The sequence below is a fragment of the Streptomyces sp. NPDC001904 genome (assembly GCF_040297005.1).
Lineage (GTDB): Bacteria > Actinomycetota > Actinomycetes > Streptomycetales > Streptomycetaceae > Streptomyces.
The window spans coordinates 1-111195 of the sequence record NZ_JBEOYI010000005.1; the positions used below are offsets into that span (position 1 = coordinate 1).

A 111195-nucleotide genomic window follows, 5' to 3' on the forward strand; every position below is an offset into this window, starting at 1 on the left:
CCGGACTCGGGTCGCACGGCCGCGGAGACCAGTTCGGCGATCGCGATGGCCGCGTACCCGGCGAGCAGTCCGCTCAGCGCGCCGAGAGCCAGGCGCCTGACGCCGCGCGGCGGTGTGGGGTATGAGTCGTCGTTCATGTCCGGAATCCGTCCTCGCGCCGCCCTCGGATTGGTCGGTCACGCCATCGAGGGAGGAGAGATGCCGCGCGACACCTATACCAACGCCACTCCGGTGATCGGCGGTGGCAGCGCTTCGAGGGCCTTCCGCTTCCTCACTTTGGCCCCGCCGCCCGGTCGGCGGGCGTCCACCCTGTGCGCGGCTGTGACCCGGACGAGTGAACCGGGATGAATCGACCAATCCACGCCGCCGGACGCAGCGGATTGCCCGTGTGGAGCGACCAGCTCCTGCGTCACCCGCTCCGGGCGGCGCGGTTCGAGAAGTAGGGAACGTCTCATGTCTGGTGTGTTCAAGAGCGCGGCGGTTCTGGTGGCCGTGGGCGGTGCCGTTCTCGCCGGTGCGGGCGCGGCGGCGGCGGACAGCGGCGCGCAGGGTTCCGCGGTGGGCTCGCCCGGCGTGCTGTCGGGCAACGTCGTCCAGGTGCCGGTGCACGTTCCGGTCAACGCCTGTGGCAACACGGTGAGCGTGATCGGTCTGCTCAACCCGGCGTTCGGCAACACCTGCGTCAACGGCTCCGGCGGTTGGGGCGCGTGGAAGTAGTCCCGACCACCTTCGGTTCCTGGTGCTGCCTCTTGGGGGAGGCAGCACCGGGTCCGACTACGCCTCGAGGCAGACCTGTCGGCGGTCCGGTGCGACCAGAGGGCGCAGGGGTGTCCGGCCGAAGTGTTCCGCCAGGGAACGCGTGCGCCGGGACAGGGGTAGCGCCAGCGCCAGGGTGATGAGCGCGCCGACGGCGAGTCCCGCGACGACGTCGTGCGGATAGTGCGCCCCGACCCATACGCGCGAGGCCGCCATCAACACGGCGGCCACGGAGGCGACGACCCCGAGCCGTACGGACACGAACCACAGGGCGACGGCCGCGGCAGCGGCCAGAGTGGCGTGGTTGCTGGGGAACGACCAGTCACCGGGAGCCGGGCACGCCTCGAGGGTGACCACGTGCAGGGACCGGCACGGCCGCAGCTCGCGCACGCCCTGCTTCAGCACGGTGCTGCCCACGAAGGCGGCCACGGTGAGGACCGGCACCGCCAGGGCCCGCACCGCTTGCTGCGCGTCCTGACCTCGGGCACGCCACCACGCGAGCAGCGCGAGTCCGGCGAAGAGGATCAGCCCGTAACTGGAGTACGCCGACACGAGGCCGTCCAGCCAGGCCGGGGCCCCGTGCGCGGTGCGGACCACGTCCGTGAGGGCCGTCCCGTCGATTCCGGAGCCGTCGTAGCCCTGGGGAGCTGCCGCCAGGTCTGTCGTGGAGTGCATCAGGCCTCGCCCTTGCGTCTACAATGCGGTAGTCGGTCTACTTCACTGTAGACGATGTGGCGGAGGGAGCAGTTCCATGAGCGACACGGACGGCGAGCGCAGACCTGCCGGCGAGCTGGAGGCCAGCGTGCTGGCCGCCTTGGGCGCGTCGGGGCGGCCGCTCTCGGCGGCCCAGGTGAGGTCCGCGATTCCACAGGACCTGGCCCGCACCACGGTGGCCACGCTCCTCACCCGTCTTCACGAGAAGGGGGCGGTGGGCCGCACGCCGGGGAAGCGCGGATTCCTGTACTTCGCCGTGGACGACACGCACGGCCTGACCGCGCGGCGGATGCGCCGCGAGCTGGAGCAGGACGACGACCGCGGCAGGGTGCTGGCGCGATTCGTCCAGGGGCTCAGCGCCGACGACGAGGCGGAGCTCAGGCGCCTGCTGGAGGGGAGCGGGACGTGATCGCCCTGCTGCTCCTCCCTCTGTTCCTGCCCTGGGCCCTCCCCCCGCTGGCACGGCGTGCGGTGTCCCGGGTGCGTCCCGACATCGCCTTGTGGGCCGTCACCGCCGCCTCGGCCGCGCTGGCCGCGGGGGTCGTGGCCTGCCTGGGCGCGCTGACCCTGCCGGCCGTCCTGTCCGTGCCGCGGCTCGGCGCGCTCGCCGACCTCGTCCGCCCGCTGGCCGCGGGGCCGCGGCTCCTCGTACTCGGCATCGCGGCGCTCGCCGCCGGCGCACTGGTTCTGGCGGCATGCCGGGGTGCCCGCCGGGCGGTGTCGGAGGTGGCCCACCTGCGGGCCGCACAGGCGCGCGTCGCGGGGCTGCCCGAAGCCGGAGGGCTCTGCGTGGTGGACGATCCGCACCCCGACGCGTTCGCGCTGCCCGGCGGGCCGGGTGGTGCGGACCGGATCGTGGTGACCTCCGGCATGCTGCGGGCCCTGGGCCCCGTCGAGCGCGAGGCCCTGCTCGCGCACGAGCGGGCCCATCTCGCGGCCAGGCACCACCTGTTCGCCTCGGTCGCCCAGCTGGCCGGATGGTGCCATCCGGCGCTGGCCGCCACCGCGGACCAGGTGTCCTTCGCCGCGGAGCGGGCGGCCGACGAGGCAGCGGCCCGGCGCTGCGGCGACCGGGCCGTGACCGCCCGGGCCGTGGGACGCGCGGCGCTCGCCGCGAGCGGTGCCCCTCGCGCGTCCGTCGCGCTGGCGCCGGGCGCGAGCACCGGCCCCGTGCCGGCCCGCGTCAAGGCCCTGCTCGCCCCCGCGCCGGTGCGGCGGCTCGCCCCGGCGCTCCTGGCGATGACCCTGTTGTGCGCGGCGGCCGGGGTCTCGTCGGCCGGCGGGGCCGTGTGGCTGCATCGCGGCGTCGAGGTGGCGCAGGGCGAGAACCCTTCGGACTGACCTCGCATGCTGCGCGCCGCTCGGGACGGCGGCGGTGCGGGGCCGGCAGCCGACTGCTCAGTCCGCGGAGTGACCGCGGGAGTCGTGCCGGATCTCCGGACGGCGCCGGTGCACGTAGTTGCGCACGGTGGACAGCGAGGCGGCCTCGAAGTCCGCCTCGCTCGCCAAACGCTCCAGGATCTGCCGGTTCGACAGCCGTACTCCGCTGTCGAGTTCCCGGCGCAGCATGTCGTCGATGAGGTCGCTGACAGGATCGAGCAGCAGGGGACGGCGTTCCCGTGGGGGCGTCGGCGCCGGTTCGGGGGGCAGGCCGAGGGCCGCGAGGACCACCGCGCGCGAGACGCGGTGCCGCTGAGCGAGATCGGACACCGGGACACGCGGATCCGCCTCGCGCTCACGCCGGATGAGTTCGGTTACGCGTTCGGGGGACCTGTACATGCGGTGATCCTTAGGCGCCGGGACCGGCGATACGCGGTGCGGATGTCCTCGGTGCGGCAATCACACCACGAGCGTCTACATAATAGTAGACAATAGGGCGTGCTCAAAGACATCTGCCCGACGGGCGGGGGGAGTTGCCGGTGACCCACAAGATCCTCGTGGTCGAGGACGACCACGCGCTGCGTGACGTCCTGCGCCGGGGGCTCACCGAGGAGGGCTACACGGTGGTCCCGGCCGCCGACGGCGCCACCGCCCTCAGACTGGCCACCGCCGCGATCGCGGCGGTGGTGCTGGACGTCGGGCTCCCCGACGCCGACGGGCGTGACGTCTGCCAGGCCCTGCGCGCGGGAGGCAGCACGGCACCGGTCATCTTCCTGACGGCACGCGGTCATCTCACCGACCGGCTCTCCGGCTTCTCCGCGGGCGGTGACGACTACCTCTGCAAGCCCTTCCACCTCAGCGAACTCATCGCCCGGACCCATGCGCTGATCAAGCGGGCCGCTCCCACCCCGGAGCAGTGCGCGGGCGACGTCGAGATCGACCCGGTCTCGCTCAGCGTGAGCGTGCACGGGAACCAAGTGCCGCTCTCCCCCACCGAGTTCCGGCTGCTGGCCCTGCTGGTGGCGGCAGGGGGCACGCTGGTGCGTCGCCGCGACCTCCTCCGGGCCGCCTGGCCGGACGGTGCCTGGGTCAGCGACAACACCCTCGACCAGTACATGAGCAGGCTGCGTCGCAAACTGCGTACGGCCGGCAGCGCGCTGACCGTCCACACCCAGCGAGGCATCGGACACCGCCTCTCATGAGGCCGGACCCGCGCCTTCTCGTCCCGCGGACCCTGCGAGGACGACTGGCCCTGGTGGCCGTGGTCGCGGCCGCGCTGCTCCTGACGACGCTCACCCTCGCCTTCGACGCGGTCGCGGTGCGGCACCTGCGGTCCCAGGCGGACGACCGGCTGCGCGGCACCCTCGCCGCCGTCGCCTCCACCGTCGAGGTGTCGGGCCGTCAGGTACGGGTGAGGGAGACGTCCCACGACGAGGTCCTCGACTCCGGCGTGTGGGTCTTCGCCGGGTCCCGCACGGTGGAGCAGCCTGCGAGCGCCCGGCGCCATCCCTCCCTCGCCCGGGCGGCGCGCGAGATCGCGGACGGTGCCGGAGCCAGGTGCGTGACGGCCGGCGAGACCGCGGGGCAGGAGGGATGGCGGCTGTGCGCCCAGGACGTGTCGCCGCGCGGCGCGGGGGTCGTCGCGGTGGCGGCCGTCGACATGACGCCGTACGCGAGTTCCATGGACGCGCTCCTGGCGGGCTTCGTGGCGTTCGGAGTGGTGATGCTGGCCTGCACGTACGTGCTGACGCGCCTGTCGGTCGGCCGCGCCCTGCGTCCCGTGACCGACATGACCGATCGGGCCGCCCGGTGGAGCGCCGTCTCCTCGGCCACGCGGATGGCCTCGCCGACGGCCCCGCAGGAACTGCGTCACCTGGGTGTGTCGTTGGACGCCCTGCTGGACCGGATACGCAGCATGCTGCGGCACGAACAGCGGCTGACCGCCGAGTTGTCGCACGAGCTGCGCACACCGCTCGCTCGTATCGTGGCGGAACTCGATCTCTGGCGGACCCGTCCGCGCAGTCCGTCCGAGACCCGGCGCGCGCACGCGGTGATCGAGGATGCGGCCGCGTCGATGCGGACCATCTGCGACACCCTGCTGGACCAGTCACGGGCGACTGCGGCGGAGTCACCGGACACACCGGGAACGTGCCAGGTGGACCGGGTGTTGAGGCGGCTGGCCGACACGGGACCCGACGGCGGTGTGCACACCGCCGTCGAGGTGGACGCGGCGTTGCGGGCGGGTGTGGCCGAGTCCGTGGTGGAGCGCATCGTCAGCCCGCTGCACGCGAACGCGCTGCGCCATGCGCGCTCGACGGTGATTCTGTCCGCCCGGGCGACGCCCCAGGGGGTGCACATCGTGGTGAGCGACGACGGAGCCGGCGTCCCTGCGGCTTTCGCGCCGCGGCTGTTCCGGCCGGGACAGCGGGCCGACCCCGCCGACGGACACGACGGGGCCGGTCTCGGGCTGGCGCTCGTGAGGCGCCTGGTCCGGTCGGCGGGCGGAGAGGTGTGGCACGACGCTTCGTACGCGGACGGCGCGCGGTTCGTGGTGCGGGTGCCCGGCTGATCCCGGACGAGCCCGGCGGTTCTCTCCCGTCTCAGGACGGCGTGCCGGACGGACCGGTGTCCTTGCGCGTCACGGAGAGGTGGACCACCAGGCCGAGGACGACCGCGAGGAACAGCGCGCTGGTGACCACGGTGCCCAGGCCCAGGCCGCCGTCGCCGGTGGGCTGGGAGAGCCAGTCGCCCGTCGAGGCGCCGAGGGGGCGGGTGAGGACGTACGCGATCCAGAAGCTCCACACCGCGTTCAGCCCGAGCGCGAAGTGGGTGACGGCCACGGCGGCGATGACGGCGGCGAAGACGAGGAGGGAGGTCAGGTAGCCCAGTGCCATGCGTTCGGCCACCAGGTCACCGGCCGCGGTGCCCAGGGCGAAGGTGAACAGGACCGCGAGCCAGTAGAACGCCTCGCGGCCGGTGGTGTCGATGCTGTGGATGGACAGCGTCCTCTCCCGGCGGTACCAGACGAGGAAACAGGCCACCAGGAGCACGGCGAAGACCGCGGTGCTCACTTCCAGCGGCACGCCCATGTTGTCGGTCAGGTTGTCGCTGACGAGCGTCCCCACGACGCTGATGAGGGCGACGGCGAGCCAGTAGACGCCCGGGCGGTACGCGCGGCCGCGGAACTGCACGACGAGCACCAGCGCCAGCAGACAGCTCATCAGCGCGGAGACGCCGGTGAGGCCGAGACCGGCGTCCTGGGCGAGCAGGTCCGCCGCCGTCTCCCCCACGGTCGTACAGAGGATCTTGATGATCCAGAAGTAGGCGGTGATCTCCGGGACCTTGTTGCGGCGCGCCCGACGGCCGTCGCCCGGGACGTCTCGGGGTACGGCGAAGGACGCCGTTCGGGAGGGTTCCTGTGTCATGGCCCGACCGTGCCAGCGACAACCTGTACGCATCCTGACTGCCCGGCCTGTCGGCGGACTCCGGTGGGACGAGATGTCCACGGTGGGGCGATGGACCTGATCCCCCGGCCTCCCACCCTCCCGGTCGTCCAGCGCGGCACCACGTGGCTGCGCGGACGGCTGGGCCGTGCCGTCGTCGCCTCCTACGCGGTGGCCCTGCTGGCACCCTGGCCCGGGCTGTGGCTGCGCCGGCCGCACCTGCTCGCAGGGCTCACCGTGCACGTGCCGCCGGTGCTGCTGGGCGTGTTGCTGTTCGCCGGTGGCTTTCAGGTCCGCGTGCGGGCCCTGGCGGGTCTGGTCCGCAGGCCCTGGGCGCTGCTGGCCGCGCTGGCCCTGCACTGCGCGCTCCCGCTCGTCCTCATCCCGCTGCTGGTCCTGCTGCTGCGCGGCACCCCGGACGCCGATCACGGCAGCGGCATCGTCACGGCGATGGTGATGATCGTGACCATGCCCGTGGCGGCCAACGCCACCGTGTGGACGGCCAAGGGCGACGGTGACCAACCGTCCATGGTGGCCGCCGTACTGGGCTCCACCCTGCTCAGTCCCGTGACGACGCCGCTGGTCATGCGGGCCCTGACCCTTCAGGTGCACGGGGCCTGGACGCACACGCTGACGGTCGCCGCCGAGTTGAGCCAGGGCGGTTTCGCGCTGGCCGGCATCGTCGCGCCCTGCGCATTGGGGGTGTGCTGCCGCCTCGCGCTGTCCGCGGCCGGGGCGGACACCCTGGAGGCGGGCATCAGTCTGCTGGCGCTGCTGGCCTCGCTGGTCACCACCTATCTCAACGCCAGTGGCGCACTGGGGGCGTGTCTCGCGCAGCCGCGTCCGCTGCTGCTGTGCGCCGCCGTGGCGGCGGCGGTGGGGGTGTGCGGGAGTGCCTTCGCCCTGGGGCGTGCGGCCGGCGCCGTCCTGCGACTGGACCGCGGCAGGTGCTCCTCTCTCGCGCTGGCCTGCGGAATGAGCAACAGCAGCGCGGGCGCCGTGCTGATCACTGCCGCGATGCCGGAGAAGCCGTACCTGCTGATGCCCGTGCTCGCGTACGGGCTGGTGCAGAAGAGCTTCGCCGGGCTCGTGGTCCGCCGGTCCCGCCCGTGCGCGCCCCTCTAGTGCGGGGCGCGCACGGACGCGGTGGGCCGGGAGACCCGTGGCGTACGGGCCAGGTCAGCGGGCCTGGTCGGTGAACTCGCTCGTGTAGGTCTTCTTCAGGTCGATGGTGGCGTTCTTCAGGTTCGGGTTGAACGACTTGAGCACGCGCTGCACGGTCGCCGGACCGTCGGCCGGCATCCTGCCGTCCTTGGTGAACATGGGCAGCGTGCTGTCGATGGCCTTGGCGTACAGGCCCTCCCCGCCCTGTGCGTAGTCGCCGGGCATCTTCGCCGCGATCTGCTCGGCACTGTGCGAGGACATCCACTTCAGGGTGCGGACGAAGGCGTCGGCGAGCTTCTGGACGGTGTCCTTGTGCGCGTTCACCCAGTCGGTGTTCATGTACAGGCTCGACGACGGGTACAGACCGCCGAGGGCCTGCTGGGAGCCTTCGGGTGTGCGCATGTCGACGAGGACCTTGCCGATCTTCTTGTCGAGGATCTGCGCCACCGTCGGGTCCGTGGTCATGCCGCCGTCGATGGAGCCCTTCTGCAGCGCGGAGATGAAGGTCTGCCCCGCGCCGACGGCGACGTTCGTGAACGTGTCGGTGGAGACGCCGTCGTGCACGCCGAGGTACTTGGTCAGGAAGTCGGTGGAGGAGCCGAGGCCGGTCACGCCGAGCTTCTTGCCGGAGAAGTCCTTGGGCGACTTCAGGCTGCCCGCGGCCTTGTTGGAGACGATCTCGACCTCGCCGGGGGTCCGGGCGAGCTGGACCACGGACTCGACCTGCTTGCCCTTGGTCTGGAGGTCGAGGGTGTGGTCGTAGAACCCGACGACGCCCTGGACGTTCCCGGCGACCAGCGAGGTCGTGGCGTCGATCCCGGCGGGCTCGCTCAGCAGCTCGACGTTGACACCTTCGTCCTTGAAGTAGCCGAGGCGCTGGGCGAGCATCGCGGGCAGGTAGATGACCTTGTCGATGCCCCCGACCATGATCTTCACCTTGGGGCCCTTGCCGCCCGAACCACCGCCGTCCGAGGCGTTCGAGGACACCTCGTCGGCGCAGCCGCTGAGCGCGGCGAGCGCGACGAGCGCGGCGGTGGCGGCGGTCAGTCTGGTGGTGAGCGTGCGGCGGGACATGTGCGGCTCCTAAAGGTCCTCGGAGGAAAACGTGTGCCGGTGCGGGAGGAGGGTCAGCGGGCTTCGTCGGCGGCGGGCTTCCAGCGGAAGAGCTTCTTCTCCAGGAAGGTCAGCAGGCCCTCGGCGAGCAGGGCGACAACCGCGAGGATGACCATCGCGGCGTAGACACCGGCCGAGTTGAAGGTGCCCTGCGAGGCGGAGACGAGCAGGCCGATGCCCTTGGTCGCGCCGATGTACTCGCCGACGATGGCGCCGATGAGGGCGAACCCGAAGCTGACGTGGAGGCTGGTGAAGATCCACGAGGTGGCGGCGGGGATGACGACCTGGAAGGTGACCTGCCGGTCGCGGGCGCCGAGGATGCGGGCGTTGTCGATCACGTGCCGGTCGACCTCCCGTGCCCCCTGGAAGGCGTTGAAGAAGACGGGGAAGAAGACGAGGACGACCGCGGAGGCGACCTTCGACGCCGGGCCGAGGCCGAACCAGATCAGGAAGATCGGGGCGAGGACGATCCGGGGCAGGGCGTTGAGGACCTTGATGTACGGCCCCATGACGTCGGCCAGGAAGCGGACACGGCCGAGCGCGATGCCCAGGACGACACCGCCGATGACCCCGATCACCCAGCCGAGCAGCGCCTCGTAGAGCGTGTACCAGATCTGTTCGAGCAGGGAGCCCTGCGGAGTGCCGTGCAGCGCCCACTGCTGGATCTGGTCCCAGATCCTCGACGGCATCGAGAAGTTGAAGGGATCGATGATGCCGGCGCGGGAGAACCATTCCCAGACGCCGAGGACGAACACGAGCACGGCGGCGCGGGCCAGGAGGACGACACTGCGGCGACGGCGTGCGGCGCGGGCGCGTTCCTCGGTGCGGGCCGACGTGGTCACCGGCGCGGAACCGATGGTCGCGGCGGATCCGACGGCCGGCCGGGCGGAGGTGTCAGGCGACATTCCGGGCGCCCCTTTCACGGGTGATGCGGACTTCCTCGCCCAGGGAGGACCAGATCTCGCGGTAGATCTCGACGAAGCGGGGTTCCAGCCGGACCGACTCGACGCGGCGCGGTCGCGGGAGGTCGATGGTGAAGACCTCTTTGACCGTGGCGGGACCCGCGGTCATGACGACGACCTTGTCCGCCAGCGCGATGGACTCCTCCAGGTCGTGCGTGACGAAGACGACGGAGGATCCGGTGCCGGCCCACAGCTCCATCAGTTCGTCCGACATGAGCGCGCGGGTCTGCACGTCGAGCGCCGAGAAGGGTTCGTCCATGAGCAGGATCGACGGGTCGTTGACGAACGTGGAGGCGAGGGCGACCCGCTTGCGCTGCCCGCCGGACAGCTGGTGGGGGTAGCGGTCCGCGAAGGCGGTCAGACCGACGCGGGCCAGCCATTCGCGCGCCCTGTCCCTGGCCTCGTCCTTGGGGACGCCGCGGAAGCGGGGCCCGGCCATGACGTTGGACAGCACCGTGCGCCAGGGGAACGTGGCGTCCTGCTGGAAGACGAACCCGACCTTCTCGTCGATGCCGCGGACCGGCGTGCCGGACAGCAGGACCTCGCCCTCGGTCGGTTCCTCGAGGCCGCTGACGAGGGTGAGGGTGGTGGATTTGCCGCAGCCTGTGGGGCCCACGACCGCGACAAACTCGCCCTGCTCGACGGTCAGGTCGAGGTCGTGGACAGCGGTGTGGGAGGCACCGGACGGTGTGCGGAAGGCTTTGCGGACACCGCGCAGCTCGATGGCCGGGCTCGATGGGCTTGTCATGCCGCGGAACGCTACGAACGCCTCGGCGGGCTGGGAAGTTTTCGCCGGCAACGCCTGGTTGTTCCCGTAGATCGGGGTTCTGCTCATTGTGCCGACGGCTCTCGCACGCGCGTCCGCCCCGGCTCTTCCCTGGCCGAAACGCCTGCGGCTACGGTGCGTTCACCCCGGTGAAACGTCTGATCACACGGGAGGGTTCCGGAAAGCAGGTGTCAAAGGTGGCGCGCTTGCGCATCGGCTGGCCCAGGCAGGTGTTCGCACAGGTCCTCGTCGCCCAGCTCCTGATCACCACAGGAGTGCTGCTGCTTCTGACGGGGTTGTTCCTGCAGCCGCTGCGTACCCAGCTGGACGACCAGGCCGAACACCAGGCGCTGGCGGTCGCCCAGACCACCGCGGCCGATCCGGACATCGCCGACGGCCTGTTGACGACCGGTCCCGACCCCGACGGGCCGGTGCAGCGGCAGGCCGAGCGCACCCGGCGGGCCACGGGCGCGCTGTACGTCGTCGTCATGGACCGGCGCGGAATCCGCTGGTCCCACACGGACACGGCCTCCGTGGGCCGCCGCGTGTCGACCGATCCGTCGGTCCCCCTGCACGGGCACGTCGTGCTGGAGATCGACCGCGGGACCCTGGGGACGTCGGCGCGCGCGAAGGTGCCGCTGCACGACGGCGCCGGAGCGGTGATCGGCGCGGTCTCCGTGGGCATCGCCTACGACAGCGTGCAGGAGAGCCTGCTGGCTGCGCTGCCCGGGCTGCTGCGCTACGCGGGTGCCGCGCTCGCGGTCGGCGCCGGCGCGGCCCTGCTCGTGGCCCGCATCCTCCGCAAGCGCACGCACGGTGTCTCCGTCGCCGACATCGCGGCGTTGCTGTCCGAGCGCGAGGCGATGCTGCACGCGGTGCGCGAAGGCGTCATCGCCCTCGACGGGAACGAGCGGGTGCGGCTGGTGAACGACGAGGCGGCCCGCCTGCTCGCGCTCGGGGACGATGCCGAGGGCCAGGACCTCAAGGCCGTTCTTCCGCCCGGCCACTCCCGTGATGTGCTCACCGGGCACGTCACGGGACGCGATCTGCTGACCGTGCGCGAGAACCGGGTGCTGATCGCCAACCGGATGCCGACGCCCGACGGCGGTTCGGTCGTCACCCTGCGGGACCGCACCGAGGTCGAACTGCTGGGCCGTGAACTCGACTCCATCAAGGGTCTGCTGGACGCCCTGCGCGCCCAGGACCACGAGCACGCCAACCGGCTGCACACCGTGCTCGGCTTCCTGGATCTGGACATGGCCGGGCGCGCACGGTCCTACGTCGCCGGTCTCACCCGCGCACGGCGCGCGTCGGCGGGCGAGATCGCCGAACGCGTCCGCATGCCCATGGTCTCGGCGCTGCTGGTCGGAAAGTCGGCCATCGCCTCCGAGCGTGGTGTGGCGCTGCGGCTGTCCGACCGGACCCATCTGCCGACCGGGCTCATCGACGCCCGGGACATCGTGACCGTACTGGGCAATCTGATCGACAACGCGCTGGACGTCGTCGGCGACGGGCGGAGCGCGCGGCCGGCGATCGAGGTCGAGGTCTTCGTCGAGGGGGGCACCGTCGTGGCCCGGGTCAGCGACAACGGGCCTGGTGTTCCCGTGGACCTGCGCGACGCCGTCTTCGAAGAGGGCTGGAGCACCAAGGAGTCCCCCGCGCACCGCGGCCGCGGTCTCGGCCTGGCGATGGTGCGCAGTCTGGCGGAGCGCTACGGGGGCGCCGCCCGTGTCACCGCCCGGGCCGGCGGCGGTGCCGTCTTCACCGTCACCCTTCCCGACATCGCCCAACGGTCCGCAGTCCCCGCACACCCCGTCCTGGCAGGAGAACCCTCGTGATCGACGTCCTGGTGGTCGACGACGACTTCCACGTCGCAGAGATCAACGCCGCCTACGTGCAGAAGACATCGGGCTTCCGCGTCGTGGGCACCGCGCACACCGCGCTGCAGGCGATGCAGACGCTGGAGAACCGGCACGCCGACCTGCTGCTGCTCGACCACTACCTGCCGGACCGCTCGGGCCTCGACCTGGTACGCGGCCTGCGGCAGCGCGGTGTCCGCAGCGACGTCATCATGGTCACCGCGGCGCAGGACGTCGACGTCGTCGAGGCGGCTCTGCGGTACGGCGTCCTGCACTACCTGGTCAAACCCTTCACCTTCGACGGGCTGCGCTCGCGCCTGGACAGCTACGCGGAACTGCGGCGCACGCTGCGGGACGCCGGCGGCGAGGCGGCGCGCGGCCAGAAGCAGATCGACCGCATCTTCGGGGCGGTGCGCGCCCCGGCGGACGTTCCGGAGGCGGCGGCCAAGGGCTGGGCCCGGCCCACCATGGATCTGATCTGCCATGTCGTCGCCGAGGCGGAGCACCCGCTGTCGGCCCAGGACGTCGCCGCCCGGGCAGGCATCAGCCGGTCGACCGCGCACCGCTACCTGCGGCACCTCCAGGACAGCGGTTCGCTGCGACTGACCCTGCGTTACGGCGACGCCGGCCGCCCCGAGCACCGCTATGCACCGGTCCCGGACGGACCGAAGGGGCGCTGACGCGCCGGCCGGGGCACGTCGGCGCCGTCCTCCGGAGGCTCAGCCACCCCGTACGGCGGTGGCCGCGTACTCCACGTACTCGTGCAAGCCGTAGGCAAGGGCGACCGTTCCCAGCACGGTCAGGGCCAGCGCCGTCGCCAGCGCGGCTCCGGTGCGGCGGGTCCGGCCCGTCGGTGCGGACGGTGCGGGCGCCAACAGGGCCTCCACCCTCCGGGGCACCGGTCCACGCGCCGCCGACAGCAGGGGGTAGCCCGTCACGTCGTGGGACGACCTGGCCAGTGCGGCCCGGGCGATCGCCGCGGCCGCCGTCCTCCTGTCCCCCACTGCCTCGGCAGCCGCTTCGTCCGCCCACCGCTCCAGGTGGAAGGAGAGCGACGTCCGTACGGTCCGCAGCGCGGGGTGCACCACGGCGGCGAGGTCGACAACGGCCGACAGCAGGTGATGCCGGCCCGCCAGATGGGCGCGCTCGTGCGCCATCAGCACGTCGCGCTCGCCCGGCTTCAACGTCCGCAGCGTGCCCGCCGTCACCACCACCCGACCGGCACGTCCTCGGTACCCGGGGAGCGCGAAGGCGTCGACATCGGTTCCGGCGACCACCAGAAGGTCCCCGTCGCCCGTACCGTGACCCGTCGCCTGCCAGGCGTCCTTGAGCAGCGAGCGCTGCCGGAACCAGCGCCGCACCACGCACACCAGCTGGGCGCACATCACCAGTCCGGCCGCCGCGGCGAGCGGGACCACGGCCGGCCACACGTCCAGCACCCGGGACAGGGGCACCTGCTCCAGCGAGGCCAGGAAGGGCACGTGGAAGAGCCCGACCAAGGCGGCCACCGTGCCACCGGCCAGCAGCACCGTCGCCCCCGTCAGCGCCCAGCAGGCCTCGCGCGGCGGCAGCACCCCGGCCAGGCGCCCGGCGAGCCGGACTCCGCCCCAGGGAACGGCGAGGGCCAGCACGACCAGGACGAGTACGTAGGTCACTCGGCTTCTTCCTCCGCCTCCGGCTCCTGGCCCGCCCCGGCGTCCGCTTCCAGGAGCAGGCGGCGCAGGGTCTCCTCGTCGCCCTCCGACAGGGAGGTCACGAACCGCTTCAGCACCAGGTCACGGCGTGGTTCGCTCTCCAGCTCGCGGCGCATGCGGCCGGCGGCGAGGCCCGGCGCGTCCGCCACCGGTTCGTAGGCGAAACCGCGACCCGACGGAACGCGGCGCAGCGTGCCCTTCTCGTACAACCGGCTCAGGATGGTCGCCATCGTCGTCCGCGCGAGCCCTGTGCCGAGCGCGTCGTTGACCTGATGTGCCGTCAACGGCCCGCCTGCCGCCCACAAGGCCGCCAGTACGTCCGCGACCAGCTCACCGTGGGGACGCCGCGCGTCCTGACTCTTCTTCGCCACCTCTGTCCTTCCCATCGTCCCCTGCCCGTTCCGTACCCGACGGGCCAGACGAAAAGGAGCCTTTACTTAGGTTAGCCTTTGTTCATGCTCAAGCGTTCGATCTCCTCCCTTCGGCGGACCGCCGCCCCCACCCGCCGCCGCGCCGCGACGGGCGTCCTCGCCGTCTCCGTCGCCCTCGTGGTCGCGGGCTGCTCGTCCGGCTCCGACGGCGCCGGCAGCGGAGACGCCGGGACGGTGGCCAAGGGCGCTTTCCCCGCCAAGGTGTCCACCAAGTTCGGCGACGTCACGGTGAAGAAGCAGCCCAAGCGCGTGGTGGCCCTGGGCTGGGGCGACGCGGAGACCGCTCTGGCGCTCGGCGTGCAGCCGGTCGGCGCCAGTGACTGGCTGGCCTTCGGCGGCGACGGCGTCGGTCCCTGGGCCAAGGGGAAGTACGACAAGAGCCCGCAGAAGATCGGCACGCTGGAGCCCGAGTACGAGAAGATCGCGGCCCTGCAGCCCGACCTCATCCTCGACACGAAGTCGAGCGGCGACCAGAAGCGCTACGACACGCTCAGCAAGATCGCGCCCACCGTCGGCGTGCCGAAGGGCGGCGACCAGTACCTGACCGACTGGCAGGACCAGACGGAGATGGTCGCGGACGCGCTCGGCCTGCACGACAAGGGGCAGCAGCTGATCGACAGGACGAAGGCGAAGTTCGCCGCCGCGGTCGAGGCCCACCCCGAGTTCAAGGGGAAGACGGTGACGTCGGGCTCGCTGAGCGGCGAGGGCTTCAACGCGTACGTGCAGGGCAGCGGGCGCGTGGACTTCCTGGAGCGGCTCGGGTTCAAGAACAACCCCTGGGTCGAGCAGCAGGGCGGAAAGGGCTTCTTCGTCAGCGTCGCCCGCGAGAACGTCAACAAGCTCGACGCCGACCTGCTGATCATGGAGCCCATCGAGACGTCGGCCTCCGAGATCAAGAACGACGCGCTGTACAAGAAGATCCCGGCCGTCCAGGCGGGGCACGACGTGGTCTTCGGCCTGAAGTCCGCCGAGGCCAACGCCTTCGCCATGGACTCCGTGCTGTCGGTGAACTACGTCCTGGACAAGGTCGTGCCCGAGTTCGCCGCGGCGCTGAAGAACTGACGAACCCGACCGTCCGTCGCAGACACCCACGTGGGGCCGCACCGCACCGGTGCGGCCCCGCTTTGTCGTGCGCTCGCGCGGCCGGGAACTCGGCACGCCGTTTGAACGTCTACAGTGAAGTAGACTGACTACATTGGAGTAGACGCCACGTCGTGGCGTCCCCCAGTCGTCCGGCGATCGTCCGGCAGCCGACCGGCCCGCCACGAAAGGACTCCGCGTGTTCTTGTGCCCGGATGTGTGCGCTGTCGCCGCAGCGCAGCCCCTCGCAGTGAACGTCCTGGACGCCGGCTCGTTGCTGGCCTCCTTCGGCGCTCTGGGGGTCGCCTTCGTCCTGTTCGCGGAGACCGGCCTCCTGATCGGGTTCTTCCTCCCCGGCGACTCGCTGCTGTTCACCGCGGGACTCCTGTGCGTGTCCGGCAGCTCCGGGGTCCGCCTGTCCCTTCCGCAGGTACTGATCGCGGCCGTGGCCGGTGCGCTGCTGGGCGCCCAGGCCGGCTACTGGATCGGACGACGGGGCGGGCGGCCTCTCCTCGCCCGCAGCCGCTCGAAACGACTGCAGGAGGGTGCGCAGCGCGCCGAAGAGCTCCTGGCCCGGTACGGACATGCCAAAGCGATCGTCCTGGCCCGCTTCGTTCCCGTCGTGCGCACCGTCCTCAACCCGCTCGCCGGCGCGCTGGGCGTTCCCGCCCGCACCTTCGCGCTCTGGCAGGTCGTCGGCGGAACCGTGTGGACCGTGGGTCTGGTGCTGGCCGGGTATGCGCTCGGCTCCTCCGTGCCCAATGTGGACCGCTATCTGCTGCCGATGGTCGCTGTGATCGTCGCCGTCTCGCTCATCCCGCTGGGCCTGGAGATTCTCCGCAGCCGCAGGAGCCGGACCCGCGGGCGGGCGGCCTCCGTCTCCCCCACCGGCGACGAGCGGTGAATGCGCGTCCCACGCCTGCCCCCGCTCCCTCTGCCGAGGTCGAACCGCGAAGGTGGCAGCCTGGCTGGCTGCCGTGGGCCGGAGGCGTCGCGACGCTTCTCCTGGCGCTCCTCGTCTCCGCGGTGCTCGTCTCCACCGACGGGCTCGTGGCGGGGGACGCGGCTCTGCACACCTGGCCCCTCACCCACCGGCCGCCCGTGGCGCAGTCGGCCGCCCGGGCCGTGACCGACAGCGGCACCTCCGTCTGGCCCTACCTGATCACCTTCCTGGCCGGGGCCCTGACCGGAGCCACCCGGCGTGCCCGCCTGGTCCGGGGCGCGGCGGGTCTCGCCGTGCTGCTCGTGGGACAGGCGCTCCGGGCCCTCGCGATGCTCCTCCTCGCCCGCCCCCGTCCCCCGCGCTCGGACTGGGCCACCCACGCCTCGGGCTTCTCCCTGCCCTCCGGGCACACCACCACGTCCGCCCTCACCGCCGGGGTCGTCTGCTGGGCGCTCGCCCGCTGCCTGCATCACACCCTGGCCCGCTGCCTGCGCGTCCTCGCCGTCGTATGGGCGATCTGCGTCGCTCTCACCCGCGTCTACCTGGGCGTGCACTGGATGAGCGACATCGTCGCCGGCTGGCTCTTCGCCGCCGCCTACCTGGCGTTCGTGATCCCGGCCCTCGCCCCGCTCGAACAGAGAACCGTTCCCCGCACGACGCCGTAGTCGTCCGCGTCAGCACAGCGCCAGTCCGGCGGTGCGCAGCACCCGCCCCTCCGCGTCGACCGCGAACACCTCGCAGCCCTCCAGCGACGCGGCCCACTCGATGCCGTCCGCCCCCATCGCGAAGGCCGCGGTCGCGACCGAGTCCGCCTCGGTAAGGGTGGTGGCGACGACGGTCAGACTGAGCAGTTCCGTCGCCGGGCGGCCCGTGCGGCCGTCGATGATGTGGTCGCCGCGCTCGTACCGGCCGGAGGTCGCGACACCGCCGTCCGTCAACTCCACGGTGGCGCACAGCTTGTCGGCCCTTTCCGGGTGACGTATCCCCACGCGCCAGGGCCCGCCGGAGGCGACCACGTCGCCGCCGGCGTTGAGGCAGAACCGCCGGGCACCGGCCGCCCTCAGCAGTTCGGCGGCCCGCTGCATCGACCAGCCCTTGACCACCGCGCACGGGTCGAACGCGCGCCCGGGCAGTCGTACGTCGAACGCGCCGTCGGTCGCCAGGCGGTAGTGCTCGCAAAGGTCGAGGACCTCCACGAGGTCGGCGCTCGGTTCGTGCGGCGCCGGCTCGCCGCGGCCGTGGCGCGACACCTCGCTGTCCGGCTTGAAGGGACTGAACCGTTCGTCGACCTCGCGCAGCCAGGCGAAGACCGCATCCGCCGCCCGCTCCGGTACGTCCTCGTCGTCGACGCGCAACGAGACGGGGAACCCCATGACGTGCTCGACCCTGCGCATCTCAGGCGCCCTTCGCGTCGAGAGCGGCCTGGAGGGACTCCTTGTAGGCGTCACTCGTGATCGTGGCGCCGGTGACCGTGTCGACGTCCGCGCTCTGCGCCTCGAGTGTCTCCGCGACCAGCTTCGGCACCGCCGCCGCGGTCTGCGGATGATCCGGCTGCCGCACCAGCGTCACCGCCGTGATCCTGTCGCCCGAGAAGGTCACCTGGACCTGCACCGGGCCCTTCTCGGTCGTGACGGTCGTGCCCTTGACGACCTCGGTGGCGGAGGAACCCCCGGCGGCGGAGCCCTCGGTGGCGGAGGACGCGGACGGTGCGGGGTCCGGCGCGGCGGTGGACTCCGTGGAGCCGGCGGACGGCTGGTAGCGCCAGACGGAGATCAGGCCCACGATGCTGAGGGCCACGACGGGTACGGCTCGCTTCACGTGTTGTCCTCGTCTTCCTCAGCCGGCCAGGCTGAAGCGCTCGAAGTGGATCTGCCGCTTGGGGACACCGAGTTCGTCGAGCGTGCGGAGCACGGCGGTCATCATCGGCGGTGGCCCGCACAGGAACACGTCCCGGTCGGCGATGTCCGGCACCAGCGCGGCCAGCGCGTGCGGTGCCAGGCGGTCGGGCACCGGCGGGCCGGTCACCAGGTGCAGCTCGGCTCCCCTGGCGCCGGCGAGGTCGCGCAGCTCGTCGTGGAGGACGGCGTCGCGCTCCGCGGTGACCCGGTGGATGACGACCGCATGGCCGTCCAGGTCCTCCAGGAGCGCGCGGATCGGGGTGACGCCGACGCCTCCCGCGATGAGGACGGACTCGGCGCGCGTGCGGTGCAGGGTGGTGAAGGCACCGTAGGGGCCCTCGGCGAAGACCCGCGTGCCGACCTTCAGATGACGCAGGGCCGCGCTGCCCTCGCCGGCTGCCCTCGCGGTCAGGCGCAGACCGCGGCCGTCGGGGGCGGCGGACAGGGAGAAGGGGTTCGCCTGCCACCAGCGGTCCTTGGTGAGGAACCGCCACAGGAAGAACTGACCGGCCCGCGCGGGCAGTTTGTCGAGGTCGCGGCCCGTGATGTGGATCGAGACGACGCTGTCGGATTCGGGAACGACCGCGGAGACCCGGAACCGGTGGCGCTGGTTGCGCCGCAGCGGAAGGACGACACGGCCGAGGAGGACCGCGCCCAGTGCCGCCGCCCACACCGCGTACCAGTACGCCGTCGCGGCGGACGACGAGGTGAACGTCGTACCGGTCGCGACCTGGTGCGTGAAGGCCAGCACCACGGCGACATAGGCGTACAGGTGGATGAAGTGCCAGGTCTCGTAGGCGAGTCGGCGGCGGGCGGCGCGGGCGGAGACCGCGCCGACGACGAGGACGAGGACGAACGCGACGACGGCGCGCAGGACGCCCTCGGTCGTCCGCGCGAGGTCGACGATCTCGGTGATCGGGCCCACTCCCGCGCCGTCGGCGTAGCCGAAGGCGATGAGGACGACGTGCGCGAGCAGCGTCCACAGGAGGGCGAAGCCGGTCCAGCGGTGCCAGCCGGTGAGCCGGTCCATGCCGATGCGGCGGTCGAGCCAGGGCAGGCGGGCGACGAGGACCAGTTGGAAGGCCATGACGAGCGCGGCGTACAGGCCGGCGAGCCGGCCGAGGACGATCAGGGCGTTGGAGGCGAACCCGGCCTGGACGAAGAAGTAGGCGACCACGGCCGCGTTCGCGGCGAGCACCGCGTACAGACCCGTGCGCGCCACCACCCTGGGGCGTATCGCCGCGGCGGGCGCAGGGGCTGATCGGACGGTCGTCACGGGACGGCAGCTCCTTGATCCGGTGATGGGACTCCAGGTTCACCGGCGCAAGCTGTCGACAACCTGTCGGACAGCTGACAAGTCCCTATCAATGTGCCTGCTGTGTGAGCCGCGGCACAGGGTTCGGCCTGTGCGGTGCCGCACTATGGCCGGGTGGAAAAAGTGCGCCTGCTGGTCGTCGACGACGATCCTCCGATAGCCGACCTCGTCGCGACCGTCGCCCGTTACGAGGGCTGGGACGCGGTCACCGCGCACACCGGTGAGGACGCGCTCCGCCTCGCCGGTGAGTTCGCCCCGGACATCGTGGTGCTCGACCTGATGCTGCCGGGCATGGACGGCTTCGGTGTCCTGGAGCGGCTGCGCCGCTCGGGCACGATGGTGCCGGTCGTCTTCCTCACCGCGCGGGACGCGGTCGCCGACCGGGTGGCGGGCCTGACCCGTGGCGGCGACGACTATCTCGTGAAGCCGTTCGCGGTGGAGGAGCTGATGGCACGGCTGCGCACCGTGCTCCGCCGCAGTGCGGGGCCGGACTTCCAGCGCTCCGTGCTGCGGGTCGGCGATCTGTCGATGGACGAGGACACGCACGAGGTCCGCCACGGCACCCACCCGCTCACCCTCACACCCACCGAGTACGAGGTGCTGCGCTTCCTGATGCGCAAGTCACCGACCGTCATGACCAAGGCGCAGATACTCGACCACGTGTGGGAGTACGGCTTCGGGGGCCGCTCGAACGTCGTGGAACTGGTCGTCAGCCGTCTGCGCCGCAAGCTGGCGGACACGAACGGAGCGGGCGGGCCGCTGATCCAGACGGTCCGCGGTTTCGGGTACGTCGTCCGGCAGGCGCCCGAGTGAAGCGCGTGACGGAACGGCTGCGTCGAGGGTTCCGGCGGCTGCGGCTCGGCACCCGCCTCGCGCTGGGTCTCGGCGCGCTGTCCCTGGTGGTGTTCGCCGTGGTCGGCGCGGCGCTGACCACGTACATGCGGGACTATCTGACGCACCAGCTCGACGACCAGCTCGGACTCGCCCAGGTCGCCCAGTCGAAGAGCATCGCCGAGACGGGAACGCTCCAGGGCAAGAAGTACTACCGCTGGTACTACGCCGTCTACGACGTCTCGGGCGGCAGCCCGGAGCTGCGGTCGCCGGAGGAGTCCGGTGACCTGCCCCGGGACATCGCCCCCTTCGCGTCGCTGGCCGAGCGGCAGCTGTCCGCGGGGACCGAGGTGCTGCGGACCGTGCGTCTCGCGGACAAGGGCGAGTACCGGCTGCGGGCCTGTGCGGTGAAGCCCGGCGTGGTCCTGGTCAGTGCCGCTCCGACGGACGACGTCGACGACACGATGGGGCGGCTGATCGGTTTCCAGGTCGTCGCCTTCGCCCTCGCGCTCGCGGTGCTCGTGGAGTGCGGTCGGCGCATGCTGCGCCGGGGTCTGAACCCGCTCAGCGACATGGCGCACACCGCGCACGGCATCGCCTCGCACGACCTGACCGAGTCTGCGGCCCGGCTGCCGATCCGCGCCGGCCAGCGGGGCGGCGGCCCGGAGGTCGAGGAGCTGCGCACGGCCTTCAACACCATGCTGGAGCACATCGACGACTCCCTCGCGGTCCGTGCGGAGGCCGAGCGGCGCCTGCGCCGTTTCGTCGCCGACGCCTCGCACGAGCTGCGCACCCCGCTGATGTCGGTCCGGGGCTACGCGGACCTCTTCCAGTACGCCGCCGCCGACGCGCCCGGCGAGCGCGAGAAGCACTTGGCGCGGCTGCGGGCCGAGGCGGCCCGGATGGGGGTGCTCCTGGACGACCTGCTGCTGCTCGCCCGGCTGGACGCCCCCGAGGTGGACGCGCCGCTCAGCCACCAGGAGGCGGATCTCGTGCCGGTGGTCGAGGACGCGGTCGCGGCCTTCCGGGCGGGCCACCCGGACCGCCCGCTCACGCTGGTGTCACCGACGGGTCCGCTGCTCCTGCGCATGGACCCGGACCGCGTCCGGCAGGTCCTGGACAACCTGCTCACGAACGCGGCCGTGCACACACCGGCCGGAACACCCGTCTCGGTGGAGGTGACACGCGGTCAGGACGTGGCCGTGGTGGAGGTCGAGGATGCCGGGCCCGGTATCCCGCCGGTCGACCGGCCGAAGGTCTTCGACCGCTTCTACCGTGTCGACAAGGCCCGTACCCGGGACCGTGGCGGCAGCGGCCTGGGGCTGTCGGTCGCCCGCTCGCTGGTCGACGCCCACGGCGGCTCGATCGCCCTCGACAGCCGGCCGGGCGCGACACGCTTCACGGTGACCCTGCCGTTGCGCGGCGTGCCCCGCCCGCGATGAGCCACGCGGCCCGGCGACCGACCGGCGCTACAGCCCTTCCGCGAAGGTCAGCGGCACCTCCAGCCGCGCGGCGAGTTCGTCGGGGGTGATGCCGAAGGTGCGCGTCACCCGGACACCGTGCGCGCCGACGTCGAACACGGCGAGATCGGTGTAGACGCGGTCGACGCAGCCGAGTCCGGTGAGCGGATATGTGCAGTCCGGCACCAGCTTGGGGGCGCCGTCCTTGGTGAAGAGGGTCATCATCACGAAGACCTTCTTGGCGCCGATCGCCAGGTCCATGGCGCCGCCGACGGCGGGGATCGCGTCGGGCGCACCCGTGTGCCAGTTGGCCAGGTCGCCCGCCGCGGAGACCTGGAAGGCGCCGAGGACGCAGATGTCCAGGTGGCCGCCGCGCATCATGGCGAAGGAGTCGGCGTGGTGGAAGTACGCGGCTCCGGGCAGTTCCGTGACGGGGACCTTTCCCGCGTTCGTCAGGTCGGGGTCCACCTCGCCTTCACGGGCGGCGGGGCCCATGTTGAGCATGCCGTTCTCGGTGTGGAGGACCACGCCGGAGTCGGCCGGCAGATGGTCGGCGACGAGCGTCGGCTGGCCGATGCCCAGGTTGACGAAGGCGCCCCGGGGGATGTCCCCGGCGATGAGCGCGGCGATGTCGTGCTTGCCCAGGGGTTCCTGTCGGTTCGTCAACGGGGTCGTCCCTCGGTCGTTCGGGTTCATCGGCGTCCCGCCTCCTGCACGATCCGGTCCACGTAGATGCTCGGGGTCACGACGGTCTCCGGATCAAGCGCGCCGGTCTCCACGACCTCGCGGACCTGCGCGATCACGGTGGTCGCCGCGGTGGCCATGACCGGGCCGAAGTTGCGGGCGGTCTTGCGGTAGACGAGGTTGCCCATGCGGTCGGCGCGGTGGGCACCGATCAGGGCGACGTCGCCCTTGATCGGGTGTTCGAGGACGTACATGCGGCCGTCGATCTCGCGGGTCTCCTTGCCCTCGGCGAGGAGGGTGCCGACGCCCGTGGGGCAGTAGAAGGCGCCGATACCGGCCCCCGCCGCCCGCATGCGCTCGGCGAGGTTGCCCTGCGGCACGACCTCCAGTTCGATCCTGCCGGTGCGGTAGAGGTCGTCGAAGACCCAGGAGTCCGCCTGCCGCGGGAAGGAGCAGATCACCTTGCGGACGCGCTTCTTGGCGAGGAGCGCGGCGAGTCCGGTGTCGCCGTTGCCGGCGTTGTTGGAGACGACGGTGAGGTCGGTGGCTCCCTGGCGGATGAGCGCGTCGATCAGCTCGACGGGCATGCCCGCCATGCCGAAGCCGCCGACGAGCACGGTGGAGCCGTCCTCGATCCCGGTGACCGCCTCGTCCGGGTCGGCACACAGCCGAGTGGTCATCGCTTCGCCTCCGTGACGTTCTCCAGGACGACCGCGAGGGCCTGCCCGACTCCGATGCAGATGGCGGCCACTCCCCAGCGCTCGCCGGACGTCCGGAGCCGGTGGGCGAGGGTGCCGAGGAGGCGCCCGCCGGAGGCGCCGAGGGGGTGTCCGAGCGCGATCGCGCCGCCCTTGGTGTTGACGATGTCCGGGTCGATGTCCCAGGCGTCCACGCAGGCGAGGGACTGCACGGCGAACGCCTCGTTGAGCTCGACGGCCCCGACGTCCCGCCAGGAGATCCCGGCGGCCTTCAGCGCGCGGTTCGCCGCCTCCACCGGGGCGTAGCCGAACAGTTGCGGGTCGAGTGCGGACACGCCGCGGCCGGCGACGCGGGCGAGCGGGTCGGTGCCGATCCGGGCGGCGGCCCCCTCCGAGCCCAGCAAGACGGCCGAGGCGCCGTCGCTGAGCGGGGAGGCGTTGCCTGCGGTGATGACACCGTCGGGCCGGAACACCGGCTTGAGCCCGGCCAGCTTCTGCGCGGTGGAGCCGGGGCGGATGCCCTCGTCGCGGTCGAGCACGGAGCCCTTGGCGTCCACGGTGACGGGGACGACCAGGTCGTCGTAGAAGCCGTCGTTCCACGCGGCGTCGGCGAGCTGGTGGGAGCGGGCGGCGAAGACGTCCTGGCGTTCGCGTGCGACGGAGAAGCGGTCCGCGAGCTGCTCGTTCGCCTCGCCCAGGGAGACGGTCCACTCCTCGGGCATGCGCTCGTTGACGAGGCGCCAGCCGAGCGTCGTGGACACCGCGGTCATGTCCCCGGCCGGGAAGGCGCCAGAGGGTTTGGGCAGGACCCACGGCGCGCGGGTCATCGACTCGACGCCGCCGGTGAGCACGATGTCCGCGTCGCCGGTCTCGATGGCGCGGGAGGCGATGATCGCGGCGTCCAGGGAGGAGCCGCACAGCCGGTTGACGGTCGTGGCGGGCACCGAGGTGGGCAGTCCCGCGAGCAGGACGGCCATCCTGCCGACGTTGCGGTTGTCCTCGCCGGCGCCGTTGGCGTTGCCCCAGACGACGTCGCCGATCTCGGCCGGGTCGAGCGCGGGCGTCCTGGCCAGGGTCCCGGTGACGGCGAGCGCCGCGAGGTCGTCGGGCCGGACGTTCGCGAGGGCGCCGGAGAACCGCCCGAAGGGCGTGCGCGCTGCTGCGTAGAGATAGCTGTGGGTCACCCCGTCACGCTAGGTGCGCGCCGTTCATCACGTCCAAGACCTGGTCGGCATCGATTGATAAGGGTCCCTTATAACACCAAGTAGGGTGGGGAGCATGGAACTCCGTCAGCTCCGGTACTTCCTCGCCCTCGCCGAGGAGTGCCACTTCGGGCGTGCGGCGGCCCGGCTGCATGTCGCGCAGCCCGCCCTGTCCCAGCAGATCAAGCAGTTGGAGCGCGAGCTGGGCGTGACCCTGTTCAACCGGTCGACGCGCCGTGTCGAAGCGACCGAGGCGGGCCGACAGCTCACGGGGTACGCCCGCGCGCTCGTCGCGGAGGAGGAGCGGGCGCGGACCCACCTGCACGAGCTGGCCACGGGGCACGCCGGGCGGGTGTCCGTCGGCTTCATCGGCACGGCGACGTACGACGTGCTGCCGCGGGTGGCCCGCACCGTCCGCGCGCGGCTGCCCGGGATCACCCTGGACCTGCGCGGCGAACTGCTCACCCCGGAGCTGGTCGAGGGGCTGGCCTCGGGCACGTACGACCTCGCGGTCCTCCGCGGCCGGGTCACGGCCGACGACCTGCGCGTCACCTCGCTGCGGTCCGAGCCGCTGGTGGCCGTGCTGCCCGCGCACCACCCGCTGGCCGGCCGGCCGCGGATCACGCTGGAGGAGCTGGCCGACGAGCCGTTCGTCGTCCATCCCTCACGGTCCCGGTCCTCGATGTACGACCTGGTGCTGTCGGCCTGCGAGCGGGCGGGATTCCGTCCCGTCTCGCTGACCGAGGTCGGCGAGACGGCGACCCTGGTCGTCTTCGTGGCCGCCGGACACGGTGTCGCCCTCGTCCCGCAGTCGGTACGGAGCCTCAGCCTCGAAGGCGTCGTCTACGTACCGCTGGCGGATCCCGAGCCGGTCGACCTGCTGCTCGCCCGCCGGGCGGAGCGGAACTCCCCCGCCACGGAGCAGGTCGCCTCGGTGATCGAGCAGTGCGTGGCCGGGTGAGGCGGGGGCTCTCCGTCGGTTCCGCGCGGCCGGCCCGGCGACCTGGGCGGCCGGTGCGCGGTGGCGTGCGCCGGGGGCGGCCGGTCAGCCGACGGTGAAGTCCACCGCGCTGGTGTCCAGCGCGGTGATGCCGTCCGTGTCGGTGGCGAGAGCGGCGACGTGCCAGGAACCGCGCGGGAACGAAGCGGCGTCGGCGGCGGTCACCCTGACGGTGTACGTGCACCGTTCGGTGTCCCCGCCGGAGGGCCTGCAGCGGGCGGACTCCGCCCGGGCCATCTCCGCGGCGGTCGGCGGCTCGGCGGCGAGCCCGGACTTCTCCGGCCAGGCCAGGACCTTGAGGCTCTTGAGTCCGGAGGGCGCCGTGACCTCGGTGGAGAAGGTGAAGGAGCCGTCCCGCCCGTCCTTCGGCGCGGTGTAGCGCGCGGTGCTGTGTGCCAGGGCGGGCGCGCCGTCCCCGGCGTAGGCGAGGGCGAAGGCCCCGGCGCCCGCGAGGACGACGGCACCGGCGACGGCGGACAGGGCGATGCGACGGGACATGACGGGTTCTCCCCCACGGGTGGATACGGTCTCGGTCGGTGGGGCCCGGCAGGACCGGCCGCGCCACCGCCCCGATCCTCGCAACGCGCGGCCGTCCGCCACCTGAGTACGCGCACTCAAAGCGCTCTGGGTGATCGGACCGGCCGGGGTTGCGAGCGGTTTCGGGCTGCCGGACGATCCGAGGGACGTGATCGACAGAGGGAGACGAGGATGCCCGAGGCGCCGGAGCCCACGGAGACGGCAGCGGTCCAGCACAGCGACTTCGGGCGCCGGGTGGCGGCGCGCCGACAGGAGCTCGGACTCACCGCCCAGGACCTGGCGGACCGGACCGGAGCCTCCGAGGCGTACGTCCGGTACGTGGAGGAGCAGGCCGCCCATCCTTCTTCCGGCTTCGCGCTGCGCCTGGCCGCCGCCCTGGACACGGACGCCGACACCCTGCTCGGCGGGACGTACACGCAGCCGCCCGGCACCGCCGACGCGGCGCGCTCCCCCGAGTTCCTAGAGCTGTCGGAGCGGGAGTGCCGCGCGCTACTGTCCACGCACGGCGTCGGCCGGGTGGCCGTCCAGCTGCCGCACGGGCCGGTGGTACTGCCGGTCAACTACACGACGACGACCGACGGTTCGATCGCCTTCCGTACGCGGCCGGGCTCGTCGCTGTCGGGCGCCACCGGCCAGGAGGTCGCCTTCGAGGTGGACCGGGTGGACGACGCGCTGAGCGAGGGCTGGAGCGTGCTCGTCGTCGGCGTCGCCCGCACCGTCGACGATCCGGACACCGCCGCCGAGCTGACCGGACAGGCCCACTCCGAGCCGTGGGCCGGAGGCGACCGCACGAAGTGGCTGCTCGTCAGACCGCGCCGCATCAGTGGACGCCGGATCCGCCGCGCGGCCGACTGAGCCGTCGTTCCGGCCAATCACCCGTTCGGTCCCGGCCGCCGGCACCGTGGGCGGCCGGTGTCAGGCGGCGCCGCCGTTGGCGAAGAGCACCTGGCCGTTGATCCAGCGGCCGTCGGGGCCGGCCAGGAACGCGACCGCGTTCGCGATGTCCTCCGGCGTGCCGAGCCGCCCCAGGGCTGCGCCCGAGGCGATCCGCTCGACCAGTTCGGGGCTCTTGCCCTCCAGGAAGAGCGGGGTCGCGGTCGGCCCGGGCGCCACGGCGTTGACGGTGACGTCCCGGCCGCCCAGCTCGCGCGCGAGGATCAGGGTCATCGACTCGACCGCGCCCTTGGTCGCCGCGTAGGCGCCGTAGGTCGGCTGCTGCAACCGGGTGACGGAGGTCGAGAAGTTGATCAGCGCGCCGCCGGGGCGCAGCCTGCGCGCGGCGAGCTGCGCGACCACGAACGTGCCGCGGACGTTGACCCGGTGCATCCGGTCGAAGGTGTCCAGGTCCATCTCGGCGACCGGCGCCAGCTTCATGATCCCGGCGGTGTTGACCACGACGTCCACCCCGCCGAAGCGCTCCTCGGCGGCGTCGAACAGGCGCGTCATCTCGGCCGGTTCGGCGACGTCGCCCGGCGCCGCGTACGCCGTGCCGCCCGCCGCCGTGACGGACTCCACCACCTCGGCGGCCCGGTCCGGGGACCCCGCGTAGTGGACGACGACCGCGAGGCCGTCGTCGGCGAGCCGGCGGGCGACCGCGCCGCCGATGCCACCCGAACCGCCCGTCACCACGGCGACCCTGCGTCCCTCGCGCCCTGCGTCCGTCATCGTCTTCTCCTCGCCAGGTCCGTTCTGTGGTTCCACCTTCCGCCCTGCCGAGACTATTTGTCTAATGAATCATTGATATCTAGAGTATGCGCATGGTGCATATGGAACGGGTGGATCTGAATCTCCTCGGCCCGCTGACCGCACTGCTGACGGAGCGGCACGTCTCGCGCGCCGCCGAACTGGCCGGGATGAGCCAGCCGGCGATGAGCCGGGCGCTCCAGCGGCTGCGGGAGACCTTCGGCGACGAACTGCTGGTCCGCGCGCCGGGCGGGTACCGGCTCACCCCGCGGGCCGAGCGCATTCAGCACCGGCTCGGCGCGGTCGTCCCCCGGCTGGAGACGCTGTTCGCGCCGGAGACCTTCGCGCCGGCCGAGGCGGCCGAGGCGTTCCGGATCGCGGGGACCGACTACGCCTCGGTCTTCGTCCCGGCCCTCTTCCAGCGGGTGTTCAGCCGGTCGCCACGGTCGACCGTGGACTTCGGCAGGTGGCACGACGGCATCGTGGAGGACATCGACCGCGGCCGGGTGGACCTGCTGTTCCACGCCGCCGGGAAGGTCTCCGCCGGGCTGCGCACGGAGCATCTCTTCGATGACCCGTTCATGTGCGTCATGGCGCGCGACCACCCGCTGGCCGACGGGCCCGGACCGGCCCTGGGCGACTATCTCGACGCGGTGCACGTCGTCGTCGGCACCGTCGGCGGGCGGCAGGTAGCGATCGACGATCCGCTGGACCAGCGCCACCGGCCGCGCCGGGCCGGTCTGCGCGTGCCGTACCACTCGGTGGCGGCGCGGGCGGTCGCGGGCACGGCGCTGATCGCGACCCTCCCCCACCGGATCGCCGTCGAGCACGCGGCGGATCCCGCACTGCGCGTCCTGCCGGCGCCGCCGGAGATCACCCCGCTGCAGTACCACATGGCCTGGCACCCGCGCCTCGACGACGACCCGGCGCAGCGCTGGCTGCGCGACACGGTCCGCGGTGTCCTCGCGGACGGGACCGCGTGACCGTGCCGCCGCTCAGCCGGTGACGATCCCCTCGGCGCGCGACCCCGCCGGCTCCCGCACCCCGAACACCACCGCGAACAGGTTCAGTTAGCTTAGGCTAAGCTAACTACGTGTCGAAGAACCCCAGGCTTGTCCCGAAGCACCCCGGCCTCTTCCGCGGTGAAGTGGTGCGCAGTGTGCGTTTCTCCCCGTCGATCCAGCGTGTGACGGTGACCGGTGACGCCTTCGCCACGTTCCCGTGGCGCGGCTACGACCACTGGTTCCGGCTCTTCTTCAAACTGCCGCACCAGGACCGGTTCGAGCTGCCGCACCTGTCGGGCGCCAAGTGGTGGGAGCCCTATCTCGCCCTCCCCGAGCAGGTGCGTCCGCACTGTGCCAACTACACCGTGGCGGACTTCCGTCCGGAGTCGGCGGAGCTGGACATCGACTTCGTGGTCCACTGCGGCCCGGCCGGTGAGCCCGAGGGCGCGGCCGCGATCTGGGCCTGCGCGACCGGCCCGGGCGACCCGGTCGCCCTGCTCGACCAGGGCCTGCTGTTCGACTGCCCCGACGACGCCTCCGAGGTGCTGGTGGTGGCCGACGAGAGCGGGCTGCCCGCCATGGGCGGCGTCCTGCGCTCGCTGCCCCGCGGCACCGTCGGCCGCGTCATCCAGGAGATCCCGGCACACGGCGACCGGCGCGAGCTCGACGCGCCGGACGGGATCCGCGTGACGTGGGTGGTCCGCGACGACACCACTGCCGTGCCCGGTGCGGCCGCGCTGAAGGAACTGCGGCGCCACGAGAAGGTGTCCGAGACGGGATACGCCTTCGTCGTCGGCGAGTCGACGCTCGCGACGGAGGGCCGCCGCCATCTGCACCGGGCGGGACTCCCGAAGGACCGGATCACGTTCTCCGGCTTCTGGAAGCACAGCGGGGCCCGGCTGCAGAAAGCCGGATGAGCCGGGTCCGGCCACCCCTACGGCTCAGAGCAGGCTCGTCGCCAGCCACACCGTGACCCCCGCGAGGACGATGAGTGCGAGGTTGAGGGCGATCCGGCGGTCCCCCATCCGCAGATGGACCCGGACCGCCAAGAGCTGCAGGATCACGAAGCCCACCGCCGCGGCGAGGGCGAGCCAGGGCGCGATGCCGGTCAGCGGGGGCAGCAGCAGACCGAGGGCGCCGAGGACCTCGATCAGGCCGATCCCCCGGACGGCCGCCATCGGCATGCCGTCCACCCAGGCCATCATCGGCCGCAGCCGATCGCGGCTCTGGAGCAGCTTCATCCCGCCCCCGTAGAGGTAGAAGAGGGCGAGCAGGCCGGCGGCGAGCCAATACGCGAGGTGCACGGCAGTCCTTTCGTGGCGCGGCGGTGTGGTGTACCGCCTGCCTCGATTCCACGGCCCACCGGGCCACTCTGTCCAAGACCCGTTCCGCACGGCCGATACCGGATGGGTATCGTCGCAGCATGGAGCTACGGACGCTGCGCTATTTCGTGGCTGTCGCCGAGGAGTCGCACGTCGGGCGGGCCGCGGCGCGGCTGCACATGAGCCAGCCGCCGCTGAGCCGGGCGATCAGACGGCTGGAGACGGACCTCGGCGCCGTCCTGTTCCACCGCACGCCCTCCGGGGTGTCCCTCACCCCGGCCGGGACGGTCCTGCTCCAGGAGGCACGCGCCCTGCTCGATCAGGCCGACCGGGCCCGCGTCCGCGTGGCGGCGGCGACCGGCCGCGCCACCCTGACCGTCGGCCTGCTGGGCGACAGCGCCGACCCCGACGTGCGCCGGCTGGCCGACGACTACCGGCGACGGCACCCGAACGTCGACGTCCGGATCCGCGAGACCGGCCTGGCCGACCCCACCTGCGGACTGCACGCCGGACTTGTCGACGTCGCCCTCACCCGCGGCCCGTTCGACGAAACCGGCCTGGCGGTAAGAGAGTTGCGCGCCGACCCGGTGGGAGCGCTGTTGCGCGCCGACGATCCGCTGGCCGGCCGCGCCGCGCTGCGGCTTGCGGATCTCGCCGACCGCGACTGGTTCACCTTTCCCGAGGGCACCGATCCGCTCTGGCAGTCGTACTGGAACGGCGGCACACACCGCGAGGGGCCTGTGGTGCGTGCGGTCCAGGAGTGCCGGCAGGCCGTCCTGTGGAACGGCACGGTCGGCTTGACGCTCCTCGCCCACGATCCCGGGGCGGGGCTCGCCGTGGTGCCGCTGGTCGACATGGAGCCGAGCCGCGCGGTGGTGGCGTGGACCGCGGGGGACACCGGTCCGCTGGTCCGTTCGTTCGCCGCGCTCGCCGTCGCCGCCTACCGGGACGGAGAATCCCGTCGGGCCACCGGTACCGGCGGCTGAGCGCCCACCGCCCGGCCCCTACCCCGACACCTCCGTCAGCATCCGCCAGCCCGGCGCATAGCGTCCGTGCAGGACCAGGGAGGCGGCGCCCACCGCCCCGGCCGTCTGCCCGATCAGGCTGGGCTCGACCGTCACGCGGCCCAACGTGCGGGTCACGGACGTGGAGTTGACGGCGGCGTCGATCTCCTCGCCCAGAACCTTCTCCACACCGGCAAGCGCCTCGCCGCCGAGGACGACCCGGCTCACGTCGAGCAGGGCGACGGCTCCGCGCACCGCCTGTCCCATCCGGCGGCCGGCGAGCCGCACCACCTCGCAGGCCGCCGGGTCACCGGCACGCACCGCACGCCGCAGCAGCTTCCAGTCGGCGCGTACGGCGTCGGGCTCGCCGCTGAGGCCGATGCGCCGGGCGGCCGCGGCACCGTGCCGGACGAACAGGTCGTCGACCAGGGCGGCCGGGTTGCAGTTCGGGCCGAGGCAGCCGTTGCTCCCGCAGTCGCAGGGGCGGCCGCCGCCCTCGATCTGGGCGTGTCCGATCTCCCCCGCGTTGCCCGAATCGCCGCGCAGCACCTGGTTGTTGAGCATGATGCCGGCCCCGATGCCCGCGCCCATGTAGACGAACAGGAAGCCGTCGGCGCGGTCCTTGCCGCCGATCCAGCGCTCGCCGATCGCCGCGGCGGTCGCGTCGTTGTCCATCGCGACCGCCAGGCCGGTCGCCTCGGCGAACATGTCGAGCAGCGGCACCCGTCTCCAGCCGTCGAAGTTCGGCGGCTCCACCACCGTGCCGGTCTCCCCGTCGATGGGTCCGGGCGACGCGATGCCGAGACCGAGCAGCCGGGCGCGGTCGATCCCCGCGCGCTCGGGCAGCCGCAGCGCGGCGCGCGCGACCTTGTCGACGACCTCCTCGGGGACGCTCGGCCGCGGCAGCGCGAACCGGCGGCTGAGCAGCACCGATCCGGAGAGGTCGACGAGCGCGATCACGGCGGCGTCCGGATCGAGGTGCACCCCGAGCGCGTAGGCACCCTCGGCGCGCGGCGTCAGCAGGGTGCGCCGCTTGCCGCCGCTGGAGGGGGCGTGCCCCGACTCGGCGATGAGGCCCTCGTCGAGCAGGCGCCGTACGACGTTGGACACCGTCTGATTGGTGAGCCCCGTGAGCGGCCCCAGCTCGACACGGCTCACGGGGCCCCTGGTGCGGATGGCGTCCAGGACGACGGCCTGGTTGTAGCCGCCGACCCGGGGCAGGTTGGTACCGCTTCGCATGATGGGGCGCTCCTCACTCGCTCACGGAGATCACGGAGATCGCGGAGATCGCGGAGATCACCGTGATTATGCAGCAGGCGTTGACTTAGTCCATCCATTGGATTTAGGTAAGGCGCCAGACGCACCACGCACCCCGCCAGCACCTGCTGCGTCTGCCTCCAGTACGCCCCGTACCTCCCGCAGTTACGCCCTCGTACCACTCGCAGTCGCGCGCCCTCGCCCGGCGCAGGAGCCGCACATCCCGGAGGATTCCCTTGCGCAAGAAACTTCTCGCCGCCCTCGCGATCACCGTCGCGACAACGTTGTCCGCCGCCGGTTGCGGCGGTTCCGGGGCCGCAGGCGGCGGCAATTCGATCAAGGTCGTCTACTGGCAGCACCTGGACCAGAACGACAAGAAGCAGCAGAAGTTCCTGACCTCGATGAAGGCGTCCTTCGAGAAGGCACACCCGGGCAAGAAGATCGAGATCGTGCCGGTCACAGCGTCGGAGAACGACTACTACACCAAGATCCAGCTGATGATGCGCTCGCCCTCGACCGCCCCCGACCTGGTCTACGAGGACACCGCGCTCATCAACTCCGACATAGCCAGCGGCTATCTGAAGCCGATCGACGAGTACGTGGCCAAGTGGGCCGACTGGGACAAGTTCGCCAAGGCCGCCAAGGAGGCCTCCTCCTCCCCCACCGACGGCAAGACGTACGCCGTGCCGGACGACACCGACACCCGGGGCATCTGGTACAACCAGAAACTGCTCGAGAAGGCCGGGGTCAAGACCCCTTGGCAGCCGAAGACGTGGGAGGACATCCTCGACGTCGCCCGGACCGTGAAGAAGAAGCTCCCGGGCGTGACGCCGATGAACCTCTACACGGGCCAGGCCGGCGGTGAGCAGTCCGTCATGCAGGGCTTCGAGATGCTGCTGTACGGGACCGAGGGCGCGGGCGATTCCCTGTACGACACCAAGACCAAGAAGTGGATCACCGGTTCCCAGGGGTTCAAGGACGCGCTGCAGTTCGTCCACACCGTCTACGGCGAGAACCTGGGCCTGTCCAGGTCCACGGCGCTCGGGGCCAACGCGGGCACCGAGGTCGGCACGAAGCTGATGCCGGAGAACAAGATCGCGCTCAACATCGACGGCTCGTGGATGGCGAACAACTGGCTGGAGACCGGCCCGCATCCGTGGCCCGAGTGGAGCAGGACGATGGCCTCGGCGGCCATGCCGACCCAGAACGGCCAGGCGCCCGGCAAGGTCAGCATGTCGGGCGGCTGGGCCTGGTCCATCCCGGCCAAGGCCAAGAACCCCGATCTCGCCTGGCAGTTCATCAAGTCGCTCAAGAACCGGGCGAACTCCACACGGTGGAACATCATCGAGTCGACGACGGCCGTCCGCACCGACGTGGCCGCCGACCCGAAGTACCTGTCGGCCACGCCGACCAACAAGTTCTTCACCGGCCTGGTCAAGTACACCCATTTCCGTCCGGCGCTGCCGAAGTACCCGCAGGTCTCGAACGCCATCACCAAGGCCATGGAGTCCGTGACCACGGGCCAGAGTTCGGTGGCCGACGCGGCCAGGACCTATGACCAGGACCTGGCCACCGCCGTCGGCTCCGACAACACCGCCCAGGGCTCCCGATGAAATCCGCCGCGCTCTCCCCCGCGGGGCGCCCGGCGCCCGGCCGCGCGGCGGGGCAGTCGCTGCTGCGCGGTCTGCCGCTGCTGCCGTCCCTCGTCCTGCTGGCCGTGTTCCTGGCCGGGCCGATCCTCTACTGCGTCTACGACGCCTTCACCGACGCGCAGTTGACCGGTGCCGCCGAGACGCACTTCGTGGGCCTGGACAACTTCACGAGGGCGTTCGACGATCCCGACTTCCTCAACGCCCTGTGGCTGACGCTGGTGTTCGTGGTGGGGTCCGCCGTCGTGGGCCAGAACTCGCTCGGGCTGAGCCTCGCGGTGCTCGCCGAGAAGGCGACCCGCCCGGTGCGCGCGCTCGTCAACGGCGTGGTGATCGCCGCCTGGGTGCTGCCCGAGGTCGTCGCCGGGTATCTGATGTACGCGTTCTTCTACCAGCAGGGCTCGCTGAACGACGTACTCGGACTGCTGGGCCTCCCGCGGCAGAACTGGCTGTACACCCTGCCGATCCTCGCGGTGTGCCTGGCCAACGTGTGGCGCGGCACCGCCTTCTCGATGATGGTCTACTCGGCCGCCCTCAACGAGGTGCCGCGCGAACTGGTGGAGGCCGCCGAGATGGACGGCGCGGGCGCGTGGCACCGGCTGTGGCACGTCACGCTGCCGGTCATCCGCCGCTCCATCATGACCAATCTGATGCTGATCACCCTGCAGACGCTCTCCGTCTTCGGCCTGATCTACGCCATGACGCGCGGCGGCCCCGGCAACAAGAGCCAGACGCTGCCGGTCTTCATGTACCAGCAGGCGTTCCAGAACAGTCTCATCGGCTACGGCACGGCGATCGCGCTCGTCCTGCTGGTCGTGGGCGCCCTGTTCTCCGTCGTGTACCTCAAGCTGCTCAAGGTGGAGGAGGATTGATGGCCACCACCGATCTGCGGCCGGCGGCCCGAGCGGGCCGTTCCGGCGCGGCCGCCCGGCCCGTTCCCGCCGTACGCACCGCGCGCCGCCGGGTCCGGCCCGCGCGCATCGCGGTCAATCTGGTCCTGCTGGTGATCAGCCTGCTGTTCGTCCTGCCGCTGGTGTGGATGGTGTTCGCGTCCGTCAGTTCCACGGCCAGCTTCGAGCTGGACCTGCCCGCGCCGCCGACGCTGGACAACTTCCACGCGATCCTCAACACCGAGACCACGTTCCGGCCGCTGCTCAACGGCCTGCTGCTGTGCGGCGGCGCGACGCTGCTGTGCGTGGTCGTCTCGATCCTGGCGGCGTATCCGCTGTCGCGCTACCGGTCCCGGCTGCGCCGCCCGTTCCTGTACACGGTACTGTTCTCCACCGGGCTGCCCATCACCGCGGTGATGATCCCCGTGTACAGCATGTTCGTCCAGGTCGAACTGATCGACTCGATGGTCGCGACCACGCTGTTCCTGGCGGCGTCGGCGCTGCCGATCGGGATCTGGCTGATGAAGAACTTCATGGACGGGGTGCCCGTCGTCCTGGAGGAGGCGGCCCGGATCGACGGCGCGAACGCCATGCAGTCGCTGACGCGGGTGGTGCTGCCGCTGATGTGGCCGGGGGTCACCGTCGTCACGGTGTTCACCTTCATCAGCATGTGGGGCAACTTCTTCGTCCCGTTCGTGCTGCTGCTGTCCCCTGAGAAGCTGCCGGCGTCGGTGAGCGTGTTCACCTTCCTCAGCGCCCACGACGAGACGCAGTACGGGCAACTGGCCGCGTTCTCCCTCGTCTACACGCTGCCCGTCGTGATGCTGTACCTCCTGCTGACGCGCAAGCTGGGCGGCGGGTTCGCGCTCGGCGGCGCTCTCAAGGGCTGAACCCGCCCTCCTGACAAGCCTGTTCATCCATGTCCTCGGAAATCCTTCGAAAGGTGTTCTGTGCACTCCGACCGCGACATCGTCGAACGACGCCTGCGGCGCGTACTCGACGAACGCATCCGGCCCGCCGTCCACGCCGTGTCCGTCCCGCTCGACGCCGGGATCTGGCAGGTGCCGGGCGAGCCCGTTCCGGTGGCCGAGGGCCTGGCCGCCGACTACCGGCCCACCGCGCCGGGCGCGCACTGGGGTCCGGCGTGGACCACCAGTTGGTTCCGGCTCGGCGGGCGTGTCCCCGAGGAGTGGGCGGGGCGCCGGGTCGAGGCCGTCGTCGACCTCGGCTTCGGCACCACCGAGCCCGGCTTCTCCGCCGAGGGCCTGGCGTACCGGCCCGACGGCACCGCGGTGAAGGCGCTCAACCCGCGCAACACCTGGCTGCCCGTCGCCGAACGGGCCACAGGAGGTGAGGAGTTCAGCGTCTTCGTCGAAGCCGCGGCGAATCCACTCGTCATGCACTCCGGCCCGGACGACCACACTTTCGCGATCACTCCGCTGGGCGGCCGCGCGCCGTGGCTGGACGAGCCGGGCGCCCCGGGCGGCGAACCGCTGTACCGGCTGCGGCGGCTCGACCTCGCCGTGTTCGACGCGGACGTCTACGAGCTGGTCCACGACATGGAGGTGCTCGACCAGCTCATGCGTGAGCTGCCCGAGCAGTCGCCGCGCCGCTGGCAGATCCTGCGGTCGCTGTCGAAGGCCCTGGACGCCGTGGACCTGCAGAACATCAGCGGCACCGCGGCCGCGGCCCGCGAGATCCTCGCCCCCGCCCTGGCCCAGCCGGCGACCGCCGGTGAGCACCGCGTCTCCGCGATCGGCCACGCCCACATCGACACGGCCTGGCTGTGGCCGCTGCGCGAGACGGTGCGCAAGGTGGCCCGTACGGTCTCCAACGTCACCCAGCTCATGGACGAACACCCCGGGTTCCGCTTCGTGATGTCCCAGGCGCAGCAGCTGGCCTGGCTCAAGGAGCACCGGCCCGAGGTGTACGAGCGGGCCCAGGAGAAGGCGAAGACCGGGCAGTTCGTGCCCACCGGCAGTCTGTGGGTGGAGCCGGACACCAACATCACCGGCGGGGAGGCGCTGGCCCGGCAGTTCATCCACGGCAAGCGGTTCTACCTCGAGGAGTTCGGGGTCGAGACCGAGGACATGTGGCTGCCGGACACGTTCGGCTACAACGCGGCGATGCCGCAGCTGATGAAGCTGGCGGGGGTGCGCTGGTTCCTGACCCAGAAGATCTCGTGGAACACCACGAACAAGTTCCCGCACCACACGTTCTGGTGGGAGGGGATCGACGGCACCCGGATCTTCAGCCACTTCCCGCCGGTCGACACCTACAACAGCGACCTGTCCGGCGCGGAGGTCGCGCACAGCGTCCGCAACTTCCAGGACAAGGGCGCCGCGAACCGGTCACTGGCACCGTTCGGCTACGGCGACGGCGGTGGCGGTCCCACTCGCGAGATGCTCGCGCGCGCCGCGCGGCTGTCCGATCTGGAGGGTTCGGCGCGGGTCGCGATCGAGAGGCCGGGCGACTTCTTCGCGAAGGCGCTGGAGGAGTATCCGGACGCGCCGGTGTGGGTGGGCGAGCTGTATCTGGAGTTCCACCGCGGCACGCTCACCAGCCAGATCGCGACGAAGCAGGGCAACCGCCGCAGCGAACATCTGCTCCGCGAGGCCGAGTTGTGGGCCGCGACGGCCGCGCTGCGCACGGGCGCGGAGTATCCGTACGAGGCGTTGGACCGCCTGTGGAAGACGGTTCTGCTGCACCAGTTCCACGACATCCTGCCGGGGACGTCGATCGCCTGGGTGCACCGGGAGGCCGAGGAGACGTACCGTCAGATCGCCGCAGAGCTGGGTGAGTTGATTGCTTCGGCGCAGACGTCGCTGGCGGGTCCGGCAGGTGCCGACGGCTCCGAGGTCGTCTTCAACGCGGCGCCGCACGCCCGTGGTGGCGCGGCGGCCCTGGGCGGCGCGGTGCGCACCCGGCGCGAGCCGTCCACGGTCGCCCCGGTGGCCGACGGCGGTGCCCACGTCCTCGACAACGGGCTCGTGCGGGTCGTCATCGACGAGCGGGGCCTGGTCACGTCGGCGTACGACATCGACGCGGACCGCGAGGCGCTGCCGCCGGGCGGAGTCGCGAACCTGCTCCAGCTCCACCAGGACTTCCCCAACCAGTGGGACGCCTGGGACGTCGACGCCTTCTACCGCAACACCGTCACCGACCTGACGGACGCGGAGTCGGTGACCGTGGTGGACGGGGCGGTGAAGGTGGTGCGGGCCTTCGGCGCCTCCCGTGTCGAGCAGACGCTCTCCCTCGCGCCGGGCGCCCGCCGCCTCGACGTCGACACGGTCCTGGACTGGCACGAGACGGAGAAGCTGCTGAAGGCGGCGTTCCCGCTGGACGTACGGGCGTCGCACTCGACGGCGCAGGTGCCGTTCGGGCACGTGGAGCGGCCCACGCACACCAACACCAGCTGGGACGCGGCGAAGTTCGAGGTGTGCGCGCACCGCTTCCTGCACGTCGGGGAGCGCGACTGGGGCGCGGCGCTGGTCAACGACTCGACGTACGGGCACGACGTGACGCGTGATGTGCGCGAGGACGGCGGGACGACCACCACGGTCCGGCTCTCCCTGGCCCGCGCGCCCCGGTTCCCCGATCCGGACACCGACCAGGGCACGCATCGGCTGCGCTACGCCCTGGTGATCGGTGCGGGCGTCGAGGACGCGATCCGCGAGGGCTATCACCTCAACCTGCCCGAGCGTTCGGTGCCGGGCTCCGCCGAGGTGGCGCCGCTGGTGTCCGTCGACAGTCCGGGGATCGTGGTGGAGACGGTCAAGCTGGCCGACGACCGCTCGGGCGATGTGGTGGTGCGCCTCTACGAGGCCCACGGCGGCCGCGCGTCGGCGCTGCTCACGCCCGGCTTCCGGATCGCGTCGGCCACCGCGACCGACCTTCTGGAGCGGCCCCGCGCGGCCGACGGGCCGAGCTGCGCGGTCACGGCGGACGGGGTCCGGCTGCGGCTGCGTCCGTTCCAGATCCTGACGGTGCGGCTGGTTCCCGAGCAGGGCTGACGCACGAACGGGCTGCCCCGGTCTCCGGGGCAGCCCGGGGCGGCTACGGCCGTACGCAGGCCGCCCAGTCCACGATCTGCACGGCCGCTCCGGCGCCCTCCTCGCCCCGGCAGCGGGCGTGGTGTCTGCGGGCGATCCCGTCCAGGTCGAGGTGCGGGCCGAACGCCGGATGCGCCGTCAGGCGCCGCGCGTACGCCCACAGCCGGGGGTGGTCGGTGATGCGGTGCACGGCGGCGGCGTCGAGGTGGTGGCGGTGCACCGTGTCCAGTTGCACCAGGGTGACCCACACCTGGACGTCGGCGAGGGTGACGTCGTCGCCGATCAGGCGGTCCCGGGTGCCGAGCCGCGCTTCCAGGTGGTCCAGCGCGTCGAAGAGTGTGGTCAGGGCGTTGGCTCGGGCCACCGGGTCGGTGCCGGGCTCGCCGGCGCACTGGGCGGCCGCGGTGATGTCCTGCTCGCAGAGCCTGGCGATGGCCTCGATCGTCTCCTCGGCGTCCCGCGGGTCGAGGTCGGGGCCCTGGTCGCCGAAGCGCCGGGCGAGGTCGCGCAGGATGTCCGGGGTGTGCGTGCTGACGATCGTGCCGGTCCAGCTGTCGCTGAGCACCGGCGCCAGGGTCGGTCCGCGGTGCTGGTGCGCACTGGCCGCGTAGAGCGGGCGCAGCGCGAGGTGGCCGCCCTCGGGGGCGTCCGGCACGGCGGGCAGCAGGGTCACCGGAAGGGTGTCGTCGAGGGCGAGGAGGCTGTGGGTGACGGCGATCTGCAGACAGTCCGGACAGGACAGCGCGAGGTGGAGCCGGTAGCGGCGTGGCACGGCGTAGTAGCCGCTGCGCGCGTCGCAGCCGATCCTGCTGCGGAAGGTCGGCGCGGCGGTCGAGGACGAGAAGGCGGGCATACGTCTCCCTCAGAGTGCTGGGTCACAGGCATACGACGGCGACGGCGCGGCCGGAGCACGGCGGATGGTCCGTGCGGGTCAGGCGTGCGCGGGGGCGGGACCATCGGGGTGCGGCGGCCTCGCCGCACTGCAGACCCGCGCGAGGTCGATGTGACGGCGGGACGTCAGCAGGGGCAGCTGACGGACGGCGACGCGGACAGCGTCACCACCGAGATCCGTCGCGGCACGACCCATACTTCCCTACCAATTCACTAGGATTCCCGTAGGGGAGTGTCTGCCCGTGATCGAGCCCAGTCAAGAGGACGGCGTCCGGCTCGTCCTGTCGTCTCACCACGTGAGAAGGGGTGCGGGCCCGTCCCGGCGCGCGGCGCGCCGGGACGGGCCCGCTCCTCACCTGCGGCGCCACTCCTGTGCGAGCAGCTCGTACGACCGCACCCGGGCCGCGTGGTCGTGGGTGATGGTGGTGACGAGCAGTTCGTCTGCGCCGGTGGCCTCCTGGAGCTGCGCCAGGTGGTCGGCCACGCGTCCGGGGGAGCCGACGAACCGGGTGTCGATCCGGTCCCGGACGAGGTCGTCGTCCTCGTCGGTCCAGCGCAGGGACCGGGCCTCGTCGGGCGTCGGGTAGGCGATGGCTCCTTCGGCGGTACGGATGCTGCGGACCCAGGGCCCGTAGCCCGCGGCGAGTTCGCGGGCCGTCGCGTCGTCGTCCGCCACGACGACGTCCGCCGAGACGCTGACGTACGGCTTGTCGAGGACGTCGGAGGGCTGGAAGAAGGCCCGGTAGCCGTCGACTGCCTCCAGGACGGTGCCCGGGCTCACGTGGTAGTTCGCGGCGAACCGCAGGCCCCGCGCGCCCGCGACCTCGGCGCTCGTCCCGCCGCTGCTCCCCAGGATCCACACCTCCAGCTCGGCGCCCTCCCCCGGCACCACGTGGGCCTCGACGCCGTCCGCCGACCGGTAGGTGCCGGCGAGGAGTGCGAGGATGTCGTCGATCTGCTCGGCGTAGTCCTGCGGTTCGGCGCCGGGCAGCAGGAGCAGCTTGCGTTGGAGGGCGATCCGCGGGGAGCCGAGGAGGCGTTCGAAGGAGAACGCGGGCGGTACGACGAGACCGTTCGGGGCGCGCCCGTCGACCACGGGGGTGGCGGTCGCCGGCGCCTCGGCCGTCCGCGCGGGCGGACGGCCGCCCGAGCGTCCCAGACCGAGATCGAGGCGGCCGGGGTACAGGGCGTCGAGCAGACCGAACTCCTCGACCGTGCTCAGCGCGGTGCGGTGCCCGAGCTGCACGGCGCCGGACCCCAGCCGGATGGTGGAGGTGGCCGAGGCGGTGAGCGCGAGGAGGACGGCCGGGGAGGTGCCCGCGACACCGGGGTTGAGGTGGTGCTCGGCGAACCAGTGGCGGGTGTACCCGAAGCGTTCGGCCTGCCGGGCCAGGTCGACGGAGTTGCGCAGGGCGTCGGCGGCGGTCGACCCGGACGTGATCGGTACGAGGTCGAGAACGCCCAGGGGGATGTCAGACACGGGCGGCCTCCGGGGCGTGGTCCGGGTGGGCGAGGCCGAGGTGATGGCGCAGGGTCGGGCCCTCGTACTCCGTGCGGAAGACGCCCTGTTCCTGGAGGAGCGGGACGACCTGGTCGGCGAAGTCGTCGAGGCCCGTGGGGGTGATGTGCGGCACGAGGATGAAGCCGTCGCTCGCGTCGGCCTGCACGAACTCGTTGATCGTGCGGGCGATCGTCGCGGCCGAGCCGATGAAGTTCTGCCGGTTGCCGGTCTCGATGACGAGATCGCGGATGGACCAGTGGTTCGCGGCGGCGAGTTCGCGCCACTCGCGGGCGGTGGCCAGCGGGTCGCGGTACATGCGGACCTGGGCGCGGCCCTTGGAGATGTGCTGGTCGCTGACGTCCGGGTCGATGTCGGGCAGCGGTCCGTCCGGGTCGTAGGCGGACAGGTCCCGGTTCCAGACGAACTCCAGGTGCTTGAGCGCGGTGGCGCCGCTGACCTGCTGGCGGCGCACCTCCTTGGCCAGCTCTTCCGCCTCGGCGTCCGTGTCGGCGAGGGTGAAGGTGGCGGCGGGGAGGATCAGCAGCTGGTCGGGGCGGCGCCCGTACTTGGGGAGGCGGTTCTTGACGTCCGTGTAGAAGGCCTGTCCCGTCTCCAGGGTGGCGTACCGGCTGAAGATGGCGTCGGCGTCGGACGCGGCGAACTCGCGGCCCTCCTCGGAGTCGCCCGCCTGGAAGACGACGGGGCGGCCCTGCGGGGAGCGCGGGACGTTGAACCGGCCGTGGATGTCGAAGTGCTGTCCGGTGTGGACGAAGGAGCCGGCCTTCGCGTCCCGCAGGAAGGCGCCGGTCTCCTGGTCGGCCAGGATCTCGTCGCCGCGCCAGGAGTCGAGGAGTTCGTGGGTGGTGGCCAGGAACTCCTTGGCGCGGGAGTAGCGCTCCTCCTTCGGCAGGAAGCCGCCGCGCCGGAAGTTCTCGCCGGTGAAGGCGTCCCAGGAGGTGACGACGTTCCAGGCGGAGCGGCCCCCGGAGAGGTGGTCCAGGCTGGCGAACTGGCGGGCCACCTCGTAGGGCTCGTTGAAGGTGGAGTTGATGGTGCCGGTGAGGCCGAGGTGTTCGGTCACGGCGGCGAGCGCGGCGAGGACGGTGAAGGTGTCGGGGCGGCCGACGACGTCCAGGTCGTATATTTGCCCGCCCTGTTCCCTGAGCCGGAGCCCTTCGGCGAGGAACAGGAAGTCGAACTTGGCGCGTTCGGCGGTCCGCGCGAAGTGGGCGAAGGAGCTGAACTCGATGTGGCTGCCGGACTTCGGGTCGCTCCACACGGTGGTGTTGTTGACGCCCGGGAAGTGGGCGGCGAGGTGGATCTGCTTCAGCGGCTTGCTCATGGTCGAAGGTCCCTCCGGCTCAGGCGGTGGCGGCGTGCGGGGCGTAGCGGTTGACGGGCCGGCTCAGGCCCAGCAGGCCGCGCAGGGTGTCGGCCTCGTAGGCGGTGCGGAAGGCGCCGCGGCGCTGGAGTTCCGGCACGAGCGTGCGGGTGATCGCCGGGAGGTCGTGTCCGGCGACGGCGGGCCGCAGCCGGAATCCGGTGAGGCCGCCGGTCGCCAACTCCTGCAGCAGGTCGGCGAGTTCGACGGCGGTGCCGGTGAACACGAGCGCGTCGCTGGTGTACGGCTCGCCCGCGAGCGTGTCGAGCCGTTCCTTGCGGGCCCGCGCGGCGCCCGGCTCGTCGTCGAGGAAGACCACGAGGTCGCCGAAGACGTGCAGGGTGTCGTCGGCGCGTCCGGCCGTCCGCTGCTCGGCACGGATCCGGTCGACGGTCGTCCGGGCCTCGGCGGCGTCGTGCGGGGTGATGTAGCCGACGTCGGTGGCGCGGGCCACGAGCCGGTAGGGGACGGTGTCGTGGGCGAGCGCGGTGACGAGCGGCTGCCCCTGGGGCGGGCGGGGCGTGATGGAGGGCCCCTTGACGTTGAAGTGCCGGCCCTCGAAGTCGATGTAGTGCAGTTTGTCGCGGTCGACGAAGCGGCCGGTGGCGGCGTCCCGGATCTCGGCGCCGTCCTCCCAGCTGTCCCACAGCCTGCGGAGCACCTCGACGTAGTCGGCGGCCTCGTCGAAGAGGTCGGTGACCGCCTCCGCGGGGTTCGGCAGGTCGCTCAGTTCGATGCGGGGGACGGTACGGCGGCCGAAGTGGTCGGCCTCGTTCGACCGGGGGGAGATCTGGACGCGCAGTCCCGCGCGGCCGGTGCTGACGTAGTCGAGGGTGGCGATCGCCTTGGAGAGGTGGAACGGCTCGGTGTGGGTGGTGATCACCGTCGGTACGAGGCCGATGTGGCGGGTGAGCGGGGCGACCCGGGAGGCGACGAGGACGGCGTCGAGGCGGCCGCGGACCTGGTCGGTGCGGTCGTCGGGGTCCGGGAACAGGGAGGACTGGGGGCCGAGCCCGTCCTCGATGGTCACGAAGTCGAGCAGCCCGCGCTCGGCCTCCTCGACCAGGCCGGTCCAGTGGGCGGCGGTGAACAGGTCCCGGGGGCGGGCCACCGGCTCGCGCCAGGAGGCGGGGTGCCAGCCGGTGCCGTCCAGGGCGACGGCGAGATGCAAGGGGGAAGCGGGTGTTGAGGACACGAGTGGATGCCTTCCTGGAGGTCCGTGACGAGGACGCCGGGCCCTCGTGCGGGCGGCGGAACGGGATCCCCACCCGGGCGTGCGGGACGGCACGGGGCAGGGGTGGGGGAAGGTCAGGGGCGACAGAGCGCGCCGGCCACGCGCCGCAGGTCGATGTGCGGCCGGGTGTGGAGGCGGACGACGCGGCGCGGGCGCAGGGCCGTCGGACGCGGGGCACGCAGGCGGGGCGGTCGTCGCATGGGCCGCTCCTCCGTCCGCCGCTGTGTGGTGCGGATGCCGTCGTGCGTCACAACGCCTCCGCCGCGCGGGGTGTTCCGGGCGTGCGCACCTGAAGGATGCGGGTCCGGCGGCGCAGGGTGAAGCCGATCGCCTCGTACAGGCGGACGGCCTGGGTGTTGGAAGCGGAGGCGTGCAGGAGCGGAGTGTCGCCGCGGTCGCGGATGCCGGCGGCGACGGCGCGGACCAGCCGGGTGGCCAGTCCCCTGCCGCGGTGTTCCGGGTCGGTGCACACGGCGCTGATCTCCGTCCACCCGGGTGGCCTCAGCCGCTCCCCGGCCATGGCGACGAGCCTCCCCCGGTGCCGGATTCCGAGGTAGGTGCCGAGTTCGACGGTGCGGCGCAGGAACGGTCCCGGCCTGGTCCGGGCGACCAGGTCGAGCATGTCGGGCACGTCGTCGGGGCCGAGCAGCACCGCTTCCGGGGCGGGCTCGGCCCGCAGCGCGGTGTCGACGAGTTGCACACCCCGGCCGCCGCCGACCACCTCCCAGCCGGGCGGCACGCTCTCCACTCCCTTGATGCGTACGGTGTTTCCGGGTCCCACGAGCGTGTACAGGTCGGCCCAGGCCGCGGGGTCCGCCGGGTCGGCGAGCGCGGCGTACGCGTAGACGTCGGCCGGGTAGCGGGCGGCTCGGCCCACGCGCTGGGCGAGGTGGGCGTGCGGGCCGGCGAGGGCGGCCCACACCGCGTTGTCCAGCGGGTGGGTGCTCGGGTCGGCCGGCGCTGTCGGGATCACCCGACCATGTGTAACAGGCAGTTGAGGGGTGAATCATTGCAGCTGCATGAAATCCCACCGGCCGGTCTCGTCGTGTGAACACCGTGTTGCGGAAGCGCAGTTGCTATGGGCGGCACGGTGGGGTGCTTCCTACACTCGCCGCGTGATGATCCCCACGGATGTTTCCGAGACGGCGGACACGACCACCGACGAGGCGGCCTACGACCGGCGTCGACTGCGCCAGTGGCTGGCGGGGCGGGCCCGCGCCGACGGTGTGGACCGCCGCGATCTGCTGCGGATGCTCGCGGCGACGGGTCTGGTGGCCGGGGTGCCCACGGCGTTCGCCGCGTCGGCCCGGGCCGCGGTCCCCGCCGCGGCCGCGCCCGGGATCGTGAAGCCGGTCCCCGAGGAGTGGTTCACGGTGCGCGGCACGAACGCGGAGGCGAACTTCGCCTCGTTCGCGGACACCGGACATCACACGCCGATCCCCCGCTTCTTCGTCCGCAACCACACCGCGACCCCTCAACTGGACGTCGACACCTGGACGTTGCGGGTGTGGGGTGACGGGCTCAAGGGCGCGGGCAGGACCTTCACCCTCGACGACCTCACCTCGCTGCCGGCCGTCACCCGGTCCGCCTTCGTCGAGTGCGCGGGCAACGGCCGCAGCCTCTTCACCAGCCAGCAGGGGCAGAGCGTCAGCGGTACGGCCTGGACGCTCGGCGCGATCGGCTCCGCCCGCTGGCGCGGCGCCCGTCTCTCCGACGTGCTGCGCCTCGCGGGTCTGCGACGGTCGGCGGTCGATGTGCTGCCGCGCGGACTCGACGGCGACTACGTCACGGCGGACGGCGCGAACCTGGGGCGCGTACGCCGTCCGCTGCCCGTCGCGAAGGCCCTCGACGACGTCCTGCTCGCCTACGAGATGAACGGTGAGCCTCTGCCGCCCGACCACGGTGCTCCGGTACGGCTGATCGTCCCGTCCTGGATCGGGATCTCGTCGATCAAATGGGTCGGCGACATCCAGGTCTCGGCCGAACCCCTCTTCTCTCCCTGGAACACCGACTTCTACCGCCTGTTCGGCGACGCGTATCCGCCGGAGGGCAGCGCGCCGCTGTCCCGCCAGACCCTCAAGTCCGCCTTCGAGCTTCCCTGGAACGCCGAGCTGGCGGCACGCACCGGTCACCGGCTGACGGGCCGCTCCTGGTCCGGCTCGGGCACCGTCGCCCGGGTCGACGTCAGCACGGACGCGGGCCGCAGCTGGCGGCGCGCCCGGCTCCACGACACCGCGCGCCGCGCCGACTGGGTGCGCTGGTCCGTGCCCTGGCGCCCCACGGCCACCGGCCCGACGACGCTCCTGGCCAGGGCCACCGACACGACAGGACGCACGCAGCCGGCGACCACCGCGTACAACACGCAGGGCTATCTGTTCGACGCGGTGGTGCGGCACCCCGTCACGGTCGTCTGACGAGCCGCGTCCCCGGCGGCCCTTGGTCCCCAAGTCCCGGACGGCGGGACGATCTGGCGCATGGTCGGGTTGGTTCGCCACCGCGCGGCAACGGGCTGTCGGTGAACAATCCGCGTGCACCGGTCGATCAGAGTGGGGAACACTGCGCTGATGAGCTCCGCAGCCTCTCAAACAGCGCAGGAGCGGGCCCTTCGGCATGTCACGGAACTGGCGTCGGGCCCGCCGATGGACCCGGCATTGCGGGTGACCCTGAACTTCCACCCGGACCGTCTGCTGCACGGCAAGCCGATCCTGGACGCCATGGCCGAGGGCGGCGTCTACCACTCACAGTTCGTCACCGGGACCAGCAACGGCGGCCTGACCGCGCATCCAGGCGGCGACCGGTGGCGCTGGGAGAGCAGGATCTTCGGCGGGGCGTACGACGGAGCGACCGCTCATGAGCGGCCCGTCTACGGGGCGTTGAACTTCCGCCGCAAGCCGGTCGGCGGGGCGCCGCGGTTCGGCTCGGCCCACTTCCGGCTGACGGCCCAGGCGCTGACGAGGAGCACGTTCTGCTACCCGGACAGCTTCTTTGAACCGTCGAATTTCGGTGTTGCGGACCGCATGGGGCTCATCGAAATCGCCTGTGCCGATCGTCAGGACGAGCTTGACGACTACGTCGAGGCGCAGGTGCACGGGGCGGTCCGGCCGGACTGTCATGTCGAGGCACTGGTGCTGGACCCCTGCTACCGGGGCACGACGGTCGAGGACGCGGCTCTGCGTCTTGGCTGCCCGGTGGAGTGGCACCCCGGCTTCCGACTTGGCGTTGAAGGACTCCGGCGTCACCCCGACTACCGCGGTCAGGAATACGTCGACCTGGGCACGCGGATGGCGGTCGACGGCGTCCTCGATCCCCGGATCGTCGGAGTCGCTGCACGCAGCGGCCTCTATGACCTCCAAGCGGTCAAGAAGGTGTGGCACTACCTGGCCCGATTCGGGTCTCCCTGCCTTTGCGGGCGATGCGATGACGCATGCCGTGGCTGCGGTGCCATCAGCGCAGGGTGTCGTGCCAAGCCGTGAGGCACCCCGCGGCCGGTAGGCGCTGCGTCCCAGTGCCTACCGGCCGCCGCGCTCCGCCGTGCGCACCGTCCTCGACTGCCGGGCCGTTGGCACGCTCGGTGACCGCACCTTTGCCGACGAAGCCGTCATGCCCAGGCCGGATTTCCACTCCTCCAGACAGCTGCCCCCGTTCCGTCCCCGCCTTCCGAAGAGTTGGGGACATGCAGACCGACCTGTGGGGAGAATCGAGCTGTGCTGATCAACCTGCCGAGTGAGACCACGCCGTGCCTGGGCCGGGCCGCCGAGCTGGCCGAGCTGCGGCAACTGCTGCGCGAGCCGGGGCTCGTGACCGTGACCGGCGGGGCCGGCATGGGGAAGTCACGGCTGGCGCTCCGGAGTGCGCGCGAGGGCGACTGGGCCGGTTTCGACGCGGTGTGCTGGGCCGATCTGTGGCCGGTCCAGAACGACGCTCTGTTGTCCGCATCGGTCGCGGACGCCCTCAGGCTGTCCGACCACACCTCACGCACACTGGTCGAGGCGCTGTGCGACTGGCTCGGGAACCGGCGCGTCCTGCTGGTCCTCGACTCCTGCGAGCACCTGGTGGCGGCCACGAGGTCCCTCGTGGCGGACCTGCTGACGGTGTGTCCCCGGCTGACGGTGCTGGTCACGAGCCGGGAGGCGCTGGGCATGGCGGGCGAGGCGGTGGTCGAACTGGGGCCGCTCGACCCGGCGGCCGAGGGCTTCGCCCTCTTCGAGGCCCGGGCCACCGCGGCGGGCCGCCCGCTGCGCGACACCACGGAACGGCAGCTGGCTCAGCGGCTGAGCACCCGACTGGAGGGGGTGCCGCTCGCCCTCGAACTGGCGGCCGGTCTGCTGCGGCACCGGACGCTCCAGGAGGCGTGGGACCTGACCGAGGAGAAACCGGAGGCACTGGACCGGCAGGAGCCGGGGCCCCACCCGTCGCGGCACAGCGCGTTGCGTACGGCGGTGGGGTGGAGCCACGAGCTGTGCCGTCCGGTGGAACGGCTGCTGTGGGCACGCCTCGCGGTGTTCCCCGGCTCCTTCGACGCCGACCTCGCGGCCCTGGTGTGCCTCGGCGGACCCCTGACGGCCGACACGCTGCGCGAGGCGCTGACCGGGCTGGTGCGCAAGTCCGTGGTGGTCCTGCACGACGGCCGGTACCGGATGCTGGACTCGGTGCGCGCCTACGGCCGCATGTGGCTGCGGGAGCTGGACGAGGAACAGACCGTCGCGGCGCGGCACGCCGCCGCGATGCTGGACACGAGCCGGCGCGCGAACGAGGGCTGGCTCGGCGCCGAGCAGCAGAACTGGTACGCGCGGATGCGGGACCTGTTCCACGACGTGTGTCTGGCGACGCGTCATCTGATCGACGCGGAGGATTCCACCGCCCTCGAACTCATCGGCAACACCGCGTTCTTCTGGGTCTGTTCGGGTCATCTGCACGAGGTGGCCTACTACGCGCAGCTCGCCCTCGAAGTGGCTCCCGCCGACGATCCGCGGCGGGTCCGCGCCCTGTGGACGCTGGGCCTTGCCCGGATCCTGCAGAGCGACCACGTGACGGGCCGGACGCACGCGCGGGCGAGCCTGCGGGAGGCCTTCGCCACGGGCGACACCGAGGGCGTACGGCAGGCCGCCTACCTCGAAGGGCTGGCCGCGCTGCTCGACGGCGAGCCGATCACGGCGCTGAGCCGCGCCGACGAGGCGCTGCGGGCGGGGGTACCGGCCCCGCGCGACGCAGCCGACCGTTCGGCGGCCGCCCCCCGCGCGGACCCGGCCCGGCCGACGCTCACGTTCGGACTGATGCTGTGCGGCCTCGTCCGCGTCTTCGCCCTCACCGGTGCCGGGCGTCTCGACCAGGCACGGCGGGAAGCCCTGGCCCAGCGCGAGGTCTGCGTGGACCTGCGGGAGTACTGGACCCGTTCCTATCTGGACTACCAGCTCGCCCTGATCGCCCTGCTCGAGGAACGTCACCGGGAAGCGGCCGGCCACGCGCGCGACATGCTCGACGCGAAGCAGCGCATCGGCGACCAGTTCGGCATCGCCATGGGGCTCGATCTGCTCGCCACGAGCTGGTGCGCCCAGGAGGATCCGGAACGGGCGGTCGTCGCGATCGCGGCGAGCGACCGGTTCTGGAGCGCCGTCGGCCTGCTCCGCCGCGGCACGCCCGAAGTGCTCCCGATGTGCGCGCTGACCCGGGCCAGGACCCGGGCGCTGCTGGGCAGTTCGGCGTACGAGGAGCGGGTGCGCAGGGCGCAGTCGATGGCCCCTGAGTCGTTGTTGCACACAGTGCTGGAGCAGCAGCGGACCCGCTGACCCGGAAACCGCGACGCGGGGCGGCCCGTCCAGGGGCCGCCCCGCGTGCGTTGTCAGTGCCCGAGGGCCCGGTCGACGGTCCGTACGAGTTCCCCGTCCGGGGTGTCGCCGTCCAGGGACCAGAACATCGCGCCGCCGAGGCCCTTGGCCCTGACGTAGCGGGACTTCTGCGCGAGCACCTGCGGATCGTCGTACGTCCACAGGGTCGTGCCGTCGAAGAGCCAGGCGTCGCCGCCGCGCGGATCGCGGTGGAGACGGTACGTGCCCGAGTCCGCCAGCGCCTTCAACTCCTTGTAGTCCGCGTAGCCGTTGGCCCACTTCGCCGGGGCGGGCGCCGTGGCGGGCTGCCCCATGCCGTCGCCGCCGCCGCTGACCCCGGTCCAGCCCTGCCCGTAGAACGGCATGCCGACGACGAGCTTGCGGGCGGGGGCGCCGCGCCGCAGCCACGCCTCGACCGTGCCGTCGACGCTGAAGTCGTTCCGGGCGCGGAGGGCGGACTGCTGGGCCGTCGTCTTCTCGCCGCTGACGTGGAAGTCGTAGCCCTGGAGATTGACGAAGTCGAAGTCCCTCATGATCTTGGAGACCTCGAACCCGGCGTCGATCTTGGCGGGTGCCGTCGGGACGAACGCGGACAGCTCGTAGTGCCGGTGCCGGGTGCGGCCGTAGGCGTCGAGCTGACGGCGGAACTCCGCGACGAGCGCGGTGAAGTTCCGCTTGTCCTCCGGGCGGTACACGGTGTCGGTGTCGCCCTCGGAGCCGGGCCACTCCCAGTCGAGGTCGACGCCGTCGAACACACCCGCCGCGGCTCCGGCGCCGCCGCGGACGCCGTCCTGCGGCAGGTTGCCCTTGAGGTAGAGGTCGACGCAGGAGGAGACGAGTGCCTTGCGGGCGGCGGGAGTCCGGACCGAGTCCGAGAAGTTCGTGGACCAGGACCAGCCGCCCAGCGAGATCATCACCTTGAGGCCGGGGTGCGCGGCCTTCAGCTCCCGCAGCTGGTTGAAGTTGCCCGCGAGGGCCTGGGTGTCGGTGTCGGCGACACCGTCCACCGAGTTCTCGGCGTCCAGCGGACGCTGGTAGTCGGCCCAGGGGTCGGACTCGCCGGGGACGTTGCCCATGAGGCACTTGCCGTCGGTGCCGATGTTGCCGAACGCGTAGTTGATGTGGGTGAGCCGGGCGGCGGCGCCGCTGCGGTCCAGGTCCTGGACCTGGAAGTCCCGCCCGTAGACGCCCCATTGGGTGAAGTAGCCGACGCGGCGGGCGGTGTCGTGGTGGCCGCCGTGGGCGGACGCGGCTGGGGCGACCACGCCGAGCAGCGAGAGCGAGGTGACGGCGACAGCCGTCCGGGACAGAAGTCTTCGGCGCAGGCGTGAACGCAGGCGTAGGCGCATGACAGAGCTCATTCCTGTGAGGCGTGGTGCACGTGCCGTACGGAACAGTTGACTGAACGGTGGACTTGCCTGCACGCGAAACTATTGGTCTGGACCATCCAGGTCAAGGGTTCGGAAAAGCCCGGCCCGCGCCGAAGGCGACTACCGCAGGTCGAGGGTGTCCGCCGCGGTGACCAGGCGGCGCAGCTCCTGCTCGCTCCAGCCGGTCAGCTCCGACACCTGCGCCCAGTCCTCCGGGGTGGCATCCTCGGCGCGCAGTGCGGCGGCCGCCTCGGCCTCCAGGTCCGTGCGGGCCGCGTCCAGCGCGGCGACCGCGTCCTGGTACCTCTGAAGGGCGAGTTCCATCTTGGCGACGTCCATCGCCGCATTGTGCACCACCGCGGGCCGCCCCGTGCTCACTCCCGGGGTGGAGTCGGTGCCTGGCCCGGCGGACCGAACTCGCCGTCCTGCCCCCGCTGACCTGCCACGCCCGGCAGGTTCTCGCCCGCGGTGAGGTGTTCCAGCACCTCGGCGAGTTCGTCGCAGGCTCGCTGGACCGAGCGACGTGTGGTGCGCTGCTCGGTGACGAGGGAGGACAGCAGGAGGGCGGTGAGCGCGACGGCGCCGTTGAACGCCCCGAGCTTCGCCATGACCTCGAGACCGGTCTGCTGGACGAACGCGCCGTTTCCCGTGTTCGCCTCGAAGGTGGCCAGGACGGACGCGAACAGGGCGCACGACAGGCTGCCGATCAGCTCGAACCGCAGAGCGGCCCAGACGAGGAGCGGGAAGACGAGGAAGAGCAGGCTGACCGGGCTGAGCGCGGCGAGCGGGACGAGGACGGCGGCCGTGACGACCAGGCACAGCGCCTCCTTCCACCGCCGGACCCGGAACCGCTCCTTCGGTCCGAGGAGCAGCAGGAGCAGCGGGGTGACGAGCAGGACGCCCATGGTGTCGCCCACCCACCAGGCCAGCCACACGGTCCAGAAGTCCCCCGTGTCCAGGGCTCCGCTCAGTACCTGCACACCGGCGCCCGCCGTCGAGCTGATGACCATCGCGCAGAGTCCGGCGGAGACCAGGGCCAGACCGTCTCTCAGGCGGGAGATGTCGGGCCGGAAGCCGATCCGGCGCAGCAGGAGGACGGCGCAGAGCGGCGCGAGGGTGTTCCCGGCGACGTTGACCAGGGTGGTGGCCTGGGGCGTGGTGAGGGAGGCGATGACCAGGAGGGAGCCGAGGGCGATGCCGGGCCAGACCCGCAGGCCGAGGACCACCAGGGCCGCGACGGCGACGCCGGTGGGTGGCCAGATGGGCGTGACCACGATGCCCTCGATGGTGAGCCGGCCGAGCAGGCCGAGCCGCCCCGACAGGTAGTAGACGGCGGCGACGAGCAGCGTCGTGAGGGCGGTCCCCACGGGCCGTCGTAACCATCGGCTGTCCACCACACAGCCATCAGACACCGGCGCGGGCTCCTCGGCCACCGGCGCCGCGTCCGATCAGGCGGGTGGCGCCTCCGCCGGCCGCCGCCACCGGGTGCCGACGTCGTAGCCGACGACGAGGACGGCCGCGTCGTCCTCGTGTCCCACCGTGTCCGCCAGTTTCATGACGGCCCCGGCGAGGGCGTCGATGCTCATGCCGGCGACGACGGCGATCTCGGCGAGCCGGGTGACCTGGGCCAGGCCGTCGTCGAGGCTCAGCGCCGGGCCCTCCACCACGCCGTCGGTGAGGAGCACGAAGACGCCGCCCTCGGTGAGCCGGTGGCGGGCGACGGGGAACGTGGCGCCCTGGAGCACGCCGAGCGGCGGCCCGCCCTCCCTGTCGTCGACTCCGGAGCGGCCGTCGGCGCTCGCCCAGATGTGCGGGATGTGGCCGGCCCGCGCGCAGTCCAGGATCCCGGTGCGGGGATCGAGGCGCATGAAGGTGCAGGTGGCGAAGAGATCGGCGTCGAGGGAGACGAGCAGGTCGTTCGTCCGGGCGAGCAGTTCGCCCGGGTCCGCGGTGACCGAGGCCAGGGCGCGCAGGGCCACCCGGACCTGTCCCATGAAGGCAGCCGCCTCGATGTTGTGGCCCTGGACGTCACCGATGGACATTCCGATGCTGCCGTCCGGAAGGGTGAAGGCGTCGTACCAGTCGCCGCCGACGTTGAGCCCGTGGGTGGCCGGGGTGTATCCCACACCGACCCGGATGCCGGGCGGGTGCGGGAGGTCGCGGGGCAGCATGCCCCGCTGCAGCTCCACCGCGAGCTCGACGCGGGAGCGCTGGATCGCCGCCAGCTCGCGGGCCCGTGCCGTCATCGTCCCGAGCCGGTCGAGCAACTCCTCGCCGTCGTCGACCGACCTGCTGCGGAACATGGCTCGCTCTCCGGTTGCCTGGCTGCTCCTCCAGCGTGCCCGCAGTCGGCGCGGGCCGCACCCCGGCGGCCCGGGTGCGTCAGGACGTGCGGTGCGGCGGCCCGGCGACGGGCTCGTGCGCCGGCGGGGTGCCGTCCGTCGCCGGGGACCCGATGCCGGAGGGCGCGCGGCCCAGTGCGGCGTCCATGGTGTGCAGCCGGCGGATCTGGAGGCTGCTGACGTACGGCATCCAGGAGAGGAACACCACGGTCACGGTCGCGAGCCCGATCGTCTGCCGGGGACCCGCCGTGAAGGCCGTCAGGACGGTGGTCCCCACGAACAGGACCGTCAGGAAGGCGAGCGCGGCCTTGCGGTGCCGGGTCCGGTGCAGGCGCTGGTCGACCAGCCTGCGCATGGCCTGCCGCTCGCCGGGGTCCGAGGGAACGTCGCCGGTGCGCAGCCGCCGGTCGAGGGAGACCAGGCCGTCCGTGGTCCCGGCGGTCCGCCGCTCCCTGCGCCGCAGGACCAGCGCCACGCAGCCGCCGCCGACGGACATGACCGCGGTGCGCACCAGGACGGCACCGAACGAGCCCTGCGGGTAGAGCAGTTGGACGAGCACGGCACCCGCGACCACTCCCAGCAGGAGCTGCACCCAGAAATGCCTGGCCAGAAAGACGTGGACGCGTTCCATGGGCCCTCTCCTCGGTTCGGCTGCGGGGTCCCACCCGGATTCCCCTGTCACCGGCGGGTACGCGGCGGCCGGGCCACGGGATGCGGAGCCGAGCGGTCCGGGTCAGCCCGTCGCGCGCTCCTCGTTGAGCGCGCGGACGGCGCCCGCGGCGTCGCCGATGGTGGCGTAGTCGACGGCGACGAAGGTGACCGGGTGGCCGCGCTCGCGCTCGCACCGGTGGACCCGGTTGAGGACGAAGCGGCGGGAGTTGACCGTGCCCGCGTCCAGGCGGCTGCCGCCGTTGTCGGTGATGAAGTGGTTGAGCAGGAACAGGCGCTTGCCGGTGCCGCCGCGGTGCGGGGAGCAGGTCATCCGGTCCGGGGAGCGGAACGCGAACGGGGTCTCCATGCCGTACCGGTAGAAGTTCCGGTACCAGGCGGCCGGGCCGTCGGCGTCCTCGGCGAACACGACGAGCCGCCGGCCGCTGTCGATCATCTCCCCGAGGGTCGGCCAGGGGTGGTCGGGGTCGGCGTCGGGGGTGAACAGCAGCGGGTCGAGGCCCGCCTCGTGGAAGGCCCGCTCGGTGTCGCTCGCGCTGATCTCGTCCTGCACGATGAAGGTGACGACGTCCGTGGGGTGCTGCCGCATCCAGGCGCCGATCTTCCGCAGTTCCGGGACGAGTGCGACGGCGCCCGCCCGGCACACGGCATGGCACAGCCACAGTCCCTCGCGGGGCGGGTTGATCGTGTTGACGGCCCGCTGGACGAGCTGTTTCTGCTCGGCCGTGAAGTCGGACTCGTCGAGGCGCGCGGTGATCTCCTCGGGGCGTTCCCAGCGGTAGGTGTCGAGCTGCAGGGCGCGTACGCCGTCGTTGAGCTGAGCGGTGATGTCCGGGTCCTGGAGCGGCCCGATGAAGCGGTCGACGGTCGTCGCCATCGCGTTGTGCGCCGTCAGCTGGGCCACCTCGTCGTAGGGGCGGTCGCACAGCGTGGCGGAGCCCTGGCACAGGCGCGGGGCGGAGGCGGCGGTGAGCAGCGGGGTCACGACGATGCCCGCCACGGCCAGCGCGGCCGCGCCGAGCCCAATCGCGGGCGTCCGCCAGGACCCGGTGGTGTGGGTCCGGCGCCGGTCGAGGAGGCGCCCGGTGACGGCGAGCAGTGCGGCGGCGGCCACGGCGACCAGGACCGTGAGCAGGACGGTGTCGACCAGCATGCCGTGGGCGCGGTCCTGCACGTCGTCGACGAGGCGGCTCAGGGACGGCGGCCAGGACGCGGAGGGGCTGACGAGCCGCCCGTCGCCGAGCAGTTCCCAGACGCCGACGGCGGCGGCGACCAGGGCGGCGCCGCCGAGCAGCGGCCGGGCCAGCCCCAGGAGCCTGCGGCCGGGGCGCTCCGGGCCGGTGATCCACAGCGCGACCAGGCACAGCGCGAGCACCGCCGCGGCCAGGGCCTCGACCAGGCCGAGCCCCACCGAGGTGTAGGGGCGGATGTCGTGCACGGCCCGCAGATCGTCGCCGGACGCGGCGAGCACCGTGGCGGGGTCCCAGGTGCCGCCGTCCAGACTCTCCTGGAGTCGCCGGACGGCAGAACTCGAGCGGTCGGTCTGCGCGGACGCGGCGACCGCCGCCAGCGCGGTGGCCACGTCGCCGTCGGCCAGCGCGGTCTCCACCTCGCCGCGCAGGACCTGCCGCTGGTCCGCGGGGGCGACGGCGAGGAGCGCGGTGGTCACCGCCGCCGCCTGGCCCTCGGTCAGCGACAGCTGGGGCACGCCCTTCGGCGCGCGGCCTGCGGCGAGTTCGCGCAGCGCGTCCGAGACGTCGGCGGAGAACCGCGCGAAGTCCGGCTCGGACCGGTTCTGGACGCCGGCCACGAGGTCGCCGAGGTAGATCTGGGCGAGCTGGTCGAGGTTGGCCAGGACCGGCCGCAGGTCGACGGTGAGGTCGAGGGTGTTCCGGCTGCCGTTGAGGTAGCCGACCGTGGCGTCGATCTGCTGCCGCACCAGGGCGCGGACCGTGTCGGGCGGCAGCACCAGTTTGATGTTGGACGTCACCTGTGCCTCGGGGACCGGCAGCTGCGCGAGGAGCTGCCGGGTCGTCGGTGCCGTCCGCGGATCGACCAGGACCTGGTCGTACAGCCGGTCGTAGGCGTGCTCCCGGTCGAGGGCCGAGGCGTAGAAGTCCGGCGCGAGCACGGTGCCGCGCAGGCTCGCCGTCACGATGACGCAGACCGTGGCGAGCAGGGCCCCCACGAAGGCGGCCACGCGCACCGCCCGGCCCGGCCCGGTCCCCGGAGTCGCGGACCTCTCCTCACGGCTCTCCATGGGGCTCACTCCCTCCGCCCGGAGCATGCGCAGGCTCGGCGGCCTTGCTCTCCCGATGATGCTGCCTGCGGGCGCGGCCCGCGTCCCGGGCGGACCGTTTCCGGACGAAAGGGCAGGGCGGAAGAGCGCAAGGGCAAAGGCGTGGGAGGAGGGGTCAGCGCACTCCGGCCCGGGTGCGCTGGGAGGGGACGGCGGGCATCCCGGCCCAGTCGAGCCGCAGGACCGCGAGGTCGTCGGTGTGCCGGCCGGCGTTGCGGACCCGGACCTCGTCGAGGATGCGGTCCAGGTGCGTGCCCGCGTCGGAGTTCGCGCACGCGTCCATGATGGCGATCAGCCGGTCGACGCCGAGCCGCTCGGCGCTCTCGTCGACATGCCCCTCGACCAGGCCGTCCGTGTACAGCAGCAGCGATCCGGAGGGCGGCAGCCGGACGGTGGTGACGGGCCATTTGTGCAGGCCCGGCGCTATGCCGAGGGCCACTCCGTGCTCGATGCCGAGCTCCTGGGAGCGTCCGTGGGAGGTCAGCAGCGGCGCGTGGTGACCGGCGAGATGGAGGGAGGCGGTGCCCGAGTTCCGGTCCACGGTGACCAGGGTGCACGTCGTGAACAGATCGGTGGAGCTGCGCTCGGCGATGTGCATCTGCTCCAGGAGTTCCAGGAGCGCTCCGCCGCGATGGCCGCCCAGGGTCAGGGAGCGCCAGGCGATCCGCAGGCACACGCCGAGCGCGGCGGCGTCCGGGCCGTGTCCGCTGACGTCACCGATGACGGCGTGCACCTGTCCGTCGGCGGTCTCCACGACGTCGAGGAAGTCGCCGCCGAGCAGCGCCTGCTGGCGGCCGGGGAAGTAGCGGCTGGTGGCGACGACGTCGCCGGAGGACAGCATGGGCGCGGGCAGCAGGCCGCGCTCCAGGCGGGCGTTCTCCTCGGCGCGCAGCTTGCCCGCCTGCAGATTGGCGTTGGCCCGCTCGGCCTGCTTGCGGTGCAGGGCGTAGCGCACGGCCCGCTGCAGCAGGTCGGGCTGCACCTTGCCCTTGACCAGGTAGTCCTGGGCGCCGGCGGCCAGCGCCTCGACTCCGGCCTGGGACTCCGCCAGGCCGGTGAGCACGATGACGGCGGCGTCCCCGGCCGCTTCGAGCAGGTCGGTGACGGCGCCGACCCCGGACGCGTCGGGCAGGTGCAGGTCGAGCAGGACGCAGTCGCTGCGCCGCGCGGCGAGCGTCTCGCGTGCCTCACCGAGGGTGCGGCAGTGGACCAGGACGTGGTCGAGGTCGGTGTCGAGCAGCAGTTCCTCGACGAGCAGGGCGTCCCCGGCGTCATCCTCGACCAGCAGGATCCGGCAGGGTGCGGCGGACGTCCCATCGAGCGCTGTCATCAGAGCAGCGATCCTTCGCTGTCGGCCGCCGGGGCGGACGGTTGGAGGGGGAACGTGAAGCTGATCGAGGTGCCGTCGCCGTCGACCGGGTCGACGCCGATGGTGCCTCCGTGGAACTCGACGGTCTTCTTGCACATGGCGAGGCCGATGCCGGTGCCCGGATAGGCCTCGCGGGTGTGCAGCCGCTGGAAGATCACGAAGACCTTCTCGCGGAACTCGGGGGCGATGCCGATGCCATTGTCCCGGACGGTGAAGCGCCACATGTCGTCCTCCTGGCGGACGCTCACGTGGATGTGCGGCGGGCGGTCGGGGGCGCGGAACTTGATGGCGTTGGACAGCAGGTTCTGCCACAGCAGGCCCAGCTGGCCGGCGTCGCCGTCCACGGTCGGCAGTTCGTCGTGCTCGATGCGCGCGCCCGATTCCTCGACGGCCACGCTGAGGGTGGCGATCGCGCCGTTCAGGGAGTCCTCCAGGGACACGGACCGCTGGTCGTGGACGCGTCCGACCCGGGAGAACATCAGCAGGTCGTTGATGAGGACCTGCATGCGGTTGGCGCCGTCGACGGCGAAGGCGATGTACTGGTCCGCCCGCTCGTCCAGCTTGTCGCCGTAGCGCCGCTGGAGGAGCTGCGTGAAGCTGGAGATCTTCCGCAGGGGTTCCTGGAGGTCGTGCGAGGCCACGTACGCGAACTGCTCCAGCTCCGCGTTGGACCGCCTCAGGTCGTCGGCCTGCTGGTCGAGCTGGGTGCGGGCCTCCTCGCTGCGCGCCAGTTCCTGCACCAGCCGCTCGCGCATCCCGTCGACGTCGTGGGCCAGCTGCTGCAGGTCGGCCGGGCCGGTCGCGGGGACCTGCCGGTCGAAGCGGCCGCGGCCCACGTCGCGTGCGGCGGCGCCGAGGCGGGTCAGCGGGCCGGTCACGCCGCGCCGCAGCCCGTAGAAGATGACGCACATCAGGACGGCGATGACGACGGCGATGGCGATGAACACCAGGTTGCTCAGGCGCTGTGCCGCGTCGAGGTCGTCGCCCGCGCGCGTCCGGGCCGCCAGCAGGTGGTCCTGCTGACGGGAGAGCGAGCCGCGGACGGAGTCGAACAGCTGCTTGCCGTCCCCGGCCCGTTCGGAGGCGGTCCGGACCGCGTCGGCGCCCGACGCCTCGGCGACCGGCCGGGCCAGCTGCCGCTGCCACGTCCCGACGGCGGACCGCACCGCCCGCAGGTCCTTCTCGGCCTCGTCCGACCCGGTGACGAGCCGGTCCAGCTTCTTGAGCGCGGTCTCCTCGTCCGCCCTGCCCTGTGTGTAGGGCGTGAGGAAGTCGCGACGGCCGGTGAGCCCGTAGCCGCGGATGCCGGTCTCCTGGTTGACCAGGGCGGCCTCCAGCCGCACCGCGTTGATCAGTGCCGGGGAACGGTACTGGACGACCTCGTCCGTCAGCCGTGACGTGGTGCTCAGCGACCACGCGCCCAGCGACCCGAGGATCAGCAGCACGACAGCACTGGCGGCGACCCCTGTCGTCAGCCAGCGCCGGGTCGTCCAACGGGCTATGCCCACCGGCTCGCGCCGGCCTCCGCCCACGTCCATGCTCCTGTGCTCCTTCGACCGTCCGAGGCCTGCCGCCGCAGGCAGCGGCGTCGATACGATACGCCAACGACAACAGTTGTTGTCGCGCGTATTCCGCGACGGTACGGTTCGGGCATGCCAGGAAATGATCCGTCACTTCTCCCTGGAAGCCGAACCTTCGAGGAACTGGCCGTCCAGGCGGTCCAGGACCTCGTCGCCGACCTCGTTCCGCAGGTCGGATATCCCTCCGATCACGATCTCCACGGCGAAGCGCCGCGCAGCGCGCTCCGGCGGCTGCGCGTCCTGACCCAGCTCCAGCACGCGGTCAGCAGGCTGGAGGGCGAAGCGGCCCGCGACGCCGCCGCCGCGGGCGCCGGATACCCTCAGATCGGCGAAGCGACACACCTCAGCCGTCAGGGGGCGCGCCGCCGCTGGCCCGGGCTCATCACCCATGACGCCCGTCCGTGCCCCCCACTCGTCCCCCGGAGTACCACACCATGATCGCTGCTCCTCGCTCCTACGACGTCCTGCTCGTCGAGGACGACCTCGCCGACGCCCTGCTGATCCAGGACGCGCTCGCCCAGCACAGCACCCGCAACCTCACGCAGGTCGCCGACGGGCTGGAGGCCCTGGAGTATCTGCGCGATCCGGAGACGGCACTCCCCGACCTCATCGTGCTGGACCTCAACATGCCGCGGATGAACGGGCGGGAGCTGCTGCGCATCCTCAAGGACGACGCCGCCCTGCGCGCCGTCCCGGTGGTCGTGCTGACCACGTCCGCCGCGCCCGACGACGTCACCGACGCCTACCACCAGCACGCCAACGCGTATGTGACGAAGCCGGTCAATCTGGAGGATTTCGAGGCGGCGGTCCGCAGCATCGACACCTTCTACCTGGAGACGGCCACCCAGCTCCCGCGCAGCTGACCGTCCCGCTCGCCGCACCTCGCCCGGCCCCCAGCTCAGCCCGGCTTTCCACCAGCGCCCCCCGTCGCCGTCCCGCGACGGGGGGCGCTGTGCGTCGTGGTCCCGCGGGCGCCGCGGGGACCGACTCGACCTTGACAGGAACACAGCCACTTGTATGGTCTAGGCCAAGCGTCAACGGCCGTTCCGCTTACGGGAGTCGACCCTGCCCCACAGGGCTGACTCCATGTCCCTTCGCGCCTCTTGGCCCCACCCTCGAGAGGCCGTTCCGGACGTGCGCCCCCACATCACGCGCGCTCCGGAAGACCTGAAGTGAAGGAGTAGGCATGCACGCCCGCAAGAAGACGGCCGCCCTCATCGGCGCGGCTCTCGCCCCGGTCCTGGCCCTCAGCCTTCCCGCCGGTTCGGCCAGTGCCCACGGGTACATCTCCTCACCGCCCAGCCGCCAGGCGCAGTGCGCGGCCGGCACGGTGTCCTGCGGTGACATCACCTACGAGCCGCAGAGCGTGGAGGGGCCCAAGGGCCTGACCAGCTGCAGCGGCGGCAACAGCCGCTTCGCGGAACTCGACGACGACTCCAAGGGCTGGGTCGCCACCCCGGTGCAGAGCAGCACGACGTTCGAGTGGAAGCTCACCGCCCAGCACGCGACGAGCACCTGGCAGTACTTCGTCGGCGGCCAGGAGATCGCCGAGTTCAACGACAACGGTGCCAAGCCGGGTGCGACCGTCACCCACCAGGTCGACTTCGGCTCACTGACGGGGCATCAAAAGGTGCTGGCCGTCTGGAACATCGCCGACACCACCAACGCGTTCTACGCCTGCATCGACGTGAACGTCGGCGGCTGACCCCACTCCCCCGCCTCCGTGGTGCCGCGGGCCCTCCCCCCACGGCGCGTCCCCGACCGGGCACGTCACGGCCCCCGGCACCACGGCTTCAACCCCCCCACGCACCCCCACACCTTTCGCCCTTAGGAGCGCACGCATGCGCCATCGCATCCTCGCCCTGCTGACCGCGGCCGGTTCGGCCGCGACCCTCGCCGCACTGACCCTGTCCGCCCCGGCCTTCGCCGAGAAGCCGGCCGCCAAGCCCGCCCAAGGGGTCTCCACGCAGGCGGAGTTCGTCGTCAGCGAGGCGCAGTTCGACCAGATGTTCCCGGGCCGGAACTCCTTCTACACGTACTCCGGGCTGACCGCCGCGCTCGACGCGTACCCGGGGTTCAGCGGAACCGGCAGCGACACCGTCCGCAAGCAGGAGGCCGCCGCCTTCCTCGCCAATGTCAGCCACGAGACCGGTGGCCTGGTCTACGTCGTCGAGCAGAACACCGCCAACTACCCGCATTACTGCGACACTTCGCAGCCATACGGCTGTCCGGCGGGGAACGACAAGTACTACGGCCGCGGCCCGATCCAGCTCAGCTGGAACTTCAACTACAAGGCGGCGGGCGACGCCCTGGGCATCGACCTGCTCAACAACCCCGACCTGGTCCAGAACGACTCGGCCGTCGCCTGGAAGACCGGACTCTGGTACTGGAACACGCAGACCGGACCGGGGACGATGACCCCGCACAACGCCATCGTGAACGGCGCGGGATTCGGCGAGACCATCCGCAGCATCAACGGCAGCATCGAATGCAACGGCGGCAACCCCGCGCAGGTCCAGAGCCGCATCGACAGCTACGAGAAGTTCACGCAGATCCTCGGGGTCGAGCCGGGCGGCAATCTCAGCTGCTGACCCGCCACGGAGGGCCCGGGCAGTGAGAGCCATGACACGTCCCTGACCAGCAATCGGTCATCGAAAGGCTGCGTGAAGGGTTCGTGACGGGGCAGTGGATGTCCTGCCACTGTCCCCGACCCCCGGAGCCCCCCGTGACCGCGAACATCACGGCTCCCACGAGCCCCGCCGCAGCCGCCGACGAGCATCCGCACGACGCCCGTCAGCGGCTGCGGCGGCGCCTGGAGCGCCTCATCGGCATTGCCGCCACCGAAGGCAACGCACTGACGCCACTGCGCAACGGCGACGAGATCTTCCCCGCCATGCTGGAGGCCGTACGCGGCGCCGAGCACACCATCGACATGATGACCTTCGTCTACTGGCGCGGTGACATAGCCCGTGACTTCGCGCACGCCCTCGCCGACCGCGCCCGCGCCGGAGTCCGGGTCCGCCTGCTGCTCGACGGCTTCGGCAGCCGCACCATCGAGGGCGACCTGCTCACGCTGATGGACGAGGCCGGGGTGCAGGTCGCCTGGTTCCGCAAGCCGCTGCACCTCTCCCCCTTCAAGCAGAACCATCGCTGCCACCGCAAGGTCCTGGTCGTCGACGAGACGACGGCGTTCACCGGCGGCGTCGGCATCGCCGAGGAGTGGTGCGGCGACGCGCGCGACCCGAGCGAGTGGCGCGACACCCATGTGCGGGTCAGCGGACCCGCCGTCGACGGGATCTGCGCGGCCTTCGCCCAGAACTGGGCCGAGTGCCACGACGAACTCTTCGACGAGCACGACCGCTTCGTCGACCACGAGTCGAAGGGCGACGCCATCGTCCAGGTCGTGCGCGGCTCGGCCAGTATCGGCTGGCAGGACATGCAGACCCTGCTGCGCGTGGTGATCCAGTCCGCGCAGACGCGGCTGCGCCTGGCCACCGCCTACTTCTCGCCGGACGTGTACTTCGTCGACCTGCTCTGCGCGGCGGCCCGGCGAGGCGTCGAGGTCGAACTGCTGGTGCCGGGACCGCACACGGACAAGCAGGTGAGCCGGATCGCCGGCCGCCACCACTACGCCCGGCTCCTGGAGTGCGGGGTCGTGGTGCGCGAGTACCAGCGGACCATGCTTCACTGCAAGGTCGTCACGGTCGACGGGATCGCGTCGCTGGTCGGCTCCACGAACCTCAACCGGCGCTCCCTGGACCACGACGAGGAAGTCATGCTCGCCGTCCTCGACGAGACCTTCACCGCCACCCTCGACGCCGACTACGAGCAGGACGTCTCGCACAGCATGCGCGTACAGGCCGACCGCTGGGCCGACCGGCCGCTGGCCTTCCGGGCCGCGGAGAAGGCGACCAGGACCATCCAGCACTTCCTGTGAGCGCGGGATCCAGGGCCTCTTGACGGCGCCTCAGCGGCTGAGTACAACGATGTAAATCGACTCGTGTCCCACGAGTCCCGTCCGTACTCCGCACCCCCCACCGCGCCAGGTGCCCCTCCCCCCACGGCTCGCAGGAGGCCCGATGACGTTCCGGCCACGCATCTTCCCCCGCTCCTCGACGGACCGGCCGGCAACGGCCGGTCCGTCGCTGCTTGTCGCGCTCCTGCTCGGTCTGCTGGTCGCCCTGGTCGCGCCGCCGACGACGGCACACGCGGCGACCGGCACGCTCCTGCGCGACGGCACCGGCCTGTATCCGCGGGCTGTGCGCCTGGAGCACAGCGGCGCGGCGAACGGACGCGTGCTGGCGTCCGTGGTCACGTTCAACGGCAACGACGGTCTCGGCGCGATCCACGAGAGCACCGACGGCGGGAAGACCTTCACCGAGGTCGGCGCGGTCGGTGACCCGGAGGCGGCCGGCGGTCGGGGCCTGTGCTGCTCCACCCTCTTCGAACTGCCCCGCGCCGTGGGCCCGCTCCCGGCCGGCACGCTGCTCTGGGCGTCGTCGGTCGGCCAGGACGAGTCCGGCCGCCGGATGGCGATCCGGGTCTTCCGCAGCGATGACATCGGCCGCACCTGGAGCTATCTGTCCACGGTCGCCACGGCCCCGAACGACAAGGGCCTGTGGGAACCGGAGTTCTCCGTCGACGCCGACGGCAACCTCGTGTGCCACTACTCGGACGAGACCGACGGCGTGCACAGCCAGAAGCTGGTGGCGGCCCGTACCGCCGACGGCGTCACCTGGACCGGCCACCACGACACCGTCGCGAGCACGCTCGCCTCGGACCGGCCCGGCATGGCGGTGGTGCGGCGACTCGGCGACGGCTCGTACTTCATGTCGTACGAGATCTGCGCGGCGAGCGGACAGTACGTGTGCGTCGTGCACTACCGCACCTCGTCCGACGGCTGGAACTGGGGCGATCCCGGCCACCTCGGCTACCGTCCCGAGACCGCGGACGGCAAGTACTTCAAGCACGCCCCCACCGTCGGCTGGTCCCCGCTGGCGGGCAGTGCGAGCGGGCGCCTCTTCCTCGTCGGACAGGTGATGTACAACGCGGACGGCTCCCGCGCCGGCGGCAGCGGGAGCACCGTCTGGGTCAACGACGCGGGCGGCTCCGGGACGTGGCGGGAGATCCAGGCCCCGGTGTCGGTGACGTCCACGACCGTCGACTACTGCCCGAACTACAGCTCGGCGCTGCTGCCCTCGGCGGACGGCGGCAATCTCCTGGAGATCGCCACCGACTACGACGGGACCGTGTGCAAGCCGTACTTCGCGTCGGCCACTGTGCCGAACTGACGCCCGGCTCTCCGCGGCCTCGTCAGACCTTGCGCCAGCGGGCGTTCGCCCAGGAGAAGATGCCGAAGGCGGCGAGGCCGACGGAGATCAGCACGAGCAGCCAGGGGCCGGCCGGGGTGTCGGTGAACGAGCGCAGGGTGTCGTCCATGCCCTTGGCCTGCCCGGGCTTGTGCTGGACCGCGGCGGCGACGGCGAACCCGCCCGCGACGGCGAAGACGGTGCCGCGGGACGCGCCCCCGAAGACGCCGAAGACGTCGACGGCCTTGCGTACCTTGGGCGACATCTCGGACATCTTCAGGTGCTTGTGGTACTTGCGCATGACGGCCCGTACGGCGATCCAGACACCCGCGACGGCCACACCGATTCCGACGGCGCCCACGATCCACTGGCCCCCGGGCCAGTCCAGCGCCTTCGCGGTGATGTCCTTCGAGCTCTTGTCGGAACTCCCGCTGCCGCTGGACTTGTCCCCGGCGGCGAAGGAGAGCACGGAGTAGGAGACGAATCCGTAGAAGACGAAACGGCCTGCGGCTATCGCCCGCTTGGTGGGCTTGTCGCCGTCCGGGCCCGCCTGCCCGAACAGCGCCTCGGACAGCCGCCACAGCGCCATGCCGGCCAGCGCGATGCCGAGCACCCAGAGCAGGACCGTGCCGAACGGCTTGTCGGCTATCTCCGCGATGGCTCCACCGCGGTCGGCCTGTTTGCCGCCGCTGTCGGCGAAGGCGATGCGCAGCGCCAGCACGCCGATCAGTACGTAGATGACCCCGCGGGCGACGAAGCCGGCGCGGGCCGCCACCGCGACCGCCTGACTGTTCGCCGCGCGCCGGGCCTGCCCGACGCCTTGGTTGGTGACCGATCCAGTTGCCATGACACCCGGTTGCCCCCGGATGTCCGGTCAACTCCTGGCGGGCGCCGCTTCGTCGCGGCGGACTCCGGCCAGGACAGCGGTGATGGTCTTGCCGTCGTCGTGCCGGTCGATGCTGACGCGCTGCGCCAGGTGCTGGATCATCAGCCAGCCGAAGCCGCCGGGCCGCGCCGGGTCGTAGGGCTGGTCGCCCGGGAGGTGGGCGCTGCGGTCACGGACCCGGATCACCAGATCGCGGTCGTGCACACAAGCACTGAAGCGGGTCATGCCGTCCCCGTGCCGCAGCGCGTTGGAGACCAGTTCGTCGGCCACCAGCATCGCGTCCTCGGACAGCCGTCGCGCCAGCCGCCACGGCACCGCCGCGCACAGCGGCCGGACGGCGGCGCTGGTCTCGGCCCGCGCCTGCGAACAGGTCGTGCGCCCCGCGTCGGGCATGTCGAAGGCGCTCATGGAGAGGCTCCCTCCTGAGGTCTACGGGTGCGTGAGGGTGCGTTCGTCCCCTCCCGACTGCCCAAGCTCCCGGGGGCCACTCCCGCCGGCGGTCACCAGTCGTGGAGGGAGCCGTCGAGCTGGAGCCGGTTCACGGGGAGGTAGGCGGCGGCGTAGGGATGGGCCGCCGCGGCCTCGTCGTCGTAGCCGACGCCCAGACCGGGCTCCTCGCCGGGGGTGAGCAAGCCGTCGGTGAAACGGTAGGCGGGCTGAAACACCTCGTCGGTGGCGCGGGAGTGCTTCATGTACTCCTGGATGCCGAAGTTGGGGATCGCGACGCCCAGGTGCAGGGCGGCCGCAAGACCGACCGGGGAGATGTCCGTGGGGCCGTGGACGCCCGACTTGATCTGGTAGACGGCCGCGTAGTCGAGGATGCGCCGCAGCGCGGTGATGCCTCCGGCGTGGGTGACGGGCGAGCGTACGTAGTCGATGAGCTGTTCCTCGAACAGTTCGCGGTAGTCCCAGATGGTGTTGAAGACCTCGCCGATCGCCAGCGGGGTCGTGGTGTGCTCACGGACGCGGCGCAGCATCGCGGTGTTCTCGGCCGGGGTGACGTCCTCCAGCCAGAACAGGTCGTAGGGCTCCAGGTCCTTGCCGAGCCGGGCCGCCTGGATGGGGGTCAGGCGGTGGTGGGCGTCGTGCAGGAGGGGCAGTTCGGGGCCGAACTCGGCGCGGACCGCCTCGAACACCTTCGGGGCGTGCCGCAGATAGGCGCGGGTGTCCCACTCCTCCTCGACCGGCCGGTTCGCGCGGCGGGCGGGCTCGTGGTCGTAGCGCGAGGTGGCGTCCGCCTCGCCGACCGCGGCGTTGGCGCTGGAGGCGACGCCGTAGACGGAGCCGAGTCCCGGGATGCCGCTCTGCACGCGGATGGCGCGGTAGCCCTGGTCGAGGTGGTCGCGTATCGAGTCGAACAGTTCCTCGAGGTCGGCGCCGCTCGCGTGCCCGTAGGCCAGGCAGCCGCGCCGGCTGCGACCGCCGAGCAACTGGTAGAGGGGCAGGCCGGCGAGCTTGGCCTTGATGTCCCACAGCGCCGTGTCGACCGCCGCGATCGCCGCCATGGTGACGGGACCGCGCCGCCAGTACGCGCCCCGGTAGAGGTACTGCCAGGTGTCCTCGATCGCGTGGGCGTCGCGCCCGATGAGCAGCGGGGTGACATGGTCGTCGAGGTAGGAGGCGACGGCCAGTTCGCGGCCGTTGACGGTCGCGTCGCCGAGTCCGACGACGCCGTCCTCGGTACGCAGGCGCAGCGTCACGAAGTTGCGGCCGGGCGAGGCGACGAGCACCTCGGCAGAGGCGATGCGGGTGGCGGCGTCGCGGGCGACGCCGGGGGCGGGGGTGGACACCAGGACAGCTCCATCGGTCGGGGGTGCGGCGAAGGGCGGACCGCGCGATCCGAAGGGATGCCAGGAGACGGGGCGGACACCGGCTTCGCCGCCCGCGGCCGGGTATCGGTCCAGGTCGTGCGGTACTCCGTCACCGTAGATCTTGATGCGGGCCGGGGGTAGACCGGCCGGGCGGATCCGCGTCGGCGGGGAGTTCGCCGCGGGGTCGCTGTACCGGGTCCGTCCCGGTCTGCACCGGGAGGCGCACGATCGGGTACCGTTCGGCCCTGTTTTCCGTACCCCTGATGCGTCATCGTGCGGACGCCGCGCACCCTCTCCTCGACCGACCCCGTTCCCGCACCCGGCAGGACGTCACCACGGCGGCGCACGACAGGCGGGAGCCGATCATGAACGCCAGTACTCCGGACGCGGGATTGGTGGGGCGCGACACGCTCCTGGCGGAGGCCGGGACGCTGCTCGCCGACGGCCGCCATCTCACGCTCAGCGGGCTGCCCGGTGTCGGGAAGTCCCGGCTCGCCCGGACGATCGCCGCGGGTCCGGCCGTGCGGGGCGCCGCGCACGTGGTCGATCTCGCGCCGCTGCGCAAGGAGGCCCTGCTGCCGCACGCGATCGCCGCCGCCGTCGGGCTCGACGTCTCCGACGGCCGTCCGGTGCGCGACGGTCTGCTGGCCCACCTCGCGGGCCGGGAGGTGCTGCTGGTCCTCGACAACGCCGAACACCTGGCCGACGCCTGCCGGATCCTCGTCCCGGAACTGCTGTGGCGGTGCCCCGGTGTCCGGGTCCTGGTGACCAGCCGGCTGCCGCTGCGGACGGCGGTGGAGCGGCTGCTCGTCGTGGGGCCGCTGAGCGAGGAGGCGGCCATGGAACTGTTCCTGGACCGCGCGCGGGCGGCGGCGCCGGGCCGGTTCGGCACTCCGCTCCACGACGTGCTCGCGCGCAGTCTGTGCCGGCGCCTCGATCTGCTGCCGCTCGCCCTGGAACTGGCGGCGGCCAAGCTGGGCTCGCTGAGCCTGAGCGAGCTGGAGCACGCGCTGGACGTCGGGGACGATCTCGCGCCGCCGGACTGCGATCCGGGCCGGCGCCCCGCGCACCACCATTCGCTGAGTACCGTGCTGGGCCGCAGCCATGAACTGTGCTCCCCCGCGCAGCGGTTGCTGTGGGCCCGGCTGTCCGTCTTCATCGGTGCCTTCAGCGCCGACGACGCCGGGTCGGTCTGCGGCGATCGGCTGCTGCCGGACGTCGCGGGGGAACTCGACCGGCTCGCGGAGGGGTCGCTGCTGCACGGCCGGGCGGGCTCGTTCTGGCTGCCGGTGACCGTACGCACGTACGGGATGCGGCTGCTCGTCGCCCTCGGGGAGAGCGCGCGGCAGCAGGCGCGCTACCGGGCCTGGCGGGGCCGGGGTCTGCCCTGAGCCCCAACCGGGTGGCCTGCGCGCCCGAAGTGATTGACAGCCGTTTCATGAGGTACAGGCAGGTATGCGCACCTTGGCTGCCTCGGGCAGCGCCTCCTGGATCTTCACCGTCGTCGGCGTTCTGATCGTGATCGGCCTGCTCGTCCTGTTGTGGACGAGCAGGCGCCGCCTGGCTCGGCGTCCGAACCCGCCGCAGTCGCCGCAGCCGCGGCAGGACTCGTGGCAGGACCCGGACGAACCGAGGCGGGACGATCACTGATCAGCCGGACACGGCCTGGCCCTCCGCGGGCGCGGGCACGCACCGTTCGAGGACGGCGTACGCGAGGACCGCGACGACGAGGCCGGTGACGGCGTCGGAGAGCTGCGGCGCCGACCAGTGGGCGACGGCAGCGGCGCCCGCGCCGATGGCCCAGGCCCCGAACGCGGTGGGCCGCACGGCGGCCGCGGCCCGGCGGTCCATCGCGCCGCGGCCACCGCGGGCGAAGAACTGGTCGGCGATCAGGACCCCGCCGAGCGGCGGGACGAAGACGCTGAGGATCACGAGCCAGTCGAGGAAGTGGTCCCAGACGCCCGCGAGCGCGGCCGCCGTGCCGATCAGGCCGAGCACGATCGTCATCAGCCGCATCGTCCGCCCGGTCAGGTGCGACCAGCCGAGCGCCCCGTTGTAGAGGCAGTGGCTGCACACCGAGCCGAGGTTGACGAAGACGAAGACCGTGGCCAGCACGTTGAGCACGCCCGAGTGCTCGCCGGTCAGGATCGGCAGGAAGTCCCCGCCGGTGACGGCCGGGGCGGCGATCGCGCCCGCCGCGACCACCAGACCGCCGGTGATCTGTGCCACGACGCTGGCGACCGGGAACGCGCTGACGGTCGCGAGGACGGCCTGCCGGCCGTTCTTCGACCAGCGGGTGAAGTCGGCGGTCATGGTGCCGGAGTCGGCGAACGTCGCCATGATCGTCGAGACGGCGGCGCCGAAGGTGAGGGTGGAGGCGCCGCCCACGCCCTCGTACGAGAAGACGGCCCCCAGATCGTGGTCGCCGGCCACGATCACCAGGGCGGTCACGCCCGCGACGATGAAGAGCGGGGCGGCGACCGCGCCCAGCCACGACAGCGCCTTGATGCCGAGGTAGGTCAGGGCTATGAAGCCCAGCCCGGCCAGGACGGCGACGAGTTGTTCGTGCCAGCCGAACGCCTGGTGCAGCGTGGCGCCGGTGGCCCCGGTGTTGAACGCGAACCAGCCGACCACGATGGTGGCGAGGAACGCGGCGGCCACGACGTATCCGGCCCGGCCGAAGGTGCGCGTGGCCTGCAGCGAGAAGCTCTCGCCGGTGGAGCCCGCCCGGTGGCTGAGGATCCCCACGTAGACGAGCATGACGAGGTTGGCCACGGCGATGGCGGCCATCCCGCGCCAGAAGCCCAGCATGGCGACGACCACGCCGCCGGGGACGGCGTTGGTCAGGATCATCGGGAATCCGAACCAGACGGCCGAGACCGTCCACAACGACTTGCGCCGGTCGGCCGGGACCGGGCTGTGCTCGTACTCGGCGTCGAGGGCCGCGGTGTCCGGCTGTCCGGCCGGGTCCAGGGCGGAGTGCTGTGTGTTCATCGTGTGTGTGGGCTTCCGGGGCGGGCGCTCGCGCGCGTCAGAACCGTCAGGAGGAGGAGCCGGCGAACGTTTCGGCGAGGGCGGTGATCGCCTTGGTGAAGGCCTCGGCCGGCGGGTGCGTGATGCCCGCGCCGATCATGCCGATGCCCGCTTCCTTGTGGGCGATGGCGGTGTTGATGATCGGCAGGATGCCGGTGTCGATGACCTTGCGGACGTCGATGCCGGTGGGCAGGCCCTGGAAGTCGAGGGCGGGGATGGTGACGTTGGTGTTCTGCGCCGTGGTGATCTCACCCATGTCGCGCGTGTACTGCATCGCCTCGGCCACGGTGCCGCCGACGAGGGCGACGATGGCGGGCGCCGCCGACATGGCGAAGCCGCCGAACCCGTAGGTCTCCGTGATGGCGCTGTCGCCGATGTCGAGGCCGGAGTCCTCCGGCTTGTACCCGGCGAACATGGGGCCGATCACCTGCTGTGCGGGACCGGTGAACCACTGTCCCGGCAGGCCGGCGACGCGGATGCCGAACTCGACGCCGTTGCGGGCCATCGTGGTGACGATCGTGGAGTCCTCGATGCCGTTCGCGGCGTCCAGGGCGGCCTTCGCCACCGCCATCCAGGTCGGCCCGGAGAAGTAGTCGGAGGAGGCGACGAAGTCGAAGACCTCCTTCTTCTGCGCGGTCGTGAACGACGACTGGAGCAGGCCGGGCGCGAGGGCCTGGAAGAGCAGGAGGGTGCCCGCGCCGTTGCGGTTGTGGCACTCGTCGCCCATGTGGACGGCCTGGGACAGGAGCAGCCGCAGGTCGATGGGGCCGGTGAACTCGACGGCCTCCTTCAGCATCGGGCCGAAGACGTCCCGCATCCAGATCAGCCGCTCGACGACGGACTCGTCGTTGGCGCCCATCCGCAGGATCTTGGCCATCTGCTCGGACAGGTTGGTGTAGGCGGTGTTGCCGTGCGTCTCGTTCTTGACGATGTGCATGTACATCGACGCGGAGGTGACTCCGGCCATCGAGCCGACCGCGTTCATCTCGTGGCAGGGCTTGAAGGTGATCCGGCCGGAGGCGGCGACCTCGGCGGCCTCCTCCAGGTCCTTGGCCAGGCCCTCGAAGACGAGGGCGCCGGTGACCGCGCCGCGCATCGGGCCGTTCATCCGGTCCCAGGTGATGGGCGGGCCCGCGTGCAGGATCGTGGTCGGCGTCATGCCGGGGACGACGTCGAGGGCGCGGCCGTAGCCGACGAGCATCGGGCGGGCGGCGGTGATCCGCTCGACGGCCTCGGCGTTGGCCCGCTCGATGCGGGCGGCGAGCGCGGGCGCGTCCAGCGTGTCGAGGGCGCGGGCCGCCTCGGCGCTGCCGCCGCCCGGCGGGGTCCAGTCGAGGGTGGTGACCTGCGCGCCCTGGGCCGCGATGTCGGTGTCGAACATGGCGAGACCGACGTTGACGACGTTCAGGTCGGCGCCGAACAGGGCGGCGGCGGGGGTGACGGCTTCGGGAGCGGTCGCTTCCGAGGTGGCCGCTTCGGGGATGCTCATGACTACTTGGCCTTCCGGGCGATCTCGCGGGCGAACTGGCCCGTCTCGGTGGAGCTGCGGGTGACGACGACGCCGGCGGCTTCGAGGGCGGCGCTCTGGGCGGCGACCGACGGGGTGTCCAGGTCGGTGCCGAGGACGTACGCGATCACCGTCAGGTGGCGGCCCGCGTCGGCGGCGACGCGCTGTGCCTCCTGGATGGCGGGCAGGGTGGTGCCGACCGGGTCCTCGTGGGAGCCGAAGCCGAGGACGAAGTCCAGGACGAGGGCGGCGACGGACGGGTCCTTCGCCTCCTCGACGAGCCGTTCCAGGCGCAGTGCGGGGTCGATCATCGGGTGCGGCCGGCCGTTGGTGAAGTCGTCGTCGCCGAAGTCGAGGAAGGTGTGCCCGGTGCTGGGCGCGCCGGCGGGGAGACGGAAGGCCGGGTCCTTCTGGATGTTGCTGTACACGTCGACGCCCGCGTCCCGGACCGCGTACATCGTCTCGTCGCAGAGGGTGCCGCCGCAGAACAGGCCGCGCACATGGCGCTGGCCCTCCGCGAGGCGGCCGACGACGGCGTCGGCCGCGGCCTCGGCGTCGAACTCCGCGGTGCCGTCGGCCGGTTCGACGCCCGCGTGGGCCACGGCCTGGCGGGCGGCGTCCAGGCTGGATGCGGCGAAGTGCGCGCCCGCGGCGGTGACCGCGTCCTCGGAGCCGCCGATGAAGTAGACGACGACGGGCTTGCCCGCGGCGGCGGCCTCGGCGAGCACCTTCTTCTCGACGGACGGCGCGGGCGGCTTGGAGACCAGGACGATGACGTCGGTCGCCGGGTCGGCGGCGAGCGCGCGGATGCCGTCGGTCATCATCAGGCCGCCGACCTCCTCGCTGAGGTCGCGGCCGCCGGTGCCGATCAGCTGCGAGATGCCGCCGCCGAGCGCGTGGACGCGGACGGAGACCTCCTGCGAGCCGGTGCCGGAGGCGGCGACGATGCCGACGGATCCGGGGCGCACCTTGTTGCCGAAGCACAGGGCGACGTTGTTGATGATGGCGGTGCCGCAGTCCGGGCCCATCATGAACAGGCCCTTCTCGTGGGCGAGTTGCTTGAGGGCGACCTCGTCGGCGACGGAGACGTTGTCGCTGAACAGCAGCACGTGCAGGCCGCCGGCGAGGGCCTTGCGGGCTTCGCGGGCCGCGTACGCGCCGTTGACGGCGATGACCGCGAGGTTGGCCCCGTCGATGGCCTCGGCGGCGGCGGTCAGCGTGCGGTAGGTGACCGCTCCGGCCGCGGCGGACGCGGGGGCCTTGCGCTGCAGCAGCTCCTCGACCCGCTCCAGCAGGGCGTCCGTGTCGGCGTCGTCCGCGGCGACGAGGACGATCATCAGGTCGCCGCTGGCCGCTTCGCACAGCTCGTCGGTGAGCAGGCCCAGGTTGTCGAGGACCCCCTTGTTCATCTCGGTGCCCATGGCGGTGAAGGCCTGCTCCACCCCCTCCAGGGCGTTGGCCTTGGTCGAGACGGACATCAGGGACACGGAGTCGTAGTACGTGTTCTTCCGTACGACGGCTGTGGTGGTACTCACAGCGAACCTCGCAGTTCTTCTTCCAGGTGGAGTCCGGCCACCAGGCCGGACAGGGTGTCGCTGCCCGAGGTGTGGCCGATGGCCAGCAGCCTGCGGACAGGATCGTGCGGTGCGCGCGGCAGCGGGCCGTCGTCGGCCGACTGCCGCAGTACGTCGATGAGTTCGGCCCTGACCCGGCCGGCGGCGGCCTCGGTCAGCGTCGCGTGGGAGACGTCGGTGGTCCGTCCGCGGTGCGCGTCGAGGACGGCGCGCACGGCGGGGACGAGTCCGGTGGGTGCGGCTCCGGGCAGGGCCGCGACGAAGGTGAGGCCGGTGAGGAAGTCGTCGCCGGCCGGGGTGAGGCCGGGGCCGAGGCCGAGCAGGGCGAGGACGCCGCGCCGGATCTCCGCGTCGCCCTCGCCGTGGCGCAGTGCGGTGAGCAGTTCCGTGCGTCCGGCGTCGAGGGCGCGGGCGACGGCCAAGTCGAGCGGACCGGCGCCGGGGACGGGGCCGAGCATGCCGCCCCGGGGGCCGAACTCCTGGTTGAGCCGGTCGAGTCGGTCCGCGATGCGGGCGAGCGCGCCCGGGGCCAGATCGGCGAGGGACGGGGGCGTGGCGTGCCAGGCCCGCGCGCCGGTGCTGGTCACGAGCAGCGCGCGAGTCCCGGAGCCGAACTCCAGATTCCCGGATGCGAACACCATGTGCTCGCCGGCGGTCAGTGCGGTGCCGGTCCAGTCGGCGAGGTCGACGACGAGGGTGCGCGGAGCGTCGCCGCCGTCGCGGGCGGCGAGCGTGACGAGCAGGCCGTCGGGGGTGAGCAGGTTGACGACGCGGGTGAAGACGGAGTGGACCCGGCCCTGTCCGGTCGTCGCGCGCAGCAGGTCCAGGAGTTCGGCGTCGCCGGAGAGCGCCGAGACCGTTTGCGCCCCGGCCGATCGGTCACCGCGCATGGCGTCGCGCCCCCTTCATCCTTCGGCCAGCACCGGCGTGCGAGCTCTTCCGACGGTCCCCTCTGCGGAACACCCACCTTGGTATACCATTCGCCGTCTCGTAGGCGAACACCTGTAGCCGCACTTCTCAGCAAGGGACATCACCATGCGCATCGTCGTCGCTCTCGGAGGCAACGCTCTGGCCAGGCGCGGGGAGCCGATGACGGCCGACCGGCTGCGCGCCAACGTCCGCGGGGCCTGCCAGGCGCTGGCCGGTCTGGCCCGGGAGCACGAGGTCGTCATCACGCACGGCAACGGCCCGCAGGTCGGCCTGCTCGCCCTGCAGAACCTGGCCTATCAGGACGTCGCCGCCTACCCGCTGGACATCCTCGGCGCCGAGACCCAGGGCATGATCGGCTATGTCATCCAGCAGGAGCTGTCCAACGCCCTGGCCGGCGAGCGCGAGGTGGCCGCCCTCGTCACCACGACCGAGGTGGACGAGGCCGACCCGGCCTTCGAGCGGCCGACCAAGCTGATCGGCCCGACCTACTCGGCGCAGGACGCCGCCGAGGCCGCGGCCGAGTACCGCTGGACGATCGCCAAGGACGGCGGCGCGTTCCGCCGCGTCGTGCCGTCCCCGCACCCGCTGCGCATCATGCAGGCACCGCTGGTCGGCACGCTGCTCGACCACGGCACGCTGGTCGTCTGCGTGGGCGGCGGCGGGGTCCCGGTGCGCACCGACTCGCGCGGGCGCCAGATCGGGATGCAGGCCGTGGTGGACAAGGACGCGGCGAGCGCCGCGCTCGCCGCGGACCTGCGGGCGGACATGCTGATCATGCTGACCGACGGCGACTTCGTCAGCGAGAACTGGGGCACGCCGCAGCAGCGCGACATCCTCACCGCCTCCCCCGAGGGGCTGGCCGCCATGCAGTTCGCCGAGGGGTCGATGCAGCCGAAGGTCGAGGCCGCGGTCCGGGTGGCCAGGGCCGGCGGACGCGCCCTGATCGGCCCGCTCGACCGCCTCGACGACCTGCTGGCCCGCGAGGTCGGCACGGAGATCCGGGCCGACGTGCCCGGCGACGTCGTCTTCGTCGGCGCCTGACCCGAGACCCCGGCACCGTCCGGTATACCAAGCAGCGATCCCGCCCCCGTACAGCGACGGACGTCGTCGGGGCGGTACCGACAGGAGAGGAGCACCGCCACGGTGCGCAGGAACCCGCCGGACGCACCCCCTCGGACCGCCCCGCCCGGCCGGGCGGGCCCGCTCGCCGCACTGCGCGCGAGCCGGGAGTTCCGCGCCCTGTGGGTCTCCAACGTGTTCTTCTTCGGCGGGGCGTGGACCCAGACGATGGTGCTGGGCTGGATCGTCTTCGACACCACCGGCTCGGAGTTCCTGCTCGCGGTCTTCACCGCGGTGCGGCTCGCCCCGATGCTGCTCGGGCCACTGGCCGGAGTGCTGTCCGACCGTCACGATCGCGTACGTTTGCTGACGCTCGCGTGCGGCTGGGCTCTGGGCGCCGCCGTTCTGCTGTCGGCCCTCGAGTCGACGGGCCGGGTGCCGTACTGGGCGCTGGTCCTCGGCGGCCTCGCCATCGGTCTGGCCCAGTCCCCGTCGCAGCCCGCCCGCTCGGCGCTGGTCCTCTCCTTGGTCGGACGCCGTCACCTGAGCAACGCCAACGCCCTCAACGCCATGGCGATGAACATGACCCAGGTGCTGGGTCCGGCCCTGGGCGGCGCCCTGATCAGCGCCTTCGGCGCCGCGGCCGCACTGTGGATCTCCGCGTGCTGGTACGGGCTGTCGCTGCTCGCCCTGCGGCCGCTGCGCCGGGCCCGTGGGTCGCGCGGCGCCGAACCCCCGCGCACCGAGGAGTCGTTGCGCGTCATGCTCGTCGGCGGCGTGCGTCACATCCTGCGCAGCCGGCTGGCCACGGGCGTCCTCGGCGTCACTCTCGCCGCGAACGTGCTGCTGTGGCCCATCTACCAGGCGTTCATGCCGGTGTTCGCGCAGCAGTCACTGGGGCTCGACGCCGACGGCCTGGGGTGGCTGCTCACGTGCGGGGGCGTCGGCGGGCTCGTCGGTTCGACCGTCATCGCCGCGCTCGGCGACTTCCCCTTCAAGGGCGGCCTGTTCGTGTTCGGTACGGCGGGCTGGGCGGCCCTGTGGGCGGCGTTCGCGCTGTCGCACCAGGTGGCGGTGTCGTTCGCGCTGATGGCGGGGATCGGGCTGCTCAGTGCGGCGTTCGGCGTGCTCCAGACGACCTTGCTGCTGATGACGACCGAACCGGCTGTGCAGGGAAGGGCGTTGGGGGTGCAGGAACTCGCCATCGGCGTCATGCCGCTGTCCTCGCTCGTCCTCGGCGTCTCGGCCCAGTACGCGGGCGTGGCCGCGACCACGTTCGTCAGCGCCCTGATCCTCGTCGCGTTCCTGGCCGCTCTCGCGGTGCGGATGCCGGCGCTGTGGCGCTACCGCGGCGTCTGAACAGGCTGCCCGCGCTGATGCGCCACGGCCTCCACCTCGCTGGTCGCCAAATGCCGTTCCGCCAGCTCCTCGACGCTCCGTACGTCCCGCGCCTCGATCGCCCGGTACAGCTCCTCGTGCTCGTCGGCCACGGCACCGAAGTCGTCGTGCTGGCCGAGCAGCCAGCGCATCCGGCTGCGCAGCGTCCCGTTGAGCTCGCTCAGCAGCGCGTTGTCGGCGAGGTCGGTGACCGTCTCGTGGAAGTCGGCCGCCGCGTTCCGGGCCCGGGGGCCGTCGCCCTGCGCGGCGGCGTCCAGTTCGGCGTCGAGGTCGGCGCGGAGCCTGGCCAGTCCGGCCCGGGTGCGGCGCTGCGCGGCGAGCCGGAATCCCAGGACCTCGAGCGCCGAGCGCACCTCGCCGAGGTCGGCGATGTCGGAGGGCGTGAACTCGCGCACCACGGCCCAGGTGCGCGGGCGCGGTGTCACCAGGCCCTCGCCCGCCAGGTCGCGCAGGGCGTCCCGGACCGGGAGCCGGCTCACCCCCAGTTCCTGGGCGATCTCCCGCTCGACCAGCTTGCTGCCCGGCGCCCGCGTCCCCTCGATGATCTGATCGCGCAGCGTGCGCATGACACGGTCCGACTCCGGGGTGAACTCCTCAGCGCCTGTCATGCCGTCATTGTCCCATCGCAGGTCACGGCCCTGGCCCGGGACCACGACCGAGTCCGCGCAGGCGTCCGCCCGCCGCCTTCGGGGCGGCGGGCGGACGGTTGGACCCGGCCGGATCGAGCGCTCAGGCGCTCACGCCTTGTCCTGCATGGCGCTGCGGGCCGGGTTCGCCTGCTGGTCGGCCTTGGGGTCCTTCTGGTCCGCCTTGGCGCGCACGCCCTGCTCGATGCGCTCCCCGATGGACTTGTCGATGTTCGACCAGTAGGTGAAGGCCCTGGCCAGGACCGGCTCGCTCACCCCGTTGAGGAGGTGGCCGACGACGTTGTCCACGAGACGGTCGCGGGCGGCGTCGTCGAAGACCTCGCGCACCAGGGTGCCCGCCTGCCCCCAGTCGTCGTCCTCGGCGTGATCGACGTAGGCGGCGCGGGTGATGTCGCCGTCCGCCTGCCAGCTGGGCGGGGCGTAGCGTTCGGTGTCGGCCGCCGGGCCGCCCTTCGAGTTCGGCGCGTACACCGGGTCCTCCGTCTTGCGGAACGCCATGGCCCCGTCCTTGGAGTACGTGTGCACCGGCGCCACGGGGGCGTTGACCGGCAGCTGCTGGTAGTTGGCGCCGATCCGGTACCGGTGCGCGTCGGCGTAGGAGAACAGCCGGCCGAGCAGCATCCGGTCGGGGCTCGGGCCGATGCCGGGGACCAGGTTGTTCGGCTGGAACGCCGCCTGCTCGATCTCGGCGTGGTTGTCGGTGGGGTTGCGGTCGAGGGTCATCCTGCCGACCTCGATCAGCGGGTAGTCCGCGTGCGGCCACACCTTGGTCAGGTCGAACGGGTTGAAGCGGTAGTCCGCCGCGTCCTCGTACGGCATGACCTGCACGTGCAGCGTCCAGCTCGGGTACTCCCCGTCGCGGATGTGCTCGAAGAGGTCCCGGGTGTGGTAGTCGGTGTCGGCCGCGGCCATCTGGTCACCCTCGTCCTGGGTGAAGAACTCGATGCCCTGGTCCGTCTTGAAGTGGTACTTCACCCAGAACCGCTCGCCCTGGGCGTTGATCCACATGTACGTGTGCGAGGTGTAGCCGTTCATGTGGCGCCAGCTGCGCGGGATGCCCCGGTCCCCCATCAGCCAGGTGACCTGGTGGGCGGATTCCGGCGAGAGGGTCCAGAAGTCCCACTGCATGTCGTGGTCGCGGAGGTTGTTGTCCGCCCGGCGCTTCTGGGACCGGATGAAGTGCTGGAACTTCATCGGGTCCTTGATGAAGAAGACGGGCGTGTTGTTCCCCACCATGTCGTAGTTGCCCTCGGTGGTGTAGAACTTCACCGCGAATCCGCGCGGGTCGCGCCAGGTGTCGGGGCTCCCGCGCTCGCCCGCGACGGTCGAGAACCGGGCGACGAGATCGGTCCTGGTCCCCGGCTGGAACAGGGCGGCCTTCGTGTACGCGCTGACGTCCGCCGTCACCTCGAAGCGGCCGAAGGCGCCGCTGCCCTTGGCGTGCGGCTGCCGCTCCGGAATCCGCTCCCGGTTGAACTGGGCCATCTGCTCGATCAGATAGGAGTCCTGCAGAAGAATCGGGCCACCGGCGCCGACCGTGAGCGAGTGCTCATCGCTTTCGACCGGGATTCCGGCGTCCGTAGTGGTCGCTTTGCCTGTGACGTCACTCATGGGAAACGCGTGCCTTTCGATGGGGATGTTGTCCGCGCCTCGTGGGCCGCGCCGCCTCTGCGGCCGGGCGGCCCTTCGCCGAGAGGCGTCTCCTCCGCGCTCGGGGGCGTACGGAACGCCCCGGCAGCTCTTCCATCCTGCGGCCCCTTCGACGAGACGGCCATTTGTCAGGAATCACATCTTTGGACCCCACTCCTGAATGGGGCCACCCTCCGGCTGTCCGAGCGAAGCGTCTCTAAACGGATGGTCTCGGCACGTCTGGGTACCCGGCTGCCCCGGCGGGGGCCGAACGGCCCCTGTTCCGGCGGGAGGTTCCGTCGACAATGAAGACGAAGGCCCGGCCGGCACCGACAACCGCCCGGGCCACGAGGTTCGCTTCGGCAGTGAGGCGGACGGCAGCCGGGGCACCGCGGGACCACGCCGGAACACCGGGCGTGCGCGGGCCCCGGCTTTCGCCGTTGCCTCACGACGATTTCTCTGACTAAAGTCAGAGAATGACGACGGATGCGACAGAGATCGATCAGGTGCGCCGTTTCAACCGCACCGTCACCGAACGCGTGGGCGTGCTGCACGACCGCTACCTGGGGCGGGACCGGCCGATCGGCGAGGCACGGCTGCTGTGGGAGATCGGCGACGAGGGCCAGGACGTACGGAAGGTGCGGGAGCGGCTCGGACTCGACTCGGGGTACGTCAGCAGGCTGCTGCGCGCACTGGAGGCCGACGGCCTGGTCACCGTGGAGCCGCTGCCCCGGGACCGGCGGGTACGCACCGTCCGGCTCACCGGAGCGGGCCGCGCGGAGCGCGCCGCGCTCGACGGCCGCAGCGACGAGCTGGCCGCGTCCCTGCTGGCCCCGCTGAACACCGCGCAGCGCACCCGGCTCGTCGCCGCCATGGCGGAGGTCGACCGGCTGCTGACGGCGGCGACGGTCACCCTGGACACGGTCGACCCGGACCATCCGGACGCCCGGAACTGCCTGTTCTCGTACTTCTCCGAGCTCCAGGAGCGCTTCGACACCGGCTTCGACCCGGCCCGCAGTCTGCTGCCCGACGCCGGTGAGCTCCGGCCGCCGCGCGGCCTGTTCCTCGTCGCGCGGCTGCACGGCGAGGCCGTCGGCTGCGCCGGACTGAAGCTCCCCGCCGACGCGCCGGCCGAGGTCAAGCGCATGTGGATCGCCCCGCACGCCCGGGGCCTCGGCCTGGGCCGTCGCTTCCTCGCCGAACTGGAGGCACTGGCCGCCGGGCACGGGCGGGAGGTGCTGCGTCTGGACACCAACAAGGTCCTCGACTCCGCGATCGGGCTCTACCGGTCGGCCGGGTTCCAGGAGGTTCCGGCCTTCAACGACGAGCCGTACGCGCATCTGTGGTTCGAGAAGCGCGTCACGGCGGCGGGCGCGGGCTGAGACCGTCGGCCGCAGGGTCACCCGGCCGACGCGCGGACGAGCCGGGCCACCTGTTCCGTGGGCAGCGCCGGTGCGTGGTGGCCTCGTACGCCCGTGACCGGGTGCGCCGCGAACAGCGAGGCGAGCACGGCTTCTTCGGTGGCCTCGGCCGCGGCCCGGAAGAGCAGGTCCATCAGGGGACCGTGCTCCGCGACGGCGGACGCGTCGCGGACCGGTCCCTGTGGGGTGTGCGGGGTGCGCTGGGCCGTCGACCAGGCGAGCGCGTACTCGCCGCTGCCGTGCTGGACGATGCCGCCGGTCCTGGCGAGTCCGACCGTGGTCCGCTTGGCGATGCGCCGCAGTTGCCGGGCGTCGGCCGGGGCGTCCGTGGCGACGAGGGCGACGCACGATCCGGCGCCGCGCGCGAACTCCGCCTGTTCCGCAGCCTGTTCGGGGGTGATCGTGCGGCCGACCGGGACTCCGGTGACGGTCAGGTCGGCGGCGCTGCCGAAGTTGGCGAGGACCAGCGCGCCCACGGTCCAGCGGATGCCGTCCCCGGCGTCGACGACGCGCGAACCGGAGCCGATGCCCGCCTTCCAGCCGAAGGAGACCATGCCGGTGCCCGCACCGACCGCCCCCTCGGTGACGGGCGCGTCGGTCGCCGCGTCGAGGGCTGCCCGCACATGTCGCGGACGTACGTGCAGGCCGCGGATGTCGTTCAGCCAGCCGTCGTTGCACTCGAACACGGCCGGGTTGACGGTGCCCGTGGTCGTGCCGATCTCGGGGTGCCCGTCCAGCGCGTGCCGGACGAGTCCCTCGAAGGCGGCTCCGACGCCGAGGGTGTTGGTGAGGGCCAACGGGGTCTCCAGGACGCCGAGTTCGGCGATCTGGCTGAGCCCCGCGGCCTTGCCGAAGCCGTTGACGACCTCCAGGCCCGCCGCGGGTTTGTCGCGGAACACGGAGCCGGGTGCCGGGACGACGACGGTGACCCCGGTGCGCACCGGCAGCTCGGCGTCGTCGTGGGCGAGCGTGACGTGGCCGACGCGGACGCCCGGTACGTCGGTGAGGGAGTTCGCAGGGCCGGGAGGCAGCACGCCCGGGGCGATGCCCAGATCCCGGGGGCGGGGGCGGACGTCGGGGCGGTTTCCGGGGTGAGGTGTCATGGCGCGATACGTCGTCCTTGCGGCTGGGTTCGGCCCCCGCCGGCGGGAAAGGGCGACCGTCGGCGACCGTCGAACTGTGGACAGGCGTACATGATCTTCTGTCAACGTGGGACGGCTGTCGACAGTCCGACGGCCCCGGCGTTCGCGCGCCGGGCCACGCAACCCATCGGAGGAGCAGCCATGACCGCCTCGCAACGCCGACCCGCCGCAGACACCGCCCACGAGGTGCTTGCCGAAGTGTGGCGCGGTGACTTCCTGGAGTCCGTGCACCACGGATCGGTCGTGGCGCTCGCCGCCGACGGCCGTACCGTCATGAGCGCGGGCCCGGTCGACGCCCCCATGTATCCGCGCTCCGCCAACAAGCCGTTGCAGGGCGTCGGCATGGCGCGGGCGGGGCTCGCTCTCGACGGTGAGCTGCTCGCTCTCGCCTGTGCCAGCCACTCGGGCGAGGACTTCCATCTAACCGGAGTGCGGCGGATCCTCGCGGACGCGGGACTGACAGAGGATTCCCTGCGCTGCACGGCGGACCTGCCCCTCGGCGCCGGGGCGCAGGCCGCGCGGCTCGCCGCCGGGCAGGGTCCGACGAGGATCGCCATGAACTGCTCGGGAAAGCACGCCGCGATGCTCGCCACCTGTGCCGCCGCGGGCTGGCCGGTCGAGACCTACCTCGATCCCGGCCACCCGCTCCAGCGGGCCCTGCGCGACACGCTGGAGGAACTGGCCGGCGAGAACTCGGCCGCGGTCGGCGTGGACGGCTGCGGCGCTCCCCTGTTCGCGCTCACCCTCACCGGCCTGGCCCGTGCCTTCGCCCGGATCGCGACCGCGCCCGTGGACAGCCACGAGCACCGGGTGGTCACGGCCATGAGCGCCCACCCCGAGTACGTCGGCGGCACCGGCCGCGATGTCACGACGCTGCTGCGGGCGCTGCCCGGGGCCGTCGCCAAGGACGGTGCCGAGGGCGTCTACGCGCTGGCCCTGCCGGACGGTTCGGCCGTCGCCCTGAAGATCGCCGACGGCGGCCCGCGGCCCCGGTCCGTCGTGCTGACCGCGGCGCTGCGCCACATCGGAGTGGACGTCGACGCCGACCCGCGCCTCGCCGCGCTCACCGAGGTCCCGGTCCTCGGCCACGGCGAACCGGTCGGTGCCGTACGGGCCTCGGCGCTCCTCGACCCAGCCTGAGGCGTCTCACCGTTCCCCCACCGATGCGCTGCCGTTCGCCGCAGCCGGTGCCTCGACGGCGACGAGGTGCGGGTGTGCGACATGAACGGCATGAACGGCATGAACGGCTTCCACCACGGTGAGGGGAGAGCGGCGAGCCCGACGACGCGTACGTCCGGCTGCGCCGCGAGGGCTCGGGGGCGCGCAGGATCCGGCGCCCGGCGGCTGTGCGCCGCGCGTCCCGGTGGGCCGGCGCGTCGGCGGACTTCTCCTCGACGGGAACCGAACCCGACCGGCGACGGCACGTGCGGGAAGGCCGGTCGGCCCCGGCACCGGCTCCCCGTGTCGACAGTCAGGGGCTCCTTCTGCGCCCCGGTCGTCGTACGCCTCGACCGCTCAGGGCCGGTGAGGCAGGCGGCTCCGCGTCAGCGTCAGCCCCCGGTGCTCTCCCGCACGATCACCTCGTGCCCGACCACATGGTCCTGCAACGGCCCGCCGTCGGCATCGTCGATCCGGTCGACGAGCAGGGCCACCGCGGCCCGGGCGATCTCCTTCTTGTCCGGGGCCACCGTCGTCAGGGTGGGCACGCTGAACCGGGACGCCTCGATGTCGTCGAAGCCGACCACGTCGATGTCCTTCGGCACGCTCACGTCCTTCTCGTGCAGGGCCCGCAGCGCGCCCAGGGCGAGATGGTCGTTGAGGCACAGCAGCGCGTCCGGCGGGGTGTCCCGCTCGAGGAGCTCCGCGGCGGCCCGGGCGCCGTCCTGCCAGTGGTAGGCGTCCACCCCGATCACGAGGTCGCTGTCGAAGGGGACATGGGCCGCTTTCAGGGCCGCCCGGTGGCCGTCCGTGCGCAGGCGGTCGGTCCCCTGCCGGCCCCGGACCCGGCCGCCGACCACCGCGATCCGGCGGCGGCCGCGCGCCAGCAGGTGTTCGGTGGCGTCGCGCGCGGCCCGCACGTTGTCGATGGCGACGTGGTCCGTGCTGCCCTCCGCGGGCCGCTCGCCGAGCAGGACCACGGGCAGCCGTCGGTCGCGGGTGGCGAGGTCCCGGGGCTGCAGAGCGAGCGGGCTGAGGATGATCCCGTCGGAGAACTGCGCGTCGAAGCCGTGCAGCGCGGCCAGTTCACGCTCGCGCGAGCCGCCGGTCTGATGCAGCAGCACCGTTCTGCCGTGCCGGTCGGCCTCCGTCATCACGTGCTTGGCCAGCTCGGAGAAGTAGGCGACGTCGAGTTCGGGGACGGCGAGGGTGATCATGCCGGTGCGGCCCTGTCGCAGCTGACGGCCCGCGATGTTGACCCGGTAGCCGAGGGCGTCGATCGCCTCCCGGACGGCCTCGCGGGTCCGGTCGGAGACATGCTCGAAGTTGTTGATCACGTTGGAGACCGTCTTGGGCGAGACACCCGCGTACTCCGCAACGTCCTTGATCCTGGGTCTGGCCGCCACGCTGTCCATTCCTTCCGTCTGCCGTCCGCGATCGTACCGAGCATCACGAATAGGTTTCGGGCCGGATCCCGCCCCGCTCCACATATTTACAACGATGTAATCGCCATGGTGCCATGAGCCGCGCACCGACTGGCACCGCATTGACCCGGCAAGGAGCACCATGCCTGTCCCCCGTCCCGAGTACCCGCGACCGCAGTTCGCCCGCGACGCCTGGCTGAATCTCAACGGCACCTGGCAGTTCGAGATCGACCGGTCCGACACGGGCCTCGAACGCGGCCTGCGGGAGCGGGAGTTGTCCGACCGCATCACCGTGCCGTTCTGCCCGGAGTCGGAGCTGTCCGGGATCGGCGAGACGGACTTCCTGGAGGCGGTCTGGTACCGGCGCACGGTCACGGTGCCCGCCGACTGGGCGGACGCCCGGGTGCTGCTGCACTTCGGCGCGGTGGACCACGACGCGACGGTGTGGGCGAACGGCACCGAGGTCGCCCGGCACCGCGGCGGCTTCACCCCCTTCACCGCGGACCTCGGCGACATCGCCGCTCCGGGCGAGGAGCTGACGCTCGTCGTCCGGGCCCGCGACACCCGGCACGGCCCGCAGGCCCGCGGCAAGCAGGCGACCTGGTACGCCAACTCGCACTGCCACTACACCCGCACCACCGGCATCTGGCAGACGGTGTGGCTGGAGCCGGTGCCGCGCGCGGTCGCCCTGCGGCGGCCCCGGATCACCCCGGACCTGGCCTCGGGCAGCTTCCACCTGGAGCTGCCGCTGACGGGCAACGCCCCGGGCCACCGGGTGCGGGCGACTCTCGCCGACGAGCAGGGGACGATCGTCACCGCCGAGGCCCGCGCCGACCTGGACCTCGGCCCGCGGCTGGTCCTGACCGTGCCCGCGGACCGGCAGCGCGTGTGGTCACCGGCCGACCCGCACCTGTACGACCTGACCTTCGAGATCGTCGACGCCGAGGGCGCGCCGGTGGACCGCGTGACCTCGTACGCCGGTCTGCGCTCGGTCTCGATCGACGGCAAGCGGCTGCTCCTCAACGGTGAGCCGGTCTTCCAGCGGCTCGTCCTCGACCAGGGCTACTACCCGGACGGCCTGATGACGGCGCCGAGCGACGCCGACCTCGTCCGCGACATCGAACTCGGCCTCGCCGCGGGCTTCAACGGCGCGCGGCTGCACCAGAAGGTCTTCGAGGAGCGGTTCCTGTACCACGCGGACCGGCTGGGCTACCTGGTGTGGGGCGAGTTCGGCGACTGGGGCTGCGAGGTCGGCGTCCGCGACGACAACCAGCGGCCCGACGCCAGTTACGTCGCCCAGTGGCTGGAGGCCGTCGAGCGGGACTACTCGCACCCGTCGGTCATCGGCTGGTGCCCGCTCAACGAGACGTACCAGAACCTGCACGACCGCATCACCCAGCTCGACGACGTCACGCACGCGATGTTCCGGGCCACGAAGCAGGCCGACGGCACCCGCCCGGTGATCGACGCCTCCGGGTACGCGCACCGGGTGCCGGAGACCGACGTGTACGACTCGCACTGCTACGAGCAGGACCCGGCGGTGTTCGCGAAGACGATGCGCGGCCTCGCGGAGAACCGCCCGTACCTCAACACCGGCCCCGACGACCGCGTCTGGTCGGTCCCGTACAACGGACAGCCGTACTTCTGCAGCGAGTTCGGCGGCATCTGGTGGGACGCGGCGGCAGCCGCCGAGGCGGCCGGCAATGTGCTCGACGACTCCTGGGGCTACGGCGAACGGCCGCGCAGCGCACAGGAGTTCGTCGAGCGGTTCACCGGGCTGACCGGCGTCCTGCTCGACGACCCGGACATGTTCGGCTACTGCTACACGCAGCTCACGGACGTCTTCCAGGAGCGCAACGGCGTCTACCGCTTCGACCGCGGCGAGAAGGTCGACACGGCCCTGCTGCGGGCGGCCCAGCTGCGCGCGGCCGCCTTCGAGAACGTGAACTAGCTCAGCCAGTCCTCTCGCTTACATCGATGTATGACTGTGGGCGGCGGTGTCGGGACGACCCCGCCGCCCACCGGGAAGGAGCCTCATGACCGGCACACCCGCCCCCGTCGGTCGCCCCGCGCTCACCAGACGCCGCGCCCTGACGGCCGCGCTCGCCGCCGGGGCCTCGGTCCTCGGCGCGGGCGCGCTCAGCGGCTGCGGCAGCGCGCTGGCCGCGGGCGACGGCACGGTCCACCTGTGGGACCTGTTCCAGGGAGCCGACGGCGGCCTGCTCAACGACATGGTGCGCAAGGCGCGGCGCGACATGCCGGGCACGCACATCGAGCGCACCGTCCTGGAGTGGGGCACCCCCTACTACACGAAGCTGGCCATGGCGTCGGCGGGCGGGCGCGGCCCGGACGTCGCCATCGCGCACATGTCACGGCTCGCGGGCTACGCGCCGACCGGGCTCGTGGACCCGTGGGACATGGATCTGCTCGCCGAGTTCGGCGTCCACCGGGACGACTTCGCCGACGCGGTGTGGGAGCGGACGCAGTACGACGGCGCGACGTACGCGATCCCGCTCGACACCCACCCCTTCATCGTGTTCTTCCACCCGGAGCCGACGAAGAAGGCCGGTCTGCTGAAGGCGGACGGCACGCTGGACCTGGACGCGTTCTCGTCGCCGGAGAAGTTCCTCGCCGCCGGGCGGGAGCTGGCGAAGGCGTCCGGCAAGGAGGGCATCTCCTTCGGGTACGTCAACGACACCGCGCAGGGCTGGCGGCTCTTCTACGGTCTGTACAAGCAGACGGGCGGCGTCTTCGACCTGCCGCCCGGCGGGCCCGCGAAGGTGGACCTGGACCGGATGGCCGAGGTCATCTCCTTCATGGCCAAGCTGGTCGACGGCAAGGCCAACCCCAGGCGGCTCGACTACAACGCGAGCGTCGCCGCGTTCACCAACCGGCAGACGGCGATGGCACTGTCCGGCGAGTGGGAGCTCGGTACGTTCCGCAGCGCGGACAAGAAGGTGGACGCCGCACCCTTCCCGACGGTCTTCGGCACCCCGGCGATCTACGCCGACTCGCACTCGTTCGTGCTCCCCCACCGCGACGACCCCGACGCCGGGCACCGCCGCCGCACGCACCAGGCCGTGGCGGCGCTGCTGAAGGCGGGCCAGACCTGGGCGACGGCCGGGCACATCCCCGCGTACACACCGGTCACCCGCACCGAGGCGTACGCCGGACTGCTGCCGCAGGCCCACTACAAGTCGGCCGCCTCGCAGGTGGTCCTCGACCCGGCGGCCTGGTTCGTCGGCGCGGGCTCCGACTTCCAGAACGCCATGTCGCAGGTGCTCCAGCAGGCCCTGCTCGACGGTCTGTCCCCGGACCGTGCGGCGCGCGCGATGGTGCGCCGCGTCAACACCTTCCTCTCCAAGCCCAGCCCGGCCTGACACTTCCTGGAGGCACAACGATGTCCTCTCCGCACGTCTCACCCCGGCCGGGACCGCCGTCGCTGCGCCGGCTGCTGCCCCCGGGCCTGCTCTTCGCCCTCCCCTTCCTCGTCCTGTTCGCCGTGTTCCTGCTGTGGCCGCTCGGCCAGGGCCTGTGGATGGCGCTCACGGACCGGGCCCTGTCCGCGCACGCCCCGTCCTTCGTCGGTCTCGACAACTTCGGCGAGGCGTTCGGGGACGCGGAGATGTGGCGGGCCCTGTGGCACACCGTGCTGTTCACGCTGATCTCGACCGTCCCGCTGGTCGTGGTGGCGCTCGGCATGGCGCTGCTCGTGCACACCGGGCTGCCGGGCCAGTGGGTGTGGCGCCTGGCGTTCTTCGCGCCGTACCTGCTGCCGGTCGGCGTCGTCGGCCTGCTGTGGCTGTGGCTCTACCAGCCCGATCTGGGCGTCTACAACCACCTCCTGGGCGCCGTCGGCCTCGACCAGGTGGCCTGGCTGAGCGACGAGTCGGTGGCGCTGTGGGCGATCGCGCTGACGACCCTGTGGTGGACGGTCGGCTTCAACTTCCTGCTCTACCTGGCCGCCCTCCAGTCGATCCCCGACCACCTGTACGAGGCCGCGGCCATCGACGGCGCGGGTGCCTGGCGGCGCCTGTTCTCCATCACGCTGCCGCAGCTCGGCCGGATCACGACGGTCATCACCGTGCTGCAGCTCCTGGCCTCCCTGAAGGTCTTCGACCAGGTGTACCTGCTGACGAAGGGCGGCCCGAACAACTCGACGCGGCCGGTCGTCGAGTACATCTACGACGTCGGCTTCACCGGCTACCGGCTCGGCTACGCGTCGGCGATCAGCTACATCTTCTTCGCCCTCGTCCTGCTCGCCTCCGCCGCCCAGTTCGCCGTACTCCGCCGCCGGGAGAAGTGACATGACGACCACCACCGACGCCCCCGTCCGCCCCGCCCGGCAGCGCATCGTTCCCGTACGCCCGCCGCGCCGCCCGGCCGGCGGAACCGGCCGGACGACCACGAACCTGACGCTCGGCGCGGGCCGCACCACGCGCGTCCTCGCCCTGCTGGTCCTCGTGGTCGCCGCCCTGATCTGGCTGCTGCCGATGGCGTGGGCGCTCCTCACGGCCTTCAAGTCGGAGGCGGACGCCAGTGATCCGGTGCACTGGATCTGGCCGCGGCACGGCTTCACCGTCCAGGCGTTCAGCACCGTGTGGGAGCGCGGCGACCTGCCGCTGTGGATGCTCAACAGCTTCCTGATCTCCGTCGCCGTCACCGTGATCACCGTGCTGGTCTCGGCGATGGCCGGCTACGCCTTCTCGCGCACCCTGTTCGCCGGCCGCAAGTGGCTGTTCACGCTGACGATCGCGGCGGTGCTCGTGCCGCCGCAGATCCTGATCGTGCCCTGGTTCGAGCAGATGCTGACGCTGCATCTGCTCGACACGTACGCGGCGGTGATCCTGCCGCAGACCGTGGCGCCCGTGATGGTGTTCATCCTGAAGAAGCACTTCGACTCGCTCCCCGTCGAGCTGGAGGAGGCGGCCCGGATCGACGGCGCGGGACACTGGCGGGTCTTCTGGTCGGTGCTGCTCCCGCTGTCCCGGCCGATGCTCGCGGCCGTCGCGATCTTCGTGTTCATCGGCGCGTGGAACAACTTCCTGTGGCCGTTCGTGTCCACGTCCGACCCGTCCCTGATGACGCTGCCGGTCGGCATCACCACGGTGAAGGACGCGTACGGGATCCAGTACGCGCAGTCGATGGCCTCGGCCGTGCTCGCCGCACTGCCCCTCGTCGCCGTGTTCGTCTTCTTCCAGCGGCACATCGTCAAGTCCGTGGCGACGACCGGCCTGGGCGGGCAGTAGCCGCGCACATCTGCGGCAACTCCTGTCCCGGTGTGCCCCGTTGACACCGCCCCGATCCCTTCCCTACGGTCCTGGAGCCCCGGGACTTACATCGATGTAAGGAGCCGCTCGTGCGCGCACGGTCCCGTACCGCCCTCGTCCCCGCACTCCTCGCGCTGCTCGCGGGACTGGCCTGCAGTCCGCGGGCCTCCGCCCATCAGGAGCCCGCCGAACGGCCGGCGGCCTCCGTGGCCGCGAGCGGCACCTTCCGCAATCCGCTGAACACCGGCCCCGATCCGTTCGTGACCTATGCGAACGGGGCCTACCACCTGACCACCACCCAGGGCGACAGCATCAAGATGTGGAGTTCGCCGTCCCTGGCCACGCTGCTCGACGCCGATCCGAAGACGGTGTGGACGGACACCGACGCCTCGCGCAACCAGCACATCTGGGCGCCGGAGTTCTACCGCTTCAACAACCACTGGTACCTGTACTACACGGCCGACGACGGCACGGACGACCACCACCGGCTCTTCGTCCTGGAGTCGTCGGGCGACGACCCGACCGGCCCGTACCACTTCAAGGCGAAGCTCGCCCCGCCCAACCACACCGGCGACTTCGCGATCGACCCGGGCATCCTCCAGCACAACGGCAAGCTGTACCTCGCGTACAGCGGCATCAATCCGTACCAGCACAACGGGCTGAACATCGCGCCGATGTCGAACCCGTACACCGTCTCGGGCGACGCGGTCGCGATCGACGCCGCCGGGGGCTGCCCCGAGGTCCGCGAGGGCCCCGAGTTCCTGAACCGCAACGGCCGTACGTGGATGACGTACTCGACCTGCGACACCGGAAAGCCCGACTACCAGGTCTGGATGATGTCCCTTCCGGACAACGCCGATCCGCTCGTCCCGGGCAACTGGACGCAGCGCTCGGGCCCGGTCTTCTCCCGCGCGGACGCCCGCGGCGTGTTCGGCCCCGGGCACCACGCCTTCTTCACCTCGCCCGACGGCACCGAGGACTGGCTGGTCTACCACGCCAAGACCACGTCCACGAACACGTACTCCAACCGCACGACCCGCGCGCAGAAGATCTCCTGGAACGCCGACGGCAGCCCGAACCTCGGTACGCCGCTGGCGATGGGCGCGACCCAGAACCTGCCGTCCGGCGACCCCGGATCCGGCAACTACTGGATCAACGACGACAGCCGGACCAGCGGCACCGGCGGCGTGGCGTACACCGGGACCTGGAACTCGGGCACCGGCTGCGCCGCACAGTGCTTCTGGGGCGACGACCACTGGAGCGACAAGGCGGGCAACACGGCGACGTTCACCTTCACCGGTACCCGGATCGCGCTCCTGTCGGTCAAGGACACCGGGAACGGGATCGCGGCGATCAGCGTCGACGGCGGGCCCGAGCAGCGCGCCGACTTCTACGGCGCGATCCGCACCGGCGAGACGCTCCAGTACCTGAGCCCGCGCCTGGCGAGCGGTCCGCACACGCTGCGCGTACGGGTCACCGGCGAGCACAGCGCCGCGTCCACCGGCTCGTTCGTCAGCGTGGACCGCGCGGAGGTCTACAAGGACTGACCTTCCCCGGCCTCACCCCACTCTGCTCACGTCGCTCACTCCCCCTCGAGGTCCGCGTCGATCTCGATCTCCAGCAGGCAGAAGCCGCCGCCGCGGCAGGAGTCGCAGACCTCGCCGTCGCGGCTCCCGCTGCCGTGGCACGCGCCGCACAGGCCGTCGTGCCATGTCGTTCCGTCCAAGGCGTAGTGCGGGCGCGGGTAGTGCGTGTCGGGGAGCACGCACTCCACCTGTGTCTCGGGATGCCGCCGCACACACAGGTCCTGCCCGGAACGCCCCTGCCGTCCGTCCTGGATGATGACTCCTCCGTCGTCGGTCCGTTGTTCCTTCTCCCTTCCCAGGGATAGCACCCGGTACTGACAACGCCGGATCCACCGGAGGTCAGGAGGGGGCCGGCCCGGTACGGACCGCCGTGATCGCCACCGTGAGGTACGGCATCGTGAAGGTGCCGCCGAGTCCGTCGATCACGGCGCCGGTGCGGGCGAGCAGGTCCGCCGCCTGGCGCGGGGTGTGCAGTGCCGCCTCGCCGCTGGTCGTGAGGTGTTCCAGCCAGGCGTCGCGGGTGTAGGGCTGCTCCCAGGCGACCTCCCAGCGTTCGGGTTCGCCGAAGGATCCGGCGGCGCGCAGGCTGTCGACGACCTTCGCGAAGACGGCGCCGTAGGCATCGGGCGCGGAGCGCTTCCAGGGCGTGCGCGGCGCGTCGGGCAGAGCGGCACGGTGGGCGGCGGCGAACGCGTCGGCGAGGTCGTCGGCAGGGCGGTAGACGTTCCACATCAGGGCGATGCGGCCGCCGGGCCGGAGGATGTCCGCCGCTTTCGCCGCGCCCGTCGCGGGGTCGATCCAGTGCCAGGTCTGTCCGGCGACGACCGCGTCGAAGGTACGGCCCGCGGCGTCCCAGGCCTCGAACCCGGCCACCTCCACGGGCAGTCCGCGCCCGCGCGCGAAGGCGGCCATGCGCGCGTCGACGTCGACGCCGAGGACGGTGCAGCCCGCCGCCCGGAACTGGCGCGCGGCGATCCCCGTACCGCATCCCACGTCGAGGACGTCGCCGCCGGGCGCCGCCGCGGCGATCCGCCGGACCAGGGCGTCGGGGTAGCGGGGGCGGGCGCGGTCGTAGCGGGCGGGATCGGTGCCGAACGACTCGGCCATGCCACGGGCCTTGTGCGGTTCGTCCGGACCGTGAACAGGGTTAGTGGGCATGCGCCCACTCTAGGTGGGCACATGCCCACTCGTCTACGGTGGGACCGTCCGACGAAGGAGAGACGCAGGTGCCGACCGGGGTGGCCATCCGCGACGTGCGCGCGCAGTTGTTCGACGCGGCCGAGCGCGTCCTGCTGCGGGACGGCGCCGCCGCGCTCACCAGCCGGGCCGTCACCGACGAGGCGGGCTGCGCCAAGGGCGTGCTGCACCGCCATTTCGCGGACTTCGACGCGTTCCTGTGCGAGCTGATCCTCGACCGGGTCGGCGGGATCGACGCGCGGGGCGAGAGGCTGACGGAGTCGGCCGGAACCGGATCCGTGGTCGCCCACCTCACCGACGCGCTGACCGCCCTCTTCACCCCGGTCGCGTTGGCCCTGGTCACTCTGATCACCTTCCGCGACGGCTTGCGCGCCCGGCTGCGCGCGGCGGGCCGGCCCGGCGTCACGGTGCTCGCGCAGGCCACGCGGGCCCTGATCGCCTATCTCGGCGCCGAGCGGACGGCGGGCAGGATCGCCCCCGCCGCCGATGTCGACACGCTCGCCCTCACCCTGGTCGGCACCGGCCATCTCCTCTTCGCGGGCCGCGACGAGGGCCCGCCCGCCCGCGCGGAGGTCCGCAGGATCGTGGAGTCGGTCATGGCCGGGGCGCTCGTCGACTAACAGCGTCCTCGGCGGCGACCCGGATCCCCCGCGTCACCGCACTCCGCCGACCCTTCGCAGCATGTCCAGGAACTGTTCCCGCTCGGCCGGGGACAGCGGGGCCAGGAGTTCGTCGTTGGCCCGCTGCCCCGCCTTCGTGCACTCCTCGAGTCGCTGTTCGCCCGCCGCGGTGAGGCTCACCGCGTTCTTGCGGCGGTCGGCCGGGTCGGGGGCGCGGACGACGAGGCCGGCGGCCTGGAGGTCGTTGAGCACGCCCACCATGTCCTTCGGGTCGAGCGAGACCGCCCGGCCCAGCTCGGCCTGGGCCACGGGCCCCAGGTCGGCGACAGCCGCGAGGACGACGTGGTGCCACATCCTCATGTCGTGCTCCGCGAGCGCCTCGGCCACCAGGCCGCGCCCGCGGGCCGCGGTTCGGCCGAGAAGCCAGCTCGGAAGGTCGCGGATCCGGCTGGGCGCCGACGGGTTCTCTGCCATACCCAGCAGCTTAGCGAAAAACGTTGGTCCTCCCAATGAAGTTGCCCTACCGTTGGGGTTCCCAATGAATTCGTGAGGCGGAGGGAGCGGGCATGCGGCGCATCCGGTACGAACGCACCGGCGGACCCGAAGAGTTGTTCCAGGAAGAGGTGCCGACGCCGGAACCGGGCGTCGGCGAACTTCTCGTGAGGACGCGGGCGATCGGTGTCACGCTCCCTGTCGTTCGCAAGGTGCGCGAGAGCGCGCAGCCCATCCCGCTCGGCGGGGAACTGGCCGGTGAGGTGGTGCGCGTCGGGGAGGGCGTGAGCGGATACGCGCCGGGTGACCGGGTCACCGGCCTCTGCTTCGGCCACGGGTACGCCGAGTACGCCCTGCTGCACACCACGATGGCCTCACCGGTGCCGGCGGACGCCACCGCCACGGACGCCGTCGCCCTCGTTCGCAGTGGAGTGGTGGCGCTCGGCGCCCTGGAAGCCGCACGTACCGAGAGGGGTGAGTCCGTCCTGGTCACCGCGGCGGCGAGCGGCGTCGGCCATCTCGCCCTGCAACTGGCCCGGTGGAAGGGGGCCGCACGCGTGGTCGCCGCCGTGGGCGACGAGGGCAAGGAGGACTTCGCCCGCTCCCTGGGTGCCGATGCCGTGGTGACCTACGGGCAGCAGGGCTGGGGCGATCCGGTCGACATCGTGCTCGACGCGGTCGGCGGCGCGCTGCTCACCCCCGCCGTCAAAGCCCTCGCGCCGGGCGGACGGCTGGTCGCCTACAGCTCGGGCGGCGGCACCATCGACGCGTACGACCTGCTCGTGGGCGGTAGGTCGGCCATCGGTTTCCAGGTGGCGATCGTGGCCAGGACCCAGCCGGAGCGGTACGCACGGTGGACGCGGGAGTTGTGGCGACTGTTCGGTGAGGGCGTGTTGCGCCCCGCGGTCCACGCGGAGTTCGCCCTGGCGGACGCGGCGCGGGCGCACGCGGTGATCGAGGCCCGGGCCAACCGGGGGAAGGTCGTATTGGTGCCGTGACACCGAGGTGGCCGGGCCCGCCCCGACGGGTCGGAGCGGGCCCGGATGAGCGGTGGTGCGGAGGTCAGCCCTGGGCCGGCTCCAGTTCGCGGTCGTCCTGCGCGGTGGTCTCCTCCGCGGTCAGGTTCTTCTGCAGCTTCTCGCCCTCCACGTCGACGTTGGGCAGCGCCCTGTCGAGCCAGCGCGGCAGCCACCAGGCCGACTTGCCGAGCAGGGCCATGACCGCGGGGACGATCGCCATGCGGACCACGAACGCGTCGAAGAGAACGGCGATGGCGAGGCCGAAGCCCATCATCTTGATCATGCTGTTGTTCTCCATGATGAAGCCGGAGAAGACGCTGATCATGATGACGGCGGCGGCCCCGACGACCCGTCCGCCGTGCCGGAAGCCGGTCACGATGGCCTCGCCGGGCCGGGCTCCGTGGACGTAGGCCTCGCGCATCCGCGTCACGAGGAACACCTCGTAGTCCATGGCGAGTCCGAAGACCACGCCGATCAGGAAGATCGGCATCATCGACATGATCGGGCCGGGCTGTTCCACCCCGAAGAGGTCCGCGAGCCAGCCCCACTGGAAGACCGCGACCACGGCGCCGAGCGCCGCCGCGACGGAGAGCAGGAAGCCGAGCGCGGCCTTGAGCGGGACGAGGATCGAGCGGAAGACCAGCATCAGCAGCAGGAAGGCGAGGCCGACCACCAGCAGGAGGTACGGCACCAGCGCGTCGTCCAGGGTCTGCGAGAAGTCGATCGTCATGGCCGTCGCGCCGGTGACCAGGATCTCCGCGCCGGTCTGCGCCGACCAGCCCGAGGCGTCGGAGCGGATCTCGCGGACCAGTTCCTCGGTCTTGTGGTCGCTGGGTCCCGTCTTGGGGACGACCGTGATGATCGCGGTGTCGCCGGCCGGGTTGACCTGGGCCGGGGTGACCGCCACGACGCCGTCGACCTTGGCGAGGTCGGCACCGACCCGCTTCGCGGCACCGGCGGCGCCCTGGCCGTCGACGGTCACCATCAGCGTGCCGTTGAAGCCCGCGCCGAAGGACTCGGACAGCATGTCGTACGCCTTGCGCTGGGTGCTGTCCGGCGCCGACGAACCGTCGTCGGGCAGGCCCAGTTCGAGGCTGGCGGCCGGGACGGCTATCGCGCCCAGTCCCAGGACGCCGACGAGCAGCACGCCGAGCGGGCGGCGCAGCACGAAGCGGGACCAGCGGGTGCCGAGGTTGGGCCTGCCGGTCTCGGCGGCGGGCCCGGTCCGCTTGCGGTCCTTGCGGCGCAGCACCTTCTTGCCGGCGAAGCCGAGCAGCGCCGGGATCATGGTGAGGGCGATGAGCACGGCGATGGCGACGGTCGCCGCGGCGGCCAGGCCCATCTTGGTGAGCATCGGGATGTTGACGACCGACAGCCCGCTCAGGGCGACGACGACGGTGAGGCCCGCGAAGACGACCGCGGAGCCCGCGGTGCCGACGGCCCGTCCGGCCGCCTCCTCGCCCTCGCGGCCCTCGGCCAGTTCGGCGCGGTAGCGGGAGACGATGAACAGCGCGTAGTCGATGCCGACGGCCAGGCCGATCATCGAGGCCAGGGTGGACGTGGTGCCGGACAGGTTCAGGACGCTGCCGAGCGCGGCGATGCCGGAGACGCCGATGCCGACGCCGATGATCGCGGTCAGCAGCGGCATGCCCGCGGCGACCAGCGAACCGAAGGTGAGGATCAGGACCACCGCGGAGATCGCGATGCCGATCATCTCGGCGCTGCCGCCCATCTCCTGGTCGGCCTCGACGGCGTCGCCGCCCGCCTCGACGGTGAAGCCGTCGGCGCGCGCGTCGTCGATGGCCTTGGTCAGGGCCTCGTGCGCCTCGTCGGTCAGCTCGGTGCCGGCGACCTTGTAGGTGACGGAGGCGTACGCGGTGGAGCCGTCCTTGCTGACGGCGTTCGCCTTGTACGGGTCGGCGACCGAGGCGACCTGCGGTCCCTCGCCGAGCTGCGTCACCATCGCGCGCACATCGGCCTTGGCCGCGGCGTCGGTCAGCTTCTCGCCCCCGGGCGCGCGGATGACGACACGGGCGGTCGCCCCCTCGGAGTTGGCCGCGGGGAACTTCTCGTCGAGGAGGTCGAAGGCCTTCTGCGACTCGGTGCCCGGCATGGAGAAGGAGTCCGCGGGCGGGGCGGGCGCGGCCGACGACGCGAAGCCTATTCCGCCGAGCAGCAGCACCCACAGCAGTGCGACGTAGCGGCGGCGCCTGAAGGACAGCCGGCCGAGTTTGTACAGAAACGTAGCCACGGCGAAGGGGGCTCCCGTCGGGGTCGTGAGAGATCTCTCTGGCAGGTGCGACCGCCCGGTGGTGCGTCGTTGCACGTCAGAAGGGTCGGCAGGATCTGTGTCCATCCTCGCCGCCCGTGCGGGCCGGGAGGTCAGCCTCTGAGCCACAGTCCGCGCCCACGGCTGCGGTAGGCGTCCGCGGCCGGTGTCATCCCCGGGGAGGAGTCGGGTCCCATCGGTGTAAACCCCACGGTGGAGCGCAACCCCGAGGGACCGCCCGTCGTGACCTCGACGTACGCCCGTATTACCTCTGTTGACATACCTATCTTCGTAGACCTATCTTCTGCGGCATGCCCGCTTCCGCCGCCCGCCAGGACATCGACCGCGTCGCCTCCGCGCTCGCGGCGTGCCTGCCGACGCTGCACCGGACGCTCGACCGGCGGATCCTCGGGGACTTCCCGCACGACCGGCTGCCCGAGGCCCAGATCGCCCTGCTCCGGCTCGTGGCGAACCAGGAGGGTGTCACCGTGCGCGAGGCGGCACAGACCCTGCTGATGCAGCCGAACAACGTCAGTGCCCTGGTCTCCCAGCTCACCCGCGAGGGGCTGCTGGTGCGGCGCGGCGACGCCGCGGACAAGCGGGTGGCCCATCTGCACACCACCGCGGTGGCGCGTGAGCGCATCGCGGAGGCGGAGGGCATCGCGCGCCGCCACCTCGCCGCGGCGCTGCGGCATCTGACCGGCGGCGAGCTGGACGCGCTCGGCTCCGCGCTCGGCGCGCTCAACGCGCTCGACACCCATCTGCGGCCGACCGGGGACTGACCCAGCCCTCCCGGTCCTGCCGCGTCCCACCCTGTCCCGGCCGTCCGGGGCAGGGCTCTTCCGTGCCCCGGCACGCTCGGCCCACGTCCCAGACAAGGCAGTCGTATGCCCCTTTCGTCCGCAGTCCCGCTCGCCCCCGCGCCACTGCCACCGGCGCCCGCAGGGCGGCGCGCCAATCCCTGGCTCACGCTGATCGCCGTCGCGTTCGGCCTGTTCATGGTCGGCCTCGACGGGTCGGTGGTCTCCATCGCCAACCCGGAGATCGGCCGCGACCTCCACGCCTCGACCGCCGGTCTGCAGTGGGTCACCAACTCCTATCTGCTGGCGCTCGCCGCCGCGCTGATCCTCGGCGGGAAGCTGGGCGACCGGTTCGGACGCCGGACCGTCTACCTGGCCGGTGTCGCCGGGTTCACCGTCGCCTCGGTGGCCATCGGCCTGTCCGGGTCGATCGGGCCGGTCATCGCGTTCCGCGCCGCGCAGGGCTTCTTCGGTGCGCTGCTGATGCCGAACACCCTGGGCCTGCTGCGGGCGGTGTTCCCGCCGCGCAGGTTCGGCATGGCGGTCGGCATCTGGGCCATGGTGTCCTCGGTGTCGACGGCGCTCGGCCCGATCGTCGGCGGTCTGCTCGTCGAGCACGTCGACTGGGAGTCGGTCTTCTACATCAACGCGCCGGTCGGGGTGCTCGCGATCGTCGTCAGCGCGTTCGTGCTGCCGCAGAGCAGGAACACGGCCGCGGCCGGCGAGACGTTCGACGTGGTGGGCGTGGTCCTGCTGGCGCTCGGCATGCTGGTCGTGGTGTTCGGCGTGGTCAAGGGCGAGAGCTGGGGCTGGGGGTCGGCCGGGACCGTCGGGGCGATCCTCGCGGGCCTCGTCCTGCTCGTCGCGTTCGGCCTGTACGAGGCGCGCACCCCGTACGCGCTGCTGCCGATGCGGCTGTTCCGCAGCCCGGCGCTGACCGTGGGCACCGTCATCACCGCGCTGAACTTCTTCGTGCTGCTCGGTGGGATCTTCTTCGTGATGCTGTATCTGCAGAACGTACGCGGATTCAGCCCGGTCGAGGCCGGTGTGCGGACGCTGCCGCTGAGCCTCGCCTCGGTCGTGGCCTCGCCGCTCGGGGCGGCGCTGACCGACCGGTTCGGACCGCGGCTGACGATGCCGCTCGGGATGGTGCTGCAGGGCGCCGCGTCGTTCCTGATGCTGACCTGGAGCGCGGAGTCCGGGTACGGGGCGCTGTGGCCGCCGTTCGTGGCGCTCGGTCTGGGTGTCGGCATGGTGATGTCGGCGTCGTCGGCGGCGATCGTCGGCAGCGCGCCGGTCGAGGACGCGGGCGTGGCCGGCGGGTTGCAGGCGACGGCGCTGCAGGTGGGCGGCGCGCTCGGCACGTCCGTCCTGGTCTCCCTGATCAGCGGCCGGGTCGGGGCGACGCTCCACGGCGAGCTGGTCTCGGCCGGGGTGCCGGAGCAGGCCGCCGGGCGGCTCGCGGAGGCGAAGGACGCGGTGTCCATGGGCGTCGCGCCGGTCTCGGAATCCATGCCGGGCGGGCTCAAGTCCGCTGTCGTGGAGGGCAGTTCGCAGGCGTTCGTGAACGGACTGCACTCCGCCGCGCTCGTCACCGGGGTGCTGTGCGCGCTCGGCGCGGTGGCGTCGGCCGTCGTCCTGCGCGGGCGGGGCGCCCCGCAGCACGGGCACTGACGCACGGTGCCGGGTGCACCTCGGCCGGGCTCGGTCGAGGTGCACCCGGCACAGGTGCGCCGTCAGGCCCTCGCGCGCACCTTGATGGTGAGCGCCGCGAGCGCCATCATCACGGCGCCGAACAGGGCCGCGCAGGCGTACATCGTGAAGCCCAGGTCGGCGTTGCCCGCCGCGATCAGCGCGCCGCCGATCCACGGACCGAAGATGGCGCCGAAGCGGCCCATGCCGGAGACCCAGCCGAGCGCGGTGGGCCGGTCCTCGTCGTTGTGGTGGGTGCCGACCGTCGCGTAGACCATGGTCTGCCCGGAGAAGAGCAGCAGTCCGGCGAAGAAGACGACCGCGTACAGGACGCCGACCGACATCTCGACGCCCATGAGGTAGACGAAGACCGCGGTCAGGACGAACCAGGCGATGACGACCTTGCGCGGGCCGATCCGGTCGGCCGTACGGCCGGCGATGAGCATGCCGCAGATGCCGCCGACGTTGAGGAAGGTGGAGAACAGGAGCGAGTCACCGGTGTCGTGTCCGAGATCGACCATGATCTTCGGCAGCCACTGGCCGACCCCGTAGACGAGGAGCAGGCCCGCGAACGACGTGAGCCAGAAGCACAGCGTGGTGGACCACTGGCCGCCGCGGAAGAGGTTTTTCAGGGCGGCGAACCTGTCGGTCGCATTGGTGCCGTCCGCCCCGGCCTCGGGCAGCTCGGTGCCGAACCCCGCGGCGAGCTTCTCGGCGTCGGCACGGCGGCCGCGGGTCAGCAGGTTGGTCGGCGACTCGGGCAGCATCTTGTAGGCGACCGGCAGCAGGACCAGCGCCGGGATCGCGGAGGCCGTGAACGCCGAGCGCCAGCCGAAGTCGTCGACCAGCCACAGCGCGATCAGCGGGGCCACGGCGCCGCCGGTCTGGTGCGCGGTCATGATGACGCCGGTGGCGAGGGCCCGCCGGCCCTTGCCGGTGAACTCCATGCCGTACGAGATCGCGATCGGCAGCAGCGCGCCGAGGCCGAACCCGCACACGAACCGGAAGGCGCCGAACACGGCGGCGCTCTGCGACCATCCGGTGCCCAGAGTGGCGACGGTGAAGATGCCCACGCTGGTGAGGACCACGACGCGACGGCCGATCCAGTTCGACGCCGTGCCGGAGAGGATCGTGCCGAGCAGCATGCCGAAGTTGGACCAGCTGCCGATCGTGCCCGCGGTGGCGGCGGTCAGCCCGAGGGACTTCTCCCCGAGCATGGCCGGCAGCACCGAGCCGTAGATGAAGGTGTCGATGCCGTCGAGCAGGACGAGCGCCCAGCACAGGGCGATGACGGCGTTGCGGCTTCGGTGCGCCGCGGTGCCGCTCGCCCGGGCGAGCGACGGGGTGGCGGAGGAGGACATCGTTGTTTCCTCTCGTGCGGGACGCGGGTGGGAATCCAGGTCCCGGGCTGCAGATGAGGCGGGGACGGTGTGGGGAGTGGCGTAGACGCTAGAAAGCCCCGGCCATCTCGTCAACACTTTTGTTGACAATCTCAGGAAACATTTCGGCCCCGGCGGAACGCGGCGCTCCCCGGGGCCGGAAGGCGCAGGTCAGCCCTGGACCGGCGGGGTGCCGTGGATGTGGAACGACGGGATGGTCTTCAGGCCCCAGGCCTGTCCCTTGGCACGCTCGGCCTCGCTCCAGGTGATGAGCGGCCAGTCGGGGGCGAGCACGAGACGGGTGAGCGGGTTGCACAGCTCGATGCGGTTGCCGCCGGGTTCGTAGACGTAGAGGAAGAACGTCTGCTGGATGGCGTGCTTGTGCGGGCCCGTCTCGATGAAGACGCCGGTGTCGACGGCGAGGTCGGCGGCGCGCAGGATGTCCTCGCGGGTGTCCGTGGCGAAGGCGATGTGGTGCAGCCGGCCCTGGCTGCCGGTCCAGTCCTCGGTGTAGACGACGTCGTAGGACTTGTTCGTGTACGTGAGCCAGCGCGCCGCGATCCGGCCCGTGTCGAGCCTGATCTGCTCGGTGGGGCGGGCGCCGAGGACGCTCTGCTGGAACTCGGCGTTGGCGAGGACGTCGGCTGCGAGGAAGTTGACGTGGTCCAGGCGGCGGACGCCGACGCCCCGGTCGGGCTTGGCCTGCGGCTGGTTCTTCAGGGCCGGCCTCAGCCCGTCGGGGGCCCGGTAGTGCTCGCTCTCCCAGTACAGGGCGTGTTCGTGGCCGTCGGGGTCGGTGGTGACGTAGAGCTTGCCGAGACCCGGTTCGTCCTCGGCCCAGTGCCCGCTGCCGCCCGCCTCCTCGACCGCCCGCACGCGCCGGTGCAGCGCTTCCTCGCTTGCGGTGCGCAGGGCGAGCCGGCCCAGTCCGGGCTGTTCGCGGGCGGTGAGGACCAGGCTGTGGTGCTCGTAGTCGTCGAACGTGCGCAGATGGACGGTGTCGCCGTCCTCCCCGTTGACCGTGAGGCCCAGGAAGTCCGTGAAGAAGGCGACGGAGGCGTCCAGGTCCGGGGTGAACAGCTGGGCGTGGCCTATGTGGGCGATGTCGCCGAGCGGCGGGGTCATCGTCGATCTCCTGGGGTCGGGGCGGGCAGGGGCGCCGTCGTGGCGGACCTGGGGAAGACGGTGCCGTCGAAGATCTTGCGGGCCGTGCGGACCACGGCGGTGCGGCGGGGCAGGGGGCGGCCGTCGGCGGAGCGGCCGACGCCGCTCTCGATGTCGGTGAATCCGGTGGGGTGCTCGATGCGCAGCCGGTCCCCGCCGTCGGGCTGCGCGGCGATCCCGGCGGCCACGCTGCCGTCGATCCGGATGCCCGCCGCCACGCTCGCGGCGCCGAGCACGCCGATGGAGGTGTGGCAGCGGACGGGGATGAAGGTGCGGGTGGCGACCACGCCGCCGTGCCGGGGCGGGGCGAGCAGGGTCACCTTGGGGACGGTGGCGGTCGTGACGTCGCCGAGCCCCATCAACTCCCCCGCCGCCAGCCGGATGCCGTGCAGCCGGACGGCCAGCCGCTCGTCCGCCTCCAGCTCCTCAGGCGTCTCGTAGCCGGTGACCTCCAGGGCTTCGGCGGGGACGAGGACGGTCGGCATGCCATTGTCGACGCAGGTGACCTCGATGCCGGCGACGGTGTCGCGCGCCCGGCCCGTGGGCAGCAACGCGCCCTTCCCGGGCGGGAATTCGATCACGACGGCCGCCGCGGTGCCCGGCACTCCGGAGATCTCCGCGTCGCCCGTGTAGTCGACCTGGCCGCCGGGGGTCGGGAAGGTCGCCGTGGCGCGGCCACCGGAGTTCACCATGCGGATCCGCACGGAGGTCTCGCGCGGCCCGGCGGACACCAGGCCGCGTTCGACGGCGAACGGTCCGACGCCCGCGAGCAGGTTGCCGCAGTTCTGACGGTCCGACACCTCGGGCTTTTCCAAACCGACTTGGAGGAAGAGGTAGTCGACGTCGACGTCGGGGTCGGCCGACGCGGACACCACCGCGACCTTGCTCGTCAGGGGGTGCGCCCCGCCGAGTCCGTCGATCTGGCGCGGGTCGGGGCTGCCCATGACCCGCAGCAGCAGACCGTCCCGGTCCGACGGTTCGGCGGGCAGATCGTCGGCGAGGAAGTACGCGCCCTTGGAGGTGCCGCCGCGCATCAGCATGCAGCGCACCTGGGCGAGGTCGCTCACGAGCCGGCTCCGGTGTGCTCCTCGAACGTCCGGTACACGACGCCCAGCTGTCGCAGGGTGTCCCGCAACCCGTAGCGGTCGAGGCCGAGTTTGCCCTCGTCGAACGCGGCCCGGGTGGCGGCCTCCTTGTCCTCGCGGGCCCGCGACCCGGCCGCCGTCTCCCGGGCGCGCTCGCGCGGGACGACCACCACGCCGTCGTCGTCGGCGACGATCACGTCACCGGGGCGGACCGTCTCCCCGCCGATGACGACGGGGACGTTGACGCTGCCGCCGGTCGCCTTCACGGTGCCCTGCGCGGAGACGGCCGCCGACCAGGCGTGGAAGCCCATCGCGCGCAGCTCGGCGGTGTCGCGGATGCCCGCGTTGGTGACGATGCCGCGCACGCCGCGCCGTTTCAGTGCGGTGGCGAAGAGTTCGCCGAACATGCCGTCCGTGGACGGGGACGTGGTGGTGACGACGAGGATGTCGCCCTCGCCGCACTGCTCCACGGCCGCGTGGATCATGAGGTTGTCGCCGGGCCAGGACAGCACGGTCACGGCGGTTCCCGCGACGCGGGCGTCCTGCTGGTTGGGGCGCAGGTGGTGGCCGAGCAGTCCGGTGCGGCCCATCGCCTCGTGGACGGTGGCGACGCCGTACCCGGCGAGCGCCTCGACGTCCTCGGCCTCGGCCCGGGGCGGGTCGGTGACGATGATGCCGGGCATCAGGCGAGCTCCTTCGCGATCTGCGGGTACGGACGCATGTACGCCTCGGCCAGGGTGGTGTGGGCGAGCCCCAGGTTGGGCCCGGCGTTCCGCTTCAGCTGGACCCCGCGGCGCACGGCGAGATCGGTGTAGTACTCCCACAGGTGCTGTTGCGCGCCCAGGCACTCCATGGCCGCGCGCTTGCTGTCCCAGACCTCGGTGATGTCGAGCAGGACCTCGGGCCTGAAGCCGCTCATCTCCGGCTGGTGCGGCTCGAAGCAGAAGACGGGCGGGGCGCCGATGATCTCGCCCTCGCCGGGGTAGCCGACGGCCTGGGCGAGGACGCGGGCCTCCAGGGCCATCCGGTGGGCGGCCGGGTGGTCGCCGTTGTACGGGTCGTCGGCCGGGTGCGTGAGCACGACGTCGGGCTGGGTCTCCCGGTACACGGTGACGAGCCGGTCGGTCAGCTCGGGGGTGGCGAGAAGCGGGTAGTCGCCGGCGTCGAAGAAGCGGACCTCGGCGCCGAGCACGGCGGCCGCGCGCTCCGCCTCGTCGCGCCGCAGCGCCTTGATCTCGTCGAGCTTCTTCCCCTCCCGCCAGGCCTTGGCGGACTCGCCGCGCTCGCCGAACGTCAGGCACGCGATGGTGACCCGCTCGCCGCGGGCGGTGGCGAGCGCGACGGCCCCGCCGGCCCGCCACACGAAGTCCCCGGCGTGCGCGGTGATCACCAGTGTCGAACGTGGGGTGGCGGCGGGCGCGCCCTGGCAGTTGGTCATGCTGCATCTCCTCGGTGACGGGTGTGCGCCCGCTCCAGGAGCGGTTCAGTCGTCGCGCAGAGCGGCGATCACGCTGCTGAGGTGGGCGCGAACGGCCGTCTCGGCCGCTTGCGGATCCCTGGCGCGGATCGCGTCGATCACCGCCAGGTGCTCACTCAGGGACTGCTGCGGACGCCCCGGACGAAGCGCCAACTGAAAGCGGTGGCGCACGAGTTGGGCGTTGAGCCGCTCCAGGAGACCGACGGCCGTCTGCTGGCCGGAGATGTCCCGGATCCGGGCGTGCAGCTCGTGGTTGAGCTCGGAGTACGTGATCGGATCGCCCTCGGCGACCGCCTTGGACATGGCGGCGCCCAATTCGGTCAGCCCGCCGAGCTGGGCGTCGGTGGCGACCTCGGCGGCCTTGGCCGCGCACAGCCCCTCCAGCGCCATCCGGCACTCCGTGATCTCCACGGCTTCCTGCACCGTGACCACGCGCACTCGTGACCCGCGGTTGCGGATCCGCTCGACCAGCCCTTCGGCGGCGAGGTCGAGCAGTGCGGCGCGGATGCTGGCGCGGGTGACGTCGTACTGCTCGGCGAGTTCGTTCTCCACCAGCCGCTGCGCCGGTGCCATCTCGCCGCGCAGAATCGACTGCCGGAGCCGCTCCAGCGCGTACTGCTTGGCCTGCTCTCCGGAGCCTGGACGGGCTTCCTTCGGCATCTGCCCTCCCTGAGTGAGTGCCTGTCGACGCTAAATCTAGGCGAACAGAATTGTCAACGATTTTGTTCGCACAGGTGGGCGCGGGCGGCGGCGGGGCGGCGGGGGTCAGCGACGGCCGGGCGGGTCCCCCCAGGGAACTTCCAGTGCGGAGCGGAGTGCGCCGAGGGACTCCTCGCCGATGCGTTCGGCGAGCTGTGCCTCCAGGCGGCCGAGCGCGCGGCGGGCCCGGTCGTGGGCGTACCGCCCCGCGGGGGTGCGCCGGACGAGGCGCTGCCGCGCGGAGGCCGGATCGGGCACCTGCTCCAGCAGGCCCGCGGCGACCAGGGAGCGCACGGACTGATGGACGGTCTGCCGGGTGACGCCCACGCGCCGGGCGAGTTCGGCGGCGGTGGTGCCCTCGGCGTCGAGCGCGGCGAAGAGCTGCACCTGCGCGGGGGTGACGGCCGGCACCCCGCCCGCCTCCAGGGAGGCCAGCAGCCCGTCCTCGAACCAGCGCCGGGCCTCCCCCAGCAGTTGCGGCAGATCGCGTCGAGCCTCGGTCATGACGTCCTCGCAGCTCCCGGGCGACTCTTGCCCGCCGCCCGCATATCGTGTCAGGCTACCTGACGTTGATCGTCAGGCAGCCTGACACGAGGAGGGTGGACAGACATGACCATGGAGTTCGCGACGCGGTACCGCGCCGCCTCGCGCATACCGGCCGATCCGTCGAAGCCGTACGTCATCGAGAAGGGCGAGGGCGACCGCGCCCATCTGTTCGGGGATCTGATCACGGTCTACGCGGGCGGCGAGCAGACGGAGAACACCTTCAACTTCTTCACTGTCGAGGGCCCGAGGGGCGACATCATCCCGGCGCACGTGCACGCGGACACGCACGAGGTGTTCTACGTGACGCAGGGCGCGGTCCGGCTCTTCGTCGAGGACACCGAGGGCGAGCAGAGCGAACGGGTCCTGACACCGGGCGACTTCGGCTTCGTACCGAAGAACTGCCCGCACGCCTACCGCATGGAGCGCCACCACACGCAGATCGTCGGCGTCGCGGCGGGCCCCGGCGGCACCTTCGAGCGGTTCTTCGAGACGCTGGGCACGCCCACCGACCGGCTCGGGCTGCCCGCCGAACCGTTCGTGCCGGAGCCGCACCGCTTCGGTTCCGTGCCCGAGCAGTTCGACGTGCGCTTCCTGCCGGACCACCGGTGGGGCGACCGGTGACGCCGGCCGAGCTGCGGGCGCTGATCACCGCCCCGCACCCCGACGTCGCCCCGCTGCCGCCCGCCGCCGAACGGCCCGGCGGGATAAGGCTGTTGCGCGGTGTGCCGTACGCGGTCCCGGACGGCGCCCGCCCGCTGGAACTCGACCTGTGGCTGCCCGGTACGCCGGGCCCCGCTCCCCTGGTGCTGTTCGTGCACGGCGGGGCGTGGCGGCGCGGGCTGCGGGACGACATGGGTGTGGCCACCCGCTCCTGGGACCCGGGGCCCTTCGAGCGGCTCGCGGCGGCCGGTTTCGCGGTGGCCTGCGCCGACTACCGGCTCAGCGGGGAGGCGACGTTCCCCGCACCGCTGGAGGATCTGGGGGCGGCGCTGCGCTGGCTCGGTGTCCGGGCGGCGGAGCTGGACGTCGATCCGGCGCGCACGGTGGTGTGGGGCGAGTCGGCGGGCGGGCACCTGGCCGCGCTGCTCGCGCTGACGCACCGCGAACCGCGGCTCGCGGGGGCGGTGGTCTGGTACGGGCCCGCCGATCTGACGACGGCGCGGGCGCCGTTCGACCCGGCCGACCCGGCGACGCCGGAGGCGCTGCTGCTGGGCGCCGCTCCCCGCGAGGTGCCGGAGGCCGCCGCGGCCGCGAGCCCCGTGCGGCAGGTCCACGGCGCCGCCCCGCCGTTCCTGGTGGTGCACGGCGAGGCCGACACGATGGTGGCGTGCTCGCACGGGCGGGACCTGGCGGCAGCGCTGCGGGCGGCGGGCGCACCGGTGGAACTGCTCACGGTCGCCGGCGCCGATCACGGCTGGTACGGCCTGGCCCCGGACGAGGTGGAGCGGATCTTCACCCGGTCCGTGGCGTTCGCCACCACCGCGAAATGATCTCTTTCCCTGACACGTGTCTGCTGGCAGATTGGGCCCCGCTCTCCACCGACGCGCAGAAAGAGGTCCCTCATGAGCCCGCAGTTCGGCGACTACCAGTACGAGATCTACCTCGACGGACTGCACGGTGTCGTCCCCACGCTCCCCATGGAGTTCGGGGAGCTGGAGCGGCGGGCCGAGGCGGCGCTGCCGCCGTCGATCTGGTCGTACGTGGCCGGCGGCGCCGGGGACGAGCGGACGCAGCGGGCCAACGTGGAGGCCTTCGGGCGGTACGGGCTGATGCCGCGGATGATGGTGGGCGCGGCCCAGCGGGACCTGTCCGTGGAACTGTTCGGGTTCCGGCTGGCGTCGCCGCTGTTCATGGCGCCGGTCGGGGTGATCGGGCTGTGCGCGCAGGACGGGCACGGCGATCTGGCGACGGCGCGGGCCGCGGCGCGCACCGGGGTGCCGATGGTGGCGTCGACGCTGACGGTGGATCCGATGGAGGACGTGGCCGCCGAGTTCGGTGACACCCCCGGCTTCTTCCAGCTGTACACGCCGACCGACCGGGCGCTCGCCGAGAGTCTGGTGAAGCGGGCGGAGGAAGCCGGCTTCAAGGGCATCGTGGTCACCCTGGACACCTGGGTGACGGGCTGGCGCCCGCGCGACCTGTCCACGGCGAACTTCCCGCAGCTGCGCGGCCACTGTCTCGCCAACTACACCTCCGACCCGCGCTTCAAGGAGCTCACCCCGTCCGACGATCCGCAGGCCGTGGTCGGCTCCTGGGTGGGCATCTTCGGCAATCCGCTCACCTGGGACGACCTGCCGTGGCTGCGGTCGCTGACCGATCTGCCGCTGATCCTGAAGGGTGTCTGCCACCCGGAGGACGTGCGGCGCGCCCGGGACGGCGGTGTGGACGGCATCTACTGCTCGACGCACGGCGGCCGCCAGGCCAACGGCGGCCTGGCGGCGCTCGACGCGCTGCCCGGCGTCGTCGAGGCGGCCGACGGCATGCCGGTGCTCTTCGACTCCGGGGTGCGCTCGGGCGCCGACGTCGTGAAGGCGCTCGCGCTGGGCGCGACGGCCGTCGGCGTCGGACGCCCGTACGCGTACGGGCTCGCCGTGGGCGGTGAGGACGGCATCGTGCACGTGCTGCGCTCGCTGCTCGCCGAGGCCGATCTGACGATGGCCGTGGACGGCTATCCGACGCTCGCGGAGCTGACGCCGGAGTCCCTGGTCACGCTTCCGCGGCGCTGACCGGAAGCAGCTGCGGGCGGCGGGCGGCGCGCCCGTCGCCGGAGGACCTGCCGCGCAGCCGCCGGCCGAGCCACGGCCCCAGGTACGAGGCGAGCCAGCGGAGTTCGGCCGTCGCCGCGCGCGCCGGGGCGGGCTGCGGGGGCAGCGGCCGGGTCCAGGAGTCGTCGCTGCCGGGCAGGTGGAGGGCGTCGGCGACCGCGGCCGCGATCCGGGCGTGGCCGAGCGGGCTCGCGTGCAGCCGGTCGGCGGCCCACAGCCGCGGGTCGGTGAAGACCGGGGCGTGGGCGGTCTCCGCGAGGGCGACGTCGTGGCGTTCGGCGGCGATCCGGATCCGGGCGTTGAGGGCGGTGATCCGGCCGGCGAGCGGGCGGGCCAGCGGGATGATCCGGCCGACGTCGGGGAAGGTCACCGTGGCCACCTTGGCGCCCGCCTCCGTCAGCGCCGCGAACATGGCCTCCAGGTGGCCCGCCGTCTCGTCGGCGTCGAAGGAGGGCCGCATCAGGTCGTTGACCCCGGCCACGACCGTCGCGAGGTCGGGGCGCAGGGCGAGCGCGGACGGGAGCTGCTGTGCGCGCACCTGCCCGGCGAGGCGGCCGCGCACCGCGAGGTTCGCGTACTGCGTCCCGGCGTCGAGCTCCGCGAGCCGTTCGGCGAGGCGGTCGGCGCAGCCGCGCAGCCCGGTCGTGTCGTCGCCGTCGCCGACGCCCTCGGTCTGGCTGTCGCCGAGCGCCACGTAGCGCAGGTAGGGCGCGGGGGAAGAAGGAGGGTTCATCGCTCCGCCCGTGCCGTGCGCAGGTCGAGGATCTCCAGGGCGCGGCGGCCCCAGCGGAGGTTCTCCTCCTCCAGGGAGATGCCGCGCAGCAGTGTCAGGTACGGGCCGACCCGCTCGCCGTCGCGCAGGAACTCCTCCTCGGTCATGCCGTGCAGGAGGTGGGCGCGCACGCGCTCGTAGCGGGCGAGCTTGCCCGTCGCCCACGTCATGCGCTCCTCGATGTGGGCGCGCACGGCGGCGGTGTCGCCGACGTCCGCGGCCTGCACCTTGACCATCAGCTCGTCGCGCACCGCCATGGGGCGCGGCTCCTTGGTGGTGAAGGCGGCGAGGTCGGCGCGGCCGTCGCCGGTGAGCGTGAACAGCCGCTTGTTCGGCCTGCGCTCCTGCGGCACGACGCGCGCCTGGACGAGGCCGTCGGCGGCGAGCCGCTCCAGCTCCCGGTAGAGCTGCTGGGGCGTCGCCGCCCAGAAGTTGGACACGGACACGTCGAAGATCTTCGCCAGGTCGTAGCCCGACGCCTCCCCCTCGAGCAGGGCCGCGAGCACCGCGTATCTGAGAGACATCTGGACACCGTACAGCGATGCGATTACTTTCATCCACACCTATTCAAATAGTTGAATATCAATGTTCAGTACCAGTGACGGGGCCGGTGGCCCGGGAATCAGGAGAGGTGTCGCCATGGAGGCATTCCGCAAGGCCGTGGAGGCGAACGACCACGCGGCGATCGAGGCGCTGCTCGCCGACGACGTCGTGTTCACCAGCCCCGTGGTCTTCAAGCCGTACCCGGGCAAAGCGATCACCGCGGCGATCCTGCGCGGGGTGACCCGGGTCTTCGAGGACTTCCACTACGTGCGGGAGATCAACGACGCGGGCGGCCGCGATCACGCGCTCGTCTTCGCGGCGCGGGTCGGTGACCGGGAGCTGACCGGCTGCGACTTCCTGCACGTGAACGACGAGGGGCTGATCGACGAGTTCACCGTCATGGTGCGCCCGCTGTCCGGGGCGAACGCGCTGCAGGCGGCGATGGCGGCGCAGTTCGACCGGATCGCTCAGGAGGCCGCTCAGGAGTCCTGAGGCGCCGCGCGGACGCGCAGCCCGGCCAGCAGTCCCGTCGCGGTCTCCCAGTCGAACGGGCCCTCAGTGAGGCGGACGCCCATCGCCCGCAGTCGGCGCACGCTGTCCTGGTAGGCCGGGTGCGCGGCCAGTTCCGCGCTGACGCAGGGGGCGGCGGCGACCGGCACGCCCGCGCCGAAGGCCTCGCAGAGCGTGGCCACGGCCAGGGTGTCGGCGATGCCCGCGGCCCATTTGTTGAGGGTGTTGAAGGTGGCGGGGGCGACCACGACGGCATCGGCGGGCGGGAACGGGCGCGGAGTGCCCGGCGTACGGGACGCCGCCCTGACCGGGCGGCCCGTCTGCGCCCGCACCGCCGCGACGTCGAAGAAGCCGTCGGCCGCCGTGGGGGTGGCGATCACCCCCACGTCCCAGCCGGCCTCCCGCGCCGGGCCGATCAGCTTGCCGATGCCGTCGGCGGCCCCGGCCGCGCACACGACGACGTAGAGGAAGGGCGGTTTCGCGGGCGGTTCAGGCCGGGTCACTGGTCTCCATCCGGATCAGGTCGGTCAGGGCGGCCGCCACGGCGTCGAGACCCGGGTGCGGGGTGACGGGTTCGTCCAGGTACAGGTCGCGGCGCAGTTCCAGCATGACGGCCGTGACCCGACGGTCCCTGCCGTAGTGGCGCAACGGTACGTACGTGCCAGCGAACGGCGTGTTCCGGCCGGTCTCGCCGAGCGGTGCGAACGCGGTGCGCGCGTGGGCGAGGAGCGCGTCCGGCGTGTGGAAGGGGTCGGTGCCGAGGCAGACCGGCGGGCGGGGTCCGGTGCCGTGGAGTTCGTAGGGCAGGGCCCGGCTCGGATACGAGTGCACGTCGACGACGACGGCGCGGCCGGTCGCGGTGAGCCGGTCCTCGACCGCCCGGGTCATGGCCTGTGCGTAGGGCTCGAAGTAGCGGGCGAGCAGGGCGGCTTCGTCCCGCGGGGGCTCGGGACGCAGCGGTGCGCGGTGGGTGGTGCGGGTGTAGACGGCGCCCATGCCGACCGCGCGCATCTCCTCCCGCTCGTCGGGGAACCGCTCGGGGTCGACGACCAGCCGGGAGCGTTCGTTGACGAAGCGCCAGGGCGTCACGGGCGCGTCCCGGGCGGCTCGGGCGGCGATCTCCCGGGTGT

At 72.1% G+C, this 111195-nt stretch carries 108 protein-coding genes (1 of these 108 only partly in view); 49 read left to right on the plus strand and 59 right to left on the minus strand.

Annotated elements, in window-relative coordinates; genetic code table 11:
- Positions 1-453: 453 nt before the first annotated feature.
- The gene (locus ABT127_RS09325) at positions 454-717 is read left to right on the plus strand and encodes a chaplin (protein WP_351446268.1); all 264 of its coding nucleotides are present in this window, start codon (positions 454-456) and stop codon (positions 715-717) included.
- A gap of 57 nt (positions 718-774) precedes the next feature.
- Here the strand turns inward: ABT127_RS09325 and ABT127_RS09330 are convergent, their stop codons facing one another.
- Positions 775-1431, minus strand: a complete 657-nt coding sequence (locus tag ABT127_RS09330) for a phosphatase PAP2 family protein (protein WP_351446270.1) — start codon at positions 1429-1431, stop codon at positions 775-777.
- Between the two features lie 76 nt (positions 1432-1507).
- Between ABT127_RS09330 and ABT127_RS09335 the strand changes: the two genes are divergently transcribed.
- Both ABT127_RS09335 and ABT127_RS09340 read left to right on the plus strand, forming a co-directional pair.
- Positions 1508-1879, plus strand: a complete 372-nt coding sequence (locus ABT127_RS09335) for a BlaI/MecI/CopY family transcriptional regulator (protein ID WP_351446272.1) — start codon at positions 1508-1510, stop codon at positions 1877-1879.
- Positions 1876-2811 (plus strand): M56 family metallopeptidase, encoded by a 936-nt coding sequence (locus ABT127_RS09340; RefSeq protein WP_351446274.1) that lies wholly within the window; start codon positions 1876-1878, stop codon positions 2809-2811. Before ABT127_RS09335 ends, ABT127_RS09340 begins: the two co-directional genes overlap by 4 nt.
- 57 nt (positions 2812-2868) lie before the next feature.
- Here the strand turns inward: ABT127_RS09340 and ABT127_RS09345 are convergent, their stop codons facing one another.
- Complete coding sequence (locus tag ABT127_RS09345) at positions 2869-3249, minus strand: hypothetical protein (RefSeq protein WP_351446276.1); 381 nt, start codon at positions 3247-3249, stop codon at positions 2869-2871.
- Positions 3250-3389: 140 nt separating this feature from the next.
- Between ABT127_RS09345 and ABT127_RS09350 the strand changes: the two genes are divergently transcribed.
- Both ABT127_RS09350 and ABT127_RS09355 read left to right on the plus strand, forming a co-directional pair.
- Positions 3390-4052: a response regulator transcription factor gene (locus ABT127_RS09350; RefSeq protein ID WP_351446278.1), complete on the plus strand. Its 663-nt coding sequence runs from the start codon at positions 3390-3392 to the stop codon at positions 4050-4052.
- Positions 4049-5419: a sensor histidine kinase gene (locus ABT127_RS09355; protein WP_351446280.1), complete on the plus strand. Its 1371-nt coding sequence runs from the start codon at positions 4049-4051 to the stop codon at positions 5417-5419. The genes ABT127_RS09350 and ABT127_RS09355 overlap by 4 nt, the downstream gene beginning before the upstream one ends.
- 31 nt (positions 5420-5450) lie before the next feature.
- Here the strand turns inward: ABT127_RS09355 and ABT127_RS09360 are convergent, their stop codons facing one another.
- Positions 5451-6275: a COG4705 family protein gene (locus ABT127_RS09360; protein WP_351446282.1), complete on the minus strand. Its 825-nt coding sequence runs from the start codon at positions 6273-6275 to the stop codon at positions 5451-5453.
- Positions 6276-6365: 90 nt separating this feature from the next.
- Here ABT127_RS09360 and ABT127_RS09365 point away from each other — a divergent pair, with 90 nt between their 5' ends.
- Entirely contained in the window at positions 6366-7418 is a 1053-nt protein-coding gene (locus ABT127_RS09365; protein WP_351446284.1) for a bile acid:sodium symporter family protein, read from the plus strand.
- A 54-nt stretch (positions 7419-7472) separates the two neighbouring features.
- Here the strand turns inward: ABT127_RS09365 and ABT127_RS09370 are convergent, their stop codons facing one another.
- Genes ABT127_RS09370 through ABT127_RS09380 form a run of 3 tightly spaced genes read right to left on the minus strand, consistent with a single transcriptional unit; the run spans position 7473 to position 10280 of the window.
- Entirely contained in the window at positions 7473-8531 is a 1059-nt protein-coding gene (locus tag ABT127_RS09370) for an ABC transporter substrate-binding protein (RefSeq protein ID WP_351446286.1), read from the minus strand.
- A 53-nt stretch (positions 8532-8584) separates the two neighbouring features.
- Positions 8585-9475 carry an ABC transporter permease gene (locus ABT127_RS09375; RefSeq protein ID WP_351446288.1) on the minus strand — a complete coding sequence of 297 codons (891 nt, stop codon included), beginning with the start codon at positions 9473-9475 and terminating at the stop codon, positions 8585-8587.
- A complete protein-coding gene (locus tag ABT127_RS09380) occupies positions 9465-10280 on the minus strand; it encodes an ABC transporter ATP-binding protein (protein WP_351446290.1) in 816 nt (271 codons plus the stop codon). Before ABT127_RS09380 ends, ABT127_RS09375 begins: the two co-directional genes overlap by 11 nt.
- Before the next feature lie 224 nt (positions 10281-10504).
- Between ABT127_RS09380 and ABT127_RS09385 the strand changes: the two genes are divergently transcribed.
- Together ABT127_RS09385 and ABT127_RS09390 are read left to right on the plus strand one after the other, a co-directional pair.
- Positions 10505-12136 carry a sensor histidine kinase gene (locus ABT127_RS09385; RefSeq protein ID WP_351447201.1) on the plus strand — a complete coding sequence of 544 codons (1632 nt, stop codon included), beginning with the start codon at positions 10505-10507 and terminating at the stop codon, positions 12134-12136.
- Complete coding sequence (locus ABT127_RS09390; RefSeq protein ID WP_351446292.1) at positions 12133-12837, plus strand: response regulator transcription factor; 705 nt, start codon at positions 12133-12135, stop codon at positions 12835-12837. Before ABT127_RS09385 ends, ABT127_RS09390 begins: the two co-directional genes overlap by 4 nt.
- A 39-nt stretch (positions 12838-12876) precedes the next feature.
- Here ABT127_RS09390 and ABT127_RS09395 read toward each other — a convergent pair whose 3' ends face one another.
- A complete protein-coding gene (locus ABT127_RS09395; protein WP_351446294.1) occupies positions 12877-13812 on the minus strand; it encodes a M56 family metallopeptidase in 936 nt (311 codons plus the stop codon).
- On the minus strand, positions 13809-14222 hold the full coding sequence (locus tag ABT127_RS09400; protein WP_351446296.1) for a BlaI/MecI/CopY family transcriptional regulator: 414 nt from the start codon (positions 14220-14222) through the stop codon (positions 13809-13811). The genes ABT127_RS09395 and ABT127_RS09400 overlap by 4 nt, the downstream gene beginning before the upstream one ends.
- Before the next feature lie 84 nt (positions 14223-14306).
- Here ABT127_RS09400 and ABT127_RS09405 point away from each other — a divergent pair, with 84 nt between their 5' ends.
- The 3 genes from ABT127_RS09405 (at position 14307) to ABT127_RS09415 (ending at position 16970) form a co-directional block, all read left to right on the plus strand.
- Complete coding sequence (locus ABT127_RS09405) at positions 14307-15344, plus strand: iron-siderophore ABC transporter substrate-binding protein (protein ID WP_351446298.1); 1038 nt, start codon at positions 14307-14309, stop codon at positions 15342-15344.
- A 268-nt stretch (positions 15345-15612) separates the two neighbouring features.
- On the plus strand, positions 15613-16266 hold the full coding sequence (locus ABT127_RS09410) for a DedA family protein (RefSeq protein WP_351446300.1): 654 nt from the start codon (positions 15613-15615) through the stop codon (positions 16264-16266).
- A 122-nt stretch (positions 16267-16388) separates the two neighbouring features.
- Positions 16389-16970 carry a phosphatase PAP2 family protein gene (locus ABT127_RS09415; protein WP_351446302.1) on the plus strand — a complete coding sequence of 194 codons (582 nt, stop codon included), beginning with the start codon at positions 16389-16391 and terminating at the stop codon, positions 16968-16970.
- A 9-nt stretch (positions 16971-16979) separates the two neighbouring features.
- Here the strand turns inward: ABT127_RS09415 and ABT127_RS09420 are convergent, their stop codons facing one another.
- Genes ABT127_RS09420 through ABT127_RS09430 form a run of 3 tightly spaced genes read right to left on the minus strand, consistent with a single transcriptional unit; the run spans position 16980 to position 19479 of the window.
- Complete coding sequence (locus tag ABT127_RS09420; RefSeq protein WP_351446304.1) at positions 16980-17699, minus strand: FAD:protein FMN transferase; 720 nt, start codon at positions 17697-17699, stop codon at positions 16980-16982.
- Between the two features lies 1 nt (position 17700).
- Entirely contained in the window at positions 17701-18123 is a 423-nt protein-coding gene (locus ABT127_RS09425) for an FMN-binding protein (protein ID WP_351446306.1), read from the minus strand.
- Between the two features lie 18 nt (positions 18124-18141).
- The gene (locus tag ABT127_RS09430; RefSeq protein WP_351446308.1) at positions 18142-19479 is read right to left on the minus strand and encodes a ferredoxin reductase family protein; all 1338 of its coding nucleotides are present in this window, start codon (positions 19477-19479) and stop codon (positions 18142-18144) included.
- A 153-nt stretch (positions 19480-19632) separates the two neighbouring features.
- Between ABT127_RS09430 and ABT127_RS09435 the strand changes: the two genes are divergently transcribed.
- Both ABT127_RS09435 and ABT127_RS09440 read left to right on the plus strand, forming a co-directional pair.
- Positions 19633-20331: a response regulator transcription factor gene (locus ABT127_RS09435; RefSeq protein ID WP_351446310.1), complete on the plus strand. Its 699-nt coding sequence runs from the start codon at positions 19633-19635 to the stop codon at positions 20329-20331.
- Positions 20332-20336: 5 nt separating this feature from the next.
- On the plus strand, positions 20337-21791 hold the full coding sequence (locus ABT127_RS09440; protein ID WP_351447204.1) for a HAMP domain-containing sensor histidine kinase: 1455 nt from the start codon (positions 20337-20339) through the stop codon (positions 21789-21791).
- A gap of 27 nt (positions 21792-21818) precedes the next feature.
- Here the strand turns inward: ABT127_RS09440 and ABT127_RS09445 are convergent, their stop codons facing one another.
- From ABT127_RS09445 to ABT127_RS09455, 3 genes are read right to left on the minus strand one after another with little or no spacing between them, the layout of a single operon-like run.
- Positions 21819-22505: a 3-oxoacid CoA-transferase subunit B gene (locus ABT127_RS09445; RefSeq protein WP_502971670.1), complete on the minus strand. Its 687-nt coding sequence runs from the start codon at positions 22503-22505 to the stop codon at positions 21819-21821.
- On the minus strand, positions 22502-23173 hold the full coding sequence (locus tag ABT127_RS09450; protein WP_351446314.1) for a 3-oxoacid CoA-transferase subunit A: 672 nt from the start codon (positions 23171-23173) through the stop codon (positions 22502-22504). Before ABT127_RS09450 ends, ABT127_RS09445 begins: the two co-directional genes overlap by 4 nt.
- Complete coding sequence (locus ABT127_RS09455; RefSeq protein ID WP_351446316.1) at positions 23170-24375, minus strand: thiolase family protein; 1206 nt, start codon at positions 24373-24375, stop codon at positions 23170-23172. The genes ABT127_RS09450 and ABT127_RS09455 overlap by 4 nt, the downstream gene beginning before the upstream one ends.
- A gap of 94 nt (positions 24376-24469) precedes the next feature.
- On the opposite strand from ABT127_RS09455, the gene ABT127_RS09460 reads away from it, so the two are divergent.
- Positions 24470-25354 carry a LysR family transcriptional regulator gene (locus ABT127_RS09460; RefSeq protein WP_351446318.1) on the plus strand — a complete coding sequence of 295 codons (885 nt, stop codon included), beginning with the start codon at positions 24470-24472 and terminating at the stop codon, positions 25352-25354.
- An 84-nt stretch (positions 25355-25438) separates the two neighbouring features.
- Here the strand turns inward: ABT127_RS09460 and ABT127_RS09465 are convergent, their stop codons facing one another.
- Positions 25439-25891 (minus strand): DUF5707 domain-containing protein, encoded by a 453-nt coding sequence (locus ABT127_RS09465; protein WP_351446320.1) that lies wholly within the window; start codon positions 25889-25891, stop codon positions 25439-25441.
- 210 nt (positions 25892-26101) lie between these two features.
- Between ABT127_RS09465 and ABT127_RS09470 the strand changes: the two genes are divergently transcribed.
- Positions 26102-26785: a helix-turn-helix domain-containing protein gene (locus ABT127_RS09470; RefSeq protein ID WP_351446322.1), complete on the plus strand. Its 684-nt coding sequence runs from the start codon at positions 26102-26104 to the stop codon at positions 26783-26785.
- 60 nt (positions 26786-26845) lie between these two features.
- On the opposite strand, the gene ABT127_RS09475 is transcribed toward ABT127_RS09470, so the two are convergent.
- A complete protein-coding gene (locus ABT127_RS09475; protein WP_351446324.1) occupies positions 26846-27595 on the minus strand; it encodes an SDR family oxidoreductase in 750 nt (249 codons plus the stop codon).
- A gap of 92 nt (positions 27596-27687) precedes the next feature.
- On the opposite strand from ABT127_RS09475, the gene ABT127_RS09480 reads away from it, so the two are divergent.
- Both ABT127_RS09480 and ABT127_RS09485 read left to right on the plus strand, forming a co-directional pair.
- Positions 27688-28596, plus strand: a complete 909-nt coding sequence (locus ABT127_RS09480) for a LysR family transcriptional regulator (RefSeq protein WP_351446326.1) — start codon at positions 27688-27690, stop codon at positions 28594-28596.
- 110 nt (positions 28597-28706) lie between these two features.
- Positions 28707-29534 (plus strand): siderophore-interacting protein, encoded by an 828-nt coding sequence (locus tag ABT127_RS09485; RefSeq protein WP_351446328.1) that lies wholly within the window; start codon positions 28707-28709, stop codon positions 29532-29534.
- A gap of 24 nt (positions 29535-29558) precedes the next feature.
- Here the strand turns inward: ABT127_RS09485 and ABT127_RS09490 are convergent, their stop codons facing one another.
- Positions 29559-29921, minus strand: a complete 363-nt coding sequence (locus ABT127_RS09490) for a DoxX family protein (protein ID WP_351446330.1) — start codon at positions 29919-29921, stop codon at positions 29559-29561.
- 119 nt (positions 29922-30040) lie between these two features.
- Here ABT127_RS09490 and ABT127_RS09495 point away from each other — a divergent pair, with 119 nt between their 5' ends.
- The gene (locus tag ABT127_RS09495; protein ID WP_351446332.1) at positions 30041-30925 is read left to right on the plus strand and encodes a LysR family transcriptional regulator; all 885 of its coding nucleotides are present in this window, start codon (positions 30041-30043) and stop codon (positions 30923-30925) included.
- Between the two features lie 18 nt (positions 30926-30943).
- Here the strand turns inward: ABT127_RS09495 and ABT127_RS09500 are convergent, their stop codons facing one another.
- The gene (locus tag ABT127_RS09500) at positions 30944-32182 is read right to left on the minus strand and encodes an ROK family transcriptional regulator (RefSeq protein ID WP_351446334.1); all 1239 of its coding nucleotides are present in this window, start codon (positions 32180-32182) and stop codon (positions 30944-30946) included.
- Positions 32183-32436: 254 nt separating this feature from the next.
- Here ABT127_RS09500 and ABT127_RS09505 point away from each other — a divergent pair, with 254 nt between their 5' ends.
- Genes ABT127_RS09505 through ABT127_RS09520 form a run of 4 tightly spaced genes read left to right on the plus strand, consistent with a single transcriptional unit; the run spans position 32437 to position 38752 of the window.
- A complete protein-coding gene (locus tag ABT127_RS09505; protein ID WP_351446336.1) occupies positions 32437-33813 on the plus strand; it encodes an extracellular solute-binding protein in 1377 nt (458 codons plus the stop codon).
- Positions 33810-34721, plus strand: a complete 912-nt coding sequence (locus ABT127_RS09510) for a carbohydrate ABC transporter permease (protein ID WP_351446338.1) — start codon at positions 33810-33812, stop codon at positions 34719-34721. Before ABT127_RS09505 ends, ABT127_RS09510 begins: the two co-directional genes overlap by 4 nt.
- Complete coding sequence (locus tag ABT127_RS09515) at positions 34721-35629, plus strand: carbohydrate ABC transporter permease (protein WP_351446340.1); 909 nt, start codon at positions 34721-34723, stop codon at positions 35627-35629. The genes ABT127_RS09510 and ABT127_RS09515 overlap by 1 nt, the downstream gene beginning before the upstream one ends.
- 60 nt (positions 35630-35689) lie before the next feature.
- Entirely contained in the window at positions 35690-38752 is a 3063-nt protein-coding gene (locus tag ABT127_RS09520) for an alpha-mannosidase (protein ID WP_351446342.1), read from the plus strand.
- 43 nt (positions 38753-38795) lie between these two features.
- Here the strand turns inward: ABT127_RS09520 and ABT127_RS09525 are convergent, their stop codons facing one another.
- The 6 genes from ABT127_RS09525 to ABT127_RS09550 form a co-directional block, all read right to left on the minus strand.
- Positions 38796-39644, minus strand: a complete 849-nt coding sequence (locus ABT127_RS09525) for a glutathione S-transferase C-terminal domain-containing protein (protein ID WP_351446344.1) — start codon at positions 39642-39644, stop codon at positions 38796-38798.
- Positions 39645-40034: 390 nt separating this feature from the next.
- Positions 40035-41162, minus strand: a complete 1128-nt coding sequence (locus ABT127_RS09530) for an LLM class flavin-dependent oxidoreductase (protein ID WP_351446346.1) — start codon at positions 41160-41162, stop codon at positions 40035-40037.
- Complete coding sequence (locus ABT127_RS09535; RefSeq protein ID WP_351446348.1) at positions 41155-42525, minus strand: NtaA/DmoA family FMN-dependent monooxygenase; 1371 nt, start codon at positions 42523-42525, stop codon at positions 41155-41157. Before ABT127_RS09535 ends, ABT127_RS09530 begins: the two co-directional genes overlap by 8 nt.
- 19 nt (positions 42526-42544) lie before the next feature.
- On the minus strand, positions 42545-43759 hold the full coding sequence (locus ABT127_RS09540; RefSeq protein WP_351446350.1) for an LLM class flavin-dependent oxidoreductase: 1215 nt from the start codon (positions 43757-43759) through the stop codon (positions 42545-42547).
- A 113-nt stretch (positions 43760-43872) separates the two neighbouring features.
- Complete coding sequence (locus ABT127_RS09545; RefSeq protein WP_351446352.1) at positions 43873-43998, minus strand: putative leader peptide; 126 nt, start codon at positions 43996-43998, stop codon at positions 43873-43875.
- A 47-nt stretch (positions 43999-44045) separates the two neighbouring features.
- On the minus strand, positions 44046-44771 hold the full coding sequence (locus ABT127_RS09550; RefSeq protein WP_351446354.1) for a GNAT family N-acetyltransferase: 726 nt from the start codon (positions 44769-44771) through the stop codon (positions 44046-44048).
- A gap of 145 nt (positions 44772-44916) precedes the next feature.
- On the opposite strand from ABT127_RS09550, the gene ABT127_RS09555 reads away from it, so the two are divergent.
- The 3 genes from ABT127_RS09555 to ABT127_RS09565 all read left to right on the plus strand — a co-directional run bounded on the left by ABT127_RS09555 (position 44917) and on the right by ABT127_RS09565 (position 49584).
- Positions 44917-46212 (plus strand): sulfite oxidase, encoded by a 1296-nt coding sequence (locus tag ABT127_RS09555; RefSeq protein ID WP_351447205.1) that lies wholly within the window; start codon positions 44917-44919, stop codon positions 46210-46212.
- A gap of 150 nt (positions 46213-46362) precedes the next feature.
- On the plus strand, positions 46363-47271 hold the full coding sequence (locus ABT127_RS09560) for a DUF3626 domain-containing protein (RefSeq protein WP_351446356.1): 909 nt from the start codon (positions 46363-46365) through the stop codon (positions 47269-47271).
- 231 nt (positions 47272-47502) lie between these two features.
- Positions 47503-49584 carry an ATP-binding protein gene (locus tag ABT127_RS09565; RefSeq protein WP_351446358.1) on the plus strand — a complete coding sequence of 694 codons (2082 nt, stop codon included), beginning with the start codon at positions 47503-47505 and terminating at the stop codon, positions 49582-49584.
- 53 nt (positions 49585-49637) lie between these two features.
- Here ABT127_RS09565 and ABT127_RS09570 read toward each other — a convergent pair whose 3' ends face one another.
- The 9 genes from ABT127_RS09570 to ABT127_RS09610 form a co-directional block, all read right to left on the minus strand.
- On the minus strand, positions 49638-50948 hold the full coding sequence (locus ABT127_RS09570) for a glycoside hydrolase family 18 protein (RefSeq protein ID WP_351447208.1): 1311 nt from the start codon (positions 50946-50948) through the stop codon (positions 49638-49640).
- Between the two features lie 165 nt (positions 50949-51113).
- Positions 51114-51332, minus strand: coding sequence for a hypothetical protein (locus ABT127_RS09575; RefSeq protein ID WP_351446360.1), 219 nt, complete (start codon positions 51330-51332; stop codon positions 51114-51116).
- Positions 51333-51367: 35 nt separating this feature from the next.
- The gene (locus ABT127_RS09580) at positions 51368-52360 is read right to left on the minus strand and encodes an MASE1 domain-containing protein (protein ID WP_351446362.1); all 993 of its coding nucleotides are present in this window, start codon (positions 52358-52360) and stop codon (positions 51368-51370) included.
- Positions 52361-52441: 81 nt separating this feature from the next.
- Entirely contained in the window at positions 52442-53296 is an 855-nt protein-coding gene (locus ABT127_RS09585; RefSeq protein ID WP_351446364.1) for a PP2C family protein-serine/threonine phosphatase, read from the minus strand.
- A 79-nt stretch (positions 53297-53375) separates the two neighbouring features.
- On the minus strand, positions 53376-53966 hold the full coding sequence (locus ABT127_RS09590; RefSeq protein WP_351446366.1) for a hypothetical protein: 591 nt from the start codon (positions 53964-53966) through the stop codon (positions 53376-53378).
- 102 nt (positions 53967-54068) lie between these two features.
- The gene (locus ABT127_RS09595; RefSeq protein WP_351446368.1) at positions 54069-56264 is read right to left on the minus strand and encodes a PI-PLC domain-containing protein; all 2196 of its coding nucleotides are present in this window, start codon (positions 56262-56264) and stop codon (positions 54069-54071) included.
- Between the two features lie 154 nt (positions 56265-56418).
- Positions 56419-57633 (minus strand): PP2C family protein-serine/threonine phosphatase, encoded by a 1215-nt coding sequence (locus tag ABT127_RS09600; RefSeq protein ID WP_351446370.1) that lies wholly within the window; start codon positions 57631-57633, stop codon positions 56419-56421.
- A complete protein-coding gene (locus tag ABT127_RS09605) occupies positions 57633-59210 on the minus strand; it encodes a sensor histidine kinase (protein ID WP_351446372.1) in 1578 nt (525 codons plus the stop codon). The genes ABT127_RS09600 and ABT127_RS09605 overlap by 1 nt, the downstream gene beginning before the upstream one ends.
- A 132-nt stretch (positions 59211-59342) precedes the next feature.
- On the minus strand, positions 59343-59642 hold the full coding sequence (locus ABT127_RS09610) for a hypothetical protein (protein WP_351446374.1): 300 nt from the start codon (positions 59640-59642) through the stop codon (positions 59343-59345).
- Positions 59643-59686: 44 nt separating this feature from the next.
- Between ABT127_RS09610 and ABT127_RS09615 the strand changes: the two genes are divergently transcribed.
- The 5 genes from ABT127_RS09615 to ABT127_RS09635 all read left to right on the plus strand — a co-directional run bounded on the left by ABT127_RS09615 (position 59687) and on the right by ABT127_RS09635 (position 64543).
- Positions 59687-60115, plus strand: a complete 429-nt coding sequence (locus tag ABT127_RS09615; protein WP_111661512.1) for a response regulator — start codon at positions 59687-59689, stop codon at positions 60113-60115.
- 323 nt (positions 60116-60438) lie between these two features.
- Complete coding sequence (locus ABT127_RS09620; RefSeq protein WP_111661511.1) at positions 60439-60957, plus strand: lytic polysaccharide monooxygenase auxiliary activity family 9 protein; 519 nt, start codon at positions 60439-60441, stop codon at positions 60955-60957.
- A 136-nt stretch (positions 60958-61093) separates the two neighbouring features.
- On the plus strand, positions 61094-61843 hold the full coding sequence (locus ABT127_RS09625) for a chitinase (RefSeq protein WP_351446376.1): 750 nt from the start codon (positions 61094-61096) through the stop codon (positions 61841-61843).
- 98 nt (positions 61844-61941) lie between these two features.
- Positions 61942-63189: a phospholipase D-like domain-containing protein gene (locus tag ABT127_RS09630; protein WP_502971681.1), complete on the plus strand. Its 1248-nt coding sequence runs from the start codon at positions 61942-61944 to the stop codon at positions 63187-63189.
- A 142-nt stretch (positions 63190-63331) separates the two neighbouring features.
- Positions 63332-64543: an exo-alpha-sialidase gene (locus ABT127_RS09635; RefSeq protein WP_351446380.1), complete on the plus strand. Its 1212-nt coding sequence runs from the start codon at positions 63332-63334 to the stop codon at positions 64541-64543.
- 22 nt (positions 64544-64565) lie between these two features.
- On the opposite strand, the gene ABT127_RS09640 is transcribed toward ABT127_RS09635, so the two are convergent.
- From ABT127_RS09640 to manD, 3 genes are all read right to left on the minus strand, one after another.
- Complete coding sequence (locus tag ABT127_RS09640) at positions 64566-65408, minus strand: DUF1206 domain-containing protein (protein WP_351446382.1); 843 nt, start codon at positions 65406-65408, stop codon at positions 64566-64568.
- Between the two features lie 27 nt (positions 65409-65435).
- Positions 65436-65855 (minus strand): ATP-binding protein, encoded by a 420-nt coding sequence (locus ABT127_RS09645; RefSeq protein WP_351446384.1) that lies wholly within the window; start codon positions 65853-65855, stop codon positions 65436-65438.
- A gap of 92 nt (positions 65856-65947) precedes the next feature.
- Entirely contained in the window at positions 65948-67237 is a 1290-nt protein-coding gene (gene manD, locus ABT127_RS09650; RefSeq protein WP_351446386.1) for a D-mannonate dehydratase ManD, read from the minus strand.
- 386 nt (positions 67238-67623) lie between these two features.
- On the opposite strand from manD, the gene ABT127_RS09655 reads away from it, so the two are divergent.
- Positions 67624-68649 (plus strand): ATP-binding protein, encoded by a 1026-nt coding sequence (locus tag ABT127_RS09655; RefSeq protein WP_351446388.1) that lies wholly within the window; start codon positions 67624-67626, stop codon positions 68647-68649.
- Between the two features lie 64 nt (positions 68650-68713).
- Entirely contained in the window at positions 68714-68908 is a 195-nt protein-coding gene (locus tag ABT127_RS09660) for a DUF6479 family protein (RefSeq protein WP_351446390.1), read from the plus strand.
- Here the strand turns inward: ABT127_RS09660 and ABT127_RS09665 are convergent, their stop codons facing one another.
- Genes ABT127_RS09665 through ABT127_RS09680 form a run of 4 tightly spaced genes read right to left on the minus strand, consistent with a single transcriptional unit; the run spans position 68909 to position 74262 of the window.
- Positions 68909-70252 carry a cytosine permease gene (locus ABT127_RS09665; protein ID WP_351446392.1) on the minus strand — a complete coding sequence of 448 codons (1344 nt, stop codon included), beginning with the start codon at positions 70250-70252 and terminating at the stop codon, positions 68909-68911.
- Positions 70253-70298: 46 nt separating this feature from the next.
- Positions 70299-71780: a YlbE family protein gene (locus ABT127_RS09670; RefSeq protein ID WP_351446394.1), complete on the minus strand. Its 1482-nt coding sequence runs from the start codon at positions 71778-71780 to the stop codon at positions 70299-70301.
- 2 nt (positions 71781-71782) lie between these two features.
- On the minus strand, positions 71783-73333 hold the full coding sequence (gene fdrA / locus ABT127_RS09675; RefSeq protein ID WP_351446396.1) for an acyl-CoA synthetase FdrA: 1551 nt from the start codon (positions 73331-73333) through the stop codon (positions 71783-71785).
- The gene (locus ABT127_RS09680; RefSeq protein WP_351446398.1) at positions 73330-74262 is read right to left on the minus strand and encodes an oxamate carbamoyltransferase subunit AllH family protein; all 933 of its coding nucleotides are present in this window, start codon (positions 74260-74262) and stop codon (positions 73330-73332) included. The genes fdrA and ABT127_RS09680 overlap by 4 nt, the downstream gene beginning before the upstream one ends.
- Positions 74263-74407: 145 nt before the next feature.
- Here ABT127_RS09680 and ABT127_RS09685 point away from each other — a divergent pair, with 145 nt between their 5' ends.
- Both ABT127_RS09685 and ABT127_RS09690 read left to right on the plus strand, forming a co-directional pair.
- Positions 74408-75343: a carbamate kinase gene (locus ABT127_RS09685; protein ID WP_351446400.1), complete on the plus strand. Its 936-nt coding sequence runs from the start codon at positions 74408-74410 to the stop codon at positions 75341-75343.
- A gap of 102 nt (positions 75344-75445) precedes the next feature.
- Entirely contained in the window at positions 75446-76720 is a 1275-nt protein-coding gene (locus tag ABT127_RS09690; protein WP_351446402.1) for an MFS transporter, read from the plus strand.
- On the opposite strand, the gene ABT127_RS09695 is transcribed toward ABT127_RS09690, so the two are convergent.
- Positions 76705-77367 carry a GntR family transcriptional regulator gene (locus ABT127_RS09695; RefSeq protein ID WP_351446404.1) on the minus strand — a complete coding sequence of 221 codons (663 nt, stop codon included), beginning with the start codon at positions 77365-77367 and terminating at the stop codon, positions 76705-76707. The two genes, ABT127_RS09690 and ABT127_RS09695, sit on opposite strands and share 16 nt — an antisense overlap.
- 129 nt (positions 77368-77496) lie before the next feature.
- On the minus strand, positions 77497-79017 hold the full coding sequence (locus ABT127_RS09700; protein WP_351446406.1) for a catalase: 1521 nt from the start codon (positions 79015-79017) through the stop codon (positions 77497-77499).
- 494 nt (positions 79018-79511) lie between these two features.
- Between ABT127_RS09700 and ABT127_RS09705 the strand changes: the two genes are divergently transcribed.
- Positions 79512-80417, plus strand: coding sequence for a bifunctional helix-turn-helix transcriptional regulator/GNAT family N-acetyltransferase (locus ABT127_RS09705; protein ID WP_351446408.1), 906 nt, complete (start codon positions 79512-79514; stop codon positions 80415-80417).
- 17 nt (positions 80418-80434) lie between these two features.
- On the opposite strand, the gene ABT127_RS09710 is transcribed toward ABT127_RS09705, so the two are convergent.
- Entirely contained in the window at positions 80435-81559 is a 1125-nt protein-coding gene (locus ABT127_RS09710) for a DmpA family aminopeptidase (protein WP_351446410.1), read from the minus strand.
- A 180-nt stretch (positions 81560-81739) separates the two neighbouring features.
- On the opposite strand from ABT127_RS09710, the gene ABT127_RS09715 reads away from it, so the two are divergent.
- Positions 81740-82738: an asparaginase gene (locus tag ABT127_RS09715; RefSeq protein WP_351446412.1), complete on the plus strand. Its 999-nt coding sequence runs from the start codon at positions 81740-81742 to the stop codon at positions 82736-82738.
- A 410-nt stretch (positions 82739-83148) separates the two neighbouring features.
- On the opposite strand, the gene ABT127_RS09720 is transcribed toward ABT127_RS09715, so the two are convergent.
- Positions 83149-84171, minus strand: coding sequence for a LacI family DNA-binding transcriptional regulator (locus ABT127_RS09720; protein WP_351446413.1), 1023 nt, complete (start codon positions 84169-84171; stop codon positions 83149-83151).
- Between the two features lie 151 nt (positions 84172-84322).
- Here ABT127_RS09720 and ABT127_RS09725 point away from each other — a divergent pair, with 151 nt between their 5' ends.
- The 5 genes from ABT127_RS09725 (at position 84323) to ABT127_RS09745 (ending at position 90997) form a co-directional block, all read left to right on the plus strand.
- Positions 84323-86131, plus strand: a complete 1809-nt coding sequence (locus ABT127_RS09725) for a glycoside hydrolase family 2 protein (protein WP_351446415.1) — start codon at positions 84323-84325, stop codon at positions 86129-86131.
- An 85-nt stretch (positions 86132-86216) separates the two neighbouring features.
- Positions 86217-87560, plus strand: a complete 1344-nt coding sequence (locus ABT127_RS09730; RefSeq protein WP_351446417.1) for an ABC transporter substrate-binding protein — start codon at positions 86217-86219, stop codon at positions 87558-87560.
- Between the two features lie 20 nt (positions 87561-87580).
- Positions 87581-88486 carry a carbohydrate ABC transporter permease gene (locus tag ABT127_RS09735; protein WP_351446419.1) on the plus strand — a complete coding sequence of 302 codons (906 nt, stop codon included), beginning with the start codon at positions 87581-87583 and terminating at the stop codon, positions 88484-88486.
- Position 88487: 1 nt separating this feature from the next.
- Positions 88488-89429: a carbohydrate ABC transporter permease gene (locus ABT127_RS09740; RefSeq protein WP_351446421.1), complete on the plus strand. Its 942-nt coding sequence runs from the start codon at positions 88488-88490 to the stop codon at positions 89427-89429.
- 110 nt (positions 89430-89539) lie between these two features.
- Positions 89540-90997 carry a glycoside hydrolase family 43 protein gene (locus ABT127_RS09745; RefSeq protein WP_351446423.1) on the plus strand — a complete coding sequence of 486 codons (1458 nt, stop codon included), beginning with the start codon at positions 89540-89542 and terminating at the stop codon, positions 90995-90997.
- 35 nt (positions 90998-91032) lie between these two features.
- On the opposite strand, the gene ABT127_RS09750 is transcribed toward ABT127_RS09745, so the two are convergent.
- Positions 91033-91215: a hypothetical protein gene (locus ABT127_RS09750; RefSeq protein WP_351446425.1), complete on the minus strand. Its 183-nt coding sequence runs from the start codon at positions 91213-91215 to the stop codon at positions 91033-91035.
- A 160-nt stretch (positions 91216-91375) separates the two neighbouring features.
- The gene (locus ABT127_RS09755; protein WP_351446426.1) at positions 91376-92194 is read right to left on the minus strand and encodes a class I SAM-dependent methyltransferase; all 819 of its coding nucleotides are present in this window, start codon (positions 92192-92194) and stop codon (positions 91376-91378) included.
- 68 nt (positions 92195-92262) lie between these two features.
- On the opposite strand from ABT127_RS09755, the gene ABT127_RS09760 reads away from it, so the two are divergent.
- The gene (locus ABT127_RS09760; RefSeq protein ID WP_351446427.1) at positions 92263-92853 is read left to right on the plus strand and encodes a TetR family transcriptional regulator; all 591 of its coding nucleotides are present in this window, start codon (positions 92263-92265) and stop codon (positions 92851-92853) included.
- A 33-nt stretch (positions 92854-92886) separates the two neighbouring features.
- Here ABT127_RS09760 and ABT127_RS09765 read toward each other — a convergent pair whose 3' ends face one another.
- Positions 92887-93327 carry a MarR family winged helix-turn-helix transcriptional regulator gene (locus ABT127_RS09765; protein ID WP_351446428.1) on the minus strand — a complete coding sequence of 147 codons (441 nt, stop codon included), beginning with the start codon at positions 93325-93327 and terminating at the stop codon, positions 92887-92889.
- A gap of 92 nt (positions 93328-93419) precedes the next feature.
- Between ABT127_RS09765 and ABT127_RS09770 the strand changes: the two genes are divergently transcribed.
- On the plus strand, positions 93420-94343 hold the full coding sequence (locus ABT127_RS09770) for a quinone oxidoreductase family protein (protein ID WP_351446430.1): 924 nt from the start codon (positions 93420-93422) through the stop codon (positions 94341-94343).
- 64 nt (positions 94344-94407) lie between these two features.
- On the opposite strand, the gene ABT127_RS09775 is transcribed toward ABT127_RS09770, so the two are convergent.
- A complete protein-coding gene (locus ABT127_RS09775) occupies positions 94408-96615 on the minus strand; it encodes an MMPL family transporter (protein ID WP_351446432.1) in 2208 nt (735 codons plus the stop codon).
- Between the two features lie 329 nt (positions 96616-96944).
- Between ABT127_RS09775 and ABT127_RS09780 the strand changes: the two genes are divergently transcribed.
- The gene (locus tag ABT127_RS09780; RefSeq protein WP_351446434.1) at positions 96945-97415 is read left to right on the plus strand and encodes a MarR family winged helix-turn-helix transcriptional regulator; all 471 of its coding nucleotides are present in this window, start codon (positions 96945-96947) and stop codon (positions 97413-97415) included.
- 105 nt (positions 97416-97520) lie between these two features.
- Complete coding sequence (locus ABT127_RS09785) at positions 97521-99107, plus strand: DHA2 family efflux MFS transporter permease subunit (protein WP_351446436.1); 1587 nt, start codon at positions 97521-97523, stop codon at positions 99105-99107.
- A 62-nt stretch (positions 99108-99169) separates the two neighbouring features.
- Here the strand turns inward: ABT127_RS09785 and ABT127_RS09790 are convergent, their stop codons facing one another.
- From ABT127_RS09790 to ABT127_RS09820, 7 genes are all read right to left on the minus strand, one after another.
- Positions 99170-100486 (minus strand): MFS transporter, encoded by a 1317-nt coding sequence (locus ABT127_RS09790; RefSeq protein WP_351446438.1) that lies wholly within the window; start codon positions 100484-100486, stop codon positions 99170-99172.
- Positions 100487-100675: 189 nt separating this feature from the next.
- Positions 100676-101629, minus strand: a complete 954-nt coding sequence (locus ABT127_RS09795) for a VOC family protein (RefSeq protein WP_351446440.1) — start codon at positions 101627-101629, stop codon at positions 100676-100678.
- Positions 101626-102708 carry a 4-oxalomesaconate tautomerase gene (locus ABT127_RS09800; RefSeq protein ID WP_351447211.1) on the minus strand — a complete coding sequence of 361 codons (1083 nt, stop codon included), beginning with the start codon at positions 102706-102708 and terminating at the stop codon, positions 101626-101628. The genes ABT127_RS09795 and ABT127_RS09800 overlap by 4 nt, the downstream gene beginning before the upstream one ends.
- A gap of 23 nt (positions 102709-102731) precedes the next feature.
- Positions 102732-103436 carry a 4-carboxy-4-hydroxy-2-oxoadipate aldolase/oxaloacetate decarboxylase gene (locus tag ABT127_RS09805; RefSeq protein ID WP_351446442.1) on the minus strand — a complete coding sequence of 235 codons (705 nt, stop codon included), beginning with the start codon at positions 103434-103436 and terminating at the stop codon, positions 102732-102734.
- Positions 103436-104191 (minus strand): PIG-L deacetylase family protein, encoded by a 756-nt coding sequence (locus ABT127_RS09810; RefSeq protein ID WP_351446444.1) that lies wholly within the window; start codon positions 104189-104191, stop codon positions 103436-103438. Before ABT127_RS09810 ends, ABT127_RS09805 begins: the two co-directional genes overlap by 1 nt.
- Positions 104192-104236: 45 nt before the next feature.
- Entirely contained in the window at positions 104237-104890 is a 654-nt protein-coding gene (locus ABT127_RS09815) for a GntR family transcriptional regulator (protein ID WP_351446446.1), read from the minus strand.
- Between the two features lie 105 nt (positions 104891-104995).
- Positions 104996-105433 (minus strand): MarR family winged helix-turn-helix transcriptional regulator, encoded by a 438-nt coding sequence (locus ABT127_RS09820; protein WP_351446448.1) that lies wholly within the window; start codon positions 105431-105433, stop codon positions 104996-104998.
- Positions 105434-105538: 105 nt separating this feature from the next.
- Between ABT127_RS09820 and ABT127_RS09825 the strand changes: the two genes are divergently transcribed.
- The 3 genes from ABT127_RS09825 (at position 105539) to ABT127_RS09835 (ending at position 108201) form a co-directional block, all read left to right on the plus strand.
- A complete protein-coding gene (locus ABT127_RS09825; RefSeq protein WP_351446450.1) occupies positions 105539-106096 on the plus strand; it encodes a quercetin 2,3-dioxygenase in 558 nt (185 codons plus the stop codon).
- Positions 106093-106965 carry an alpha/beta hydrolase fold domain-containing protein gene (locus ABT127_RS09830; RefSeq protein ID WP_351446452.1) on the plus strand — a complete coding sequence of 291 codons (873 nt, stop codon included), beginning with the start codon at positions 106093-106095 and terminating at the stop codon, positions 106963-106965. Before ABT127_RS09825 ends, ABT127_RS09830 begins: the two co-directional genes overlap by 4 nt.
- Before the next feature lie 72 nt (positions 106966-107037).
- The gene (locus ABT127_RS09835) at positions 107038-108201 is read left to right on the plus strand and encodes an alpha-hydroxy-acid oxidizing protein (RefSeq protein ID WP_351446453.1); all 1164 of its coding nucleotides are present in this window, start codon (positions 107038-107040) and stop codon (positions 108199-108201) included.
- On the opposite strand, the gene ABT127_RS09840 is transcribed toward ABT127_RS09835, so the two are convergent.
- Complete coding sequence (locus tag ABT127_RS09840; protein ID WP_351446455.1) at positions 108182-108973, minus strand: SGNH/GDSL hydrolase family protein; 792 nt, start codon at positions 108971-108973, stop codon at positions 108182-108184. The two genes, ABT127_RS09835 and ABT127_RS09840, sit on opposite strands and share 20 nt — an antisense overlap.
- Positions 108970-109536 (minus strand): PadR family transcriptional regulator, encoded by a 567-nt coding sequence (locus ABT127_RS09845; protein ID WP_351446457.1) that lies wholly within the window; start codon positions 109534-109536, stop codon positions 108970-108972. The genes ABT127_RS09840 and ABT127_RS09845 overlap by 4 nt, the downstream gene beginning before the upstream one ends.
- A gap of 115 nt (positions 109537-109651) precedes the next feature.
- Here ABT127_RS09845 and ABT127_RS09850 point away from each other — a divergent pair, with 115 nt between their 5' ends.
- Positions 109652-110047 carry a nuclear transport factor 2 family protein gene (locus ABT127_RS09850; protein WP_351446459.1) on the plus strand — a complete coding sequence of 132 codons (396 nt, stop codon included), beginning with the start codon at positions 109652-109654 and terminating at the stop codon, positions 110045-110047.
- On the opposite strand, the gene ABT127_RS09855 is transcribed toward ABT127_RS09850, so the two are convergent.
- Together ABT127_RS09855 and ABT127_RS09860 are read right to left on the minus strand one after the other, a co-directional pair.
- The gene (locus ABT127_RS09855) at positions 110035-110568 is read right to left on the minus strand and encodes a flavoprotein (RefSeq protein ID WP_351446461.1); all 534 of its coding nucleotides are present in this window, start codon (positions 110566-110568) and stop codon (positions 110035-110037) included. The two genes, ABT127_RS09850 and ABT127_RS09855, sit on opposite strands and share 13 nt — an antisense overlap.
- A protein-coding gene (locus tag ABT127_RS09860; RefSeq protein WP_351446463.1) for an N-formylglutamate amidohydrolase crosses the window boundary here: on the minus strand, positions 110555-111195 show its 3' portion. The gene runs 175 nt beyond the window's last position; only the last 641 of its 816 coding nucleotides appear in the window; the start codon falls outside the window, past its right edge; its stop codon occupies positions 110555-110557. Before ABT127_RS09860 ends, ABT127_RS09855 begins: the two co-directional genes overlap by 14 nt.

Coding starts and splice junctions, on each gene's coding strand:
- ABT127_RS09845 (WP_351446457.1), bottom strand. CDS start 109,536: ATGTCTCTCAGATACGCGGTGCTCGCGGCCCTGCTCGAGGGGGAGGCG.
- ABT127_RS09500 (WP_351446334.1), bottom strand. CDS start 32,182: ATGCGAAGCGGTACCAACCTGCCCCGGGTCGGCGGCTACAACCAGGCC.
- ABT127_RS09785 (WP_351446436.1), top strand. CDS start 97,521: ATGCCCCTTTCGTCCGCAGTCCCGCTCGCCCCCGCGCCACTGCCACCG.
- ABT127_RS09780 (WP_351446434.1), top strand. CDS start 96,945: ATGCCCGCTTCCGCCGCCCGCCAGGACATCGACCGCGTCGCCTCCGCG.
- ABT127_RS09820 (WP_351446448.1), bottom strand. CDS start 105,433: ATGACCGAGGCTCGACGCGATCTGCCGCAACTGCTGGGGGAGGCCCGG.
- ABT127_RS09605 (WP_351446372.1), bottom strand. CDS start 59,210: ATGGACGTGGGCGGAGGCCGGCGCGAGCCGGTGGGCATAGCCCGTTGG.
- ABT127_RS09555 (WP_351447205.1), top strand. CDS start 44,917: ATGATCCCCACGGATGTTTCCGAGACGGCGGACACGACCACCGACGAG.
- ABT127_RS09615 (WP_111661512.1), top strand. CDS start 59,687: ATGATCGCTGCTCCTCGCTCCTACGACGTCCTGCTCGTCGAGGACGAC.
- ABT127_RS09470 (WP_351446322.1), top strand. CDS start 26,102: ATGCCCGAGGCGCCGGAGCCCACGGAGACGGCAGCGGTCCAGCACAGC.
- ABT127_RS09480 (WP_351446326.1), top strand. CDS start 27,688: ATGGTGCATATGGAACGGGTGGATCTGAATCTCCTCGGCCCGCTGACC.
- ABT127_RS09730 (WP_351446417.1), top strand. CDS start 86,217: ATGACCGGCACACCCGCCCCCGTCGGTCGCCCCGCGCTCACCAGACGC.
- ABT127_RS09655 (WP_351446388.1), top strand. CDS start 67,624: ATGAACGCCAGTACTCCGGACGCGGGATTGGTGGGGCGCGACACGCTC.
- ABT127_RS09450 (WP_351446314.1), bottom strand. CDS start 23,173: ATGACCACTCGGCTGTGTGCCGACCCGGACGAGGCGGTCACCGGGATC.
- ABT127_RS09725 (WP_351446415.1), top strand. CDS start 84,323: ATGCCTGTCCCCCGTCCCGAGTACCCGCGACCGCAGTTCGCCCGCGAC.
- ABT127_RS09545 (WP_351446352.1), bottom strand. CDS start 43,998: ATGCGACGACCGCCCCGCCTGCGTGCCCCGCGTCCGACGGCCCTGCGC.
- ABT127_RS09585 (WP_351446364.1), bottom strand. CDS start 53,296: ATGTTCCGCAGCAGGTCGGTCGACGACGGCGAGGAGTTGCTCGACCGG.
- ABT127_RS09770 (WP_351446430.1), top strand. CDS start 93,420: ATGCGGCGCATCCGGTACGAACGCACCGGCGGACCCGAAGAGTTGTTC.
- ABT127_RS09835 (WP_351446453.1), top strand. CDS start 107,038: ATGAGCCCGCAGTTCGGCGACTACCAGTACGAGATCTACCTCGACGGA.
- ABT127_RS09325 (WP_351446268.1), top strand. CDS start 454: ATGTCTGGTGTGTTCAAGAGCGCGGCGGTTCTGGTGGCCGTGGGCGGT.
- ABT127_RS09610 (WP_351446374.1), bottom strand. CDS start 59,642: ATGGGTGATGAGCCCGGGCCAGCGGCGGCGCGCCCCCTGACGGCTGAG.
- ABT127_RS09805 (WP_351446442.1), bottom strand. CDS start 103,436: ATGCCCGGCATCATCGTCACCGACCCGCCCCGGGCCGAGGCCGAGGAC.
- ABT127_RS09635 (WP_351446380.1), top strand. CDS start 63,332: ATGACGTTCCGGCCACGCATCTTCCCCCGCTCCTCGACGGACCGGCCG.
- ABT127_RS09620 (WP_111661511.1), top strand. CDS start 60,439: ATGCACGCCCGCAAGAAGACGGCCGCCCTCATCGGCGCGGCTCTCGCC.
- ABT127_RS09710 (WP_351446410.1), bottom strand. CDS start 81,559: ATGACACCTCACCCCGGAAACCGCCCCGACGTCCGCCCCCGCCCCCGG.
- ABT127_RS09445 (WP_502971670.1), bottom strand. CDS start 22,505: ATGAACCCGAACGACCGAGGGACGACCCCGTTGACGAACCGACAGGAA.
- ABT127_RS09345 (WP_351446276.1), bottom strand. CDS start 3,249: ATGTACAGGTCCCCCGAACGCGTAACCGAACTCATCCGGCGTGAGCGC.
- ABT127_RS09360 (WP_351446282.1), bottom strand. CDS start 6,275: ATGACACAGGAACCCTCCCGAACGGCGTCCTTCGCCGTACCCCGAGAC.
- ABT127_RS09660 (WP_351446390.1), top strand. CDS start 68,714: ATGCGCACCTTGGCTGCCTCGGGCAGCGCCTCCTGGATCTTCACCGTC.
- ABT127_RS09575 (WP_351446360.1), bottom strand. CDS start 51,332: ATGGACGTCGCCAAGATGGAACTCGCCCTTCAGAGGTACCAGGACGCG.
- ABT127_RS09365 (WP_351446284.1), top strand. CDS start 6,366: ATGGACCTGATCCCCCGGCCTCCCACCCTCCCGGTCGTCCAGCGCGGC.
- ABT127_RS09755 (WP_351446426.1), bottom strand. CDS start 92,194: ATGCCCACTAACCCTGTTCACGGTCCGGACGAACCGCACAAGGCCCGT.
- ABT127_RS09535 (WP_351446348.1), bottom strand. CDS start 42,525: ATGAGCAAGCCGCTGAAGCAGATCCACCTCGCCGCCCACTTCCCGGGC.
- ABT127_RS09640 (WP_351446382.1), bottom strand. CDS start 65,408: ATGGCAACTGGATCGGTCACCAACCAAGGCGTCGGGCAGGCCCGGCGC.
- ABT127_RS09765 (WP_351446428.1), bottom strand. CDS start 93,327: ATGGCAGAGAACCCGTCGGCGCCCAGCCGGATCCGCGACCTTCCGAGC.
- ABT127_RS09715 (WP_351446412.1), top strand. CDS start 81,740: ATGACCGCCTCGCAACGCCGACCCGCCGCAGACACCGCCCACGAGGTG.
- ABT127_RS09645 (WP_351446384.1), bottom strand. CDS start 65,855: ATGAGCGCCTTCGACATGCCCGACGCGGGGCGCACGACCTGTTCGCAG.
- ABT127_RS09405 (WP_351446298.1), top strand. CDS start 14,307: ATGCTCAAGCGTTCGATCTCCTCCCTTCGGCGGACCGCCGCCCCCACC.
- ABT127_RS09380 (WP_351446290.1), bottom strand. CDS start 10,280: ATGACAAGCCCATCGAGCCCGGCCATCGAGCTGCGCGGTGTCCGCAAA.
- ABT127_RS09825 (WP_351446450.1), top strand. CDS start 105,539: ATGACCATGGAGTTCGCGACGCGGTACCGCGCCGCCTCGCGCATACCG.
- ABT127_RS09335 (WP_351446272.1), top strand. CDS start 1,508: ATGAGCGACACGGACGGCGAGCGCAGACCTGCCGGCGAGCTGGAGGCC.
- ABT127_RS09810 (WP_351446444.1), bottom strand. CDS start 104,191: ATGACCAACTGCCAGGGCGCGCCCGCCGCCACCCCACGTTCGACACTG.
- ABT127_RS09600 (WP_351446370.1), bottom strand. CDS start 57,633: ATGACAGCGCTCGATGGGACGTCCGCCGCACCCTGCCGGATCCTGCTG.
- ABT127_RS09700 (WP_351446406.1), bottom strand. CDS start 79,017: ATGAGTGACGTCACAGGCAAAGCGACCACTACGGACGCCGGAATCCCG.
- ABT127_RS09560 (WP_351446356.1), top strand. CDS start 46,363: ATGAGCTCCGCAGCCTCTCAAACAGCGCAGGAGCGGGCCCTTCGGCAT.
- ABT127_RS09330 (WP_351446270.1), bottom strand. CDS start 1,431: ATGCACTCCACGACAGACCTGGCGGCAGCTCCCCAGGGCTACGACGGC.
- ABT127_RS09355 (WP_351446280.1), top strand. CDS start 4,049: ATGAGGCCGGACCCGCGCCTTCTCGTCCCGCGGACCCTGCGAGGACGA.
- ABT127_RS09495 (WP_351446332.1), top strand. CDS start 30,041: ATGGAGCTACGGACGCTGCGCTATTTCGTGGCTGTCGCCGAGGAGTCG.
- ABT127_RS09720 (WP_351446413.1), bottom strand. CDS start 84,171: ATGGACAGCGTGGCGGCCAGACCCAGGATCAAGGACGTTGCGGAGTAC.
- ABT127_RS09590 (WP_351446366.1), bottom strand. CDS start 53,966: ATGGAACGCGTCCACGTCTTTCTGGCCAGGCATTTCTGGGTGCAGCTC.
- ABT127_RS09680 (WP_351446398.1), bottom strand. CDS start 74,262: ATGCGCGGTGACCGATCGGCCGGGGCGCAAACGGTCTCGGCGCTCTCC.
- ABT127_RS09510 (WP_351446338.1), top strand. CDS start 33,810: ATGAAATCCGCCGCGCTCTCCCCCGCGGGGCGCCCGGCGCCCGGCCGC.
- ABT127_RS09460 (WP_351446318.1), top strand. CDS start 24,470: ATGGAACTCCGTCAGCTCCGGTACTTCCTCGCCCTCGCCGAGGAGTGC.
- ABT127_RS09815 (WP_351446446.1), bottom strand. CDS start 104,890: ATGCCGAAGGAAGCCCGTCCAGGCTCCGGAGAGCAGGCCAAGCAGTAC.
- ABT127_RS09790 (WP_351446438.1), bottom strand. CDS start 100,486: ATGTCCTCCTCCGCCACCCCGTCGCTCGCCCGGGCGAGCGGCACCGCG.
- ABT127_RS09670 (WP_351446394.1), bottom strand. CDS start 71,780: ATGAGCATCCCCGAAGCGGCCACCTCGGAAGCGACCGCTCCCGAAGCC.
- ABT127_RS09420 (WP_351446304.1), bottom strand. CDS start 17,699: ATGCGCAGGGTCGAGCACGTCATGGGGTTCCCCGTCTCGTTGCGCGTC.
- ABT127_RS09525 (WP_351446344.1), bottom strand. CDS start 39,644: ATGCCCGCCTTCTCGTCCTCGACCGCCGCGCCGACCTTCCGCAGCAGG.
- ABT127_RS09685 (WP_351446400.1), top strand. CDS start 74,408: ATGCGCATCGTCGTCGCTCTCGGAGGCAACGCTCTGGCCAGGCGCGGG.
- ABT127_RS09595 (WP_351446368.1), bottom strand. CDS start 56,264: ATGGAGAGCCGTGAGGAGAGGTCCGCGACTCCGGGGACCGGGCCGGGC.
- ABT127_RS09800 (WP_351447211.1), bottom strand. CDS start 102,708: ATGCTGATGCGCGGCGGCACCTCCAAGGGCGCGTACTTCCTCGCCGAC.
- ABT127_RS09630 (WP_502971681.1), top strand. CDS start 61,942: ATGTCCTGCCACTGTCCCCGACCCCCGGAGCCCCCCGTGACCGCGAAC.
- ABT127_RS09850 (WP_351446459.1), top strand. CDS start 109,652: ATGGAGGCATTCCGCAAGGCCGTGGAGGCGAACGACCACGCGGCGATC.
- ABT127_RS09475 (WP_351446324.1), bottom strand. CDS start 27,595: ATGACGGACGCAGGGCGCGAGGGACGCAGGGTCGCCGTGGTGACGGGC.
- ABT127_RS09375 (WP_351446288.1), bottom strand. CDS start 9,475: ATGTCGCCTGACACCTCCGCCCGGCCGGCCGTCGGATCCGCCGCGACC.
- ABT127_RS09465 (WP_351446320.1), bottom strand. CDS start 25,891: ATGTCCCGTCGCATCGCCCTGTCCGCCGTCGCCGGTGCCGTCGTCCTC.
- ABT127_RS09740 (WP_351446421.1), top strand. CDS start 88,488: ATGACGACCACCACCGACGCCCCCGTCCGCCCCGCCCGGCAGCGCATC.
- ABT127_RS09795 (WP_351446440.1), bottom strand. CDS start 101,629: ATGACCCCGCCGCTCGGCGACATCGCCCACATAGGCCACGCCCAGCTG.
- ABT127_RS09695 (WP_351446404.1), bottom strand. CDS start 77,367: ATGACAGGCGCTGAGGAGTTCACCCCGGAGTCGGACCGTGTCATGCGC.
- ABT127_RS09370 (WP_351446286.1), bottom strand. CDS start 8,531: ATGTCCCGCCGCACGCTCACCACCAGACTGACCGCCGCCACCGCCGCG.
- ABT127_RS09705 (WP_351446408.1), top strand. CDS start 79,512: ATGACGACGGATGCGACAGAGATCGATCAGGTGCGCCGTTTCAACCGC.
- ABT127_RS09735 (WP_351446419.1), top strand. CDS start 87,581: ATGTCCTCTCCGCACGTCTCACCCCGGCCGGGACCGCCGTCGCTGCGC.
- ABT127_RS09515 (WP_351446340.1), top strand. CDS start 34,721: ATGGCCACCACCGATCTGCGGCCGGCGGCCCGAGCGGGCCGTTCCGGC.
- ABT127_RS09665 (WP_351446392.1), bottom strand. CDS start 70,252: ATGAACACACAGCACTCCGCCCTGGACCCGGCCGGACAGCCGGACACC.
- ABT127_RS09625 (WP_351446376.1), top strand. CDS start 61,094: ATGCGCCATCGCATCCTCGCCCTGCTGACCGCGGCCGGTTCGGCCGCG.
- ABT127_RS09840 (WP_351446455.1), bottom strand. CDS start 108,973: ATGAACCCTCCTTCTTCCCCCGCGCCCTACCTGCGCTACGTGGCGCTC.